Origin of the sequence: Pseudomonas sp. NFR16, assembly GCF_900108875.1 — a bacterium.
Taxonomy (GTDB): domain Bacteria; phylum Pseudomonadota; class Gammaproteobacteria; order Pseudomonadales; family Pseudomonadaceae; genus Aquipseudomonas.
Genome location: NZ_FNYJ01000004.1, coordinates 34,681 through 146,952 on the forward strand (window position 1 = coordinate 34,681; position 112,272 = coordinate 146,952).

A 112,272-nucleotide genomic window follows, 5' to 3' on the forward strand; every position below is an offset into this window, starting at 1 on the left:
TCGTAGGACCGGCTTTAGCCGGGATGGCGTCGGTCCTACGGACGCCGCAAGCTTTTCGTAGGACCGGCTTCAGCCGGGAAGGTGTCGGGTGTTACGCCGTAGATCGAAAAGGGCGTCAATCGCCGTTGGCTCGCGCTTACAGATGTTCCATCCGGTCATACGGCGCTTCACCCCGCCTGGTGCAACGAAACCTGATTGCGCCCGTTTTTCTTCGACGCGTACAGCGCCTGATCCGCCCATTCGATCAGGGTCTTGTGCTCGCTGAGTGGGGTGTTCATGTCGGCCACGCCCAGGCTGATGGTGCAGCGAATGGCTTCGCCCTCGTGGGTGATTTCCTGCTCCTGGACCGCAACACGCAAGCGTTCGGCAAACATTCCGGCGCCGTATTTATCGGTGTCGGGAAGCAGCACTGCATATTCTTCGCCGCCGTAGCGACCGGCGATATCGGAGTCACGAATATGCCCCCGAATCACATCGGCGACGCGCTGGATAACCTTATCGCCGCACTGGTGCCCGTAGGTGTCGTTCACGCGCTTGAAGTGATCGATGTCAAACATCACCAGCGCCGCGGAGGTGCCGTAACGCACATGGCGCGCGTACTCAAGACGCAACGCCTCTTCCCAGTGTCCGCGATTATAAAGGCCAGTGAGCCGATCGGTGCTGGACAGCTTCTGCAGCTCTCGGTTGGCGGTCTGCAATTGCAGGCGGTTGGTCGCCACGTCCGTCACGTCATAGATGACCAGGCAGACGTGCGTCACCTCGCCGGTGGTGGATCGCAGCGGAAACATCGTGGTGTTCTGGTACATGAAATCTTCTTGCCCGGTAATCGGCTGGTAGCTCTTGAACCGGACCAGAAACGGGCGCTGCTCCCAGATGGTGAACGCCGGCGTGCCCAGGGTAATGACGCTGTCGATTTTCTTTCTCAGCCAGCATTGATTCACCTCGGGAAAAAGCTCGAAAAAAGACCGGTTGGCCGCCTCGTACGGCAGCACACCGGAGCGGTTTTCCATGAAGGTGTTCCAGACCTGCACGCGGTAATCTTGATCGAGCACCACCACGCCGACGTCGATGCTCTGGGTGATCGTCAGCAGCCAGTGAAGCTCTTTGATGTCGATACGATCATTCATGAATCAGCTCATCAGGTAGGCGAGTTTTCGTGACAGCCGCTCTACCGAATCTTCGGTGAACAACATCAGCAGGTCGAAATGGACGTTGTGGCCTTCCAGGCTGTAACTGATCTCCACTGCGAGCGTCTTTTTCCAGCGTTGCTGATTGATCCGGATCAGCTCCTCAATGCCACTGTGAACGTCCAGCACCTGGGGATGACCCTGAGAAAAAGCGATGTCGATCTGCTCGGCGATGCCGCTCAAGCACGCGCCGATCAGGATCGATGACAGATCCAGGAGCATTTCCATTTCGGAGTAGTCGCGATCGTCGATCTTCATGAGCTGGGCCATGTCGCAGAGCTCCGAATCATGGAACAGCAACAACGCCTCACCGGCGATGCCGCCGCCGATATAGCCCTGGCAGACGGCAGTCAGGCGGTCGTTGGCCTGTGCATCGGCGAGCGCCATGTGCAGCTCGCCCACTTCGAGCATGTTGACGTTGGGTACCGGCAACTGCACGAAAACGCCCAGCACCCGCGCCAGCAGCGCTGCGGCCCGGCCCATTGCGACGTTGACGGTCTCGCGAAACGCATCCTGGAAGCTGATGGTGGAGTGTTCGACTCTGGGCGCCGGAGCGTGCGTTGGCTGGCCTGTCGCTCCGAGCAACCCAAGCCGCTCCAGCGTCTGCTGCAGCTCCACCGGATCGGCCGGCTTTTTCAGAAACGCCAGCGCACCCAGCTCCAGGGTACGGCGGACAGCTTCTTCTTGAACGTCGCCGGAGACGACGATGACCTTGGCCTGCAGGTTTTCTGCACGCATGGCCGCGAGCGCCTGATAACCGTCCATGTCCGGCATGGTCAGGTCCAGCAGCACCACTTGCCCCAGCCCCTGACGAATGGCTTGCAGACCTTCGTGTCCGTTGGTGGCCGTCGTGACCGAAACGTCCCAATCGGCAGGCAAGGCTCTGATGAGCTGTTTGCGCGCCATATTGGAATCGTCGCAAATCAGCAGCGGGATAGTGGGCATTGCTTTCAGTCTCACAACAAAAGAGTTTCAGGCCTGGCCCGGAAGATCATTGCACTTATTATGGGTAACCCTAGTTCAATACCCATGCTGCCAAGCAATTCTTTCATTCACGTATCAGCGGCAAGTGGGTAAATTCTTCACTTATCCAACGATAAGCTGGGTGGTATGCAATATCTATGCACACCGTTATCCAAAGTTCCACCTCGGTTGATGACCTCGATCAACCTTCGCGTTTATTGATATAAAACAACAGCATGACGCTTGTTTAATGGCGCCAATATTTTATCTTGCCGCTTATTTAAGTTTATCTAGCAGCGACATACAGGACATGCGCAACGGGCCCCTCACCGCCCGAGAGCCGTGCCAATACTCAAGTATTAAGCACCTAACCGCAGGTACTAAACGTTTGTATTCAGGTAGGAGTGAGGCTTGCCGTTCAGTCATTTATTGTTTATGGCATCAGGATTCAGATCACCGCTCACATCGGATTGCGAGGAAGATCGTCATGAACGCCCATAAGAATGTGCACATGCGCTACCCCCTGTCAGAGGGCTCGCCCCACTATGGTGCCCGTCATTCGACCAGGCTGTCCGACCGCTTGGCCCTCGTGCAATTGTTGCAGGATCATCTGAGCACGGCACAGGAACTCCACCGTCACATTCTGAGCCTTGAGGTGCGTGCGCGGCATGTCACGTTCGTGGAGGTGCGTAGGATGTTTCATCGCCTCGGCGAGGCGACCGAGCAATGCGTGGCATTTCTGGCCGACCGCATTCACGATCTGGGCGCTGCTGCCGCCTCGCGACCCGTGCACATGGAAGTGCAGGCAGTGCCGGGTTGGAACGAGCAGAGCTTTGCCGCCAGCCTGCAGCACGTTGCGAACCGCACTCACGTGCTCGCCCAATTCGCCGCGCAGATCAGAAGTCTCATGGACAAAGCGGTGATCGAAGGGGATTACAACAGCCTGCATGTGATGACCGACTGCACTTACCAGATCAGTCAATTAGTGGCTTTGATTCAAATTCATCTGCCGGGCGAGCCGGCGAGCGTGTCGACCTGCGCGCCCTCCAGCGAATACGCGAGTCAGAAATAAGCGGCACGCTTGTTTGCTTCATCCCCCACTTGGCAACGCCAAGGACGAACTTTCGTTCGACCCACGAATGAGTCGCCCGACGCCGAGGCCCAACGCTGCTTCAAGTTTGAATCAATGAATGAAGCCGAAAAGTTCGAGCAATGGCGCAAAGCCATGATCTGATTGAATTTTTTCTGAAGATGACCAGACGCACATTATTTTTGTGTCGCTGGGCTGCGACTGCGCCACTCATCGATGTATGAACTCTCTTCCTCGCCCCCACGCCTGGAGCCCGTTCAGAAAGTTTATTGCGAAGTCAGCCGACTGGCTGGCTGATTATCAACGTGCAGATTTGAGCAATAGCGTGCTCGACATTCCGGTCACTTCAGCGTGGATTCCAGACAGTCGATCAATGATTTCGCCTGAAACGGTTTGGCGAGAAAACATATCGCGCTGCCGGTCATCGCGCGCTTGCGTACCGAGTCTTCCGGGAATGCAGTGATGAAGATAGTGGGGATGCTGAATCCGTGAGACGTCAGGTGCTCGTGCAGCTCCACGCCGCTCATGTTGGGCATTTGTACATCAGTGATCAGGCATGCGGCGTTGGTGAAGTCGGCAGATCCAAGAAATTCCTCCGCCGAGGAGAAAACCCGGACGACAAAACCCAGAGAGCGGACAAGACTGTCAATACTGGCTCGGACCGCATTGTCGTCGTCGACCACAGCGATCATTGGGGGGCTGGACAAAGGCTTACCTTTAAACGGAAAAATAGAGCGCGAAGTTGCGCATTGAAACAGCTCACACGTTACCGACCTGCCGTGCACCAGAGAATTATACGGGCGTATGACTCGGAACAATTGTCGACGGACGGACATTTTCTGACCATTCGGACAACCTCGGGATCGGCTCAGACCCATCTCTCTGCAATGAACGTGGACTCGATACGCGTCTGCATGAACACATCGAACGCCGCTGGCGAAAGCGCCTTGGCAAAGCAATAACCCTGCGCCTCGTCACAGCCGCGCAACGCCAGCTCATCGAGAATGGCGAAATCCTCGACGCCCTCGGCGATCACCTTCATGTCGAAGCTGTGCCCCAGTGTGATCACCGCCTGGACGATCGCGGCATCCTGCGGATCGCTGAGCAGCCCGCGTACGAACGACTGATCGATCTTCAGCTTGTCCACCGCAAAGCGCTTCAGGTACGCCATGCTTGAATAGCCGGTGCCAAAATCATCGATGGACATGCGCACGCCCAACGCCTTCAGCCCATGGACGGTTTCCAGCACTCGCTCGGAATGCTCGATCAAAATGGATTCGGTCAGCTCAAGCTCCAGCCGGTGCGGCTTGAGGCCGCTTTCGTACAGCGCCCTTTTGACCTCACTCACCAGGTTGCCCTGGCGGAACTGCACCGCCGAGCAATTCATCGCCATGGTCAGTTCACCAAAGCCCGCGTCTTGCCACGCCACCGCTTGATGACAGACCTTGCTCAGCAACCAGCGGCTGATCGGAATAATCAGGCCGCTGGATTCGGCGACCGGTATGAATTCGCCGGGCGTGATCTGGCCAAGGCCGGGGTGATTCCAGCGCAGCAGTGCTTCCGCACCAATGACTTCGCCGGTCTTCAGATCGATTTGCGGCTGATAGTGGATCTCGAGCTCTTGCTGCTCGCAGGCCTGACGCAGTTCGGTCTGTATGTGCAGCAGGCGCAATTCGCGCGCGCCCATGGCGGCCTCATAGAACACCCAGGTATTGCGACCATTGCGCTTGGCCTGGGCGAGTGCGGTATCGGCCGCTTTGAGCAAAGAGCCGAAATCGTGGCCATGGGCGGGGTACAGCGCAAGGCCGGTTGACGCCGAGATCGACAGCGGAAATCCGGCGAGTTCAAGCGGCTGCTGCAGGACCTGAAGCATGCGCGCGACCAGATGCGCCAGCGCGACGGGGTCATCGTCGTCCACCAGTACCAGAAACTCGTCGCCACTGAGCCGGGCGACCGTGTCCACCGCAGGCTTCATGGCCACCAGCCGCTGCGCCAGACGCTGCAGGATCGTATCCCCGGCAACATGCCCGAGCGAATCGTTGATGGTCTTGAAGTTGTCCACATCGAAATACAGCAGCGCCAGACGCTGACCCCGCCCGCAATCGTTGATGGCCTGATTGACCCGCTCAAGCAAATACCGCCGGTTCGGCAGACCGGTCAGCTCGTCGTGAAACGCGCTCTGACGTAACTCATCCACCACTTGCTGGCGACGAATCCGGTTGGCCTGCAAGCGCAGCGTCAGGCCGATGATGAGCAGGTACAGCACGCCGCAGACGACCAGCGATGCGATCACCGTGTACTTCCAGCCCAGCAGATAATCCTCAGCGGCCAGGCCGGTGACCAGCACCAGCGGAAAGTCCCCGACGCGTTTGTAACCGTACAGACGCTTGACGCCGTCCACCCGTGACCGCGTGACCAGTACGCCCTCCTGGCTGCCCCGCGCCACCAGCCGGTCGATGCCATCGGCTTTGTAGTCTCGCTTCGAATCAGCCGCCGAGGGCACGCGCAGGACTGCGTCGGGCCGGTCCGAGCGGCGTAACGTGATCACTCCATGGTCGCCGACGTTCACTTGGCTGATGACGTCGAAGATGGATTTGAGCGGCAGCGCGGACGCAATCCAGCCGACATGTCGCTGCCGGTCGAACACCGGGACCGCGATGTACAGGAGCTCTCGCGCGACATCGTGATCGAGCACGGCCGAGTCACCGGCGGTATCGCCGGGCGACTGTCGGGCAAGCTCATCACGAAAGCGCTGCTGGCTGGCAGTCGGCGCGTCAGGACGGGCATCGGAATCGAAAAGAAAGCCACCCTGAGCCGACAGCACATCGAAACGGCCCACTGCAGGAAACCGCCGACTCAGCGCCCGCAATTGACGCCCGTCACCTGCCGGAACAGCCCCGCCGCGCAAGAGGTCATCGTCCAGGCGCAGCGCGATGCCCTGCAAATCGGTCTGGGTGTCATGCAGAATGCTGGTCAACCGCGCTTCAAGAATGCGATTCAGATTGCTTACATCGGCAACGGCCTGATTGCGTGCCTGTTGGAACAGCAGGCCAAGGAGCGCACCCAGCAGCACAAGTATCCCGAGCGCGAGCCCTCCCCACACCCACAGCTGAATCTTGACCACGGGCACCGGCGTGGCCGAACGATCCGGCTCGGCCGGCAGCAGGCAAGTGATCCGCGACACAGGGTCGATGGCGGGCTCGATCAGGACGGTGTTCATGGGTGGCGCCTCAATGAGCCGGACATGCGGTCTGAGCGAGGCAGCCAGCCACGAGGGAGCGAACGTATTTCCGGTCGCTGATCAAATTCAATGGCATGTGCTTTCCCCTTCCACCACTCTTGATCTGAGCAATGAACCGACGCGTTCGTGAAGGAACTCAGGACGTAGGGAAAATTAACATTACCGAGTCATGATTCCGATTAGCTATCAGGCTAAGCGACTCATACTCGGGTATAGGAGGAAGACCATCATTTTAAAAACCGTCTTCGAGCGAAACTGCTGACGCCCGGGCGACGGCGGGGATTACTCCCCTGCCAGCGCCTCGGACATCTTCACGAGATCGGCAAACGTGCGGGCCTGCATCTTTTTCATGGCGTGGCCGCGATGGATCTTGACGGTGATTTCGCTCAAGCCCATTTCCGAAGCGATCTGCTTGTTCATCAGTCCGGTCACGGCGTAGGACATGACTTCCTGCTCCCGTGCGGTCAGGGTCTGAAAACGTGCGCGAAGTTCGGCAGACACCTTGCCCGTCTCGCGCCGTTTGCTGTCTTTCTGCAAGGCCAGGGTGACGGCATCCAGCAGGTCTTGCTCGCGAAATGGCTTGACCAGGAAGTCCAGCGCGCCGGCCTTCATGGCTTTGACCGACATCGCGATGTCGCCATGACCGCTGACGAAAACGATCGGCATCGATACCTTCATTTCAGCCAGGCGTACCTGAAAATCCAGGCCGCTTTCGCCCTGCAGCCGTACGTCCAGAATCAGACACGCCGGGGCATCTTCGAAGGCGTGCTGGAGGAATTCCGCGCCCGAAGCGTAGGTGTAAACGCGCATGCCGACCGAGCGCAGGAGGCTGTCCAGCCCGGCGCGAATGGCGGGATCGTCGTCGACGACGAATACGATGGGGCTCTTGTCGACCGGCGTCATGACGGCATGTGCTCGTAGGCAGGAAGCGAAAAATTCATGACCGCGCCATGACCCAACTCGCTTTCGGCCCAGATGCGGCCGCCGTGAGCGTCAATGATTGAGCGGCAAATCGACAGGCCCATGCCCATCCCCTCAGGTTTAGTGGTGAAAAATGGATTGAACAGGCTAGGCAGATTCTGCTCCGACACGCCTGGACCGTTGTCCTTGATACGCAGCAACACATCGCCGTTCATCGCCGTACCCAGCGCGACCGACAAGGTGCGTTCCTTGGTGTGCATACCGGACATCGCCTGCAGCGCGTTCATCAACAGGTTAATGATCACCTGTTGCAACTGCACGCGATCGCCCTTGACTAAGTGAACGCCGTCGCCGGGATACACCTCGAGGCTGACGCGATGGCGGCGGATCTCGCGCCGAATGAGCGCCACGGATTCCTGCAGGACCTCGAAAAGATCAACCTGCACGTGGCTGGGGTCGTTCTTTCGAGAAAGACTGCGAATACGGCGGATGACCTCGCTGGCACGATGCGCTTCGCTTTTGATGCGCTCGATGGCGCTGCGCACCTCACCCAAGTCCGGCACATCGCGGTTGAGCCAGCGCAACCCGGCTTCGGCATTGGTGGTCACTGCGGCCAGGGGCTGATTGACTTCATGGGCAATGGACGCCGCCATCTCACCCAGCGTCGTGACCCGGGTCACGTGGGCCAGTTGGCTCTGCGAGCGATGCAGGGCTTCTTCGGCATTCTTGCTCGCTGTGACGTCCATCAACGCGCCGATGTACTCACAGCACCCTGACGCGTCATGCGCCTGCTGGGCGAGCATTCGCACGAATTTGCTCGAGCCGTCAGCCATGAGCACGCGAAATTCAGTCTCCATATTGGCGTGCTGCGCGTATGCCTGTTCGATCAGCGCCTTGAGCCCGTCGGTGTCTTCCGGATGAACGCGTCCCATCATGTATTCGAGCGTCGGCTGCAGCTGGTCATCGAAGTCGAAAATACGCCGGGCTTCGTCGGACCAGTACATTTCGGCGCTGGGCAGTTTCAGCCCGATGCTTCCGGTCTGGCTTAGACGCTGAGCGCCCGCCAGGAAAGCCTCGCTGCGATGCAGCAGGCGCACTTGCTCGCGTAACGCGTCCTTGGAGCCCCTGTATTTCAGAACGAGCAGGCCGGTGATCCCGATCGCCGCAAGGCTTACCAGGCAGCGGGCGAACGGCGGCAGCAGCCAGCCAGTCCCGTGAGATAGCAGGTACGCCAGCAGCGTGAGAAAACCACAAACCCACGCGACAGTGGCCACGCCCTTGCGCGAGAAGAGGTCTCCGGACATCAGAATCACGGCAACATAGAGCACAGCGATTGCGACATCCAGGGTACTGAGCCAGTCCATCAGAAAGATGACCAGCGTCAGCATGGCGGAACCCAACCTGAGCAACCAGACGCTGGGCGACACTTCAGCCCGAGGGTTGCGCAGGCTCGCTGCAGGGACGGTATTCATTGCGACAGTCTGGCCTTATTGTGGGTAGCTGGATTGGCAGCGCAAATGTGTCGACCGGGGCAAACGCCCTTCATCGCCCCCGGCCCATGAGCGGGCGGAGCGACGCAACGTAATAGTTATTCAAAAAAAGACGGTTGCCCATCACACCAAAGTGTCAGAGCGGGTACAAATATACCCAGATAATCCTGATCGAGACAGATTATCGAAGCGCTGACTCCCAATCCTGAACGGCTGTGCTCCATTCTTTTTCCGCCCCAAATAGAACAGGCCCCGACGCGAGCGTCGGGGCCTGTAATGGCCACATCCTTATGGCCTTCGCATGAACCTTCAATCGATCAACCGGCGGCCTCCCTGGCCGTCAATCGCTCGTTCTTTCGGTTCCGTCGAATCGGTATTACTCAGCTTTCAGGCCGTCAGCCGAAACAGCTTTCACGCCTTTGATTTTCTTGGTGATCGCAACTGCGGTTGTTTTCTGCGCTTCAGTGATCGCGACGGTCGACGACAGGGAAACCACGCCTTTGTTGGTTTCAACCTTGATGTCGGAGCCTGGGATGCCCTTCTCGGTCAGCAGGTCGGATTTGACCTTGGTGGTGATCCAGGTGTCAGAAGTAGCCTCTTTGGTTTTGGCAACTTCACCTGCGGCTACCATCATTGGAGCCTGAGTAGAGGTTTGAGCCATGGCTACGTTAGCCATAGTCAGCGTCAGAGCAGTGGCAGTAGCGGCAGCGATAGCGAACTTCTTCATACGAGTAACTCCTGTTTTTCTCAAAATCTGCGCCAACGTCGTTGGTTGCAGGGTTACTGGTATATCGCAAGCGGTGTGCCAAACTTATCCAACGCAGTTTTTTCATTAAAATCAATGAGTTATAAACAATAGCTGAATGATGCATCGTGCAGATTGCCCGTTTACGGAAAGTTCCGCTTGCAACTTGCATGTTCTGAACGTATTCACAGCCCCCTGAAGCGCGCAACTTATTAATTGCACACGAAAAAAAAGAGCCCCGAAGGGCTCTTTCTCTGTAGCGAGGCGGGGACGCTTAAACGCCCGACGCCTTGGCAGCTGCAACGTCTTTGATCGACAGCTTGATACGGCCGCGGTTGTCCACGTCCAGTACCAGCACTTCGACTTCCTGACCTTCTTTCAGCACATCGGTGACCTTCTCGACGCGAGCGTCGCTCAGCATGGAGATGTGTACCAGACCGTCCTTGCCAGGCAGGATGTTGACGAACGCGCCGAAGTCGACGATGCGCTCAACCTTACCGACATAGATCTTGCCGATTTCAGCTTCTGCGGTGATGCCCAGAACGCGCTGACGCGCTGCCTCAGCGGCTTCCTTGGTTTCGCCGAAGATCTTGATCGAGCCGTCGTCTTCGATATCGATCGACGCCTTGGTCTCTTCACAGATGGCACGAATGGTCGCGCCGCCTTTGCCGATGACGTCACGGATCTTGTCGGTGTCGATCTTCATCGCGATCATGGTCGGCGCGTTTTCCGACAGCTCGGTGCGCGACTGACCGATGATCTGGTTCATCTGACCAAGAATGTTCAGGCGAGCTTCCAGGGCCTGGCCCAGGGCGATCTCCATGATTTCTTCGGTGATGCCCTTGATCTTGATGTCCATCTGCAGCGCGGTGACGCCCTTGGCGGTACCGGCCACTTTGAAGTCCATGTCGCCGAGGTGGTCTTCATCACCCAGGATGTCGGTCAGAACGGCGAACTTCTCGCCTTCCTTGACCAAGCCCATGGCGATACCGGCAACCGGCGCCTTCATCGGCACACCAGCGTCCATCAGCGCCAGGGAAGCGCCGCAGACCGAGGCCATGGAGCTGGAACCGTTGGACTCAGTGATTTCCGACACCACGCGGATGGTGTAAGGGAACGCATCGGCCGGCGGCAGCATGGCCTGAACCGAGCGACGAGCCAGACGGCCGTGGCCGATTTCGCGACGACCAGCGCCACCCATGCGACCACACTCGCCCACCGAGAACGGAGGGAAGTTGTAGTGCAGCATGAACGGGTCTTTCTTTTCGCCTTCGAGGGTGTCGAGCAGTTGTGCATCACGCGCAGTACCCAGCGTCGCCACGACCAGCGCCTGAGTTTCACCACGGGTGAACAGTGCCGAACCGTGAGTCTTGGGCAGAACACCGACTTCGATGTTCAGAGGACGTACGGTGCGGGTGTCGCGGCCGTCGATACGTGGCTTGCCGTTGACGATGTTTTCGCGAACGGTGCGGTATTCGATTTCACCGAATGCAGCTTTGACTTCCGAAGCAGACGGGCTGCCTTCTTCAACGGCCAGCTTGGCAACGACTTGATCCTTCAGCTCGCCCAGGCGCGCATAGCGGTCGGCCTTGACGGTGATGGTGTAAGCCTCGGAGATGGCTGCGCCGAACTCGGAGCGGATGGCGCCCAGCAGGTCGGTGGCTTCAGCCTTCGGAGCCCAGGTCCAGGTCGGCTTGGCAGCTTCGGCGGCGAGTTCCTTGACGGCTTTGATGACCGCCTGGAATTCGTCGTGAGCGAACAGAACAGCGCCCAGCATCTGGTCTTCGGTGAGCTCTTTGGCTTCGGATTCAACCATCAGTACCGCTTCTTCGGTACCGGCAACGACCATGTCCAGGCTCGATGCTTTCAGTTGCTCGTAAGTCGGGTTCAGCAGGTAACCGGTGCTTTCGTGGAAAGCAACGCGCGCGGCGCCGATCGGGCCGTCGAACGGAATGCCGGAGATCGCCAGGGCAGCCGAGGTACCGATCATCGAAGCGATGTCCGGATCTGTTTTCTTGCTGGTGGAAACGACGGTGCAGACAACCTGCACTTCGTTCATGAAGCCTTCGGGAAACAGTGGGCGGATCGGACGGTCGATCAGACGCGAGGTCAGGGTTTCTTTCTCGGAAGGACGGCCTTCACGCTTGAAGAAACCGCCGGGGATCTTGCCGGCAGCGTAGGTTTTTTCTTGGTAGTGAACGGACAGCGGGAAGAAGCCCTTGCCAGCGTCTGCCTGTTTGGCGCCGACCACAGTCACGAGTACGGTGACGTCGTCGTCAACGGTGACCAATACTGCACCAGAGGCTTGACGGGCGATGCGGCCTGTCTCCAGGGTTACGGTCGATTGACCGAATTGAAACTTCTTGATTACCGGGTTCACGGTTTCCTACCTTCTTTGTGGCTCTTGGGGGAACTGGTTTCTTGCGAATTCTTGGGCAGCGAGGGAATCGGACCCTTCGGCAGTCCAGATAAAACTAGAGGCTGGGAGCCCGCCAGCCCACCGGTACGAAACCTGCGGGACGTGACGAACAACCAACCTCTTGCAACGTCGTTATTAGCGACGCAGACCCAGACGACCGATCAGGGCGCTGTAACGGCTAACGTCCTTACCTTTCAGGTAATCCAGCAGCTTGCGACGCTGGTTTACCATACGGATCAGACCACGACGGGAATGGTGGTCCTTACCGTTGGCCTTGAAGTGGCCTTGCAGTTTGTTGATGTTGGCGGTCAGCAGTGCAACTTGCACTTCTGGCGAGCCAGTGTCACCAACAGCTTGCTGGTAGTCGGTTACGATCTGAGCTTTTTCTTCAACGCTGAGTGCCATGTGGGCATTCCTTATATCAGGAAACCGTCAAAGCAACGGTTTCAACAGGCCGAGAGCAGACTCTCGTATTAAAAAGTGAGGAGTGACCATGCCTGTTGACAGCCACCCTCGTACCGCCGTGCCAGGACAACCCTGACTCGACGGGTTCGGTCACTCTGACCGAATCAGCCGACGCGGCGCAATACGCCCGTCTTCGCTCACTTCACCGATCCCGATGAAGCGTCCTTCATGATCCTGCACCCGTACCATGCCGAACTTCGGCGCATCCGGGGCTCTGACTGGCTGACCGTGCAACCAGTAAAACGAACTGTGCTCGGAAAACTGCAACAGAGGCCAGTCCAACAGGCCGCTGTCCGATGGCATCAGGAAGCGATCGACTGCTTCGTTGCCGCCTTCGGCGTGTACCGCTTCAAGCTCTTCCAGCGTGACCGTCTGGGCCAGCGTGAAAGGCCCGGCCTGCGTGCGACGCAGCTCGGCGACATACGCACCACAGCCCAGCTTCTCACCGATATCTTCCACGAGGGTGCGGATATAGGTGCCTTTGCTGCAGTCGACAGCCAGACGCGCGCTCTCGCCTTCACACGCCAATAATTCCAGGCGCGCAATAGTAACAGAACGCGCTTCGCGCTCCACCACTTCCCCTGCTCGAGCCAACTTGTACAACGGTTGACCATCACGCTTGAGGGCGGAGTACATCGGCGGTATCTGACTGATATTTCCGCGAAAATCCGGGAGTACCGCTTCGATATCCGAGCGACCAACGGTCACCGGCCGCGTCTGCAAAACCTCACCTTCGGCGTCAGCCGTGGTGGTGGTCTTGCCCAGCTGCATCAGGGTCTCGTAGCCCTTGTCGGAGTCGAGCAGATACTGGGAGAACTTGGTCGCTTCGCCGAAGCACAGCGGCAGCACGCCGGTCGCCAATGGATCGAGGCTGCCGGTGTGGCCAGCCTTTTCTGCATTGAGCAGCCAGCGCACCTTTTGCAAAGCCGCATTGGAAGTGAAACCCAGCGGCTTGTCGAGCAGGATGATGCCGCTGACATTGCGGCGGATGCGCTTGACCTGAGCCACGCCGTTACTCCTCCGAGCCATCTTTGGCCGCCGGCTCGTGCTGACCGTCTTCAGCCACTGCGCGCTCGATCAGCGCCGACAGATGCGCGCCACGGGCAACACTTTCGTCGTAGTGGAAATGCAACTGCGGAACGCTGCGCAACTTCATCTCGCGGGCCAGCTGCATGCGCAGGAAACCTGCGGCAGAGTTCAGCGCCTTGATCGACTGAGCGATCTCTTCGGCAGTGTCCTGCCCCATCACGGTGATGAAGATCTTGGCATGACCGACGTCACGGCTGACGTCGACTGCGGTGATGGTGACCAGGCCGACGCGCGGATCCTTGATCTCACGACGGATCAGCTGTGCCAGCTCGCGCTGCATCTGATCGCCGATACGTTGGGTACGGCTGTATTCTTTTGCCATGTCTTGTTACCTGTCACTGACCTGCAGCAAAAGCTGCAGAGTCTGAAAGCGGCAAACGCCCGGCCTGGCAGAAGCCGGACCGGGCGTTGCGTTTAGAGTCCATGACAGACGCCGGGCATTTGCATGCGGCGACTGCCATGACTCCTGAAGCTCGCGATTCAGAGGCTGCGAGCCACTTGGACCTTCTCGAACACTTCGATCTTGTCGCCGACCTTGACGTCGTTGTAGCTCTTGACGCCGATACCGCATTCCATGCCGGCACGCACTTCGGAAGCGTCATCCTTGAAGCGACGCAGGGATTCCAGCTCGCCTTCGAAGATAACGATGTCTTCGCGCAGTACGCGGATCGGACGATTACGGTACACAACGCCTTCGATGACCATGCAACCGGCGATCGCACCGAATTTCGGCGAACGGAATACGTCGCGAACTTCGGCGATACCCAGGATATTCTCCCGGACGTCGCTGCCAAGCATACCGGTGAGGGCTTTCTTGACGTCTTCGATGATGTCGTAGATGACGTTGTAGTAACGCATGTCCAGACCTTCCTGCTCGACGATCTTGCGAGCGCCGGCATCGGCACGCACGTTGAAGCCGAACAGTACAGCGTTGGAAGCCAGCGCCAGGTTGGCGTCGCTTTCGGTGATACCACCGACGCCGCCGCCCACTACACGCACTTGTACTTCGTCGTTGCCCAGGCCATTCAAAGCGCCCTGCAATGCTTCCAGAGAACCGCGGACGTCGGATTTGAGGACGATGTTGAGCGTCTTCTTCTCTTCCTGACCCATGTTCTCGAAGATGTTTTCCAGCTTGCCGGCGTGAGCACGGGCCAGCTTGACTTCGCGGAACTTGCCTTGACGGAACAGAGCCACTTCACGGGCTTTCTTCTCGTCGGCAACCACGCTCATCTCGTCGCCGGCATCCGGCGTACCGTCCAGGCCGAGGATCTCGACAGGGATGGATGGACCGGCTTCCTTAATCGGCTTGCCGTTCTCGTCGAGCATGGCGCGAACGCGACCGTAGTTCGATCCGACCAGTACCATGTCGCCCTGACGCAGCGTACCGTCCTGAACCAGAACAGTGGCGACCGGGCCGCGGCCCTTGTCCAGACGCGATTCGACGACGACACCACGACCCGGGGCCGATGGCGTGGCAACCAGTTCAAGCACTTCGGCCTGCAGCAGAACCGCTTCGAGCAGCTCGTCGACACCGGTACCGACCTTGGCCGATACAGGGACGAACGGAGTATCGCCACCCCAGTCTTCCGACGTCACGCCGTGAACCGAAAGCTCACTGCGGATGCGGTCCATGTCAGCGCCCGGCTTGTCGATCTTGTTGACCGCGACCACCAGCGGAACACCGGCAGCCTGTGCGTGCTGCACGGCTTCGATGGTCTGCGGCATGACGCCGTCATCAGCTGCGACAACCAGAATCACGATGTCGGTTGCCTTCGCACCACGAGCACGCATTGCGGTAAACGCAGCGTGACCCGGGGTGTCGAGGAAGGTCACCATGCCGCGATCGGTTTCCACGTGATACGCGCCGATGTGCTGGGTGATACCACCGGCTTCGCCAGCGGCAACCTTGGCACGACGGATGTAGTCGAGCAGCGAGGTCTTACCATGGTCAACGTGACCCATGACAGTAACGACCGGCGCACGAGGAACGGTTTCACCTTCGAACTTCAGGGATTCTGCCAGGGAATCTTCCAGGGCGGTGTCGCTGACCAGGGTCACTTTGTGGCCCAGTTCTTCAGCGACCAGCTGGGCAGTTTCCTGATCCAGTACCTGGTTGATGGTGGCCGGGGTGCCCAGCTTGAACATGAACTTGATGATTTCAGCGGCCTTGACCGACATCTGCTGGGCCAGATCGCCCACCGTGATGGTCTCGCCGATCTTCACTTCACGAACCACAGGACCGGTAGGGTTCTGGAAACCGTGAGCGTTGCGTTTCTTCAGCTTGGCCTTGCCGCGACCGCCGCGACGGAAGCCATCGCTTTCTTCGTCGGTAGTACGTGGGGCAACGCGTGGCGCCGGCGCCTTTTCCTTGACCGAAGCGCGATGAGGCGCATTCTTGCGCTCGCCATCACCACCACCGCCGCGACGATTGTTGTCGTCGTTGCGTGGCTTGTCAGGACGACGCTGTTCGTCCTTCTTGCGCTCGGCAACCGGAGCCGGTGCAGCGACCGGAGCTTCCTGCACAGGCTCGGCGGCGACCTGAGGCGCTGGCTCGGACTGAGCCGGCGCAGCAACCGCTTCCGATGCTTGCGGAGCAGGCGCAGGCTGACGGCGCGCTTCTTCTTCGGCACGCTGACGGGCTTCTTCTTCAGCCTTTTGACGAGCGGCGTTTTCTACCGCACGACGTTCTTCCTGCTCGCGCTTGCGCTCGGCTTCGATCTCTTCCGGGCTGCGCTGTACGAAGACTTTCTTTTTGCGCACTTCAACGCTGATGCTCTTGCTGCCAGCAACGCGCAGAGTACTGGTGGTTTTACGCTGCAAAGTGATCTTGCGCGGTTCTTCCACTTTAGCCTTGTGGCCGCTTTTCAGGTGCGTCAACAGGGCTTGTTTTTCGTTATCGGTCACAACTTGCTCGGCGGCGGTGTGCGGCAGACCTGCCTCACGCATCTGCTGTAACAGGCGCTCTACCGGTGTGTCGACCGTTTTGGCCAGTTCTTTCACCGTGACTTGCGTCATGCACTTCTCTCCTCAGGCCGCATTTACTTACTCGAACCAATGGGCTCGGGCGGCCATGATCAACTTGCCGGCACGATCATCGTCAATGCCGTCGATGTCGAGCAGATCGTCAATAGACTGCTCGGCCAGGTCTTCGCGGGTAATTACGCCGCGCACCGCCAGTTCCATCGCCAAATCCTTGTCCATACCCTCAAGCGAGAGCAGGTCTTCGGCCGGATGGGCGTCTGCCAGCTTTTCCTCAGTAGCGATGGCTTTAGTCAACAAGCGATCCTTGGCACGAGCACGAAGCTCGTTGACGATGTCTTCGTCAAAGCCGTCGATGTTGAGCATTTCTTCCAACGGTACGTAGGCAATCTCTTCCAGGCTGGTGAAGCCTTCGTCTACCAGCACCTGAGCGAGTTCTTCGTCGACTTCCAGCTCGTCGATGAAGTTGCGCAGGATGTCGCCAGTTTCCGCTTGCTGCTTGGCCTGGATGTCCGATTCGGTCATTACGTTCAGGGTCCAGCCAGTCAACTGACTCGCCAGGCGCACATTCTGACCACCGCGGCCAATCGCCTGGGCCAGATTGTCCGCGCCGACAGCGATGTCCATGGCATGGGCGTCTTCATCAACGATGATCGCTGCCACTTCGGCAGGCGACATGGCGTTGATGACGAACTGTGCAGGGTTGTCGTCCCACAGCACGATATCCACACGCTCGCCGCCCAGTTCGCCGGAAACTGCCTGGACACGCGAACCGCGCATGCCGATGCAGGCGCCTTGCGGGTCGATGCGTTTGTCCTTGGAGCGAACTGCGATTTTTGCACGCGAACCAGGATCACGAGAGGCAGCCATCACCTCGATGAGACCTTCGGCAATTTCCGGAACTTCAATCCGGAACAGCTCGATCAGCATCTCTGGCGCAGTACGCGACAGGATCAGCTGAGGACCGCGGTTTTCAGTGCGGATCTCTTTGAGCAATGCACGAACGCGAACACCCACACGGAAAGTCTCCCGCGAAATGATGTCTTCACGCGCCAGCAGAGCCTCGGCATTGTTGCCCAAGTCGACGATGACATTGTCTCGTGTAACTTTTTTAACAGTGCCGGAAATGATTTCGCCAAGGCGCTCACGATAAGCGTCAACCACCTGAGCGCGTTCGGCTTCGCGAACTTTCTGCACAATGACTTGCTTGGCAGTCTGGGCAGCGATACGACCGAACTCGATGGACTCGATCTTTTCTTCTACTACATCACCGACCTTGGCGCCGGGATGAGTCTCGGCGACCTTGCTCGGCCACGTTTCGATAGCCGGATCGTCGAGATCGTCTTCCTCAACGACAGTCCAGCGACGGAAAGTCTCATATGCACCCGTGTGGCGGTTGATTTCCACACGCAGGTCAACTTCGTCTTCGAAACGCTTTTTAGTGGCCGTAGCCAGAGCTATTTCCAGCGCTTCAAAAATCACACCGGCCGGTACGCCCTTTTCATTGGATACCGACTCAACAACCAGCAGTACTTCTTTGCTCATCGTACGCCTCGCCTTTCGCAAGCCATTGGATCCGCGGGATCCGCAGTATCTGGCACGTCTCAGTCAAACGTGGGAATAATGTTGGCCTTGTCGATCAGATCGATCGGCAACAGGTATTCGTGATCATCCACTTGCACCACGACATCCTGCTCCTCCACCCCGCGGAGAAGGCCTTGAAAGTTGCGTCGACCGTCGAAGGGCGAGCGCAGCTTTATCTTCACTTGTTCCCCGGCAAAGGCTGCAAACTGCTCGATCGTGAACAGCGGGCGTTCCATGCCAGGAGAAGAAACTTCGAGCGTATATTCGGAGCTGATCGGATCTTCTACGTCCAGAACACCGCTGATCTGGCGGCTGACGATGGCGCAATCGTCCACCAGCACACCGCCCTCTTTATCGATATAAACGCGCAACATTGAGTGACGACCCTGGGCCGAAAACTCGATACCCCAGCATTCATAGCCAAGGGCCACGACCACCGGGGCCAGCAAGGCCTGCAACTGTTCTAGCTTGCTCGACACCTGAACCCCCTCGTGCATGCTGTGCAAATAAAAAATGGGCAAAGCGCCCATCATGAAAAACGCCGTCAACAGCGGCGTAATAAAGTGTCCAGCTAACAAAAAGCCCCTGAAAAGGGGCTCCGCTAAAACTGGTTGCGGGGGCTGGATTTGAACCAACGACCTTCGGGTTATGAGCCCGACGAGCTACCAGACTGCTCCACCCCGCGACAAAGCTGGGGCGGAAGTATACGACTGATCCCGAATCGGGTCAATCCGACACATCCACCTACAAGAAAGCCCGCTACTGCGGGCTGTCTTGTTAATTGGTACCGAGAAGGGGACTCGAACCCCTACACCCTATGGGCACAACCACCTCAAGGTTGCGTGTCTACCAATTCCACCACCTCGGCATTACAACTCTTTTTGCAGTCCCAATAACGACTGCGAATCCCGTGTTACTTCTGTTCTGGAGCGGCAGGAACGTCAGCTGGTGCAGCGGCTGGTTTCTGTTGTCCTTCCAGGACCGGAACATCATCTGTCGCCGGTTTTTGTTTCACTTCCAACACTGCTGGATCTGGCAAACCTACTTGAGTCAGCTGGTGAGCTTTCTCTTTAGCAAAGTAACCTAACCCCAAGCTGGTCAAGAAGAAACAGGCGGCTAGTATAGCAGTAAACTTACTAAGAAAGGTAGAGGAACCTTGGCCTCCGAAGACAGTATTTGATGCACCTGCTCCGAATGACGCGCCAGCGTCCGCACCTTTACCCTGCTGCAGCAAAACCAGAGCAACAACGCCCAGGGCACCCAGCAGATGAAGAACGACTACGACTGTTTCCAGCATTTTTTCAGTTTCCCGCGGCGCGAATGATCGCACCGAACTCATCTGCATTCAGGGAGGCACCACCAATGAGGCCCCCATCGATATCCGGCATGCCGAACAGTTCAGCCGCATTGGCCGCCTTCACGCTGCCGCCATATAGAAGACGCACACCTTGCGCGACTTCAGAATTCTCTTTCGCCAACTGCGCACGAATGGCTGCGTGCACTTCCTGCGCCTGTTCCGGCGAGGCTGTCAGCCCGGTACCAATGGCCCAGACCGGCTCGTAAGCAATCACCGCATTTACAAAAGCGTCGATGCCAAGCTCCTCGATGACGCTGTCGATCTGATGACCAACAACTTCGAGCGTTTTGCCTGCTTCGCGCTGCTCAAGTGTTTCACCGATGCACAACACCGGGGTGAGTCCACTTGCCTGGACCGCCGCAAATTTGCGGACAAGGACTTCATTGCTCTCGCCCATGATCTGGCGACGCTCCGAATGCCCTACAAGCACCAGCTTGCAACCTGCATCCGCCAACTGGGTCGAAGAAATCTCGCCGGTCAGCGCACCTTGTCCCGCCTCGTGCGCGCAGTTCTGCGCGCCCACCTGGATCGGCTGTCCTTCCAGACAATCGACAACGAAGCTGATATGCAGACTTGGCGGAAATACCGCGACGTCAACACCGCTTGGGAGGGTCATGTTTGCCAGACCCTCGACCAGCTCAGCGACGCTGGCGCAGGTACCGTGCATTTTCCAGTTACCAGCTACCATAGGGCGACGCATGCTGTACCTCGTCGGTCAAAGTGGGCGCAGATGTTACCCAACAGTTTCAACACTGGCAAGCCGAATCAGGCGCAAACTTCAGCGACCAGTTTTGCCAGTTCATCGGCATAGCCGGCGACCAGGGTTTCGTCCTCGCCTTCGACCATGACGCGCACCAGCGGCTCTGTCCCGGACTTGCGCAGCAATACGCGGCCGCGACCACCCATGGCCGCTGTCACGCGGGCGCAAGCCTCCTTGACCGCCGGATGCTCGACCGGATCGACCGAGCCGCCCTCGAAGCGGACATTGACCAGCACCTGCGGACACTTGCGCAGCCCCTGACGCGCCTGAGCCAGGCTCTCGCCCGTACGGCGCAGCGCGAGCAACACCTGCAGCGCGGCAATGATCGCATCGCCTGTGGTGGTGTGCTGGAAGCAGACAACGTGCCCGGAGTTCTCGCCGCCGACCTGCCAGTTACGCTCAAGCAACTCGGCGATGACGTAGCGATCGCCCACATTGGCCCGCACGAAAGGGATGTTCAGATCGGCAAGCGCCAACTCAAGACCCAAGTTACTCATGAGGGTCCCGACGACGCCGCCCTGCAAGCGCCCGCGCTCGTGCAAGTCGCGCGCAATGATGTACAGCAACTCGTCACCGTCCACCACCGCGCCAGTATGATCGACCATCAGCACGCGGTCGCCGTCGCCATCGAAACCGATGCCCAGATCAGCCTTCTCAGCAACGACAGCCGCCTGCAGCGCACTCATGTGCGTCGATCCGCAGTTGTCATTGATGTTCAGGCCGTTAGGCGCCGCGGACAGCACACCGACCTGCGCGCCCAGCTCGCGAAACACATTGGGCGCCACCTTGTACGTCGCGCCATGGGCGCAATCGACAACCAGCTTGAGGCCCGCAAAATCGGTACTGGTGGGAACGCTGCTCTTGCAGAACTCGATGTAGCGACCCGCTGCGTCGTTGATACGCGAAACCTTGCCGAGCTTCTCCGATTCAGCGACCGTCATCGGCGTGTCCAGCAATTCTTCGATCATCATTTCGATCTCGTCCGGCAGCTTGGTGCCCTGCCCCGAGAAGAATTTGATGCCGTTGTCGTGATGCGGATTGTGCGAAGCACTGATGACGATGCCCGCTTCAGCGTGGAAAGTGCGTGTCAGGTAGGCAATGGCTGGCGTTGGCATCGGGCCAAGCAGCATCACGTCGGCACCGGCAGCCGAAAGACCTGCCTCCAGCGCAGATTCGAACATGTAGCCTGAAATACGCGTGTCCTTACCTACCAGAATCCGGCAAGCGCCCATCTTGCGGAAAGCCATCCCCGCAGCCCATCCCAGCTTGAGCATGAAATCGGGAGTGATCGGGAATTGGCCTACACGACCGCGAATGCCGTCGGTTCCGAAATATTTCTTAGTGCTCATGGGTGCTCCAGATTTCTTATTTTGCCGATTCAACAGCAGCAATCATGCGCACGACGTCGACGGTTTCCGCCACATCATGCACACGTAAAATTCTTGCGCCCTTGATCATCGCCATCCCGGCCAGCGCAAGCGCTCCGTACAGGCGCTGATCAACCGGCTTGCCCAGCACTTTGCCGATCATGCTCTTGCGTGACACACCCACCAACAGCGGGCGGCCCAGTGCATGCAGCGCCTCCATATGCTTGAACAGGCTCAGGTTGTGCTCAAGGGTTTTGGCGAAGCCGTAGCCAGGGTCGAGAATGATCTTGTCAGCCGGAATGCCGGCTGCGACACATTGATCCATACGCGCCTGCAAAAAAGCGCTGACCTCCCCGACCAGATCATCGTAGTGGGGATCATTCTGCATGTCGGTCGGTTCGCCGCGCATGTGCATCAGGCACACCGGAAGCCCGGTGGCCACAGCAGCGTCGAGCGCGCCATCACGACGCAGTGACCGCACGTCATTGATGAGCCCCGCCCCCAGCCGAGCCGTTTCGCGAATGACCGCAGGCGTAGATGTGTCCACCGAAATGACCACGTCCAGCTCACGACTGATCGCTTCCACGATAGGCGCCACGCGCTCGAGCTCTTCCACGGGAGAAACGGCACGCGCGCCTGGGCGAGTGGACTCGCCACCCACATCGATCAGCGTCGCTCCAGCATGCACCATGGCTTCGGCATGGCTCAGCGCCAGGTCGCGCCTAGCGAAACGACCGCCATCAGAGAACGAATCAGGGGTGATGTTGAGAATTCCCATGACATGAGTCCGGGATAAATCAAGAACCCGGTTGCCGCAAGGCAACCGGGTTGGGTGAAGCACAGAAGTCATGTCAGCCCTTAGTGGTCAGCAGCTGGACCGCCGATCGGCGTTTCCGGACGCGGCCCGACAGGCGCGGTTGGTGTCCCGGAAGCTCCGGAACCCCCTTCCCAGTCACGCGGCTCGCGAGGTGTGCGGCCAGCCATGATGTCATCGATCTGCTCGGCGTCGATGGTTTCGTACTTCATCAGTGCGTCGGCCATCGCGTCCAGCTTGTCGCGATTGTCAGTAAGGATCTGCTTCGCGGTGCCGTAGCACTGGTCGATGATGCTGCGCACTTCGGAGTCGATCAGGCGCGCTGTGTCAGCGGACAGGCTGGCGTTTTGACCGCCACCGCCGCGGCCCAGGTAACCGCCATCCTCTTCTTCCGAATACATCAGCGGGCCGAGCTTCTCGGACAGGCCCCACTTGGTGACCATGTTCCGCGCAATCTGACTGGCACGCATAATGTCGTTGGACGCACCGGTGGTGACACCGTCAAAGCCCAGCGTCATCTCTTCTGCGATACGACCGCCATAGAGCGAGCAGATTTGACTGATGAGCGCGCGCTTGGACAGGCTGTAGCGATCTTCTTCCGGCAGGAACATCGTCACACCCAGCGCACGACCGCGCGGGATGATCGACACCTTGTACACCGGATCATGCTCAGGCACGACGCGACCGACGATCGCGTGACCGGCTTCGTGATAAGCGGTGTTCTGCTTCTCTTTCTCGGACATGACCATCGATTTGCGCTCAGCGCCCATCATGATCTTGTCTTTTGCCAGCTCGAACTCTTTCATCTCGACGATGCGTTTGCCCACGCGAGCAGCGAACAGCGAAGCTTCGTTGACCAGGTTGGCCAGGTCCGCACCGGAGAAACCAGGCGTACCACGTGCGATAACCGCAGCATTGACGTCGTCGCCCATTGGCACTTTACGCATGTGCACTTTGAGGATCTGCTCACGGCCACGGATGTCTGGCAGACCTACCACGACCTGACGGTCGAAACGGCCTGGACGCAGCAGCGCAGGGTCAAGCACGTCGGGACGGTTGGTCGCGGCGATGACGATGATGCCGTCATTCATCTCGAAGCCGTCCATCTCGACCAGCAACTGGTTCAGGGTCTGCTCACGCTCATCGTGACCACCGCCCATACCCGCGCCACGATGGCGGCCCACGGCGTCGATTTCGTCGATGAAGATGATGCAAGGCGCGTGCTTCTTGGCTTGCTCGAACATGTCACGAACGCGGCTCGCACCGACACCCACGAACATTTCGACGAAGTCAGAACCGGAAATGGTGAAAAACGGCACTTTGGCCTCACCGGCAATGGCTTTTGCCAGCAAGGTTTTACCCGTGCCCGGAGGACCGACCATCAGCACACCGCGCGGAATACGACCGCCCAGACGCTGGAACTTGCCCGGGTCACGCAGAAATTCAACGAGCTCGCCGACTTCTTCTTTCGCTTCGTCGCAACCGGCCACGTCAGCCAGCGTGGTTTTCACCTGATCTTCGGAAAGCAGACGCGCCTTGCTCTTGCCAAAACTCATCGGCCCGCCCTTGCCTCCAGCGCCGCCTTGCATCTGGCGCATGAAGAACATGAAAACAGCGATGATCACGAGAATCGGAAAGCTGGCGACCAGCAACTGAGTCCAGATGCTCTGTTGTTCAGGCTGCTTGCCTTCAATGACGACGTTATTGTCGACCAGATCGCCAATCAGGCCGTTGTCCTGAATGGCAGGACGAATAGTCTTGAAGGTATCGCCGTCGCTGCGTTTGCCCGTGATGACGTAACCGTCAACGGCAACTTTCTCGACCTTGCCATCCTTCACCTGCTGGATGAACTCGGAGTAGTTGAGGGTCTGCGGCTCGTTCGGGCTGGAGAAGTTGTTCATCACGGTCACCAGGACCGCAGCGATGATCAACCACAGGATCAAATTCTTTGCCATATCGTTCAATTAGCTACCCTCTGAAGCAAGCTCCACGCTGGAGCGTGCCTCGCATGATATTCACCGGCCTAACTTACTACAGATCCTACAGGCGTGGCAGGCGGCGTCTGTAACCCTTTGTGAAACTTTGACTACAAGATGTTCGTTACGCTTCATGAATAAAGCCATTTGAAAAAAGCTATTGCCTTTACTCAAAGTCGCTCGGTGCTTCGTAACCGCCCTTGAAACCCCGGCCCAGCAGGTACTGCTCACGGGACCGATCGCGGGAGGACAGAGGCTTGCGCATCTGTACCTTGTCGAACATTTTGCGAACCTCCTTGTGGTACACATCAAAGCCTTCACCCTGGAAGACCTTGATCAGAAAATCACCACCCGGACGCAGGACCCGACCCGCCAGGTCGAGCGCCAACTCACAAAGGAACATGGCGCGTGGCATATCCACAGCGCTCAATCCACTCATATTGGGGGCCATATCAGAAATCACAAGGTCTACTTGTGTATTACCGATCGCCGCCAGGATCTGCTTGAACACCTCATCTTCTGTGAAATCCCCTTGAATAAAGGTCACATCGGGAATGCTGTCCATTTCCAGAATGTCGGATGCGATCAGGCGACCTTGACCACCAATCAGACGACTGGTCACCTGAGACCAGCCACCGGGCGCCGCGCCGAGGTCGACCACGGTCATGCCCGGACGGATCAGGCGGTCCTTTTCCTGAATCTCGAGAAGCTTGTAACTCGCTCGCGAGCGATAGCCATCCTTTTGCGCCTGTTTGACGAAAGGATCGTTGAAATGCTCTCTCAGCCAGTTATGGCTGCTCTTGGAACGCTGGGCCACGGGGCACCTCGATGATATGCGTCGTGATTAACTGGGCGGAGCCACGGGGCCTCGGGTAAAATGGCCACCAATTTTACAGAATCAGACGAAAAGGGTCAGATTATGCCGCTCAATAACGAGCAGAAGAAACAATACAAATCCATTGGACATGACCTGAAGCCGGTCCTGATGGTAGCTGGCAATGGCCTGAGCGAAGGCGTTCTGGCCGAGCTGGACCGCGCTTTGGTGGATCATGAACTGATCAAGGTTCAGATCAAGCTGGAAGACCGCGACGAGCGCCGCGCCGTGATCGAAGAACTGTGCAAGCAAGGGCGTGCGGAACTGGTGCAGACCATCGGCAAGATGGCGCTGATCTACCGCAAAAACCCACAGCCGAACAAACAGCTGTCCAACATACACCGCTACAAATAATGACGATACCCGTCAGCGGCGCGGTTTACGCGCCCTGACAGGAACCGACCGACGACAAGAAGCATCACTACTGCCCCTTCCCGCCGAACCGGGTCGCCGGAAGTCATCCCGAGGGACGACCTCCGGCACATCGATCAGATGTGCTTGACCTCGACAATCTCGTACTCGATCACACCGCTTGGCGTTTTCACGGCCACGACATCGCCTTCTTCTTTGGCGATCAGCGCGCGAGCGATCGGCGAGCCGACGGAGATCTTGCCCGACTTGATGTCGGCTTCATCCTCACCAACGATCTGATAGGTCACGCTTTCGTCGGTTTCGACGTTAGCAATCTCTACCGTGGACCCGAAAATCACCTTGCCGGTGTGAGGAATCGTGGTGACGTCAATGATGACGGCATTCTGCATGCGGCCTTCGATGTCGCGGATCCGCGCCTCGACCATGCCTTGCTCCTCGCGGGCAGCATGGTATTCGGCGTTTTCCTTCAGATCACCCAGCTCACGCGCTTCACCGATTGCCTGACTCAAGCGCGGACGCTCGACCTTGCTCAGGTGGTGCAGTTCTTCTTCCAGGGCGCGAGCGCCCTGAACGGTCATTGGATATTTGGTAATGCTCATGCCTTCAATCCTGCATGTAGATCCTGCAAGCGGCGCACGGTCTTTTCAGGGCCGAATTTCAGCGCTTCACAGATGGCCTCGCCCGCAGCAATGGTCGTGGTGCAATAGATCTTGTGCTGCAAGGCGTTGCGACGGATGGAATAGGAATCCGCGATCGACTGGCGACCTTCGGTGGTGTTGATGATCAGCGTGACTTCGTCATTCTTGATCATGTCGACCACGTGAGGGCGACCCTCAGTCACCTTGTTGACGCGACGCACTTTCAGGCCGGCTGCCTCGATGAGGCGCGCGGTACCTGCGGTTGCAACGATTTCGAAACCCAGCTCGATCAGGTTGCGGGCAACGCCAGCCACCAGCGGCTTGTCGTCGTCACGCACGCTGATGAAAGCGGTTCCGCCGGTCGGCAGCACTTCGCTGGCGCCCATCTGGGCTTTGGCAAAGGCTTCACCGAAGGTATCGCCGACACCCATGACTTCACCGGTGGACTTCATCTCCGGGCCGAGGATCGGGTCGACGCCAGGGAACTTGGCGAACGGGAAGACCGCCTCTTTCACGCTGTAGAAATTCGGGATGATTTCTTTGGTGAAGCCAAGCTCTTTCAGGGTTTTACCCGCCATGACGCGTGCTGCGATCATCGCCAGGGAGACACCGATGCACTTGGAAACGAACGGCACGGTGCGCGAGGCACGCGGGTTCACTTCGATGACGTAGATGTCTTCACCCTGCAGGGCCAGCTGCACGTTCATCAGGCCGACCACGCCGAGCTCGAGGGCCATTTTCTTGACCTGCTCGCGCATCTCGTCCTGAATGTGCGCCGGCAGCGAGTACGGCGGCAGCGAGCATGCCGAGTCACCGGAGTGAACGCCTGCCTGCTCGATGTGCTGCATGATCGCGCCAATGACGACGTCAGTGCCGTCACACACGGCATCCACGTCCATCTCGATCGCACAGTTGAGGAAGTGGTCCAGCAGCACCGGGCTGTCGTTGGACACTTGAACCGCTTCGCGCAGGTAGCGCTTGAGCTCTTCTTCTTCGTAGACGATTTCCATCGCACGGCCGCCCAGTACGTAGGACGGACGCACCACCAGCGGGTAACCGATTTTCGCTGCAGCGCGAATGGCTTCGTCTTCGCTGCGCACGGTGGCGTTTGGCGGCTGACGCAGGTTCAAGCGCTCGACCATTTGCTGGAAACGCTCACGGTCTTCGGCACGGTCGATGGCGTCAGGGCTGGTGCCGATGATCGGCACGCCGGCCGCTTCAAGCGCACGCGCCAGTTTCAGAGGCGTCTGGCCGCCGTACTGGACGATCACGCCCTTCGGCTTCTCGACGCGGACGATCTCCAGTACGTCTTCAAGCGTCACTGGCTCGAAGTACAGACGGTCGGAGGTGTCGTAGTCGGTCGATACGGTTTCCGGGTTGCAGTTGACCATGATGGTCTCGTACCCGTCGTCACGCAGCGCCAGCGCGGCATGAACGCAGCAGTAGTCGAACTCGATGCCCTGGCCGATCCGGTTAGGACCGCCGCCCAGGATCATGATCTTGTCGCGCGTCGAAGGGTTGGCTTCGCACTCTTCTTCGTACGTCGAGTACATGTACGCGGTATCGGTCGCGAACTCGGCAGCACAGGTGTCGACACGCTTGTAGACCGGGTAGATCTCAAGCTTGTGGCGGTGCGTGCGCAGGTTTTTCTCGGTGACGCCCAGCAGCTTGGCCAGACGCGCATCGGAGAAGCCCTTGCGCTTGAGGCGGAACATCAGGTCGCGGTCGATTGCCGACAGGCCGAGGGTCTTGACCTTCTCTTCTTCCTTGATCAGATCTTCGATCTGCACCAGGAACCAAGGGTCGATCATGTTCATGTCGAAAATCTGCTCGACCGTCATGCCGGCGCGGAATGCGTCGGCGACGTACCAGATGCGCTCGGCGCCCGGAACGGTCAGCTCGCGCTTGAGGATGCTCATGCTTTCCGAGCTGCCCAGATCCAGCTTCGGATCAAGACCGCTGACGCCCACTTCCAGGCCACGCAGAGCTTTCTGCAGCGATTCCTGGAAGGTACGGCCGATCGCCATGACTTCGCCGACCGACTTCATTTGCGTGGTCAGGCGCGCGTCGGCCTTCGAGAATTTCTCGAACGCGAAGCGAGGCAGTTTGGTGACGACGTAGTCGATGGACGGCTCGAAGGACGCCGGGGTCTTGCCGCCGGTGATGTCGTTCTGCAGTTCGTCCAGGGTGTAACCCACTGCCAGCTTGGCCGCGACCTTGGCGATCGGGAAGCCCGTGGCCTTAGAGGCGAGCGCCGAGGAGCGGGAAACGCGCGGGTTCATCTCGATGACGACCATGCGGCCGGTGTCCGGGCAGATACCGAACTGCACGTTCGAGCCGCCGGTTTCAACGCCGATCTCGCGCAGGACCGCCAACGAGGCGTTCCGCAGGATCTGGTATTCCTTGTCGGTCAGGGTCTGCGCAGGCGCGACAGTGATCGAGTCACCGGTGTGCACGCCCATCGGGTCGAAGTTTTCGATGGAGCAGACGATGATGCAGTTGTCCTTTTTGTCGCGGACAACTTCCATTTCATATTCTTTCCAGCCGATCAGCGATTCGTCGATCAGCAGCTCTTTGGTCGGCGACAGATCCAGACCGCGGGCGCAGATTTCTTCGAACTCTTCACGGTTGTAAGCGATGCCGCCACCGGTGCCGCCCATGGTGAAGGACGGACGGATGATGCACGGGAAGCCCAGCTTTTCGAGGACCGCGTTGGCCTCTTCCATGCTGTGGGCGATACCCGAGCGCGGGCATTCCAGGCCGATGGCCTTCATCGCCTTGTCGAAACGCGAGCGGTCTTCAGCCTTGTCGATGGTGTCGGCATTGGCGCCGATCATTTCGACGCCGAACTTCTCCAGAACGCCTTCGCGCTCCAGGTCCAGCGCGCAGTTCAGAGCCGTCTGGCCACCCATGGTAGGCAGCAGCGCGTCCGGGCGTTCCTTTTCGATGATCTTGGCGACGGTCGCCCACTTGATCGGCTCGATGTAGGTCGCGTCCGCCATGGCCGGGTCGGTCATGATGGTGGCCGGGTTGGAGTTGACCAGGATGACGCGGTAGCCCTCTTCGCGCAGGGCTTTACACGCCTGGGCGCCGGAGTAGTCGAATTCACAGGCCTGGCCGATCACGATCGGGCCAGCGCCGAGAATCAGGATGCTTTTAATGTCTGTACGTTTTGGCATGGGTTGTCACTCGAATCCTATGTCAGTCGGCAAGCCGTCTTGAACATTCTCTGAGGTGCCGGGCGCGGGGTCGGACGTGTCCGGCGCGCCGCGTGCACCTGCTCGCTACAGTCGCAAGTCGCCGATTAGCGGCGCTTGGCCATGGCTGTGATGAAGCGATCAAACAGCGGCGCGACGTCGTTGGGGCCCGGGCTCGCCTCAGGGTGACCCTGGAAGCTGAAAGCGTCCTTGTCGGTACGCTCGATGCCTTGCAGGGTGCCGTCGAACAGCGATTTGTGGATCGCGCGCACATTGCCTGGCAGGGTTGCTTCGTCCACCGCAAAACCATGGTTCTGACTGGTGATCATGACAACACCGGAATCCAGATCCTGCACCGGGTGGTTGGCACCATGGTGGCCATGACCCATCTTGACGGTTTTGGCACCGGACGCGAGGGCCAGCAGTTGATGACCCAGGCAGATGCCGAAGACCGGAATCTCGGTCTGCAGCACGTCCTTGATCGCCTGAATCGCGTAGTCGCAAGGCTCCGGATCGCCAGGGCCGTTGGACAGGAACACGCCATCGGGGTTGAGGGCGAGCACTTCACTGGCCGGCGTCTGGGCAGGCACCACGGTCACGCGGCAGCCGCGCTCGACAAGCATGCGCAGGATGTTGGTCTTGACGCCGTAGTCGTAGGCCACGACGTTGTACGGCAGATCGCCTGCCGCCAGTTCCGGGTGACTGTCGGTCTTCAGGCTCCAGACGCTGGAGCGCCACTCGTAGGTTTCCTTGGTGCTGACTTCTTTGGCGAGGTCCATGCCTTTCAGGCCTGGGAAGCCGCGGGCTGCGGCGATGGCCGCTTCTTCCGAAATGTCGTCACCGGCCATGATGCAGCCGTTCTGCGCGCCTTTCTCACGCAGAATGCGGGTCAGGCGACGCGTGTCGATGCCAGCGATGGCGACGACATTGTTGGCTTTCAGATAATCATCCAGGGACATCTTGTTGCGCCAGTTGCTCGCCACCAGAGGCAGGTCGCGAATGACCAGGCCCGCCGACCATACGCGGTCGGATTCGGCGTCTTCCGGCGTGGTGCCGGTGTTGCCGATGTGAGGGTAAGTCAGGGTGACGATTTGCTGGGCATAGGAAGGATCGGTAAGGATTTCCTGATAGCCGGTCATTGCGGTGTTGAACACCACCTCACCAACGGTCTGGCCGTCGGCTCCAATGGCTTCGCCGCGAAAAATGCTGCCATCAGCAAGGGCGAGTATGGCTGGCTTAGTCAAGAAGACCTCCCGTAATAAAGCCTGAAAGGGCGATCGCAGGTTGTAAAAAAGCGGAATGACGTATAGACACGTCACCCCGCTTTTTTAATCGAATTATCTGCGCGCTTTTAGTGGACACACTAAAGCTGTAGCTTACAGAAAAAGGCTTTTTTAATCCACCGCTAAAACGCCTTGAAGGCAGAGGAATGCGACAGGACATCGCGCGGCGGGTCAAAACTGCGGGCAGGATACAGGGAAAACAGCTGTTCCGCCCGCATTGTCACGGGTTCAACTACGCCAATCAGTGAAGCTCGAGCACGTCCCGCATGTCGTAGAGACCCGGGGATTTGGCATCGAGCCACAGCGCAGCGCGTACAGCGCCCTTGGCAAAGGTCATTCGACTGGAGGCCTTGTGGGTGATTTCCAGGCGCTCGCCTTCTGCGGCGAACAGCACCGTATGATCGCCCACCACATCTCCACCGCGTACCGTGGCGAAACCGATGGTGTCACGCTCACGGACGCCGGTATGACCTTCACGGCCGTAGACCGCAACCTCGCCCAGATCACGACCCAAAGTCCGCGCGATGACTTCGCCCATGCTGACCGCCGTCCCCGAAGGCGCATCGACCTTGTTGCGGTGATGCGCTTCGATGATTTCGATGTCTGCGTCGTCACCCATCACCCTGGCCGCCATTTCCAGCAGCTTGAATGACAGGTTTACACCGACACTGAAATTGGACGCGAAGACGATGGGGATGTCTTTGCTGGCTTCCTGCAACAGTTGCTTCTGCTCAGCGCTGAGGCCCGTGGTGCCGATGACCATCGCCTTACCGGCCTTGCGGCAGAAGGCGAGGTTTTTCAGCATCACATCCGGCAGCGTGAAATCGATCAGCACATCGAACTCGTCCGCCACCTGCTCCAGGTTGCCGGTCAGCTGCACCCCGATACGACCAATCGACGCGAGCTCACCCGCATCGGCGCCGATCATCGTGCTGCCCGGACGAACGATCGCCGCGGTCAGCCCTGTCAGCGGCGCGCGCTCCTGAACGGCTTCGATCAGATGCTTGCCCATACGCCCGGCAGCGCCCATCACTGCAATACGTCGCATGCCCTGCTCCTCAGAGATCGCCGAAGAAACGCTTCACGCCTTCGAACCAGCCACTGGCCTTGGGCGAATGCGAGCTGTCGCCTTCCAGCGAGGCGCGGAACTCTTCGAGCAATTCACGCTGACGACGACCCAGGTTGACTGGCGTCTCCACCGCAACGCGGCACATCAGGTCGCCCGCACCACCGCCGCGCACAGGCGCAACGCCCTTGCCGCGCAGACGGAATTGCTTGCCGGTCTGGGTGCCTTCAGGGATTTTCAGTTTGACGCGGCCGTCCAGCGTCGGCACTTCAAGCTCGCCACCCAGCGCAGCGTCGGTGAAGCTGATCGGCACTTCGCAGTACAGGTGCTTGCCGTCGCGCTGGAAAATCGCGTGCTCGCGCACATTGATCACGACATACAGGTCGCCCGTCGGACCACCCTGCACGCCCGCCTCTCCTTCGCCCGAGAGACGAATGCGATCGCCGGTGTCGACGCCGGCCGGCACCTTGACCGACAACGTCTTGTATTCTTCGACGCGGCCTTCGCCGTGGCAGGAATCGCAAGGGTCGGAAATGATCTTGCCGTTGCCGTGGCAACGCGGGCAGGTCTGCTGAACGGAGAAGAAACCCTGCTGCATGCGAACCTGGCCAATGCCGCCGCACGTCGGGCAAGTGACAGGCGAAGAGCCTTTTTTGGCGCCGCTGCCGTCACACGGTTTGCAGTTGACCAGCGTCGGCACGCGAATGCTGACGGTGGTGCCACGCACGGCTTCTTCGAGATTCAGTTCAAGGGTGTAGCGCAGGTCGCTGCCACGCTGGGCGCCGCCACGTCCGCCGCCGCCGGCACGGCCACCGCCGAAGAAGTCACTGAAGACATCGCCGAATATGTCGGAGAAGTTCGCGCCGCCGAAACCGGCGCCGCCGCCCATGCCCTGATCGACACCGGCATGACCGTATTGGTCATACGCAGCACGCTTGCTGGCATCGGACAGCACTTCGTACGCTTCATTGGCTTCTTTGAACGCATCTTCCGAGGCTTTGTCGCCCGGATTGCGGTCAGGGTGATACTTCATCGCGAGACGACGATACGCCTTTTTAAGGTCCGCCTCGCTGGAGCCGCGCTCCACCCCCAATACTTCGTAATAGTCACGCTTTGACATAAGTTTTCTGCACTCTTGAGGACGCCCGGCATAACCCTCCTGAGTTTGCCGAACTCGTTGAGCCCCTTTCAGGCCCGGACCCAACTCACGTCAATTCAACGATCCTGGTCTTGGTTCAACGGCCTTCGATCGACCGAGGAAAGCGGCAGAACAAGCCGGATTGCAGGAGCATCCGCCTTTGCCACACAGCCCGCGAAGACACCCTCGCGCAGCTTGAAAATTCGGGTGTTCCAGACACGTCAACGCGGGAGCAAGCTCCCGCGCGGCGACATCCTACCAGCGACCGCTCGAAAGCGGTCAACCGGCGATCAAGTGAGCCTGCGCTTACTTGTTGTCTTTGACTTCTTCGAACTCAGCATCGACGACGTCGTCGGCCTTGTGCTCTTCCTGAGCAGGCTGAGCGCCGGCTTCAGGTTTTTCAGCCTGCTCGGCGTACATCTTCTGAGCGACCGGAGCGGAGACTTTCGACAGCTCTTCGACCTTGGCGTCGATCGCAGCCTTGTCATCGCCTTTCACAGCGGTTTCCAGCGCGACGACAGCAGCTTCGATCGCAGTCTTCTCTTCAGCGGTGACCTTGTCACCCGCGTCAGCGACCATCTTGCGAGTCGAGTGAACCAGCGCATCACCCTGGTTACGGGCAGACGCCAGTTCTTCGAACTTGCGGTCTTCGTCAGCGTTGGTTTCAGCGTCGCGAATCATCTGCTGAATTTCTTCCTCGGACAGACCGGAGTTGGCCTTGATCACGATCGACTGAGTCTTGCCGGTTGCCTTGTCTTTCGCGCCGACGTGCAGGATGCCGTTGGCGTCGATGTCGAAGGTCACTTCGATCTGAGGCACGCCGCGTGGAGCCGGTGGAATCTCGGCCAGGTCGAATTTACCCAGCGACTTGTTCTGTGCAGCTTGCTTGCGCTCGCCTTGCAGAACATGAATGGTCACAGCGCTCTGGTTGTCATCGGCAGTCGAAAACACCTGGGATTTCTTGGTAGGAATCGTGGTGTTTTTCTCGATCAGCGCAGTCATCACGCCGCCCATGGTTTCGATACCCAGGGTCAGCGGGCTGACGTCCAGCAGCAGAACGTCTTTCACGTCGCCGGCCAGAACCGCGCCCTGGATGGCAGCACCCATTGCAACCGCTTCGTCCGGGTTGACGTCCTTACGGGCTTCTTTGCCGAAGAACTCGGTGACTTTCTGCTGAACCAGCGGCATACGAGTCTGACCACCGACCAGGATCACGTCGTTGATCTTGCTGATGTCGATACCGGCATCTTTCAGCGCAATGCGGCAAGGCTCGATGGTGCGCTGAACCAGGTCTTCAACCAGCGATTCCAGTTTGGCGCGGGAGATCTTCACGTTCAGGTGCTTAGGACCGGTAGCGTCTGCAGTGATGTACGGCAGGTTAACGTCGGTCTGCAGGCTGGAAGACAGCTCGATCTTGGCTTTTTCGGCAGCTTCTTTCAGGCGCTGCATCGCCAGCGGGTCACCTTTGAGGTTCATGCCGCTTTCTTTCTTGAATTCGTCAACGAGGTAGTCGATCAGACGAATGTCGAAGTCTTCACCACCCAGGAAGGTGTCGCCGTTGGTGGCCAACACTTCGAACTGGTGCTCGCCATCGACTTCGGCGATTTCGATGACCGAAACGTCGAAAGTACCGCCACCCAGGTCATAAACGATGACAGTGTGGTCGCCTTTGGCTTTATCCATACCGTAGGCCAGTGCGGCTGCGGTCGGTTCGTTGATGATACGTTTTACGTCCAGACCGGCGATGCGGCCGGCGTCTTTGGTAGCCTGACGCTGGCTGTCGTTGAAGTAGGCCGGAACGGTGATGACCGCTTCGGTCACGGTCTCGCCCAAGTAGTCTTCTGCGGTTTTCTTCATCTTCTTCAGGATTTCAGCGGAAATCTGAGGAGGCGACATTTTCTGGCCGTTCACTTCAACCCAGGCGTCACCGTTGTCAGCCTTGGCGATTTTGTAAGGCACCATCTTGATGTCTTTCTGTACGACTTCTTCTTCGAAGCGACGACCGATCAGACGCTTCACCGCGTACAGGGTGTTGTGCGGGTTGGTGACTGCCTGACGCTTGGCCGACTGACCGACGAGGATTTCGCCGTCGTTGGCGTAAGCGATGATCGAAGGGGTGGTACGCGCGCCTTCGGCGTTCTCGATAACCTTGACGTTACCGTTTTCCAGAATGGAGACGCAGGAGTTGGTGGTCCCCAGGTCGATACCGATAATCTTGCCCATGTTTTGACTCTCCCGAAACTTTGAATTTGGTTGCCGCAACTGCGTTTACAAATTGCGGTAATTCTTTAAACCATGGCCCTTAGATGGGGCCCGCTCAGCTGATTTCAAGCCTGCTCGTCAATTGACGGTGTAACAGGCGACGGTGCCTTGCTGACCACGACCATGGCCGGGCGCAGCAGACGACCGTTAAGCTGATAACCCTTCTGAAACACCTTCAGAACGCTGTTCGGCTCCACGTCCGCGCTTTCCTGCATCGCCATCGCCTGATGATGCTCGGCGTTGAACGGCTGGCCGTGCGGGTCGATGGCTTCCAGATTGAAACGCTTGAGGGTGTCGTTGAACATTTTCAGCGTCAGCTCGATGCCTTCACGCATCGGGCGGATGCTCTCGTCATCCGGGTTGGACAGGTCCAGACCACGCTCCAGGCTGTCGATGATCGGCAGCAGGTCGCCGGCAAATTTCTCCAGCGCGAATTTGTGGGCTTTCTCTACGTCCTGTTCTGCACGGCGGCGGACGTTCTGCAGATCCGCAGCGACACGCAGGGACTGGTCCTGCGCTGCAGCCAGTTGCTCTTCCAGCACTTGCACACGAGTTGCCAAATCCTCACCGGAGGTCGCCGCGTCGCCAGCCTGATCCTGAGCCTGCGTGTCCGGGTTCTGTTCGTCAGCCATAGTTCTCTCCTTCTAATTACGTCCGTGAGCTCAACTCACGCTTCTGCCCGGCTATATGGGGCCGTAATTTTCGGCTTCAAGGGGTTTTGATGCAGGATGAGGCGAATGACCCCACAAATTTTCCGCCATGACCGGATTTCCAAGCCTGGCGGTGTACAGACAGTGCACTTGCGCAGAAAACAGCCAACCGCCCGTCAAATCGAGCCGGACCGGGGCATTGTCAGGCGTGAGCGAAACACTGTATAAATAACCAGACAAATCGTTTGGGAGCCGCCCTAATGCTGGTGCACCTGTCCATACATAACTACGCCATCGTTGAACACCTCGATCTGGAACTCGATCGAGGCATGAGCGTGATCACCGGCGAAACCGGTGCCGGTAAATCGATCATGCTCGACGCACTGGGCCTGACCCTGGGCGACAGAGCCGACAGCGGCGTAGTGAGACCGGGCGCCGACAAGGCAGACATTCTGGCGACCTTCGATGTGTCGGATATTCCCGAAGCGAGCGCATGGTTGAAAGAGCGCGACCTGGAAACAGACGGCCCGTGCATCTTGCGTCGCGTGATCACAGCCGAGGGTCGCTCGCGCGCTTATATAAACGGTACACCCTGCCCGCAGGGTGATCTGAAGGCGCTGGGCGAGCTGATCATCGACATTCACAGCCAGCATGAGCATCAGTCGTTGCTCAAAACCGATACGCATCGGCGATTGCTGGATGAGTACGCGGGCGCCACCGATCTGGCCCGCCAGGTTCAACTGGCCGCGCAGCGCTGGCGTCAGACGCGTCAGGAGCTGGAACGCCTGGCCAATTCAGGCGACGAGCAGCGCGCCAAGCATCAACTGTTGAGCTACCAGCTCGAAGAGCTCGAAAGCCTGAGCCTGGGCGAGAACGAGCTCGAGCATCTGGAACAAGAGCAAACCACCCTGACCAATGCCGAAAGCCTGCTCGGTATCTGCCGGCAGGTCGTCGAGCTGTGCAGCGAGAGCGACTCAGGCAACGCCCTGAATGCGCTGACGGCCAGCCTCAACCGGCTCACCAGCGTGAACAACTCGCCGGATGCGCTGAACGAGGCGACCAATCTGCTCTCCAGCGCACAGATTCAGGTCGAGGAAGCCGTGGGCGAGATCAATCGCTTCCTCGATCGTTTCGAAGCAGATCCGGCCCGCCTGCAACAGATCGAAGAACGGCTCGACACCATCTACACGCTGGCGCGCAAACACCGCGTGCAGCCGAGCGAAGTGCCTGCGCTGCATCAAAAGTTGCTCGACGAAATCGAGACGCTCAACGCCAACGATGAAGCGGTCGAACGCCTGCAGCATGAGCTGGGTTCCTATGCACGGCATTATCAGGAAAAAGCTCGCGAGCTGAGCGACCTGCGTCATCGCGCGGCGCCCGAACTCGCACATGCGGTTGAGCACGAAATCCAGCGACTGGGCATGCCCGGCGGGCGCTTCAATATCGAGCTCAAGGAGAACGCAGACAAAGAACTGTCTCCCCACGGTCTCGAGCAAGTGGAACTGTTGGTCAGCGCCAACCCCGGCCAGCCGCTCAAGGCATTGGCGAAAGTGGCGTCGGGCGGCGAGCTGTCGAGGATCAGTCTGGCCATTCAGGTCATCACGGCCCAGACCTCGCGAATCCCGACACTGGTGTTCGACGAAGTGGACGTCGGCATCGGCGGGCCAACGGCGGAAATTGTCGGGCAGTTGCTGCGGCGCCTCGGCGAGCGCGGCCAGGTCATGACGGTGACGCACCTGCCCCAGGTTGCTGCGCAGGGACATCAGCATCTGTTCGTGCACAAGGTCCGTGAAAACGACGCGACCCGGACCGCGGTTTCGAAACTGAGCAAAAACGAGCGCGTCGAGGAAGTGGCGCGGATGCTGGGCGGGATCGACCTGACCAAAGAGTCGCTGGCTCACGCGAAGAAGATGGTGGTGGCAGCGAAATCCTGACCATCTTCCAGAAACGACAAAGGCGACCCGAGGGTCGCCTTTGTTTTGCTACAGAAAAAGACTTACGCCTGTTTCTTGCGCACGTAGAGCACCAGATTGTGGTCCACCAGCTCGAAGCCGTGTTCGGCCACAATTTGTTTCTGAAGCTCTTCGATTCCTTTATGAAAGAATTCGATCACCTCGCCGGAATCCACGTTGACCATGTGGTCGTGGTGGCCTCCATCGGCGAGTTCGAATACGGCATGACCGCCGTCGAAGTTGTGGCGAACCACCAACCCGGCTGCTTCGAACTGAGTCAAAACACGGTAAACCGTTGCCAGACCGACGTCTTCGTTGGCCTCCATAAGCGCCTTGTAGACGTCCTCCGCGCTCATGTGGCGCTGCTCTGCAGAATCGAGCATTTGAAGGATCTTGACCCGCGGCAGGGTCACTTTAAGTCCAGCTTTGCGTAGTTCGCTATTTTCAACCATGGTCAGCTTTCTCGCAGACGCTGCTTCGCAGCTTCTCTTAATGCAGGTATGATCGGGGTTTACGTTGTCCCAGCCAAGATAGTGGAAGTCGCCCACCGATGCAAAACACCAAGCTCTTGCTAACCAGTTTCACCTTCGTGGGACTGCTCGCACTCGCCGGTTGTTCATTCCCCGGGGTTTATAAAATCGACATCCAACAGGGCAATGTCGTCACGCAGGACATGATAGACCAGTTACGCCCCGGAATGACCCGTCGGCAAGTAAGGTTTATCATGGGCAATCCCTTGTTGACCGACACTTTTCACCCTGAACGCTGGGACTACCTGTACAGCTTGCAGCCCGGTGGCGGTGAGCGTCAGCAGGAGCGCATCAGCCTGATCTTCAATGGTAGCGATCAACTGGCCAGCCTGTCCGGTGACTTCAAACCCGGCGTGAGCCGTGACGAAGCCATTCTCGGCAAAGGCAGCGATACCAACGCAACGCCCGAAAACAAAGGCGATCAGCCTCAGAAGGAAGAGCCGCCCAAGCCTGGCTCCCTGCTTGAGCAGATCCAGAATGACGTCGACAAAGTCGAAACAGTGCCGGTCCCAACTCAGGAACCGCTGGACACAAGCCCACGCTGATCGCCCAGTTTGTGCGTCAATTCAGCTGCACAAAAAAGCCCGGCATTGCCGGGCTTTTTGTTGTTCTTCAATCGAGCCGATGAAAAACTTAAATCGGCTTCTGTGCCTTTCGCACCTTTGCCGCCTTTTCGGCGCGCAGACGACGCACCTCTTTGGGGTCCGCCAGCAACGGACGATAAATCTCGATCCTGTCGCCCGGCTCGAGCCTGCGCTGCTCCGGATCGCTCACCACTTTTCCGAAAATCCCCAGCGGGCACTCAGCACGTTCAAGCTCCGGGAAGTGCTGGGCAATTCCTGAAGCCTCAACCGCTGCGCGCACAGTCGTCCCGGTGGGCACATCGAGCTTGAGCAGCACCTGTCGATCCACAGCTGCATACACCACTTCGACGCTGATCATGTCAGCTGCCATGCAGCTCTTTGGCTCGCTGGCAGAATGCATCGACCAGCGTGTTGGCGGCCTGGTTGAACAGCGGGCCCAGCGTCGCCCGCACGATAGGTCCGGAGTAATCAAACGAAAGATCGAGGCTGATTTTGCAGGCCTTCTCGTTCAACGCCTTGAACGTCCAGACGCCATGCAACTGACTGAACGGGCCCTCCTCTAGATTCATCTCGATGGTCTGGCCCGGAGTCAGCGTATTGCGTGTGACGAAGTGCTGACTCAAACCACCCTTGGCCACCTCGACCCGCGCGCGCATCGCGTTGTCGCTCTGTTCCAGCACCGTGGCGCCGGAGCACCAGGGCAGAAATTCCGAGTAGCGACTCACGTCGTTGACCAGGTCGTAGAGCGCCTGTGCGGGGTATGGCAACAGGGCCGAACGTTGAATATGCGTAGTCATGTCAGCGTCATTTCCAAAGCTGAGCGGCAAAGACAATCACGATGCCGATCGGCGCCACATAGCGCATCAAAAAAAACGTCAAAGCGAACAGGACCGGACTGCGTACGGACAATTCGTCACGTACCGCGGCGCGTCCCATCACCCAACCTGCGAAGATCACAAAACACAATCCACCCAGCGGCAACATGATCCGCGAGGTGAAGAAATCAATCACGCCAAAGAAATCCAGCCCCGACGTCGCTCCCCACTGGTAGAGATGAAACGCGCCGCCTTCGTTCACGAAAAATTTGGCCTGCTTCCAGATGTTGAACGAGAAAACCGTCCCCAGCCCCACGAACCAGCAGATGAACGACAGCCAGAACGTGACCCAGCCGCGACGTACTTTCGTGCGCTCCACCAGGTACGCAACCATCGGCTCGAGCAGGGAAATCGCGGAGCTCCACGCTGCCACCGCGACGAGGATGAAGAACACCACACCCATGACTGTACCGAACGCTACGTTACCAAATGCATAGGGCAAGGTGACGAACATCAGGCCAGGGCCTTCGCTCGGGTTCAGGCCTGCCGCAAAGACGATCGGAAACAGCGCAAGCCCGGCCAGCAGTGAGACAAAGGTGTCGAGCAACGCCACGCCGACCACGGTCGCACTGATCGACGCCCCTTTGGTCATGTACGCGCCGTAGATCATGATGGAACCCACACCGACACTCAGCGAAAAGAACGCGTGACCCATCGCCGGCAGCAGGCCGTCAAGCAGCTTCTCCGGCGTGAAGTCGAACATGAAATGCAGGCCTTCCATGAAATGCCCGGTGGTGAGGCTGTAGCCCAGCAATATCACCATCAGCACGAACAGCAGCGGCATGAGGATGCGCAGACTGCGCTCGAGCCCCGCGTTGACGCCTTTGGCGATGGTGATTGCCGAGAGCAGCATGAACAGCGTATGCCAGCCCACCAGACGCCACGGGTCGGCGATCATTTCGCCAAAGAACCCGCCAACGCCCTCCGGCGTCACGCCCTGAAAATCACCCTTGCCGACATCGATGATGTACTCGAGCGACCAGCCGCCCACGACACTATAAAAAGAAAGAATCAGCAGCGCCGTGATCATCCCGGCGAATGCGCCCCAGGACCACTTCGGCGAATGACCGGCCTCGACTGCCAGGGCCTTCAGTGCGTTGGCGGGGCTTTGCCGGGCGCGACGACCGATCAATGTTTCGGCAATCATGACCGGAATGCCGATCAGCGCGATGCAGGCCAGGAATACCAGCACGAACGCGCCGCCGCCATAGACGCCGACCATGTAGGGAAATTTCCATATGCTTCCCAGGCCCACGGCCGAGCCTGTGGCCGCCAGAATGAACACCCAGCGACTCGCCCAACTCCCATGAACCGAAACCTTGTCCGTTGACATCGTCGACACGTCCAGCACGCAAAAAAGATCGCGCATTGTCCGGGATTCACTCTGCGTGCTCAAGCACAGTGCTCAAGCATCGCCGAGCCCGTAGCCGAGAGCACCGTTGATCCCTATAATGCGTCGCCTATGGCTAAGCTCAAGAAACATCCCACAGGGACCATCGCGCAAAATAAAAAGGCGCGTCACGATTACTTCATCGAACACAAGTTCGAGGCCGGTCTGGTCCTGGCTGGCTGGGAAGTAAAAAGCCTGCGTGCCAACAAGGTGCAGCTGGTGGACAGTTACGTGCTGCTCAAGGACGGTGAGGCCTGGCTGATGGGTAGCCATATCACGCCGTTGACGACAGCCAGCACCCACGTCATCGCTGACCCGACACGCACCCGTAAACTGCTGCTCAACAAGCGCGAGCTGGAAAGGCTCAACGCTGCCGTTGCCCAGAAAGGTTATACCGCTGTCGCCCTCGCGCTTTACTGGAAGGCGCACTTGATCAAGTGCGAAATCGCTCTGGGTAAAGGCAAGAAGGAATACGACAAGCGCGATACCGAGCGCGAGCGCGACTCCAATCGCGAGCTGCAACGCGCGGTGCGCAACAAGGGCAAGGAAGACTGATTCTTTCGGTCTTCTACGGTCTGAGCCAGACCGGCAGGAGCGCGCTTGCCCGTGATGGCAGGGTGTCAGACGATCAATTCGTCACTGACTCACCGACATCGCGGACAAGCGTGCTGCTACAGGTAGCCGTTATCGATCAGATCCCGTTGCGCCGCTCGGCGCGCGCAGTGCGCTGCACCTGCTGACGCACTTCCTCAAGCACCTCTTGCACGTACAGCAAATGACGGCTGGATACCTCACGCGCGTCATCGGCACGCCCCTCGATGATCGCCAGATACAACTCACGATGCTGGTTAATCAGCATGTCGCGGGTCTCCGCGCGCTGTTTGTACATCCCGCCAATGTTGGTGACGACGTTGCGCCGCAGCAAGTCGAACAGTCCGCGAATCGTGTGCAAGAGCACTGCGTTGTGACTGGCTTCGGCGATGGCGAGGTGGAAGTTCGCGTCAGCCGCGCCCTCCTCCGCCCGGCTCACTTCATCCACCCGACTGTAGCAATCCTGCAGGGCATCGAACGCCTCGCGTAGCCGCAAGCGGTCAACATCGGTCGCGCGAATGGCGGCGTAATACGCGCAGGACGCTTCGAGGGTGTGACGGAATTCCAGAAGGTCGCGCTGCGCCTCGGGGCTGCTTTCCAAGAGGTGCATCAATGGATCGCTGAAGGTCGAGCCCAGATTCTCCGCGACATAATTGCCGCCGCCCTGGCGACTGACCAACAGCCCTTTGGCGGTGAGTTTCTGGATGGCTTCGCGCAACGAAGGACGCGACACACCGAACTGCTCGGCAAGCGCACGCTCTGCCGGCAGACGTCCACCTGCCCTCAGCGTGCCCTCAAGGATCATCCTCTCCAGCTGTTCGACAATGTCGTCAGACAAGCGGCGCTGACGCACCTGATCAAAGCCCATACCCCTCGCTCCACATCCACAACCTGCTTCCCCCGACTCGGCTGCGGGGGGCGCTTATTCTCGCTGATTGTGGTCAGACATTCACCCGGCAGATGTAGGACAAACTACCGTTTCAGGCAAAAACGGCGCTTAGTACTACAAAAGTTTTAGCGCCTTAAATTGACACACCAATGCCAAGGCTTTTAACCTAGCGACAAGACATTGTAAATTGGTATTACCAATTTATAAATGCCGGCGACTGGCGGTCAAACACCGCGTTCGCCGCAGGCATTTCGCGACGGCGTAATACCTGAGCTGGTGAGCTGTGCGACTCGTTCGTCAGCGCCGGCAGGACGACAGGAAAGCAGTTGTCCCCTGCAGGAGCAGCGCACGTAAGACATGCACACCGGGCCTAACCAAAAACAATTAGGGGCCTCCTACATGCAAACCTGGCAACAGCTCTACACACCTCTGGGCAGCCTGAGCCTTTCGGCACTCGCTGCAGTCATCCCGATCGTTTTCTTCTTCCTCGCACTGGCGGTATTCCGGCTCAAAGGGCACGTTGCAGGCGCTGTCACCCTGCTGCTGGCTGTGCTGATCGCCATCTTCGCTTTCCAGATGCCAGCCGACATGGCCATCGCCTCAGCGGTCTACGGTTTTCTGTACGGGCTGTGGCCCATTGCGTGGATCATCATTGCGGCGGTCTTCCTGTACAAACTGACGGTAAAGAGCGGCCAGTTCGAAATCATCCGCAGCTCTGTCATGTCGATCACCGATGACCAACGCCTTCAGGTGTTGCTGATCGGCTTCTGCTTCGGTGCATTTCTTGAAGGTGCGGCAGGCTTCGGCGCGCCGGTTGCCATTACCGCAGCGCTGCTCGTCGGTCTGGGGCTGAACCCGCTTTATGCGGCAGGGCTGTGTCTGATTGCCAACACCGCACCCGTGGCGTTCGGCGCATTGGGCATTCCGATCATCGTCGCCGGCCAGGTGTCCGGCATCGACGCGTTCAAGATCGGCGCGATGGCGGGTCGGCAGTTGCCGCTGCTTTCGGTGTTCGTGCCGTTCTGGCTGATGTTCATGATGGATGGCGTGAAGGGCGTCAAAGAGACCTGGCCTGCTGCGCTCGTCGCGGGCGGCAGCTTCGCCATCGTCCAATTCCTGACGTCCAACTACATTGGCCCGGAACTGCCAGACATTACCTCGGCGCTGGTCAGCCTCGTGTCCCTGACCTTCTTCCTGAAGGTGTGGCAACCGGCTCGTGCGGCCGATATGCAAGTGGCCAGCGCCGGTGGCGGCGCGGTGGTGATGGGCGGCGGCCCGGGTGGTTTCGGCCAGCCTCGCACGACCAAGAAATCGCCTTACTCCGTTGGCACGATCATCAAAGCCTGGTCGCCCTTCCTGATCCTGACGGTCATCGTGACGATCTGGACATTGAAGCCCTTCAAGGCGCTGTTCGCAGCGGGCGGGCCCTTGCAGTCGCTGACCATGAACTTCCCGGTGCCGCACCTGGATCAACTGGTGATGAAGGGTGCGCCGATTGTCGCCAACGCGACCGCCATGCCCGCCGTTTACAAGTTCGATCTGCTCGCAGCGTCGGGCAGCGCGATTCTCGTGTCGGCGATTCTGGCGATGATCGTCCTGCGCATCGGCGTCAAAACGGGTCTTACCACGTTCAAGGAAACCCTGATCGAGCTGCGCTGGGCGATCGTCTCCATCGGCATGGTGCTGGCCTTCGCGTTCGTCATGAACTACTCGGGCATGTCGTCGACGCTGGCGCTGGTATTGGCCGGTACGGGTTCAGCGTTCCCGTTCTTCTCGCCGTTCCTCGGCTGGCTGGGCGTATTCCTGACCGGTTCTGACACATCGTCCAACGCCCTGTTCGGCTCGCTGCAGGCGACCACCGCGCATCAACTGGGTGTCAGCGACGTGCTGATGGTGGCTGCGAACTCCAGCGGTGGCGTGACGGGCAAGATGATTTCGCCGCAATCGATCGCCGTCGCCTGCGCTGCGACGGGTCTGGTGGGCAAGGAATCCGACCTGTTCCGCTTCACCCTCAAGCACAGCATTTTCTTCGCCGCGATCGTCGGCTGCGTCACCTACGCACAAGCGTATTGGTTCACCGGCATGCTGGTGCACTAACGAGACGAGGGCCGGGTGCGCCGCTGCGCGCCCGGCCGCTGTCCCCGCTCACTCTACGTTGCGAGACCTCATGATCATTTCCTCCTCGACCGACTATCGCGCCGCCGCGCAACGCAAGTTGCCGCCGTTCCTGTTTCACTACGCCGACGGTGGCGCGTACGCCGAGCACACGCTGCGCCACAACGTCTCGGACCTGGCCAGCATTGCCCTGCGCCAGCGGGTCCTGAAGAACATGTCCGAACTCAGTCTGGAGACCCGGCTGTTCGACGAAACCCTGAGCATGCCCGTCGCGCTGGCGCCTGTCGGCCTGTGCGGGATGTATGCGCGCAGAGGCGAAGTGCAGGCGGCGCGCGCGGCATCTGCCAAAGGCATTCCGTTCACCCTGTCCACCGTTTCGCTGTGCCCCATCGAAGAAGTCGCCCCGGCCATTGATCGGCCGATGTGGTTTCAGCTGTACGTGCTCAAAGATCGCGGCTTCATGCGCAATGCGCTGGAGCGCGCCAAGGCTGCGGGCGTGAAGACGCTGATTTTCACGGTCGACATGCCCGTGCCCGGCGCCCGCTACCGCGACGCCCACTCAGGCATGAGCGGCAAGAACGGCCCGATTCGTCGCGTGCTGCAAGCCATGACCCATCCGCAATGGGCCTGGGACGTCGGCGTCAACGGCCGCCCCCATGACCTCGGCAACATCTCCACGTATCGCGGCAACCCCACGGGCCTGGCGGACTACATCGGCTGGCTGGGCGCGAATTTCGACCCGTCCATTTCCTGGAAGGACCTTGAGTGGATTCGTGAATTCTGGGACGGACCGATGCTGATCAAAGGCATCCTCGATCCCGATGACGCCCGCGACGCGGTTAAATTCGGCGCTGATGGCATCGTCGTGTCCAACCATGGCGGCCGCCAGCTCGACGGCGTGCTGTCCAGTGCTCGCGCCCTGCCAGCCATCGCCGACGCGGTGAAGGGCGACCTGAAAATCCTCGCGGACTCCGGCATTCGTAGCGGCCTGGATGTGGTACGCATGATCGCGCTGGGCGCCGATACCGTGTTGATCGGTCGTGCGTTCATTTATGCCCTCGCGACCCACGGCGAGGCTGGCGTGAAGAATCTGCTCGATCTGTTCGAGAAAGAAATGCGCGTGGCCATGGTGCTGACCGGCGCCAAGACAATCAGCGAGATCAGCCGCGAGTCGCTGGTTCGTGAGTCGTTGGCCGGCAACACAGGCGCCTGAAAGCACCCCTTCATTACGCACGCGGCACGTCAGATGCCGCGGCGCCCCCGAGAAAACTGATGAGGAAGAACGCATGAGCCTGCCCGCCTCCTTCCTGGCCGATGTGAAGCGTTTGATTCCCGTACAACGTCGTTTCGACGACCCGCTCTCGACCCTCGCGTTTGGGACCGACGCCAGCTTTTACCGGTTGATTCCCAAGCTGGTCGTGCGTGTCGAATCCGAAGACGAAGTCGTCGCGCTGCTCAAGTGCGCCCAAGCTGACAAGGTGCCGGTGACCTTCCGCGCCGCCGGCACCAGCCTCTCGGGGCAAGCCATCAGCGATTCAGTGCTGATCGTGCTGGGGGATAACTGGAACGGCCGCGAAATCCGCGAGCACGGCACGCAGATTCGCCTGCAACCGGGCGTGATCGGCGCTCAGGCGAACGTCTGGCTGGCGCCTTTCGGTCGCAAACTGGGGCCGGATCCGGCGTCGATCAACGCCGCGAAAATCGGCGGCATCGTGGCCAACAACTCGAGCGGCATGTGTTGCGGGACCGCGCAAAACACGTATCACACCCTCGCGGGGATGCGCATCGTGCTGGCCGATGGCACGCGCATCGACACAGAAGATGCAGGCAGCGTCGCCGCCTTCCGAAAAAGCCATGGGCACCTGCTTGATCAACTCGCGCAACTGGGACGCGAGACCCGCGCCAATGCCGAACTGGCCGCAAAGATTCGCCACAAATACCGTCTGAAAAACACCACCGGGCTGTCTCTCAACGCTCTGGTCGATTTCGATGATCCGCTGGACATCCTCAGCCACCTGCTCGTCGGCTCCGAGGGCACGCTGGGTTTCATCAGCGCCGTCACCTACGACACCGTGCTGGACCACGCCAACAAAGCCTCAGCGCTGATCGTGTTTCCTGATGTCGAGACCTGCTGCAATGCCGTGACCGTCCTGAAAAGCCAGCCCGTCGCGGCTGTCGAACTGCTCGACCGCCGCAGCATGCGCTCGGTGGAGAATAAGCCCGGCATGCCGTCGTTCGTACGCGAGCTGTCGGACAACGCCTGCGCGCTACTGATCGAAGCCCGCGCCGCCAGTCAGCCGTTGCTGCACGAGCAACTGGCGCAGATCATGGCATCGATTGCGCACTTCCCCGTGGATCAGCGGATCGATTTCACTGAAGATCCGACCGAAAACGCGCGCCTCTGGGCCATCCGCAAAGACATGTTCCCGGCCGTGGGCGCGGTCCGGGAAACCGGCACGACGGTGATCATCGAAGACGTGCTGTTCCCCATCGAGCAGTTGGCGATCGGCGTGCGGCGCCTGATTCAACTGTTCGAAAAGCATCGCTATGACGAAGCCATCCTGTTCGGCCACGCGCTGGAGGGCAATCTGCACTTCGTCTTCACGCAGGGCTTCAATGACCCGTCCGAGATCGCCCGCTATTCAGCGTTCATGGACGACGTCACGCAACTGGTGGCGGTCGAGTTCAACGGCTCGCTCAAGGCCGAACATGGCACGGGCCGCAACATGGCGCCTTTCGTTGAGCTGGAATGGGGCCGCGATGCGTATCAATTGATGTGGGCCCTCAAACGGCTGCTCGATCCCAACGGCATTCTCAATCCGGATGTAGTACTGAGCGAAGATCCGCACATCCACCTCAAGCACCTCAAACCGCTGCCCGCCGCCGACGCGATTGTCGACAAGTGCATCGAGTGCGGTTTCTGCGAGCCGGTGTGCCCTTCCAAAGGCCTGACACTGAGCCCGCGCCAGCGCATCGTGATATGGCGGGACATTCAGGCGAAGAAACGCGCAGGTGAGGATACCCGCGAGCTGGAGCGCGACTATCACTACCAGGGCATCGAAACCTGCGCGGCCACCGGGCTGTGCGCGCAGCGTTGTCCGGTGGGCATCAACACCGGCGAGCTGGTGAAAAAACTGCGTGCCCAGGAAGCGACTCATGGCCAAGCCGCAGGCTGGCTCGCGCATCACTTCACGACCGCGTTACAAGGCGCGCGCTTCACGCTGCACGCCGCCAACGGCGCACGCATGCTGCTGGGCGCTCCGAGGCTGACGCGGATTTCCGCAGCGCTCAGCAAAGCTTCATCGGGTCGAGTGCCGCAGTGGACGCCAGCCATGCCTCAGCCGGAAAACGCGATTCGCTTCACCCCGCCTATCGAAGATCAGCGTCCGCGGGTGGTGTACCTGGCGGCCTGCGTGTCGCGCGTGATGGGTCCTGCCGCGGGCGATCATGAACAGATGTCGCTGATGGACAAAACCCGAGGCTTGCTGGAAAAAGCGGGCTATCAGGTGGTGTTTCCCGAGAACCAGGACAGCCTCTGCTGCGGCCAGCCGTTCGCGTCCAAAGGCTACGCCGAGCCAGCCGAAGAAAAGCGCCAGCAATTGCTGGCAGCACTGACCAAAGCCAGTCGCGGCGGGCTCGATCCGATCTACTGCGACACCAGTCCGTGCACGTTGCGGCTGGTTCAAGACCTCAAACCGTCGCCACTGGATCTTTACGATCCGGTGCGATTCATACGCACGCACCTGCTCGACAAACTCGTGTTCACGCCGCAACAGGAGGCCATCGCCGTGCACGTCACCTGCAGCACTCAGCACCTGGGCGAAAGCCAGGCGCTGATCGAGCTGGCGAGGCTGTGCAGCGTCAACGTGGTCATTCCCGAAGGCATCCATTGCTGTGGGTTTGCCGGTGATAAAGGCTTCACCACGCCGGAGCTGAACGCTCACTCGCTGCGCACGCTCAAAGACGCCGTGCAGTACTGCAGCGAAGGCATTTCAACCAGCAGGACATGCGAGATCGGCCTCACCCAGCATGGAGGCATCGACTACCATGGACTGGTCTATCTGGTCGACCGGGTCACTCGACCAAGAACCGCTTGATGCACACAAATGGGGCAATTATTGCCCCATTTCGCCGAAACATACTGCAACATGGCTTTTTCCCACCATTCGCAAAATAAATAGAACCCCTGCGATAGCGGACAGTCCATCTCTTTAAGCGCCACAACCCGCTGGCGCTTATTCCTCTATCTCGGACATCGGCCTGACACACCGGCCCTACCGAGTCCACAGGCTCAAGGAGATACACATGAAGCGCACAGCACTGACTGGACTGTTTCTTACCGCTGCACTGTTGGGTTCCCCGGTATTCGCCGCTGATGACCTGTGCGGCGCAAACCTGCAGACGCTGAAGGATGCTCACACTTCGACCAGCACCAACATGAGTGCAGACTCCAAAGAGGAGCTGGAGAAGACCATCGCCAGCGCCACCGCTGCGCAGAAGGCTGGCAATGACAAGGAATGCATCGAGCTGACCACCAAGGAAATCACCTCGCTGAAAACCGGCGGTGACGGTTCCGACGGCGGCAACGCCAAGTAAGTGCCGCAGACACGATAGCCAGCCTCCGGGCTGGCTGGGTGACGCGACACGAGGCGCGGAGTCGACGTATCTCATTGATTCGGGTACACTCCGCGGCCTGACTGCTAGAGCAGCAGAATTGGGGCCGATTAGGATTCGACGCCGGTGATGAAACTCTAGGGGCATGCCGACTTGGTAACAGAAGTCGTAAATCCACTGTTGCAACTTTCTATAGTTGCCAATGACGAAACCTACGGGGAACAAGCTCTCGCTGCGTAAGCGGCGCTAGCCTTCCTTCTGGTAGCTTCGGCTCCAGCAATCATCAGGGGATGCCTGTAAACCCGAAATGATTGTCATACAGAACAGGATCGCCGTGCAGTACGCTGTGGACGAATCGGCTAAAACTTACACAGCTCGCCCAAAGCACCCTGCCCGTCGGGTCGCTGAGGGTTAACTTAATAGACACGGCTAAGCATGTAGGCCCGAAAGCGGAGTACTGGCGGACGGGGGTTCAAATCCCCCCGGCTCCACCACACAAGCTATACAATTCAAGCACTTAGCGTTACTCGCAAGTGCTTTTTTTGTGCCTTTTGGGGCTGTTTTGGCTCAGAAATGACAGGGTAATGACAGCATCAGCGACAGACCCGCTTGCCGGTTTCGATTGGGAAAATGATGATTCGATGACAAAGGGCCCACATCACTGCGGGCCCTTCGTTCACATCTTTCGCAAGATGTAGCAATTACATCTAAATCGGCGGCTTGTTACTTATTCCCACCATGACTGTGCTGACCGCCTTTTTTACCGGCGTCAGACGCTTTCTGATGGTCATTCGCGAAATTGCCACCACGTCCACCTTGGTTGGTTTGAGACGACGTACCGCCAGAAGCCTGGCCGCCCTTTTTACCAGCCTCGGAGGCCTTTTCACGATCGTTAGCAAAGTTTCCTGGATTGGAGTTTCCGGTGTTAGCCATCATTTTATCCTCTCTAGTTAATGAGTTTTGCTTGACGCATATTTTCAGATGCCCCATCCCCATGAACCGATCCCGAAAATTACCTGCTGGGCGACGAGCGGCTTGATGCCAAACTGATGTCTGGTGCCCTTCCCGGTGCGCCGGGTTCGAGTCGCGTTGCGACTTGGCAACTCAGTGCCGGGCGATTGAGCTGCGCGCCGGCGAATCTAGGTAGGCATAAATAAGCGCACTTAGGCAGATGCTGTTCCGCCTAAAACGGAGGGATTCCTCCCCGTGACGGCACATGGCTGTCATAGCCAGGATGCTGTCGATTGCGTAAGGTTCAAGGCTCAATGGACAGAGGAATCACCATCGTGGCGAAACCGAAGGCGGCTCTTAAGACCGCAGGCCTTCCTATAGGGCTGCCTGATCAGGTCTATGCGACCTGGGTGTCATCGATGAGTGACATTCTCACTACTGACAATGCGCGTCATGCCGCCGAGCGATATCAGTTTTTGTGCGGTTTTTCCCAAGCGCTCATCGATGCAAAAATTCTCGATGATGCCGATTACGCTAGCATGCGAGAGAAGCTGCTTGAAGCCTGGACAAAGACGGTCAACCGTGTGGATCAGGCCTCCGAATCCAGCATATAACCCATCCGTTAAATTTTTCGCTTGAGTGAACCCGTGATCTCGACCCTGCTCTATTTACATAACGGTCCCACCGAAGGGTATTCACCTATGCTGCTCGAAAATGTCGCTGTCGTTAAAGAAGCCCATACTGCAAAAGAAGCAAATGAATTGCTCGTGCAGGGCTGGCAGCTATTGGGTTTTGTGGAAAGCACAAAAGACGGCGGAGTGACTTACGTGCTCGGCCAGGCCAGATCCAGAGGCGCTGGAACATTGGGGCCAAGAACTGACCCGGAGCGTCGATAACCAGTTCACTCCACCACTGACTTAGTCAGCTCAACGCTCTGGAAACACCGTTCGCAATAGTGGCAGCGGAATACGGCACACCCCCATTTTCATGCTTGATGATCTCTGTCGTGATCGCGATCAGCGTTTGCAGGCTGCGCAGGTCGATCGGCTGATTGGGTTGCGCACCGACACCCGCCGCCACTGCTCTGATGTAGGACTCGGTGTCGTTCTCCACACCTGGCGCCCACCGGTTGATCACTTCCCTTACTGTATCGATTCCAACTCCGCCCACGCTGGGCATTCCGTCCTTGCCTCGGTAGGCCAAGATCAGCTTGGCCAGCGCGCGGATGCCGTTCTCGGCAGTGTCAAACCGAGCGAACCGCTTCTCGATAGCCGGATCCGGATCAAGCTGGCCCAGCCATTGATTGCGCGGGTTGTAGTCGATGTTGCCCGGGTTGTTGTTTCGTACGCCTCGGGTCATTTGGGGCATCTACTTTTCTCCAGACGTAAAAAACCCCGAACTTGTCGGGGTCTTGGTGTATGAGGTGGATCCGCCGAGCCTGACGCCCATCCAGAAGATTGCGGCCCGCCATCGCGCGGTACCGTCACCGGACGTGAGCGCGCGATAAAACACGGCGTCGCAGTCGGCCCGGGACAGAACACCCGTGGTGTACAGCCAGTCGTGCAGGATGGCTGCGCGCATCCCGTAACCGGCGAGCAGCCCGTAAAGTGCCAGGGTGGTGATCGCGAGTATCAACAGCGCCGGCGCCAGCCAGCCCCACGCGAACGCCCAGCCCACCAGCGCGCCGATCGAGGACCACCGGCAGACCTCACGCAGGATCCGGATCGAGGCCAGATCGCTGTAGAAATCGGCGGGCACCGCCAGCGCGCCGTGCACAGGATCGTTGAACGTCAGTTGCTCCTGGGTGGCCACATCCCACCGGCTGATGAAGCGCACGGCGGGATGGGTGTCGAACTTGCCGATCGCAATCATGCTGGCCAGCCCTGCTTGAGCATTTCCTCGGTGAACGTGCGCGCATCCAGTGCAGAGATGAGCTCGCTCTCCCGGTCGAAGCACGCCTGCACGTGCTGCCGCACCGCCTTGGACACGGAAATGAGCGTCGGCCCGTCGAGCTGGATAAAGCCGTCGGGCGTTTTCCAGTTGCAGACGTAGGTGTCATCCATGAACGCCGACAGCGCGGCACCGGTGATCAGCGCCTGACTGTCGCGGCCGGTATCCACAAACATTCCGCCGACGGTGATGCCTGCGGTTTCTGCATCGTAGCGCCGGGCCGCGATCTGCCCTCGGGTCAGTTCCAGCGTTGCAGCGGCTTTCATTTCCTTGGTCACTGCCTGGGAAAAGTCGATCATGCTTCAGGCTCCTCGAGGGGCTGGGGGAATGCGACAGGCCCGTCGGGCACGTCGATCAGGTCCTCGGGAAAGGCCTGTTCCTGGCTATAGTTGGCCGGCAGCGGCAGGATCAGCCTGATGACGAGCTCGCCATCAATACGCTCCACATCGCCTGCAATCCAATCGCCCGACACCGCGCTCATGGGCAACGTCGCGCCATCGGGCAGCGGGCCGAAATCCAGCGCTGTGCCGTTGAGCGTCAAGACGTCACCCTGCTTGGTCACTTCCAGCGTGTCATCCCGGCGCTGAGGGGAGAGTTTGATAATCATGTGAACCACCTTCCAATTGACATGACGTTGATCGTCAGTTGTGCGTTGCTGGTTGTTGCAGTCGGCGTAGCCAGGTACGCGGTAGCAGTGCTGGTGCTGTTAGGGGCAATGTTCGACACCCACGAACCTCGAGTAGACACTGCGCCTTCTACTGGCTGCGCAAACATCCTTGGTGGCGCAGCGAATACAGCCGGCATCGTGAAACTGACCAGTACATACCTGACGCCTGTGCCGTTGGTCCAAGTCTGCGCAGGGATTGTGACCACCTGGTTGGTAATCATTGTCCCATCGGCAAACTTGACGTAGTCGCCGGTAGCACTTGTGCCGTATTCGATCACAGCGCCTGTAGGTATGCCGCCAGACTGCGAGACCGTACCAAGGAGGTTGGCAGGGCCGAACAGACCTGCCGCGGATAGCAAAGAGGCCGATAGCGGCCAGGCTCCTAGAGCTGCGAGGTTTCTTGCACCGGCCATTAGTACCACCGCCCTATAGCAGTCATGTTCAAGTTGAGAGTGAGTGTCACTGACGTTGGGCTGCAGACGTAGACAGCAGGCCAAGAAGGGACAGAGTTCAAACCAGACGCCGCATAAGTAACCCCGCCGTTGCTCTCTACCAAGATGGCGTTAACCGGTGTGGTTCCAGCCAGAAATGATGCGGGGTATGCGCTGGAGCCCACGGATGGGGTGATATACGTCGACCCATACGCGGTGGTTATCGCCCTCGAGCCTAGCTCCATGCGTCGAGTGCAGATCATGGTGCCATCGGCATACTTGACGTAGCTGCCGTTGGCGTTAGAACCAGACTCAATGATCGCCCCGGTAGGAACTCCGCTAGCCTGAGAGACAGTACCTACGATATCGCTACGACTCAGCTTGGGAGTAAGCAGCGCGTTGACCTGAGCCTGGGTGAAGGTGTTGGCCACCGCGAACGTTCCGAACGCGTGGATCTGAACCACAGCGCCTGCTGGCAGCGCCGGACCTCCGTTGAGCGTTAACGTCGTTGCGGTAAGCGAACACTCAGTCGTCTGCGAAATATCAGCGCCGTTCACTGTGACAAGCGCGCTGCCTGGCACGACGCCGGCCATGGTCAGGCCGTTGCGATCGGGACCACTGAATGAGGTCTGGCCCGCGGTGGCCACATACTCGTAGGTGACGAGTGTTGCCGAGGCACTGCCGGCGCTATCGACCAGCCCTTTCAGGATCCGGCCCTGATTCGCCGACAGAGGTTTGTCGACCGCCGTGCTGGTCAGCCCATCCACGATGTCGGAGACGTTCACCTTGTGCGCGACGTTCTGCTCCGACTGTGCCGCTTGCGCGGCGCTGTCTGCGGCAGCGCTGGCGGAATCACCTGCAGCATCGACCGACAGATCAATTGCAGCCTGGGCGGCTGCGGCATTCTGGTTGAACGCATCCGTCTTGGCCTGGGCGTTTTGGTCAAAGGCGCCCACCACCTGCTCCGCGCGATCCGCCGAGTCTTCAGCGGCTCCCGCCGACGCGGCAGCGTTGCCTTCAGCCGTCTCCGCTGCGAGCTTGGCGGCGCCAGCCTGCTCTGCCGCATCAAGCGCCGACTGCGACGCTGCGCCGGCGTCCGCGCTCGACTGCCCGGCGGCGACTGCGGATTGGTCCGCAGCAGTCGCACTGGCCGCGGCGGCTTGAACAGACGTTTCAACCGATGCAATTTCGGTGCTGATCTTGCTGAGCCGATCCGCCGAGGCCTTCACATATCCCTGCACCGGCGTGATCGAATACCCAGCGCCAGCTGCAGTCGGGCCGGCGTAAGGTGGAGAAATCGCCAACGCGGTATCACTGGCGATGTTCACGACTTCGTACCATCGGCCGTCGGGACCTTTGAATGCGTCCCCTACTCTGCTGTTGGCAATGAACGCAGTGCCCACACCAATCACCGCATTCGAATTTTGGGTAACGGAAACCGTCCCGGCTTTATACCAAGGCATAGAGCTATGTTCCTTTTAAAGTTTGGCAAAGACGGCCGGCATGTAGAAAGCAAATGGGTTGTAGTTGCCAGAGGTAATGGCAAACAGATTTCCTCCGGAGAAATCCCACCAATTTGCTAACTGGCGACTGAATCCATTGTCATCGCACATATCCATACCGAAGGTATTTACAAGCATGTGCTCACCAGCAGGGAAATTGAACGCTACGCGATAATAATTGCGTGTGTAGCCTTGCGTATCCTTGTCGCTCTTGACATAGGTCCAGTTCTGGAAGGCTCGCGTAAACCGAACATACGGCGTGTCGGAATCAAACAGCAATTTCTTGTTAGCGTCCCAGAGCCGCATACCCCAATCGGCCACCGCCTGCGCACCAAACCCAGCGGCAAAGTAAGTGCCGTAGGGTTGTAAGGTTCCGGTGCTATAGGTCCGGATGTAAAATCCCGTCCATGCGCCGGGCGATCCGATGACGCGGGCGTAACAGACTGCGCCGACACCCGATGAACCTGTCGGCCTGCAGAAAATGAGCGGGGGCTCCTGGCTGGTGATGGTTCGCGGAAATGTCGTCACCGATCCCAAGTTAGATTCTTGAGTCGGCCTGTACGTTCCTTTTGCCAAAACTACCAGCCGCGTAAATTCAGAATCAACCGTGACGACACCATCGTCATTGCTGTATTGCAGACCAAACGTCATCAGTTGAACCTTATTACAATGAGCCGCATGGTTACTTGAGTGGTCGCGCTGTATTCGGGGCGGCTGCGGTTATAGTTGTAGACACGGACTGCACCGCTGATTACTTCGGTTTCAAGTTGCTTATCGAAATCACTATAAGCACCTATGGGAACAACGAAAGCGCTTGCATTCGCCGTAGTAATGCCGGGAATGGAGATTGTTTGAGAGGAAGCAGTCTTTCCTCCAGTTACTATCCCGCTATACACCACCCGCATGGTGAACGAACTTTCATCGAGCACGACGTTGCCAAGTTCGTCCCATATTTTCAGTCCGAAACTCATGCGGACAGATCCCCAAGCTGGACACGAAGCGTGCCGGCAGAATCGAACACCTTGATGGCGCGGTTGGTTACGGTCAGACGACCGCTGCCAGCGACCACACCGTTGATTTCGAGCGTTCCATCCTTGTTGAGGCGCCAGCCAGTCTGCCCGGCCACGTAGTTGGTGGAGGCGATAAAGCTGCCGATCTTCGCATTGGTGATCGTGCCGTCTTGGATGAACGCCTGATTGATGAAGACCTGACCACCCTGAACAGCAAATGGGACCGCCACGGCGCCGCCGGCGATGGTGTTCACGATCGCAAACCTGTCTGCCGACACCAGGAACTGGCTTTGCAACCCGGCAGGCGTGTTCTCGATCCCGAGCCCGATCCCCGCCGTCACATACTGGCCAGTCTTGGAGTTGTACTGCATCTTCACCGACCACGAGGCGTCTAGCTTGCCGTCGATGTCACTGATGATCTGCGACTGCGTCTGGATGTCGGTGCTGTTGCCATCGACGTCCGTATGCAACTGCTGGAGCGCCAGCGCGGTAGCTTCTTCATTGGTCGCGATGACCTGCTCGAGCTCGTTGATCTTCGCGCCGATGTTGTCGCCGACCTCGGCCTGCAGCTGGGTGATGCGCTGGGCCAGCGCCTCGTCGGCAGTAGAGCGCACAGTGATTTCCTGAGCGAAACTCGCTGCACTGTCCCAGCCGTTGAGTGCATCCTGCAGATCGCCGTCGCCATCATCCTCGCGATAATTGGCTCTCAGTGCCTCGAGGCTGGAGGCTTGCGCGGTCACGACACCGTCGAGATCGATGATGTCTGCCGTGTTGGTCTCCACCTGCTGCGCGAGGCCATTGGCCGTCTGCACCGTCTCGCCGATGTCGATCCAGTAGGCTTCGTTCGGTGGCGGCGTATTTTTAGGGACGTCGGCAATGGCCTGATAGATCCGGCCATTGCCGACCACCATATCACCCGACACGTACGTTTCGCCGGGCTTGTAAGTCGACAGGCCATCCAGTGCATCGATCTGATCCTGAAGCCCTTCGATCAGATCAATCTTGTCCTGCAGCTCCTGGCCAAGCTCGGTCTCGCCGATTTGTCCCTTGATCAGGTCAAGGACCGGCGCGCCATCTGAACTGCTCTGCCCCATCACGCCGGTGCCAGCCGGATACCATGGACCGATGTTGCCAGTGCGGTCGACCAGCCTTGCCCAGAAGAAGAACGTCATGCCAGCCAGCAGACCTTGCAGGTTGTACTCCGACTGCGGGTAGGCCAGATCGCTGAGCTTGGTCGCGGCCTCCAGATCCGTGGTAGGCCCGTACCAGATTTCAGTGCGCTGCGTGTCCTCCGCGCCAGGCGGGAAAGTCCACCTGAGCGCGATGCCGAAGATCAACGGCATGGCCGTGAGCGAGGTGACTGCGGGTGGCAGACCTTCCTTGCCGTTGAGTTGCGTCAGAATCGAGGTGGCCCAGATCGACGAGATGTCGTAAGCGCTCACCGCCCGCACTCGCGCAACGTAAGCGCCTGCGTAGATGCCTTCGATGTCGACGCTGGTTGCACCGGTGCGCTGCACCTTGATCCAGTTGCCGCTGTCCTTGCGCCACTCGATGTCGTATCCAACCGCCCCGTTCACCGCCGGCCAGCTGATCGTCATGGTGGTGACGGCCAAGCCCTGAGCGATCGCAGTATTCGACGTCAGCGTGACGCTCGCCGGTGCCGGAACGACTGTGATCGGGATGACACTGATCGGACGCTCCTCCAAGCGCGCACCGGTGTCGATGTAAGGAAACTTGCTCGGCTCAAACTGCACGGCCGAAATCTCATACTCGCCCTCGGTAGTGCGCTTGGTGCTGAGCACGCGGTAAAGCGGGATCGCGAGGTCGTCGGCATCGAGCGCCCATTGCGACTCTGCCGTTGGCGTCTCGCTGAAGGCCGTTGTTACTGTGATAGCGCGACCGGATACCGACTGCACGGTACGGCCCTCAGCTTGCCCGCTGGGCAGGTTGATGATCAGGCGGTCGCCGGCTTTTGCCAGAGTGTTTCGGTCCAGAGTAACGACACGACCTGCAGCTGCGGAAATGCGGCCACCAATCTCGCGGCCAGCGAGCAGCGAGTCGGCGATCGGGATGATATAGCCAGGCAGCGGGATTGAGCCTTCCATGCCGGTCTTGAACGTGACTGTCCGGTCCTGGTTGTTGCTCAGCACCACCCATTTACCACGGCGCTGGGCCTCGGATGCTCGGGTGCAGGCTATGGCGCTGATCTCGACCGGCTTATCGCCGAAGCGCCGCTGTAGCTCCGGATCGGAATATGCGGTGACGTCGGTGTCGTAGTTATTCGCCGGGTTGTCGAAACTGACTATGGCACGGGAGTAACGGGTTTTGCTTGAGGCGCTGCCATACGTGAACTTGCCGTCGACAACGTTCGCACGAGTGAAAACGTAGTCGATATCCTGCGTGCGCGGCATGTCAGCCTGAGCGACCAGCTGACCTTGAGCCCAGTAAGTCATGCCGCGGTAGATAGCCGAGATGTCGCGTAGCAGCGTCCAGGCCTCGGCCTTGCCCTGCAGGTTCATGTCACAGAGGAATCGAGGCTCTTGCCCACCCGCGCCATCACCCACCAACTGGTCGCAATATTGAGCGATCCGGTACAGCTCCCACTTGTCGACCATGAAGGGCTTGATGCGCTTGCCCAGGCCGAAGCGGTCAACGGTGCAAATCCCATAAGTGATCCACGCCGGGTTATTGGTCCAAGCCGATCTGAAGGTGCCGTCCCAGACGCCGGTGTAGCTGCGGGCGACAGGATCATAGTTGCTCGGAATCTGCCATTTGCGGCCGTTACAGTCTACGGTCACCGCTGGAATGTTGGTGAACTGCTCAGCGTCGAACTCGATGTAAAGCAGCGCCGTATTCGGATAGCGCAGCTTCGCGTCGATCACCTCGGTGTAACCAGCGATCAGCATGGTGTCAGCCACCTTGTTGCTGTTCTGGTTCGCGGTCAGTCTACGTACGCGCAACTGCCAGCCCGAAGCAGCCGGCGGTAGGTCTATACGACGAGAGCGCTCATAGCGAGTGGTGGTCTTGCCATCAACGGCTTCCGTCATCACTTGCTGGTAGGCACCGCCATCCGTGGCGACGTCGACCGCGTATTGAATGCGGTAGCCGCCAACGTTTCCATTGCTGTCTTGCCGCTGGAGCGCCGGCCAAGCGAACCGCAGGCGCACGGCCGATAGCTGAGTGTTGGTGATAGAGCGCACCCACGCCGTGTCGCTGCGCAATTCAACGTTTACCGTTGTTTCGTTCTCGACTGACGGGATACCTGGAATATGCGACTGGTCCACTGCGCCGCTGCGCCACTCCCATTTCACATTGGGGAAATTGACATTGCCGCTCTTGTCGTTGATCGGAGTGTTGTCGAGATAAAGGTCGCGAGCCGTCGGCACCCCGTCGAATTCACCCTCACCGACGGCAATTAGAAGCTTCGCGACGTTGGTCGAGCGCAGGCTATCAGCAGCCTCGGTCGGCGCCTTCGGGCTGCTGCTGCCGCCTTTGGCGCCGGTGATGTCGATCTTTTCAGCTGCGCCCATGCTTTTCTCCAGGCATAAAAAACCGCCAATTGGCGGCCGGGTGTTCCAGTCAGAATTCAGGTTTTGTCTTCGGCGTAGATCGATGCGCTGATGATCGCGCCGCCCCAGCGCCTACGACCAATGCAGATAGGTACCGGGTTGCCACTGGCTGTTGTGTTCTTGGCTGAGCCAAAAGCGTAGGACGGAAGATTTTCAGGCGCGGCGCTTTGGCGAAGTCCTGACGCCTGTGGACTTAATAACTGGATGACTCCGCCGGCTAAAAGCGCAACGCCGGGGCCGGCTAATGCTGGAAACCAGATGCTAGCCACCAGCAAAACAGCACCGAGAACACTTTGCAGAATGCCCCCGCGCTTGCTGCCCGCCAAAACCGGTGCAATTTTCAATTCACGGGTGCCGCCGATATCTAGGCTTTCTACTCCTACATTCTCTCCATTTCGGAACACGGCGAATCGCATACCTAGGCGCGCGAGCCTTTTGATTTCTTCCTCAAAGCCATCCAGGGTGTAGTTCAAGGATTTAAACGCCTCCCATCCCTTTCCTGTGTCCAGCTGCCGCCTGTGGGTACGCCCGAATTTCGTTCGAAGTGGTCCAGTAAGTATGATTGTGGTGACAGGATCATGGTGTGCAGCTGTTGCGGCCATTTTTTCTCCAGGCATAAAAAAACCGCCCGGAGGCGGCATTGAGAGAGGCAGGTTACAGACAAGATCTCACTGCTGACTCCACCGCGCTGCGTCCAGGCATCATCGACCAAGCCATGCGCTGCCGTAGTACAACCGAGCTACCCTTCGCGGTTTTAACGACGTCTAGCATCTCATCGGCCATATTGTTGCTGGCTACGAGGAGGCGATAGCCGTTTTCGGTCTCGGTCATTGATGCGTCAGTACGAGCGTTCTGCCATTTGGGGAACACGCAGAGCGCGTAACGTTTGGGGTCCTTGGTGGTAATCGCAGCGATGCTTGGGTCGTTTCGCTCAAGGTCACCAGTCCCAACACAACCGGAAAGAAGGGCAATTGCTAGTGCCCCTATCAAAATTCGCATGATGATCCCTCATTTAGAAAAGGCCGAGGGTAGCATCGGGCTGGCTGCCCATCCAGTGTGTACAAAAGGCCAGTAACGGGATGGCTTTCGGAAGGAGTAGTGTCAGGTCGCCATCCAATAATCGAGGGAATGATCATGGCTAAAATTACGCGGGACACTGCTCAGTACATATCGCAAGAAAATGTCCCGCCTTCCCTCCTGGGTGGGGTGCCGTGGAATCTGCTGTACGACATCGGAGATAAGGTCCCTGCATCGGGAATATACAGATGCCATGGCTGCGGTCATGAGATCACGTCGAATGCCGGTGATGGATTCCCACCACAAAACCGTCACCAACATGCGGACCCGAGAGTGGCTGTCCAATGGCGGTTGATCGTTCGAACAGAAACGAAATAAACAACGAACCACCTCGGTCCGTTGCCTGCGAGCCCATGGACTGGGGATTGCGCCAACTTCGGCGCGAGCACAAGAAGGAGCTATGCATGAGTAATTCGCCAAAATACGATCATCAAGATGCAATGATTGTTGGGCTAGTTCGGACAGTTCAGGCCTTGACTGCGGTCCTGTATCGCACGTCTAAAGAGCGAGATAAGCTCGAAAACCAACTCAACAAATATCTTGCTCCTGAAAGCTCATCTTTTACGCCTGAGCAATTCGCCGCTTATAAAATCCCACTTGAGGCTGCTCTGCAGATTATTGGGGAGATAAAGGCTGTACAAGAGAACCAATAAGCTCAGTCTTCGCAAGTAACAGCTTGATCTGATCAGTTGCACTCTCCGCATCGTCGCGTATTTCAGCGTCGACGGTGCGTACCTCTCCCTTAGAGGTCATTTCAAAAGCCTGAGCCATTATTTCTCCTGCGGCTTTGCCGCTCACTGTTTCGCGTCTTGATGCCTGAGGATCAGGCGTGTTCTGTCATGCCAAGGCCCACCGAAAACGATGATCTCTGACGGCTTGCCGTAAAGGTGGTGCAGCAAGAATGGCCCGGCTCCATGAACAGCCGTGGGTTCACCGGGCAGATTTGGATTAGAGCCAAGGTAAATTCCGGCGTGGTTGGGATGCTTAGTCCGCCCTACTTCCATCACGATCATATCTCCGCGCTGCGGTGAACCGACACGCTCGAACCCCGCCGCCTCATAGGCCTGCTCGTACAGGCTCGGGCCGTCGGCCTGCTCCCACCATCCGTCCTGCCGCTTGAAGGCTTCAAACTCCAGCCCCCATTCTCGTTTGTACCAGTCAGCGCAGACTTGCCAGCAGTCCCAAGCACCGTGTACGAACGGCCGTCCCAGCAGCGGCGTATGCCCGGTCGGGACAATCGTCCGCAAGTCGCCTTCGGGCCAGCTCAGGATATGCCATGGCAGTTCGGTCGCTTCACACATCGCCAAGTCGCGCGGCGAAGGTCTGCTGGTCGCATCGGGGTGCGAGTGAACTATTCCGATCACGTCACCCTGATCTTCGGCGTCGGCAAAATCCTCTGGATCAATCTGGAACTCTTCTTGAGGGTCTTTGGCGGTGTTTACGCACGGGAGGTACTGCTGTTTGCGACCGTTGCGGATCAGCAACCCGCAGCACTCGCGCGGGTACTCTGCGGCAGCGTGCGTCTGAACTGCCTTGAGGATGTGTTTCAGCATGGTCAGCTCCGCGCAATCAATGACACGGCCGGGAAGCCGCCGAAGGGCAATTCGTTGTTCGCACCCCACCGAGGTTCACAGCCAGTGGTGAGCAGTCCATTGCATTCATCTTGCTCGGGGTTGTCTGTCCGGTTGCCATCTATGTCGAAGTATGGACCGGTGTAACCACAGTTCGGGCCGCGATATCCGCCGGTCATGCACCAGTGGCATAGAGTGGTCATTTGCCGGCCGATGCTCTCACCGCCAACATCGCCAGGACTGGCCAACTCCCATGACACTGTCGCTCCGTCTTCAGAGGTCTTCTGGTCCAAATACCAGACCTCAATTGATTCCTGAGCCGGGTCGGCATTCGGATTTCCCGTGGGGAAGTTGGCCGCATCGATGTATTGCGCCAGCGTAGTTCGCATCGTGAGCTTGAAATCAAGCAGGTCCTGGAAGGCGAGACACAGCGCGGTGATCCTGCCGCTGACGTTGCCAACCGAAAGTGTCGGACGCACCGCTGTGCCGTCGCCGGTGGCCTGGATGCCGTCGATCTGCATCGGCCAGGCACTGTACTCATTACCCTGCCACCAGATCGCCTTGGCAGGCAGCTGATCGGCGTCGGCGCCAGCAGCAAGCAACTCGGCGGCCGTGTGCGGTATCGCGTGTCCATGGAAGCGCAGCACGTCGGCGCCGTAGTCGCTGCCATCCAATTCGAACAGCAATACTTCACTGCCAGGCTCAAGCGTCTGGATTTTTTGGATCAGTGACATCGGCAACCTATGGAAGAAAGGACTGAGTGAACGTGGTGGTCAGCGTGTAAAACCCGGCACCGGCCGGCGATACTGCGGGGGCTGAAGCGCGGTAAAAGCCCAGCTCGCCCAGTGGCGGTGTCCAAAAGAACGATTTGACCCCGGCGTGGCGATCGAGGAATTGCTTGATCTCAAGCGCCACCGGCTCCTTGACCACGAATGTTAGCGGCCATGACTCTTCCTTGTTGTTGGGACCGTCGCCCACGACCTGTTCGTAGCCGCTGCCAAATTTGCTAGACCGGGTGCGATACTCGGGGTTGCTTGTGGCTCCAAGCCTCTCGCACCAGGTGAATGTTTCAACGGGCATTTACAACCCTCCAAATGGCGCCACCCGGGCGTAGCTCTTCGGCGATCGCCTGCTGTGCACCACGCTTCGCTGTATCAGCGTAAGCCTGACCTACAGCCTTCGCATCGCGGTCAGAAGCGTTGCTGCCGCCGCCGTCCACTGTGAAGTTCTGCTGAATGACAACTGAGCCGTTCGACGCGGGAGCCGAAGTTCCGGCACCGGCAGAAGACAACCCAACGTAGCCGCCCTCCGCATAGCCGGGCTTGCCCGATTTGTTCAACTGCTCCAGGTATTGGCGCATGCCTGGCTGCTGAACCACTTCCTTGCGGATGACGACCTCACCGCCGTGCACAACGCCCATCGGTTCGTATTTGCCGCCGTCACCGGTGTAGCCGCCATCCCAGTGCTGGGAAGAAAGCCAGCTCTGATAAGCAGATCCCGTGTATCCCGCCTGGGTCGAACCTGCTGAGCCGCCACTGCCGAATAATGCTCCTGCCGCAGTCGAGGCAATGCCAAAAAGCGCTTTCAGACCGGATGACGCCGCCTGCCGTGCCTCGATCCGCACCAGATCCGCGATGATCGACTTGGCGAAGTCGCCGAACGACGCCTTGCCCGTCAACGCGAAGTTGACGATGGCGTCTTCCATTCCGCCGAACGCGTTCGAGAACAGGTTCTTCGTCTGGCCTGCGACATCTTTCGCGCTTTGCAGATAATCCTGATACGCCGCCGATGCGCCATTGGTCCAATCGGCCTGCGCCGCATCGACGTCTTGGTAATACTTCTGCTGCATCGCAAGACGCTGATTGAGCGCTCCTTGGAGCGCAGCCGTCTCCTTGTTGTAAAGGTCGGTGCTGAACTGGTCCTTGCTGCTCTTGTTGTAATCCGATGTCAGGCGATCAAGCTGCGACTGATACGACTGCTGGATGCCGCGCTGCTCTTGCAGGCGCTGCCGCTGGACGTCGCCCAAGCCAACACCAGCAAGGTTGTTGTCGAGGCCCTGCTGCGCGCTGGCCAGCTGGCTTTTCAGGTTCTCGTCGAACGCCGCGAATTTACGCTGGGTTTCCAGTCCCTTTTCACGCAGCGTGTTTTCGTTCTCGAGCGCAGCGTTGCGCTTGAGCTGAGCCGTGATCAGGTCTTGGCTGGCCAGCAGCGATTTCTGATCGGCCGTCAGCGTCTTCTTGGCCTTGATGTCGGCGAGCTGTTGTTCCCACTCGACCAGCTTTTTCGCACTGGCGCCCAAAGCCTGACTGGCGGCGTTCTGATCGCCGATCAACGCACCCTGCTGCTGAAGCACGGCATACTGCTGCCGAGCGTCATCCAGCGCCTTTGTTCCGGCGTCCTCTCGGTAAGCCTTGGGTGCCGTTTCTTTGTACTTGTCGCGGATGCCGTCAAAACGTTTCTGCGCATCAGCGTCACTTACCCCGGCGGTACCGTTTATCTTCGCCGCTCGGTTGATGTTCTCGATTTCGATACGAGCCTTTTTCAGCTCGGCCGCCATCTTGTCCGCCTTGCTCGCGGTGTCTTCCAGCCCCTTATTGAAGCTTTCCTGCGATTTGATCGCTTTGTCTTGGATGTCCTGATAAAGCGCCTTGGCAGCAGCGCGGTTCAACGTCTCCTGATGGGTGAGGCCAAGATCGGTGATATCCGACTGCACCTGCGAAGCACCACGCCCGCCACCGCCACGCGGCCCGTTACCCAGCCGAGCGGCGTTGTTCAGTTGCTCCTGCAGGAGCGACATCTTTTCTTCGAAGGTTTTCTCGCGCCCGATATCAAGGATGGCGTCCCATGCGCCCTTCGCAGCCGACTTGACGGTGTTCCAGGCGCTTTCGATGGTCCCGAGATTGCTCTTGATCTTGTCTGCGCGACTGCTCAGCGCCTGAGCGTAGGCTTCCTCTGCGACCGCCACCGCACCCTGCTGATCACCTTGTTTCTGCAGCGCCGCTATCTGCTCATAGGTTGCCGCGCTCAGGTAATGCAGCTGGTCGTTGAGATCTTTCGAAGCCTTCACGGGATCGCCGGCCAACTTCTCGAAGTCAGCGACGGTTTCCGATGCCGCCTTGCCTGTGGCCTCCTGCATCTTCAACGCGGCCACGGCAATAGAATCGAAGCTGCTGGCCGGTATCTTCCCGGAGCTTGCAAGTTGAACCAGTACTTCAGACGCCGCTCCGACTGTACCCGTCGTGCGGCTGACGGCCTTGGCCAAGGTCGCAAGACCGTCAGCTGTTTCGCCGGATGCACCACCGGTGAGGATCAACGCTTGCCGATAAGCACTGGCCTCGTCGCTGCCCTGCTTGTACGCCAGCGCCAGCACGGCAGCCGCGGCGGCAGCGACAGTGAAAGGGTTGACCAGGCCGAGCACGTAGCCGCCCAAGGCTTTTGCGGCAGGGCCAAGCCCGCCGAACATATCCTTCAACTGGCCGCCTTGTTGCAAAAACACGGTCAGCGGGTTCTGTCCGCCCTGCAGCGAAACTGCGATATCGGTGAACTGCGCAGGCACACCGCGCAGCGCCGCATTGTAGGCCTTAGCCGACATCGCGCCCTTAGTCATGACCGCGTCGGTCTTGCCAATGGCGTCGCGCTGTTCGTTGAGCTTTTTCAGGTACTCATCGAAATCAGTCTTGTCCAGGCGACCAGCTGCGCGGTGCTTGCGCAGTTGCTCTTCCATTTTGTCGAGGCGGCTATAGGCGCCAACGACCGGGTCAATCTGACCGACAAGGCTGTCGAGCTGCTTGGCCTGCTTTTCGGCTTCGCGTGTCGCTGCCCTCAGAGAGCGCTGGGCGCGGTCCATGCCTTTTTCAAAGCCGCCGGTGTTGGCCACCAGGTCGACCGTCAGTTGGCCGAGCGAATCAACAGCCATAAATCACCCCTTCACGCTCTGCAACAGCGCCAACAGATCCTGCGGCGTGGCTTTCTTCTGCTCGGTGCCAAAACCGCGGTCAGGCATAAAGTCCGAGAACTTGGCCTTGCCGCCCATGGCGTTGTTGAAGACAGTGGCCAGCATGGCGAACCCCTCATCGAGACGGGTCCCCAGATTGAGCGGCCCGGTTTGTCGCCGGTACCGCATCCAGTTCACCGACTCGACGTAGGTCATTCTTTGCTTGGCTTCCGCGACCGTGGCCCCGAGGACGATTGCGAGCTCGTGCCAGAGCTCTTCCTCGGGTTCGATTTTTTTTCGAATGCGCCCTCCGGCACCCTGTTGACCTCGCTGATGGCGGCGAGCAGCACGATCGCCAACTCGGCACACAGCGCGCCATGACCGGCTTCAGGCCCGCCGACGACGTCATCAATGGTGAATACAGGCACGCCATCTTTGTCGGTGATGCACGACGCAATGCGTTGTGCGGCCAGATCGACGCCACGCTCCTGTGCGTCCCAACGCTGGGTCAGCGAAACGAACGATTCCTGAAGCACGTAAACCGTCGCCGTTTGAGCGCTCCCGTTCGCGTGCCAGGTGATTTCCTTTTTGACCGGAGGCGCGATGAACGCGCCCGCAGCCTTGAGTGATGCAATGCTGAGATCCATGGACCGTCCTTATTCGGCAGTTTCTTTCGCGATCAGCTCGATCTCGCCGGAGACCTGAATGCCGACATTGGACTTCACGACGTCACCGAGACCGAAGGTGAACGGGAACGCGTTCATGTAGCCTTCGAAGGTGAGCCAGGTGCGGGTGTTCGGTAGCTCGAAATCAGCACCTTCGTTCACCAGTGCGCGAGCGGAAGCGCCGGTGCCGTCGCCGCCGGTGAGCTGGATCGTCGGCGCGCTGGTGTAGCCGGAGCCCGGATTGGTGATGGTGAAACCGGTGACTTTGCCGTCGGCAATCTGCGCAGTGGCAGTAGCACCATTGCCACCGCCGCCGGTGATGGACACGGCCGGCGCCGTTGTGTAGTCCGCGCCTGCGGCATTCAGCACGATCGCCGCCAGCGCGCCCGCGGCGCCAACCAGCGGTGCAATGCCTTCTTCGGTGTCGAAGTTGTAACCGTCGGACCAGCCCACGACCCACTTGAGCTTGGTGCCTGCCTTCTTCAACTGGTGCAGGCGCAGATGCGCAGGGTTCTTCGGGTCGATGTTCAGGCCGAACGATGCGGAACCAGGTTCAGCAAGGCCCGCTTCGTACTCGCGCGCCCGGGATTTGGTGCACGTCACATCGACCTGGGCGATCGCGGTGTCGATACCGTCCAGCGAGGTGAAGCAGCCCACATCGATGATGGAGTTGTTGGCCGGGTCCAGCGCGAACAGCTCGGTGCCTTGGGTGTTGATGGTCAATTTGGTACTCCCCGATTTCCTGTGAAATCACTTATGAGCGGGCATAAAAAAACCCGCCGGAGCGGGTCGTTCTTTCAGGTTTTCCGGCTATGCGCTGACCAGCCAGGACACATCGAAACCTTTTCGGTAGTTCTTCGTCTCGGCATCGCGCGTGTCGACGCCGAAACCTGTGACATAGGCGTGGCGACCGATTGCTTTGCGCATCGCCGTCACTACGGCGTCTGCCGAGGTCGCGGTATCCGCGTAAACATCTATCTGCAGGCCGTATCGGTCGGTGTCGGGCTGACCGTTCACGTAATTGATCGGCGATCCGCTGACCACTTGCCAGACTGCGTAAGGCTTGCCCACGTTTTGCGGGGCATCACCGTGCGGATACAGGCGAATCGGACTATCTCCGAGCAGTGCGGTCACCGGCGGTGATGATTTGCAGACCGCCACGATAGGAGCCAGCATCAGTTCACCCCGAGCTTGATCAGTTGGTACTTGGCGGAGCTCAAGAATTCCCTGAACACGGCTTCGCGATTGTTGGCCAGCGCCGGCCGCAGGAAAGGTTTGGCGCGATTCTTCTCGGTGCCGAGCTCAACCCACCACCAATAAAATGTGTTGCCGCCGCCCTGCCCCCGGCTGCGCTTGCGCACACCGACAGACATCACCACCGCGCCGACTTCCACACCAATGGCCTTGCGCTCAACGATTGCGAGGTTTTTCGGGATGAAGTTGGAGGTTTCCGGATCGTCGATCCGCGCGGCGCGGTCCTTGGCGTCGGCGAGAACAAGATCCATGGCATCCTTGGCCGCCGGCGTCACGACCTTACGGCGCATTTCTTCAGCCAGGCCGCGGAACTTGGCGGAAAGGTCATCGGCGCCGGTCAGCTTGTATTCAACCCAGTCAGCCATCGTTCACGCCCTCGCTTGCCGGAAAGGTCAGGTACTCCTTGCCGGAGACGGGATCACGCAGCACGCCATGCAGGTTGTAGACCTTGCCGTCATGGCGAGCCCGCATCGTGGCGTCGAAGCCGTCCCGGTAGCGCGTCACGATCCTGCAGGTCACTTCCGACTGAGTCGACTGCGCGGCGATGAACTCCCGCACGCTCAGGTCCTTGATTGCCGCCCAGACCGTCGCGAACTCGACCCACTCAACCAGCGGCTCGTTGGAGTCGGGATCGTAAGTCGTGACCTTCTGCTCGAAGGTGACACGGTGCCGCAGATCTCCGGCTTTCATTAAACCCCCAGGTTGATGCGGAACGGCGCGAGCAACGAGCGCGACCCCATCGGCAGCTCGGTGCCTGTAGTCCCCAAGACCACATCCTCACGATTCGCATAGAGGTGACCAAGGATCAGCAGGCATGCCGCAGTGATCGACTTGTTAATGACCATGGGATCTTCGCCGGCCGAGCCGTCAAGCACGGCAGCGGCGAGGCTTTCAACATCGGGATAAAACGACCGATCAAGATAGATGGCAGCAGATTCTTCTGCCGCCTCCAGCTTCATCAGGACGTCATCACGGTCCGCTTCCTCTGCGCGGCAGTGCCTCATGGCCACCTCGATATCGATCACCGACATGTCATTCAGCCTTTGATTTCGAAGCGGACTTCTTGCCCTTGCCGCCCTCGACCTGGACGCTTACAGAATCACTGGTCAGGACGCCTACACCTGCTGCGTCCTCTTCACTCAGCGTCACCGCAGGGTCACCCTCCGACGAATCCGGCTCGGCATAACCTTTCTGAATCAGTTCGCGGCCATGCTGCTCAATGGTCTCGAACGGAGTGCCCTCGACCAGAGTTTGGCCGCCCAGATAAAGCGGCTTGAGAGTCTTCAGTTTCATGATTGGCTCCAGTAGGCCGCCGCACGGGCGGCCCGATCAGATTACGGAGTGGTCGGAGCGGTGAATGCACCGTAGATGAACGCTTCCGGACGCTTGACCGCGAGGGCGGCACGCTCTTCGCAACGAACCGAGATCAGGTTCTTCTCGAAGTCGTCGGCGTTCTCGGTGGAGATCACCACGTTGGCGTCTTCACGATCGAACAGCTGTGCGCCGGTCTGGAAAGCGCCGGTCAGGAACTTGCCCTCGAAGCCGACTGCTTCGGTGGCGACCACTGGCAGGCCCCAGAGCACTGGACCGGCCAGGCCGAGCGGGTTGGCTAGGATGTAGCGGCCGAGGGTGTCTTTGGTCAGCTCGATCTTCGCCCAGTCGATGAAGTGCAGGACATGACCGCTCGCTGGCAGACGCGCCAGTTGCGCTTGCAGCATTGCCAGACGCAGATCGTCGATGCCGGACTGATTCTCGACTTCGAACGCCGGATCGAATGCGGAAGCTTGGGGCACGATGCCGTGCAGATGCACACCGGTGCCGTCGCCGAACAGGATCTCCTGCTCTTCGGCATATTTCAGGCCGTAGCGCATCTCGGTGTCGATGGTCGATTGCAGCTGCGCGAAGTCGTCCAGGATCTGTTTCGACGCTTTGAACATGTGAGCGATGGTGGACACCGCTGTCAGCTTCGACGCGAAGCTGATGTTCGAGTAGGGCTTGGCAGTGCCCTCGGCCACGACTTTCGCAGCGTTGACGAAACCGGTTTGCTGGACCCAGAAGATCGCCGGTGAGGTCGTGCGGCCCGGCGCAATCAAGTCACGAATGAAGAGGCGCTGCTTGGGCGCAACGTCGATGCCGGGCAGACGCTGCGGCTCGACCACGCCCTGAGCCACGTCAGTGGACAGCAATGCAGCGCTGACCGGAATGTTGACGCGCTTGCCGCCCTCGATGCTGGCTGCAAACTGTTTCAGCGCTTCGCTTTTGATGACAACGCCACCCAGGCTGTCACGGATCTGCGGAGCACTTGCCGATGGCAAGCGGGCGAATTCCTGCTCGACTTCGCCCAGCTTGGCTTTCAGCTGTTTTTCGGCTTCGGTCAGCGAGTTGAATTTCAGCGCCAGTTCATCGACGGCGGCTTTGGTTTCGGTGGACAGGGCGCCAGCCTTTTTGGCTTCGTCCAGTGCGTTCTCGGCTTTCTTGCTGAAATCGCTGGAGGCTTTCGCGAGTTCTGCAGAAACATCCTTCAGCAACTCGGCGGTGGTCTTGTCAGTCATTTCAATTTCCTTTAACGGTTCGCAGCTGCCGAGAAGCGCGCCAGAGCGGCCTGCAGATCGGCAATGGGTTGGGCCAATTCGGCCGGGGTGTCGGCAGCGTTTTGCGTACCGTCGAGGGCAGCGCCGGGCGTGCCCTTGAGTTCTTGAATGAGGTTGCGGCGCTCAGACCGCGGCATGCCCTGCTTGGCCAGGATCGTGTCCAGCCTGCGGGCAGCCACTTGTTGAGGAGCTAGGGCGTTCGCGTCTTCCTGTATCGCATCGGACGGAAGCAAGCCGTCAGCGAACCCTGCATCGACGGCGGCGCTGCCGCCCATCCACGTCTCAACGTCCATCAGGCCGCGCATCGACTGTGCCTCGTCGCCGGTTCGGATGGAGTAGATATCGGCCAGGGTGCCGTCGATTTGGTCGAGGAATTGCGCAACTTCCATGAAATCGTTGCGATCTCCGCCAGCGATGGTCCAGGCGTTGTGGATCATCATGAAACCGGCCCGGGCAATCTGAATCTCGTCTGCAGCCATAGCGATGAACGACGCGGCAGACGCCGCAAGCCCCAGCACCTGCACAGTTACCTTGCCTTTGTGCTCGCGGAGCAGGTTGTAAATGGCCAGGCCTTCGAAGACGTCGCCGCCGGGGCTGTTGATCTTCACCGTCACATCTTTGTCGCCGATGTTGCGCAGCGCAGCGCTGACCCGCTTGGCCGTCACGCCCTCACCTGTCCACCAGTCCATGCCGATCGGGTCGTACATGGTGATGGTCGCCGCATCGTCGCCCGCTGCCGCTTTGATTGCCGGGTTCCAGCGTTCCATGGCCTTGGGCAGCAGGTCAGACTCGACGCGCGCATGCGGGCGTACCGCCGGCGCCGCCGGAAGGTTCTTTATCGTCATGATTACTCCGCTGGCTCTGTGACTTTGAGCCGAGTTACCGAAAGAAGGGCGTGAGCCATGGCCGGCGCGTCAGGATCGCCGCCGTCCAGCGCCATGCAGATGTCCTGCAGCAGCTGCCGTGTTGCCTGGGTGTCGCCGTCCTTGTGCGCCGTGAGCGCCTTGGACATGAACCGGTTGAACCTGGCGGAGACGTCGTCGGTTTGTCCCAAGCTCTCCAGAGAAACCATGGCCGACTGGACCGTATAGGTGTCGCCTCCCGGAATCGGCGGCAGATTTTCCAGCCGGCGCACCTCATTGCGGCTCATCCAGCCATTCATCAGCGCCGTGTTGTACCAGGCACCGCGGCCTGCGCTGTCAGCGCGAAGCAAGCCTTCAACCGAGAACTCCGCGAAGAATTCATCAGCATCCGCCTCGCCGATCAGACAGCGGGTGATTTCCTGCTCGATGTTCACCAGCAACGGCCGAAGGCTGTTGGTGAGGAAGTGCAAGTTCTGTGCTTCCACGCTGGCGGCCCAGCTCGACTGCTTGTCCATGTGCCCGACCATGAATGGCGGCACACGAAACCAGCGGCAGATTTCCTCAACGTTGAACGCCCGGGTTTCCAGCATCTGCGCTGCTTCCGGGTTCATGGTGATGCCCTGATATTTCAGGCCCGCCTCGAGCACCATGGTTTTGCCGGCGTTTTTGGAGCTGCTGAACGCTGCCAGCGCCTTTTTCAACTGCTCGCGCTGCTTCGGTGTGAGTGTGCCAGCGCCTTGTGCCGCACCACCTTCCACTGTGAGGAAGCCAGACGCTTGAAGACCGTTGGCAAAAACCTTGGCGGCGGCCTCCTCCGCCGAAAGGGCGGCACCAATCACGTCACGGCCCGTCGTCACCGGCAGCATTCCGCAGACGCCATCCAGGCCGAAGCCACGGATGTGCATCAGATTCTTCTCAGGAATATCGCGCTCAACGCCGTTCTCGGTGTAGGTGTACTTCAGCCGCCCATTGGTTTGACGCTTGACCGTCATGCACTGAGGCAAGAGCGGGTCGAGCGCAACGATTCGACTGCCGACGAACTTCTTCTCCACGAAGGCGTTGCCACGCATGCAAATGCTGGCAACCACCATCAGCATGAATCGCTGCGGGGTCATCTCCGCGTTGGGTGACCTGCACAACACCCGGAACAATGGGTGGTCCTTTGCCGACTCTCGTGACCCGTCGGGCAGGCGGCGGTAAAGCTTGAGCGGCAGCGTCGAAACCGACTCGGAAAGCAAGCGCACGCATGCCCAGACCGTCGAGAGCCGGATCGATCCGTCGACGGTGACGTTCTTTCCACTAGTAGAACTGCCAAACCACTCCTGCCAGAACGCTTCGCTCGTCAAGCCGACAGGAACGCCCAGCCAGCTCTGCAGCGCGGAGCGAATCCGCCCCGATTTTTTATCGCTCGCCATCAGAGCCCTGCCATTATCGGATCATCGAAGAAATCGTCGACGTTGCCGCGCGCCACTGGGTTGCGCGACATCAGCTCGACTGCGTTGAACAGCGCCATCAGGGGGTCAATCTTTGCGGTGCCAGAAGCCTGCTTGGTAATCAGAATCGCGTTCCCCGCTGGTACTACCTTCGCGTTGCCACAACACCAGGCCATCAGCGGCTGACCACCGTGGACTAGGCCTCCTTCGGCCAGCTTGCGCTCTGTAGTTTTTATCGCGCCACACAGCCGCCAGCCTTGCGAGATGCCAATGACCAGCTCTTTCGGGATGCCCAGGGAGATCAACGCATCGAGTATCGCGCCCACGCCTGCCGGGTCCACGCCTATCATGTCCAACAGACCGGATTCGTAAATTTCAAGCACCAGCTCGGCCACTTCGTCTACGTCCTGACCGATGCGGTCGACGAGGATAAGGTCGCCGTCTTTCGCGAAATCATGGAACCGCGGCGCCTCGCTTTTTCGCCGATCGAGCACCGATGGGTGGGCCCATGCTCGCGTCCAGGCAATCCACTCGCGTGTTATGGCATCACGACCAACAGCCGCGAGACCCAACAAGTCGTCAAGTCCGCCGCCGTCAATGCCGACATCGATTACCTCGGCGCGCTTGATCAGTTGCCTTAGGGTGACCTTCTTGGCTTTGCCCTGCCGCTCCCAAAAATCGGTACCAGGCCAGCGATTGGCGCGTAGGTTCATGCCGATCTGAATGTTCAGGTGCTTGGCGAGGAATTTTTGCCGACTGCCAGGCTCCTTCTGGCTCTCCTTGATCATCTGATCTTCAAGCCATTCGGCGCTGACAGACCGCCCCATGTTGGGGTTTGTCACGTAGTAGTTGTGAGGCTGCAGGTACTCCTCAGAATCAATCATCGACTGGGGAAACTCGTACAGAACGCCCAGCGACTTTTTGTCCTTGACCTTGCCGTCGCGCACGTCGCGGTAGTAATCCAGTTTTTCCTTGAATACTCCCGCCGGCGGCTCGTCGCTCTGGGTAGAGAGGAAAATCACGAATCCTTCGTCGCGGGAGATAAGCCCGCCAGTGGCTTCCATCAGCATTGCGTCGGCATTGGGCCGCTTGCCGAACACCCAGAGCTCGTCGATCAAGATCTTGCCGGACTTCTTACCTGACACCGTATCGGAGTCAGCGGCGACCACCTTCAATGAAGCTTTCGTGTTCAGATGCGTAATGGTGCGCAGGTGATCCTGCACATTCATCATTTCATCGAGGACCGGATCAGCGCGCACCATTGCGGCGGCGGGCTTGAAACTATTCTGTGCGACCTCGATCGTCGGGGCCAGGATCAGGAGCTCTTCGTTCTCGCGCCAGTTGCGCACCAGGGCGGTTACCATGATTCCGGCAGCGATGGTGGATTTCGAATTCTTCTTGCTGATGAGCAGGAAGAACTCGCGGATCTTCTGCTGACCAGTCTCGGCGTCGTAGGCGCCGAACACTGCGGACACAAAATCGAATACCCACTGCTCGCAGCACTCGCCGAATGTGGGCTGACCAGGGACGTCCACCACTTTCAACGACTTGAATAGGTCGAGGGCCTCCTCAGCTTCGCTCCGGAACAGCGGTGGAAATGGAATCAACGACTGCCGCGAGAGAATGCGGCGCTCCCAGTCAGGGCACGCTGTTGACCACTCCATTATCTGACCACCTTGAGAGGCGGTTTGCCGGTGCCATATCGCCCGGTCGCCGCAGTTTTCGCCGCATCGACCTTGGCCTCTTTCTTCCCGGTTTCGCCTTTGCGCTGGTGAACGAACGGCATGAGTGCCTTGGCGGCATCGATCCGCAGTTTGGGATCGGTCTCCGGGTCGTTCATGGCCGCCAGCAAGTAAGCCTTCGGATCGGAATAATGCAGCGCCTTGCTCAGATCGAACGACCCGCTGACATAGTCCTCATCCGGCTCAGCCGCGGTCTCATGGTCTTGCTCAGGCGTTGGTTCAGCCTTTGGCGCTTTAACAGAACCTTTAACAACTGGCTTAACAGGATGCAGGGCGTTGAGCTTGTGCAATTCGGCCACTACATCCGGGTCCTTCGCCATGCGAGAGCCCGCTGCAGACGCCGACTTTTCTGAATATCCGGCTGCAATGGCTGCGTCTTTATTGGACGCACCTCTCCTCAGCGCGTCAATAAATAGGCGCTTTTTGGATGTTAAAGCCATTAACAAAACCGTATGGGAGGAAAAAAACTCTGAATGGGATCGGGCGCGGTCTGGAGTACAAAAGGCCCAGACTTTCAGGACACCCCTACCCATAGACTTTGTCTAATGCACCAAAGAAGTGCATTCAAATGAGAATCCATCTCGTTTCCGACGAATGGTCAAGACCCGCGCCTTTCCGCATTCTCCTCTCGCTGCTTGACGGAGGAGTGGCACGAAGCGCAAAGAGACATCCAGTTCGCCTTGTCCCAGAAGACCTTCATATCGCCTCGGTGGGCCACGACATGGTCAACCACAGTGGCTGCAGACACTCGCCCTTCACGGTCGCAGTAAGCGCACAGGGGATGCGCGCGCAACCATCCTTCCCGCGCCTTCTGCCACTTGTAACCGTAACCACGCTGGTGGGCGGTGGTCTTCGTTGCTCGCCAAGAGTCGGAAGCGATCACCGTCAGGCGATCACAGTGGGTCTGCAGTCTGCTTCCCAGCGTCTTGAGCCTTGGCATCCGGTTCGACCTTGCGTGAGGGGTTGATTAATAAACCTGCTCGGTCAGCTGCAATGGCGAACCACTTCGCTGCCCTGGCTCGGCGTGCTGCACATCCTGAACAGGACATGATCATTCCTCAGCTTATATGCGCCCGCAGGGCTGGAAGGCACATCATTCCGGGGCTCACAACGGCTGGCCCTTACAGCCGCCATTGACGTACGCTGTTCGCCTTCGCTGACAGACAGAAAGGAGTCAACTTGATTACTGATCTCGAATTAACTCCGCTACCACTCCGGTCCGGTTCAGTGATGCTGGTCGAAGATGACCCTGCACAGTTGGACGTTATGGTTGAGTTGGTAACGGATCTCGGATTCAGGCCGCTGGTTTTTGCTAATGCAGATGACGCGTGGAGGTTCATGCAGGAAGGCCGCGATGTGATTAGGCTGCTATGGACGGACTTCCGTACGCCGGGTGAGATAACCGGCGGGGACTTGGCCGCCAAAGCGATGTCAATGATTCCCGGCCTTCCTATCATTGTTACCTCGGGAGTATTCGGCACGGCATATAAACTGAGATCAGGAATCACATACGTTTCCAAACCCTGGTCGGTCGAAGTCCTGGCAAAATTGATCCTGCGCCTTACAGCTTCTTGAGGCGCGCCACGAAACGGACGCGTCAAAAAACGTGGCGGCTACTCTGCGTCATCACCTTCAACGCGCAGAGAATCCCCATCGACGGTGAACACGACGGTAAGTCGGACCACATCGCCAGCGTTGCTTGCCATGTTGGTGCTTACCTGACATGGCAGAATCTCCCCTGAGTCGGTGTGTAGCGCGAACGGAGAATGCTGGTGCATCTTCCCTGGCACATACTTCCGTGACCCATCGCTCAGGCCGGTCACTTCAACCTGTTCTGCTACTCGCTTGAGTATCAGTTTCATTGTTTTCTCACTTCGATTTGCTCCGCTGGATCTGGGCGTCGACCTGATCGGCGCAGGTATCGAGTAGGTTCACTGCCCGATCCTTCAATGCCCAGAGATCACCATTCAAAACGACGTCTTCGTCGCTCTCGCTGATTCGCTCGCACGGAACCAGCTCAGGGGGTTCGAGCCTTACCGTTGTTGTCTTTACCGGTGCTGGGTGGCTTGCCGCGCAGGCCGTCAGGCAAAGGCTGATCAGCCCACTTGCGAACAGCCGGGCTCTCGCGCTTGAGTTTTTCAAAGTCCTTCCTCGCCTGCAGGGCTTTCTGTTCACTGGCCCTCAGCCGCTTGGCAAGGTCCGCTTGATAGTCTGCGTTCCGTTTGGCTTCGGCGCGTAGGGTGGTGATCGTGGCTTGGCTCTCGGCGTTGGCCGCGACGGCGTCGGCTTTAGCTTTGGTCTCGATCGCCACCTCGCCGCGCAGTGCGATGACGCGGTATTGCTGGATGCCCACCAGGAGTACGCCCACCAGCGCGATGATGAATGCAGCTGCAATCGCTTTCATGCTGAGTCCGCCTTGCGTCCGAGGAACCTGATGATCAGTTCCCGGATCGCCGTCACCCCGATAAATCCAATTGCCCCACCGGCACCAACGGAGAGGCTGGACGGCCACGCCATCCATTCAATGACGCTGCTGGCCGACAGGCTCAGACCACCACACATAAGAGCCTCAAGCAGAACGCGCCACTTGTTAGCCTCCTTGCCCTCATAGAGCACTCGAAGCATCGAGATGGTTGCGGCCATGATTGCCCCCTGCCAGAGCGGCGTGGAGAGGATCAGCCAGACGTGCGCCCAGAAGTCAGGTGTTTTTTCTGGCATGTTCGTCGACATCCGACAGACCACCCTTTCGGGATCGGAAAATGAAAAATCCGCACTCGGCGGGGATGGGTTCGGCGTTTCAAATTAACGTCTGCGGAGCAGGCCCTGGGTCCACAAAAGGCGACTCACGAGGAGATCGTTGCTGCTTTGGGCATCGCTCCGGATCTGTTGGCCATCTAATCCATCAGGGCAACGCTCGATAGCCAAGCCTCCTCGGTCGTACGGTGCGTCAATGCATTGCCGTGCGAGGCATAGCGATGCCCAATTCTATGAAACGCAGGTGAATTTTTGCCACGTCAGACAATCAGTCATCGGTAGTGATTAAAAATCAAGGAGCTTCTGACATGGCGCAGGAACATCATTACCGCATTGACTACCTGCTCGACGGCGCTTACAAATCGTTCTACATCCGGGCAGCGAGGATGGACAACGCCGAAGCGTGGCACTGGGCTACGGTTGATGCCGGATTCGGCGAACTACCTAAATATCGAAGTGACCCAGTTATCAAGCTTAGCAAGCCGAAGGCAGAACGCCTCGGCGTCACCAGCGTGGAGTGGTCTCCAGCTTGAGCGTTGAGAGTGACGTGCAGAATGATGGAAATTGGCTCTTAGATTTGCGGCCTATCCTTCCGCCGAACACATATGAAATCCACTACATGCATTGTGGGCTCAAATGCGTGATGCTCCATGACGCTTATTCAATGAGCGAACTGGAGGCTTGGATCATTGCGGTCAGGAACGCAGGCGTTCCGGAAAGCTCACTCCCCAGCCGGCCATTCCTAAGCTTATTGTGGACCGTTGCTGAAAGCCAAGGCGTCTCTAAAGTGCGTTGGAATCTATGCCCGCGTACGATCCAACAACAACGATAAATAAGTGAAGGTCTCTCCCTTCCGTCCGTGCAAGCCGCCCAGAGCATCAGAGGTATCAGGCGCTTCAACTGCCGGTGTTCTTCCCGTCCGCGTGACGACCGGCTATACCGCGTTCAGGCCCTGCCCGTAGGCCCACCCTGACTATGGCGACGCAAAATAATCACATAAAAAGGCTTGACCATTAGGCCCAATGGGCCTAACATACAACACATGGGAAGCGCATACCGCCCGGCCCGACAACCCCAAGGGGAAGCACATGAGCAACGCAATGACCACCGCCGAACTCGAAAAGATTCACTCCGAGATCGCGAAGCTGATGGCAGAGACCAGCAAGCTGAACGCGGAAACCACCAAGCTGCGCGCCGAGTCGGGCAAGCTCAGCCGAGAGATGTTCTGGTACCCAGTGGCCATCGCATCTGGCCTAGTAGGTGCGGTAGCAGCAGCCACCTTGGCACTGACCAGATACTTCTCCTGATCCACAAGCCCCGCGAAAGCGGGGTTTCTCGTAAGGCCGATATGAAAATCATCAAACACTACACGCCGCCCTCCACTTCCGATCTGGAAGCGTTGAAGGGCAAACTGAGCAAGACGGGCAATGAAATGGCCGCTATAGCCGGGCTTTCCGATGGTCGCCAATGGCGCAAATACACCGGTGGGGCCAGTCCTCGCGAACTGAGCGCGCAAATGCTGTTTTTCATTGCGGCCAGGTTGTCATTGCCAGAGGACCAACTCGACGCGATCTACCAGCAAATGCGCGAATTAGGTGCAGAAATTGAATTTGAGCCGGGCAATGACTGACACCAACAAAAAAGCCCGTCGCAATGGCCGGGCTTCTGGTGTTCGTCACACCGTCGGATTTCTACTGTTACGGACCAACAGGTAAATCAATCCAACTGGGGCCACGAAAATCGCGAACGCCCAGCACATCGCAATCGTGAAGTACTTCGCTATGAGGAAAGCTACTGCGTTGAAGTAGAACTGGTTATTGCCGACGATGTAACCCACCACGCTCTCGTAAACGAACCTTGCGTATGGATACAGCACGGTGTTTATCAGGGCAAAGACGATGAGTCCGTAATTCGCCTTATGGTTGCCACTGAGCGACAGACTGATGAGCAATGCCGCGATAACGGCGCCGAATATAAAGTGCCGCAGGTATACCGGCCCGCTCAATCCGCCGAACGATTTTGCAAACAACGAACGCATAAGAATCCCTTCTGGATGATGGTGAGATCGCCATCATATCGACATCAGGGCAAAGTCAAAAGACCGCCGTCAATAAAAAACCCCGACGCTTGGCCGGGGTCTCATTGTTAGGGGTGTCGCGCTGAATGCGTTGAACACCGTGCCATGAAAACAGGTGTTTATCCGTCCGGAAAGAACTTTCTACGCCGCTGCGCAAATATCTCCCAAAGCGCCGTCGATCCATGACACCCCGTTCCGGATCACCTCACGCGCTGATCGCTCCGACATCCGGTGGGCCTCGGCAATCCGCACCATCGTCCACTTCGCTCCGAAGTACCACCAGATGAATTCCCCCATCTGCTGATTACGCTTGATCAGGCGAGCAACCGTAGCATCCACCAGCATCGCAACATCGTCGGTGATCACGTAGCTCAACCCATCAGCGCATGGGTTTGCCTGGGCGATGACCGACGCCAGTTGAGAGACGTACCGAGGCACGCCCATCCCCGACATCCGCCAGCTACCCCACTGCTCCAGCAGATACTCGGTATCGCCCAGCGGCTTGTCTGTGTACGTACGCTTCTTCATGCGGCTTTCCTCGGGTCTGGGTCGCCCAGGCCGAACAGGTCGCGGAGCAACCGGTCAGCGGCGATGTTCTTGGCGTTTCCTTCCAGCAGCCAGCGCTGCCCGTAGTCGTGGAAGCCAATCTGTAAGCGGCTGGAGTGCCAGCTCGCGATCATGGTCAGCAGGGTGGCAAGTGCCGACGGCCCGCCCATCTTGACCTTGGCCAGCTCGTCACCGGCGATCTTGAGAAACTGGCATTCGATGTCGCTCATGGCTTTGCGCGGCGCTGCCGCTGAACCGTTATTCATGGCCGTCTCCTGGCTGGCGGGCGGCGCCTTCTTTGTTTTGGCTCCTCCCTTGGGATGGATATTGATTCGCGCTGAGAGCCGCGCCGTTAGCGGTCTGCGCGGCAGATGCCCCGAGGTTCTGTCCCGCATATGTCCCACCGTGAAAGACGGTAAAACCTTGCTGATCGAGGTGGGCATGCCAAGCCTCCAGCGCTTTGCGTTTCATGCCCTCGGCGGTGGTGTGGATGTAGGTGGCGTCCAGATCCTTCATGGCATGGTTCAGCAACATCTCGCCCACCATGTAATCCACCCCCAGGTCGGCCCATGCCGTTCGCGCCACCTTGCGCAAGTCGTGGCTCGACCATTCGCCCTTGCTCACGCTGACGAACACCGTGCACGCCTTGCTCGAACTCAGCGGCGCGCCGTTGTTGCCGGGGAACAACAAGGGGCCGGTGTAACCCCCACGGTGTTGCAGGTCGCGGTACCGCCGTAGGAGCGCGCAGGCCTGCTCGGTCAGCGGCAGCGTGTGTTCGGCCTTGGTCTTCGTGTCGTCGGCCGGGATAAACCACTGCCGGGTAACCAGGTTGATATTCTTCCAGCGCGCCAGCCGCGTCTCGCTCAGCCGGGTGCCGTGGCAAAGCATCATCAGCGGCAACATCACTTCAACCGGTGCTGCCTCGATCCGCTCGCCCAGTTCCTGTAGGAGCGCAGGCAGGTCATCACCACGCAGGCGCGCCGGTTTGGGCCTGATCCGCGTTCGCACGAAGTCAGTGAACTTGAGGTCGGCCATCGGGTTGACGGCGACATGCTTCAGCCGCGCGGCCTGCCGGAACGCAGCGGCCAGGACCCCATAGACCGAGCGCACGAAGGACAGCGCAAACCGCTCCTGCATCGGCCACATCAGAAGCCGATCCAGCGCCGAACGGTCGAGGCTCGCCAACTCCAGATCATGCAGGCGCGGCACCAGGTGACAGCGCAGCGCCGACAGCGCACTGGCCTTACGCTTGGCGGAAAGGCCACGGTCGCGGCCCATGCGGTCGGTGTACCAGGCCAGCACGTCGCCCACGGTGCGCCAGCTGGTGGTGGTGGACGTCGCGTCCGGATCGGCAGCGCGGCGTGCCAGAATCTCAGGCAAAGTGGCCTGCATCAGCTTGGCGTTGATTCCCGGATAACTGCCCGCCTTGCCCCACTTGCCGCCGATCACGACGTGCCATGAGCCGCGATTGCGATCAACCGTTGAGTACCGGAAGTGCAATTGCGGGTGGCGGGCATCACGCAGCGCCCGGACATGACCGAGTTGGGCGTGCCGACGAATCTCTGCGTCAGTCATCACTACGGTCAGCGTCTTGAGCAGATTATTCATAATCGGGTCTCCCCTTCGAACGACCGGTGAATCTCACCACTCGCCCCATTTCCACCTCTTCGTCGCTGGGCACCTTTCCACCGAACGGAACGAAGCGAACGAACTTGCCCTCCTGCTGAACCAGACACGTCCCTTGCTTCCCATGTCGGCACTTGCCGACGATCAGCTCAGTGACGCCGTTCTGGCCTTCTTCGCTTTCCATATCGCGGTGCACGAGGATCACCACATCGGCGTCTTGCTCGATCTGGCCGCTATCCCGGATGTCACTCGGCCGCGGGCGCTTGTCCGGACGGTTGGTTGGGCCGCGGTTGAGCTGCGCCAGCACGATTACAGGCACTTTGAGCTCCTTGGCCAGGTTCTTGAGAGCAGTGGATATCTTGCCCACCTCAAGCGTGCGGTTCTGTCCGCCGGCGCCGGCAATCAACGTGATGTAGTCCACCACGATGACGTCCAATCCCTCGCGGCGCTGGCATTGGCGGGCGATCGAACGGATACGTGCCACGGTCATCCCCGCCTGATCGCTGACGTAAAGTCGGGCTTTGGAGAGTTGAGCGACCGCGCCAGTGATCTTTGGCCAGTCGTCATCCTCCAACGTGTCACCCTCGTCCAACCGGGTAAGGTCAACGCTACCCAGCGAGGCGATGTTGCGCGTTACCAGCTCTTCCTTGGTCATCTCCAGACTGAACACCAGACCAGCGCCAGCGAGCTGTGTGGTGACGTGCTGGGCCATTTGAACGCCGAGGATGGTCTTACCTGACGCGGGCAGACCTGCCACGACGACCATGTTGCCGGGGCGCAGGCCGCGTATCAGCTTGTCCAGATCCGGGATACCGCTGGACAGTCCTTTCGACGCCGTCTTGTTAAATTTGGCGTCGATGGTGTCCGTCACGGTTATGAGGATGTCGCTGACTTTGTGATAGTCCGGCTCACCGTCCTCCAGATCGCGCAGGTCAGCCATAGCCTGCTGTCCGCGCGCGATGATCTCGGCGACCGGCAGATCATCATTGGCTGACTCGCTGATCGCATAGGCCGTCTCGACGACCTTGCGCAGCACTGCGCGTTCACGGATCACCCGTGCGTACGTCTTCCAGCTCGAGGTGCCTTGTGCATTCGCCTGGATGGTCGCCGCATAGCCCAACATGCTGTCGCCGCTGGGCAAATACGGGTGGTGCTCAGCGACCATCACCACGTCCACCGGATCGCCCGCTTCGTGGCAGTCAAGGATCGCCCGGAAGAGCGCTGCGTTTTCGATTTCGTGAAAATCGGACACGCTGACTTTCGTGCTGATTTCATCCAGCAGGTTTGGATCAATGAAGAGAGCGCCAAGCAGGCCATGCTCAGCGTCGACGTTGAACAGTTCGCGACTCATGCGGCACCTCGCGCGGATTCCCAGCGGAACAGCACTGCGAGGCCGCCCTTGTCGCGAAGCCGATCCACAGCCCGATCGCCCACGCACTGACGCAAATCAGCCATACCGAGGTTGGAGACGATGATGGTCGGCTTACGCTGCTCATATCGTCCATTGATGACCTCGAAAAGCACAGTGCGCTCGAAGTCAGTCCCGTGCTGAACGCCGATCTCATCGATCACCAGCAGATGCGGAGAGACGAGTTCGGCATAGACCTCAGACTCTGACCGGTTGCGATTTCCAAACGTGTCCTTTACCGAGCGGATGATGCCGCCAGCAGTGGTGTAGCGACCGATTAGCCCCTGCGAGCCAAAGTTTCTGATCAGCTGCTGCAGGATGCCGGTGGCCAAGTGAGTCTTGCCGGTGCCGACTTGACCCAGCAGCATCACCGAGCGGCCGACGCCGAAGTTCTCGCTGAACGCATCGACGTAACCGGTCGCCATATGCCAGGCGCGGAGCTTGTCCGGATTGTCGCCAGCCGCCCAGGTGTCGAGGGAGCAACTTTGGAAGCGCAACGGAATACCGGCATCGAGCAGGCGCTCGTTTGTCAGGCGGTCACGATGGGCCGTCACGCCGATGGCACGAATGACTGCATCGCGGGAGTGACGCTTGTCAAAGTTGCAGCGTGGGCATCCATACCAGTGAGGCTCAGTGCCGAATTGCTCAACAAGCGAGTCGTTGAACTGGCCATGGTCCACGCACTCACGCAGCGTGGTCTCGATGGTGTGTCGAATGATCATCAGAGATTCCCCGCGATTCGGTATTGGCCATCGGCGCCGAGCACGAGACCTTCCTCGTAGTCGATCTGGTCGAAGCCTGTGTGGCGGGAAGCCGAAGCTGCGGCAGGTTGAAGCTCATCCTCCCAGCGCCGACCGTGGAGCCAGGTGGTCGGATGAGGGATGTACTGCCCATTGCTTTTCAACCAGTCGATACTAGTGACTTGGCGTGCAAGCGCGGCAGTGATGACTGCGAGCATCTCCGGCGTCACACCGAGCTTCTTCCATGCAGCTTCTGCTTTGGCCTTTTGGACCTTTCGCGGGTACAGCTTCCAGAATACTGAGAACCCTTCTTTTGAATCCGATTTGCCCGTAGGTTTAGGTTCCTTGACTGGTTCAGAAGAGTGACTGGTTCTGGGGGCAGATTCCGCCCCATCCCCTCGGGCAGATTCCGCCCGAGGTAGGGCAGCTCCCGCCCCACCCCGGTCGTCTACCGCCCCACCATCAAGCGACAGATGGAACACATTTGACTGATTCAATTCGCCTTTGCGTCGGAACTCCCGCCGAAGCAGTCCGACCTGCTCAAGCTCCCGGATGTGCACCTTGACCGTCGACCGGCTGATCTCGCACTGATCCGCGATGTGCTGGTAGGACGGCCAGCACTCGCCCTGATCGCTGGCGTTGTCGGCAAGCTTGATGAGGACCAGTTTACGCAGCGGGTGGCCAACCTTTGTTTTCATGGCTTTGACCATCAGATCCATGCTCATTGCTTGGTCTCCCAGGCCGGAAACTGCTCGGTTTCTGGCTGCAGAACCAGCATTTCAAGATGCCGCTGGTTCACCGCCTTACGAAGTGCGTCAGGGTCCATTCCTGTAAGGCGACGCACCAATACGCGCAACGCGATTGCCGCGTGTGCAGCCTCGTGCCGTGCGTCCTGCATGAGCACCTCGACGCCCTCAGCTTCGTCGAACAGGATCTCTGCCACCAAGTCGGTGCCTACCCAGGCCTTGTAGGCCAACTGATCGTTCGTGAACTGCTCCATGTAGGCTTCGTTGATGACCATTGCTTGCTGGTCGACTTCAGGTTTATCGGGGATGCTCACAGGGACGTCTCCGGAGTGGATTTGAGATAGGAAAAGCGACCGTCCCAGGTCTTTTTCATGGGCAACTTCTGGTTCATGTAGAGGTCATGTAGCTTTTTTGCGCCTTCGATCAGCAGCACCAGGTCATAGCGGATAAAGGTCGACTGCCCTTCGCCACGGATCTTCCGCGGCTTCTCGGTCAGCCATTTTTTTTCGCGCGTCCGGCTGTACACCCTGTAATGAGGACGGGCGCCCGATTCGGCTTCGTTGAACACCCACCGCATTTCCATGAGGGTGTGTGAGATGAGCGAGCAGTTCACACCGTTCAAGCGCTTCACGAACTGGAAAGGCGTCTCGCCTGCCATGAAGAAGTCCTCAAGGCTGGCAATCTTCGCGGCCTGCCGCTTGTTTTCCAGCGCCAGCGCGGTTTTCTGCTCGGCCAGATCGGCAGCGAGCCGGAGCGCGCTCGGGAGATCTTCGGGCAACGTCGTATGAGTCTGGCCTTCTAGTTCTTGCCAGCGGTCGACTAGCGCGCCGGTGAACTCCGGACTGAGCTGAGCGACTACGACGAAGCTATCGCGCTTACCCCTTTCTCCTGAAAAAACGTACTGTTCTACCTTCTGGCCAAGGCGGTTTTTAACTTCCACCAATGGTGGGAGTTGAATCGCACCTTTCTCGGACAGTCGCTCAATGGTCCGCTTAACGCTGTCGTGACGAGCGTGGACCAGGTCGGCGATCTCCTGGGACGACATGGCTAACGCGTGGGTGGTGATGAGATTCATTGGCCACCCCCGATATTGATCGCATTGTGCGAAGCGCCCGTGTGGCGGGCCTTCCAGAGGAAGTTGCCGGTTGCGAAGGTGATCGACTCAAGTCGGCTCCCGATCTCGGTTGCGAGTGGGTTTTTCCAGCCGCCGTCGAGCGATGGGACGATCTGCGCCAGCAGGATCGAACGCAGTTCACTGAAGGTTGCTCGCGCTGCGTTGAGACGGGCCATTTGTTCAGCGGTAACCGTGACTTCGGAGAGAACTTCGCCCTCGATGACGAGAACAGCAGGATGTGCGTTCATTGAGCGCCCTCCGATGCTGCGCCACGATTTGACGCGCTGGCCTTTCGTGGCGCGGATTCGTTGCGCGCGATCTGCCCGAACAGATCGATCGCTGAGTCCGTACCTGGTGCTCCAGTGTCTCCAAGGTAGTTCGCGAGTTGCGCCAGCACGACAACGTCACGGCCGGCGTTGTGCTCCACGTCGCGCGAGATCGCCCGTGCAATAGCGGCAAACCACTCAAGTTGATCTCTGGCGGCGAGCATTTGGAACTCTGCCTCGTCGGCCAGCTCCTTAAGCGTTGGGATAGAGCTGTTCATTGCACACCGCCTTGGGCAGTCTGCATCTCAATCCCGTAAGTACCGCCATCCAGCAACGCCTTTGCGCTTTCCATGAGGAAGCCCACCGCGAACAGAACACTGCCGCTTGCGCCTTCAGGCTCATCGATGAATTGTTTGACGATGCCGATAACACCAGCCATTAAAGAGGAAGCCTCCTTCAATGCGTCGCCGCTGCCAGTGGATGGCATCAGCTGAAACATTTCACGGCCCAATGGCCCCCAAAATTTAGATTGATGAACTGTGTATCGCTCCAACGGGTCTTGCGCCGTTGCGATACCGATGGTATTTTCTGGACGTGACATATCGTTCCCCTTGAACGAAGAAGTACACAAAGTCCCCTGCAAGGGACTGGCTTTGATAACCCGCCTGCAAGCGGGTTTTCTGCTTTCTGGGAATCAGAAATGCAGATTCTGAAAGGACGCTTTAAGGCGGTCCGGTGATTCGAAGTGTCGTGCGCTTGTCGATAATCAAAATTCTGCCTTCCGAAAATTACTGTTCGTTGAGCCAGTGTTTTCAAGATACGTGCAGTATCTCAGCAAACGCCAACCAGTCTGGAGCCAGGGGAAAAGATGCTCGATTCCCGGCTTGGGAAGTCGCGAATCTCGAACGCCTTCGCCGTACCGTCCCCCACCTGATCCACAAAAATGGTCCTACCCGCCCTTAAGGCATTTGCGAGAGCGGGCGCCGTACAGCCGAGCATCTTTGCGGCTCCAAGCCTTCCCCGCTTCGCGATGAAGCCCGCTAAAGGGTTACTTCATGCGCGCCGCCGGCCATTACTGAGCACCACTGGATAGAATCACAGCGCCATCTGGCCGAGGTGTGCTATCCAGTGATTTAGGTGATGATTCGTTCAAGGTTTGGAGAGCTGCGAGTTCTGCAATCAGCGGGCATAGGTCTGACGCTAAGACGGCCCCGTTACTCTTCATTTGCGCGAGGATGGCTTTCTCCGGGCTGATTCTTTGCTGACCTGAAAGCCAGTAAGAAACTGTCGGTTGAGACACGCCGAGCACCTTCGCTGTGGCGGTCTGGCTCCCAAAATGAGAGATAAGCGCACTGATTGAATCGCTCAAAATTCAACTCCTGATAAGTCTTTTTATAGACTGCACAGAAGCAGACTTCTTTGCAACCCCATAAGTCCTCTTATAGGATAAGCGGATGAATCTTTCCGAACGAATCAAAGCAGCACGCAAACACGCGGGCCTCACGCAGAAGCAACTCGCGTTCAAGGTTGGCATCGCGCAAACCGCGATCAGCCAACTCGAATCTGGAAAAACGCTGCGGTCAACTTATCTATTCAACATTGCCGAAGCCTGCGATGTGTCTGGTGGTTGGCTCGCTACCGGTTCAGGGAATATGACGGACTTGAGCCCCATTGAGGCGAGACTCCGTCAGGAAGCGGCTTTTGCCGAAAAGGTCCTATCGGAGCAGGGTGAAAATGATGACGCTCCAGATCCTGGCGTCTCCGTCGCACTAGAGCCTATTGAAGTCTGGGATGATCAAACGCCATTGGACGATGACGAGGTCGAGATTCCATTTTTGAGGGAAGTTGAGTTGTCAGCAGGTAGCGGCAGGACTGTTATCGAACAAAGCTCGACGGCCAAACTCCGGTTTGGCAAACGGTCCCTGAGATCCCAAGGTGTGCAATTTGACCAGGCTGTCTGCGTTGTGGTGAGTGGCAACTCCATGGAACCGGTTTTACCGCATGGCAGCACCGTCGGCGTTAACACCGGGCAAACAGCGGTGACTGACGGGAAAATCTATGCCCTGAAGCACGATGGTCAGCTCAGAGTAAAAACCCTGTATAGAGTTCCAGGTGGCGGAATCCGGATGCGCAGCTTCAACCAGTTGGAGCACCCTGACGAGGTCTACACCGCAGCTGAAATGGCCGCTCGTGAGATAGAAATCATTGGGAGAGTCTTCTGGGGAGCATCATTTTTCTGAATTTAGCTTGGAAGTAGAAGCCCGCTCTGGCGGGCTTTTTTGTGCCTGAGTGGTCTTCATAAGCAAAAATATGAGCTAACTTCTTGACTCGAATTATCAACCTGCTTATATTCTGAATCATTCCAACGGATTGAGGACTCATTGAAATGAGCACACTTATCACATTCGGCGAACTCCAGGGCACCACCGGAATTCTTGCCGAACAAGAGCTACGGGCTGCAATGGCGATTAGTACCGGTCTTTCAGGCAAGCAAGCTGCTCGCGAAATGGGCTGCGCTCCAAGCACCGTGAAAAAGACAGTTGAGCGCATTTTCTTCAAGCTCGGCGTTTCGAACCGTGCAGCTCTTGTTGCTGAAGCTTTCAGGCTTGGCCTGATCGTTTTCTCCACAGGTATGACCCCTTCCCCGCAGCAGCACCACGACCAGGACTCTCACGATGGCGTATTCCTCGCGTGATCAGCGGCGTGCGCTTGTGCGCGAGCGCAGTCCGGTGATCAGCGTCGACTGACCCACAACCCAACTGACTTTTTGCGAAAGCCAACAAACGCGGCCGGGATTCGTTCGGCCTGAAAAATGGAGAAATACCATGCTGATCCTTACCCGGCGACCAAGCGAATCAATCCACCTGGGCGACGAGATTGTCGTCACCCTTCTCAGCGTCCAAGGCTTACAGGCTCGGCTCGGCATCCAGGCGCCAACCAGCGTGGCTGTCCATCGCGACGAGGTGTATGCCCGCATTCAGCGCGAGCTCGGCGCCAGCGGCCCTACCCAGATCGACGATCGTGTGAAGGAAGTGGCCGCCGACATGGACCCGCGCAAAGTTTTCACCACCCTGAACCCTGGCGGCTTCCGCAGGGAGGATCTCGAGTTCAGCGGCACCGGCTTCGCCGATGAGTATGCCCAGCGCTCTTACGTGGTGTTCCTCAGCGGCTATCGCGCTGCGTTGGAGGCTGAGAAATGCGCCTCCTAATCCTCGCCCTGCTGCTCTCGCTGGCCAGCCTCGCCCGCGCTGATCAGCCCCAAGTGCCGATAGACATTCAGCACGACAGCAAACGATCGGTGACTTGCTACATCACCGTGCAAGGCGGCATCTCATGTCTGCCTGATTCGCTTCTACAGCAGGCCGCCCCTAAACCCCAGCAGAACCGTGCATCACCGGCCGGCGCGACACTTGAAAATGGCGGCTTGCTGGCCGCCCCGCTCCCACAGGATGAGAGGCTGCAGCTATGACAATCGCTACCGCCGAAGGCAGCCCTCTGAAGCTGCAAACCGAACTTGGCAGCCTGGGCGAGCGCCTTATCCGCTTCGGCCAGGCGCTGCAAAACCCAGAAACCACCGTTGGCCAGCTCACCAGCTTGGCCAACGCCTGCGGCATTGAATTAAAGATGCGGGCCGTCGCCGAGTCAGGGAGGTCGGGATGAAATCGCACACCAGCCGCACCAACATCACCACCTACCGGGCGACAGTGCCGGCAGCCGAGGTAACCGCGGCGCTGTGCGAGATCCTCGCGAAGCAGCACGGGCTCAGCCTGGAGGGCACCAATGCCCGATGCCGCGGTTTTCACTTCAGCAAATCCACCGGTGGCGCCGGCAACGAAACGGGTTGGGAGATCGAGGTGATCGTCGACCATTCGCAGGAGACGGATCGTGCGCAAGAAGTGGACACCTGAGTGCGACGCCAAGCTGCGGGCCATGTACGCCGATTGCGAAATGGCTGAGATATGCAGCGCGCTAGGGCGTTCCGTATCAGCCATACGCGGGCACGCATCGAAGCTGGGGCTGCGCCGGACTAACAGCCCTGACATCCGCGAGAGAGGCCTTCGTCACAGCGAGCGGATGATCGAAAAGCGCAGAAACGGCTACAGGAACACAACAAGGGTGGAAGTAGGGGAAGTGCGCATTCAGGGCGGCCGTCCTATGTGTAAGGTCTCAGACACAGGTGACGCCAACGTCGACTGGATTCCCGCTGCGCGCGCCGCGTGGATATCGCTCAAAGGCCCGATAGCGCCCGGATACAACGTGATCTGCAAAGACGGCAACCGTAGCAACACCGAAGCAGACAATCTCGAGCTCATCACCGTGCAAGAGAAGATCTCCCGTAACAGCATCGCTCGCTATCCGCTGACCTATCAAAGGGCAGCACAAGCCCTCGGCCGATTTGTGGCCAAGTTAAAACGACTGGAGAAAGAGCATGAAAAATCTGAATGACTTGCGAGACATCTTGGGCCGAACGATGGAGGGAGTCCTCACTGGAAAAGTGAACACAGACCAAGCAAAGGCCATTGCGGCCGTCGCTGCCGAGGTTAACCAAACCGCGAAGTTGGAAATTGATATGGCGCGGGCTACTGATGGTGACTTCAAGGGTAGCGGTTTCATCGATGTCGATCCTCAGCCGCGGCGCCCAGGCATCGGCCGGGACTGACGTATCAGCTTCAAGGCGAACAGAAAACCTGACGAATCAGGGGTAGGACCGAATGCGCTACATGACCATCAGGAAATTCGCCAGCGAGTCTGGCTACAGCGAGGACGCTATTCGCTCGAAGATCCGTGATGGAATTTGGCGGCTTGGCGAAATCTGGTTCAGGGCTCCGGACGGCCGGACGCTGATAGACACACAGGGATATGAATCATGGGTAGAGACGGGCGGGGAGTTCGGGCGATCTCCGATTCGAGCATCGAAATCACGTTCATGTATCGGGGCGTCCGGTGCCGCGAGCGCATCACGCTCAAGCCCACCGCCACTAACCTGAAGAAGGCCGAGCAGCACAAGGCGGCGATCGAGCATGCAATTTCGATCGGCACCTTCGATTACTCGGTCACCTTCCCAGGCTCGGCAAGGGCAGCGAAGTTTGCGCCTGAAGCCTCGCAAGAGACTGTCGCCGGGTTCCTCACCAGGTGGCTCGCATCGAAAAAGAAGCACCTTTCCAGCAGCACTTTCGAGGGTTATCGCAAGCTCGTGGAGCACCGGCTTGTGCCAGCCCTCGGCGCGCACATGATGGTCGATCTGAAGCGGAAGATCATCAAGGACTGGCTTGACACTTTGGAGATCGGCAACAAGACGCTGAGCAACATTCAGAGCTGCCTGCGCTCAGCGATGACCGAAGCGGTCGACGAGGAGTTGATCGAGAACAACCCTATGGCTGGCTGGACGTATAAACGCAAGGCCGCACCGACAGATGAAGATGATGTCGATCCGTTCAGCCCAGAAGAGCAGCGCGCGATCATTGCTGCCGTCACCGGACAGGCCGCCAACCTTGTGCAGTTTGCGTTGTGGACCGGACTACGCACGAGCGAGCTGGTAGCTCTGGATTGGGGCGATGTGGATTGGATTCGCGGCGAGGTGATGATCACCCGGGCAATGACACAAGCGTCGAAGGGAGCAGCGGAGATACCGAAGACTGCTGCTGGCCGGCGAGCAGTAAAGCTACTGGGGCCAGCGATGGCGGCGTTGAAAGCGCAGAAGGAGCACACCTTTCTGGCTGGGGATGAGGTGTTTCAGAATCCTCGGACGCTCGAACGCTGGGCCGGCGACGGTCCGATCCGGAAAACGATGTGGGCTCACGCAGTAAAGAAGGCAGGCGTCCGGTACCGGCGGCCTTACCAAACGAGACACACCTACGCCTCAATGATGCTATCCGCCGGCGAGCACCCTATGTGGGTCGCCAAGCAGATGGGTCATAGCGACTGGACGATGATTGCGCGGGTATACGGCCGTTGGATGCCGGCAAGTGGTGAGGATGCTGGTGCCAAAGCAGAAAGGATCTTTTTCCAGCGATCCGAAACGAAGGTCAAACTGTTGGTTGAAGCTGGCGACCCACCATAGCCGGTGATAGATTGGGGACCATAACCTCAACCACACCCAGGAGCGATTCCAAGCGTAGCCTGGGACGAAAGGGACTTCACAATGCTTCAAAGTGGCTATCTCAATTTCTTTGCTGTGAACAAATGTGGACTGTACCGCCATTTCAGTGACATCCCTAAAGGGCTGGATCTAGCTGATGCTTTCGCTAGGCTTAAGGAATGGAAAGATGATCGTAATTTCGAAGCCACAAACCCGTGGGATTCATCTAAATATAAAAATAAAACGCACTGTTATTGTCACGCAATTCATAGTGATAGTGAGACTGGAGACTTCTTTCTAGTATTATGGAAGGGTGATTCCGACCGCCACGGCCCGTTATACGGCATCACAGTTAACCCAGACGGCTCTATAGAACAAGTGGTTGAACAGACCAAGGCAAAAGGAAGCAAGCAAATGATCTGGGGGAGGCCTTGCTACTACTGGGTTGTCCCCGAGCTAAACATAGTTGCCTCCTTAAAATTTGACAACTCTAGAACCGACTCAGCGATGTTTCAAGACTGGGTGAGCGGGTGCTTGAACTTCCGAGTCCCATTACCCGAATATGTTGTCTCAACGACCGAAAAAGGTTTTACTAGATTCGAATTAAACGACGATGATGATCCATATAAATACTACTTCCAATTTGATGTATCGATGAAGTCCCTATCGACATCATCCGCAGAAATGCAAGAACTAGCGAGAAAAGTCACGCAAATAGTCAGACGCGAGACTGTCTCGATCAAAGACGTGAATAAAAGAAAGGGGTTTGCGAAGCTCTTTCAAAACTTCGAGGTGCCTTACATATCTGCTGAAGACAACTCGATCCGTCAAGTTGAGCTAAGGATAGAAGCAAAGCCCACAGTTGAAGAGCTCGAGCAGATCATCGAGACTTACGCTGCAAATCATGACACAAAATCATGGGAAGATGTCGGCTTCGTATTAGACAAGTCAAACTCTATAGTATGGGCAAGTAAATACAGGCTGACCGATCACATTTCACTGGACGATGATAATCAACCGGTTTTCAAAGCAGATGAAATTTATGCTAAAGTAAAAGAAAACCGAGAGCGTTATCTGGCACCAATCAGGAGAGATATGCTACCGAAGCAGGACATCGCTAATGGTTAAGTTGATTATCATGGCCCTAGTAGCATCTGCCGTTGGAGGCGCGGCTTTTGCTCAACGCCTAGGGTTCAGCTATTCCGATTTCAAAGACTACTGCAATATTTTGTTATCCATTTCTGGCATGGTATTCACGATAATGGGCATATGGATAGCATTTGTTTATCCCAATGCTATAAAGAGGCTGCAAGACCCTGACAAGATCAAAATCGCTGATTTCACCGCTACAATGCAAGATACGCGCAGGCTGGAGAGCATCGTGGGAAGCATTATGGAATCAGGATCGGTGGCACTCTGCATAACACTCATATATCTGTGCAAACTTTTAGTCAGCGGCATCCCTGCTTATATTGAATACAGAGAGGTAGCAAAGGCCGCCAGCTTAGGTGTGATTATCTTTCTCACGCTAGTGCAATGCTCCGCCATCTTCAGCGTAATTTACGCGAATTACCTTTTTATCGGCGACCTCCACACTCGACGAGAGGTGCAGGAAAGGAAATCAGACGTTCGTTAATGACAGCTTTATGCCAGCCTTTTGGCTGAAAGCCGCACAGAATGCGTGTTAGACGCGGGTTCAAATCCCCCCGGCTCCACCACTTTTACATCTAAAGACGTCCACGGACGTCTTTTTTTGTGCCTGCAACCACGCAAATACGCGGCCTCCAGCGCTTTTGCGGTCTTTTGAGAGTTTTTGAGTTCCAGCCATTCGGGTATTCCAGACGGTATTCCAGCTCACCTGGTGCTAATCTTTGGAATACCGAATCAGTGCTTGAGGACAGTCTCATGCCTGCTCAGAACCTCCGCCTGTCCGATCGACAGCTCAAGGGAGTCAAACCGGCGTCCAAGGATTACGTCCTTACTGAAGGTGACGGTTTGCAGCTCCGCGTACGCAGCAACGGCTCGTTGCTGTGGAATTTCAACTACCGCGAACCGGTGACCAAAAAGCGTATCAACATTGGCTTCGGGACCTATCCCGAACTGTCACTGGCGAATGCACGAAAGATGGCAGTCGATGCGCGCGAGCTGCTCGCCCAGGGCATCGATCCGAAGGTGCAGCGCAATATGTTCAATGAAGCCAAGCGCGCAGAAACGGAACACACCTTCGAGAACGTGGCCACCGCCTGGTTCGAGCTTAAGAAACACTCGGTCACCCCGGCATACGCCGAGGACATCTGGAAGTCGCTCACGCTGCACGTACTCCCCGACTTGAGGACGGCACCACTCGCAAAATCACCGCGCCGATGGTGATCGCATTGCTTCGTCCAATCGGAGCGAAAGACAGCTTTGAAACAGTCAAACGTCTTAGCCAGCGGCTGAACGAGATCATGACCTACGGCGTAAACTCCGGCCTGATCTTCGCCAACCCGCTCACCGGCATCAGGACTGTATTCAAGTAGCCAAAGAAAGAGAACATGGCTGCGGTTCCGCCCGAAGAACTCGCCGAGCTTATGCTGGAAATAGCGAACATCAGCATCAAACGTACCACCCGCTGCCTTATCGAATGGCAGTTGCACACGATGACTCGCCCCGCCGAGGCAGCGACTACTCGCTGGGCAGACATCGACTTTGAAAGGCGTGTCTGGAGCATCCCACCGGAGCGGATGAAAAAGCGCCGCCCACACAGCATCCCGCTTAGTGATCACGCTGTCGCACTGTTGGAGTCATTGAAGACACACAGTGGCCATCGCGAATACGTTTTCCCAGCAGACAGAAACCCACGCACCCACGCCAATAGTCAAACGGCCAACATGGCGTTGAAGCGCATGGGGTTCCAGGATCGGTTGGTGAGCCACGGCATGCGCTCGATGGCCAGCACCATCTTGAATGAACATGGGTGGGATCCGGAGCTCATCGAAGTGGCACTGGCGCACGTCGATAAGGATGAGGTGCGGAGCGCCTACAACCGAGCCGACTACATCGAGCGCCGGCGCCCGATGATGGCCTGGTGGAGTGAGTACATCCAGAAAGCCGCGACCGGCAGCCTGCTCGCCTCTGCATACGGCCAAGCCAGAGACAAGAACGTGGTGCCGATCCGCTAGCGCTGTACAGGCTCAATAACGGTAGCAACAACAACTGAGCGCTCGAGATTCAGGGCAAGCAGTCTCGTTTATCCGCTTGTAAGCGCGGGTCCTTCCAAACAGGGCTGCAAAGCCGCCCTGTTTGGAAGGACCTCACTTCGAAAAACTAAAAGCCACGACCTTGTCCGGGGTTTACCACGGAACTCCATATGTGGATAACCTCACTCCAAGTCCAGAGTAACGCTGAATTTCGGCCCTTGACCGGATTTATTCACAAGCGTAGAACTGGCCGTGCAAGCGCTGTCGTTGACAGCACCCCAGGTGGCCCGAACCTTCAAGGTCACGCCGCTCCCGCGGTGGTTCTCCCCTAATGGCGATTCGCGTCAGGCAGCTCGCCCGGTCACCTCCCCGGTGATGGATGCCTACTTCAGATCATGGCCCTCATGCGCCAGACGATTACTCCGCTGCCCTGCAGCAACCTATCCGCTTGGCCGAATCTTGCGCCAACCTGCGCCCGTCTCTTTCTTCTGGAAAGAGACGGGCACTCCTACCACTGCTGCAGCCCTGATCGCACAGGGCGTTGCGGCATTCCCCCTCGTGACAATCGGCGTGACAAACGCCGGTGTCACCAGCAACAGCCATGCAGATGATGGTGCCGCAGACCAGGGAATGGACTGCACCTAACTGACAGTTAGGCATGCCCCGGTCATCGCATTGCTGCTTGCACCTGGCTCAGGATCTCGCGGCGCTGGTCTCGTCACCCAGTGCAGCCTCCACCCGCCCACCGGTAACGGTGCTCAGGAGGCCAGATCATGAGATGCCCTTGCTCCCGGTCGTAAGGAGCCGCCAGTCCAGCGTAGCGGACATTCCCCACAGGTCGCAGGGGCCTTGATCCCTGATAACACTCAGCATTCTTGGCGGGATGACGTGGGGCGAGGGTCGGAGATCGGAAGATGAGGTGACAGACATGGCATTAGTGGGTAGACGCAATGGCCGCAATTTCGGCTACGGCAGGCAACTGAACTATGCAGGGCCGCAGGCGTTGAAAGACATGTTCGGCGGTGGCCACTACGGCACGGTCAAGGCGCACTGTGATCGGTGGCTAGCATTCGTGAAGTGGTGCCGCTCCGAACAGGGGCCCGGGATCAACGATGCGCGGCAGATTGATCGGAAGGTGTTGGCCGACTATGCGGCGTACCTGCGCGACGTGATCGGGCGCGGTGACCTCGCCGTAAGCACCGCACAAAATCGGCTATCCACCGTTAACAGGACAATGGCAGCACTTCGCGGTGATCAGTGTGTGAAGTTGCCAAGCCCGAGCAAGGCGCTGGGTATGCAACGCGCCGGGGTTCGACAGTCGGTGCCCCAGGGCCAAGACCGTGAACAGGTGAAGCAGATCGTCGACGCGCTTTGTCATCGAGATCAGCTACGGGCCGCAGCGATCGTTCTGTTAGCGCGAGCCACCGGTATGCGCTTGCGTGAGGCCATCTTGGCTGACCTGCCACGGCTGAGTCGTGAGGCCAAAGAATTCGGCAAGATCAACATTCAAGACGGCACCAAGGGCGGCCGCGTCGGCGCCTTAGCACCCCGATGGATTACGGTGGATGATCACATTCTTGATGCGCTTGGTTTTGCGCGGCAGGCGTCGCGTTCCGGTAGCCGCAATCTAGTTGCGCCTAATGAAAGCTACGTGAAGGTTCTGCAGGAAGTCGTCCGACCTGCGCGGGATATCCTCCATGCCCACAACATCAAAGGCTTTCATGAGCTACGGGCAGCGTACGCATGTGAGCGCTACGAGCAAATCACCCAACACCCCGCCCCTATCAACGGCGGCCAATGTTGCCAGGTACAACGGTACCTTGATCGTGAGGCCCGGAGGCAAATCAGCTATGAGCTGGGACACGGTCGGATCGACGTGGTCGCTGCGTACATTGGAGGGCGGTCATGACTAAGCCATTCGATATGGAGCTGTTCTTGACTGGCGTCTTGACCGGATCGCATGCAACGCGGCAACGCCATTTGCGACAGGCCGCGATTATCCAAGCTGCAATCGCAGCACGCTGGCAGCGAGACACGCCCTGGGCTTGGCAGAGAAAGCATGTTGCGTGGTTTCTCGATCATTAACTCGATAGGCGAAGTGAGGCGACTCGGTCCTACTACATGCTAACAATACGGTTGCTCGCCCGTCGTTTAGAACAATCATGGGTATTCAAACAATTTCAGGACTAGACAGATTATCTGCTTTTTCATCCTAAACGCCGTCATCTAATCCACCAAGGCCGTGGGCGTATAGGGATACTTCTGCGTCCTTCTCGTAGGCTGCGAGCCTCCACTACCAAGCGCTCGCTCATCCCACTGATTGCAAAATGCCTCTATTGAGCTAGAGTTCACGGTTGCGCAAAGAAACTCGCTAAACCCTAGAGGTCAAGGATGCAGATAATATTCTCGGATTGAAGCCATCTATTTCGAATCTGGCATTTCGTGAACCACAAGGATAATCAGCCTCCGGCACCTCCGCACTTTAATTTTAATATTTATCTAGCTTAGACCACTGCAAAAGGCAAGACATGAAGCTTTCGGAACGATTCAAACTCTCCAAAACTCAATTCGAACTTGACTTTGTCGATATTGATACTGATTTTGATACGCGATTATTTGTGGACCCTTATCTTCTTGGATTAAGACCGGATCGCTGGTCGATAAAGGCTGCCAGCTCAGTAAGATCCTTTTTTTCTCATTTCTTAGATCTAGTTCGCCAAGGGAAAGAGGACGATGCCTTTGAACTCTTCTCTCATCTTCATGAGCCTAATGAGACCTGCCTCGGGCTTTCTGCAGGGAAACCTAGGGGTAACGGAATTGGTAGTGAGGATGCAAAGAAACTTTTCGAAAGTATCATGGGAAGCAAGGCAATACAGTCCGGAAAAATTACCGACCTAGAAGACTTTAGACTATTTATTCCAGGAATCGGCAAAGATAAAGTTTCAGACATGACTACCAACCTCATACGAGGCAGCCTCATTACCTATACACAGGCCCAATGCAAACTACATAAAATAAAATTAACAGCTGGTGTTTCCGCCGGACCTATATGGGATACATCCCGAAAAAAGTGGATATTTACTCATGAAGACACCCTGCTTATTGAAGGAAAAAAGATTCTTCTCACCCCGAAAGGAATCGTTTCTTATAGCAAGGCTTACGCCCCTGAGAACTACTATAATAAACATGTACTTGAATATCTCCAACATGAGCACATAAGAACAGGTAGCATATGGGTCGAGCATCGCAAGGATGGAACTCCTTATATCTCAAAAAAGAGCCTAAAAGAAAATGTAGTAAAAGACTTTACCAAGGAGTGGTTATTCGACTTCACAGAAAAACACCCACTAGTTTTTAAATCCTTTAGAGATCAGCAAGCGCAGCAGGTTAGATCTCTCCCTTCTGATTCAATTGCTCCCGAGCTCAACTTGAATTCAGTAGTAGAGCACCTGATTGCGAAGCTACGCTCGATTAAGCAGGGGCCATCAACGGCATCAGACTATCACAAAACAATAGTTGGTATTCTTGAAATGCTACTTTACCCAAACGCCTCATCACCTGTACTCGAAGCCGAGATAAACCAGGGCAGAAAAAGGATTGATATATACTTCGAAAACTCAGCTAAGGAAGGCTTTTTTCATACACTCCATATGATTCACAAGATACCCTGCCCGTATATAATTATCGAATGCAAGAACTACTCAAAGGACATACAAAACCCCGAGCTTGATCAAATGATTGGACGATTAACCGTTAATCGAGGAATGCTTGGAATCATAACATGCAGAGAGATATCCAAAAAAGAATTATTCATTGAGAGATGTAGAGACTCATTTAAAAATGGCCACGGCCTAATTATACCATTAACTGACACAGATCTAATATCAGCACTTGAAAAGCTAAAGCTCGAACATAAAACCCCACTAGAAGAGGTGCTTAACGAAATAAAAAATACCATTATCATGTCCTGACAGAAAAAATTAGTAGTGGCGACAATTGGAGGGGGTGTTCCGATTGTTGCCACCTTAAGTCCATTACTCTCGTCTCTAAAAAATCAGCTGAAAAAAATCCTCACCTCCTCCGCCGACGCGCTTCCCGTCGAAGAAGAGCAAAGGTGTATTGCCGGAGGCCCGCTCAGGGCTGTTGCCGCTGACCAGTTCGGGAAGGAAGTGTCCAGCCCCAGCAATAATTTACGTCACGGCCAACATCCGTTCGTCTGATGCCGATTGCCATCACCTGCCAGCCAGAAACGGCCCATTCTGCAAACTAACGAACAGAGGGAGAAAAGGCCGCTAGTCGGTGGGCATGGGGGTCGTCGCGGCCTTCTTAGCCACGCTCAAAGTACCTAGCGAATACTGGCAAGCTATACGGCTAGCAGAGAGCGTGTGAGAAAAAACACAAAAAAGCTGCGCAAGTGGCGAAAACTCTTACAATCTTACGCCAGATTTCCTACACATTTTTTTGCCCCCCGATACTCAAGAGATAGCCTTGTGAGTGACTCAGACAGCCCATCCGCGCCACTGGTCGACGTAGTGAAGCTTGCCGCATCCCTTCAGCGTTTCGCAGATGATCGCGACTGGCAGCAGTTCCACTCCCCAAAAAATCTCATCTTGGCGCTCACTGGCGAGGTAGGAGAGCTGTGCGAGATTTTCCAATGGATGAGCGATGCCGATTCGCTCTCCGTAGCTAAAGATCCCGAAATCGGCCTAGCCGTTAAAGACGAATTGGCGGACGTACTGATGTACCTGGTTCGCCTGAGCAGCGTGCTCGGCATTGACCTCAACGAGGCGGTGACACGGAAACTCGCCTCGAATGGCCAAAAGTACCCCGTGGATAAAGCCAGAAGCAGCAGCAAAAAGTACGACCGACTCTGACCAATACGCACCTAAGGACAACCCGTGATCGTTTACGCTGCGACCAAACAGCAATTTCTTAAAGACAACGATAACGATGACATTGAGGATGTCATCCTCAGGCATTACAAGGAAGCTACCGGCAAGAACGTTGGCTCCTCGGAAATCAGGTCGTGGCAAGGGTCCCTGACTTACATGGCCAAGGTCCTTAGAGATGAGGACCTCCCGAGCGATGCAGGCCTGGCCATTGAATTGCACATTCCGCAGTCGTCGAAGCGAATCGACTTTCTACTCACCGGTCGCGACGAAAACCAGGCAAAAAAGGCCGTACTGATCGAGCTGAAGCAATGGAGCAAGGCCAACGCCACAACCAAGGATGCCATCGTCAAAACGGCATTGGGTGGCGGCCTCATCGAGACCATTCACCCGTCCTATCAGGTTTGGTCATATGCAGCGCTGTTGGAAGGCTTCAACGAGGCGGTGTATGACAAAAGCATCGAAATCCGTCCGTGTGCCTACCTCCATAACTACGTCAGCGACGGCGTCATAGATTCAGCTCACTATGAGCCCCACATCAGCAAGGCTCCGCTGTTTCTGAAAGGCCCGGAAGAGCTCAGTAAACTCAGAAACTTTCTGAAAAAGCATATAAGTCATGGCGACAACAAAGAGGTTCTTTACGAGCTGTCCGAAGGAAAAATTCGCCCATCCAAGGCGCTAGCCGAAGCCCTCGCGGGGTTGATGAAAGGCAAACCCGAGTTCGTATTGATTGACGATCAGAAAGCAATTTTTGAGTCGGCGCTTGCTGCGGCAAGCGAGGCTTCGGACCAAGCACCCAAAGTGATGATCATAGAAGGTGGACCGGGCACCGGAAAAACCGTTCTGGCTATCAATCTGCTGGTGAAGCTCACCGAATTGAAGCTGATGAGCAAATACGTCTCCAAGAATGCCGCCCCTCGCAAGGTCTACGAAAGCAAACTGGTTGGCACCATCAAGCGCAGCCATTTCTCGAATTTCTTTTCAGGCTCTGGGGCATTCATCGACACTGAGCCCAACACATTCGATGCGCTCATCGTGGACGAAGCTCATCGGCTGAATGAGAAAAGCGGGCTTTATGGAAACCTTGGGGAAAACCAGATCAAGGAACTGATTGACTCAGCGAAATGCTCCATTTTCTTTATTGATGAGGACCAACGTGTAACGTTGAGCGATATCGGCAGCAAGCAGGCGATACGCGCCTTTGCAAAAGCCAAGGGTGCTGTGGTTGAAGAACACGTGCTGTCTTCGCAGTTTCGCTGCAGTGGATCTGACGGTTACCTGGCATGGCTGGATGACACGCTAGGCATTCGCTCAACGGCAAATCCGACGCTCGAGACTAAAGAGTACGAGTTTAAAGTGTTCGACTCACCTCAGGCGATGCATGAAGCAATCAACGAGAAAAACCACGGAAACAAAGCTCGTGTGGTCGCGGGCTATTGTTGGCCTTGGATGAGCAAGAAAGACCCCACCGCCGCTGACATCGTCATTGGTGACTACAAACGTCAATGGAACCTTAATCAGGATGGCAGCCTATGGATCATCGCTGAGAACTCCATCGAGCAGGTTGGCTGCATTCATACCTGCCAAGGTTTGGAAGTCGACTACATCGGGGTGATCATCGGGCCAGACCTAGTCGTGCGTGACGGTAAGGTAGTGACATCCCCGGATGAGCGCGACAAGCACGATAAATCGATTCGCGGCTGGAAAAAAATGATGAAAGAGCAACCGGCCCTCGCGAAAAATGAAACAGACCTGATCATCAAAAATACATACCGAACCCTGATGACACGCGGGATGAAGGGTTGCTACCTGTACTGCACCGACAAAGAGACTGCGCAATACTTCGAGAGTCGGCTTAGCCAAAACAGCAATCATTGACGGTATCGTTTGCTAGGAGCCCCTGTACCTGCGAGCGCAGGGGCAACAATCAACAGCGCGAGCATTTAGTTGATAGATTCGGCCCCTATTCGTTTTTGGGGCGGTTCTCAAAAAGCACCGTCCATCGGAGTCCAGGCCACGCAGCTTCCCAACTGGTATTTCAAGCACGTTGAACAAACAATTATTTACTAGCCAGAACAGTTAGATACCGCCTTGTTTCAAATTACCCCGGCCTCATGTCCGCAAAAAAAGACGTCCTAGAACGTCTTCTTTTTTTGCGGCAGGAATTGGGTACTACACTCTCAGCAGCCCAAAATACCCCCGCCTTGTCCCCAACCCAACTAAACCACCCCATTCCCCCGCTTAGTCACATCATTCTCCCCACCCCTGATCTGCGGCGTGGGCTCGGGGTCGTTGCTGGTGCGGGCGGGATGGGTCGGGTCGACTTGTGGGTCGTCAAGATCGGGAGAATCCGGATCAAAGCCCAGCTCACCTTCGCTCTCGGGCGTTGGTTTTTCAGTGGTTGATGGATCAGTTGCCATGGGATGAACCTCCATTCTCAAACAAAAAAATGCCTGCTAATGGAGGTTCGAAGCCATGTCGGGAGGTGAGTGCCCGGGAACAGACGGACGGCGAGTTAGCAGTTCTCCCATACCCCGACCCTGCCACGCCGGCCCTCGGGCGGTTCGCTGTCGAGGTGGGGGCTAAAGTCGACCGCGAGGAACATGCTGATGCCCTCAAACACTCCTGCCATCCCACGCCGGCACCAACGTCAGCCGAGGAAGACCAACGCTCGGAGACAGCCGTCGAATAACCGCCTTCCAAGGACAAGTTAACTGCGCGCCCATTGGTACCGAGCACGATGCCCAGACCAGAAAGCCGATGAGGTGTTTTTGAGAGCATGCCCCCCCATGACCTCGGTTGTCACAACGATATCAGCGGCGTAGAATCCGCGGCATCTGGCTGTACCTCCCCATACCCATAATAGTTTGCTGATCGCATGCACCGCCCTGGCGCCGAGCCTTGTGCGGCGTTTCTGCTTGTCGGCGTTTTATGGGGAAGGCGTCGCCCTTACCGCTTTATCTCCTTTTGAGGCTGATGCGTCATTCAATGAACACAACCGATGCTCGCACTGGTAGTTGGCTCAGCGTCATTGCGCTGGCCCTGGCGGCCTTCATTTTCAACACCACTGAGTTCGTGCCTGTGGGGCTGCTGAGCGCCATCGGGCACAGCTTCGACATGACCACGGCGCAGGTCGGTCTGATGCTGACGGTGTATGCGTGGATCGTGTCGCTGACGTCGCTGCCGATGATGCTGATGACGCGCAATATCGAGCGGCGCAAGTTGCTGACGTTCGTGTTCCTGCTGTTCATTGCCAGCCATGTGATGTCCAGCATGGCGTCGAGTTTCGGGATGCTGCTGGTCAGCCGGGTCGGTATCGCGCTGGCGCATGCCGTGTTCTGGTCGATCACGGCGTCACTGGCAGTGCGTGTCGCGCCGGCGGGCAAACAGGTTCAGGCGCTTGGATTGCTGGCGACCGGCACGTCGCTGGCGATGGTGTTGGGCATTCCGCTGGGGCGCGTATTGGGCGAGGCATTGGGCTGGCGCACGACGTTTCTGGCGATTGCGGTGGCCTCCGGCTTGACCGTGCTGGTGCTAATCAAGTCGCTGCCGCTGCTGCCCAGCCAGAACTCGGGTTCGCTGCGCAGTCTGCCGATTCTGTTCAAGCGTCCGGCTTTGGTGTCGCTGTATGTCCTGACGGCGCTGGTGATCACCGCGCAGTTTACCGCTTACAGCTACATCGAACCGTTTGCGCAGGTCGTCGCGAAGATGAGCGGCGAGATGACCACCATCGTGCTGCTGCTGTTCGGCGGCGCCGGGATTCTGGGCTCGATCGTGTTCAGCCGTTACAACAACCGTTATCCGCGCGGGCTGCTGATTACCGCCGTCGGCGCGCTGGCGCTGTGTCTGATTCTGTTGCTGCCGCTGTCCGGAAAGGCATCCTGGATCGCCACGCTGAGCATTGTCTGGGGCATGGCGATCATGTGCTTTGGCCTGGTGATGCAGGCCAAGGTGTTGGCGATGGCGCCGGATGCGACGGACGTTGCGATGTCGCTGCACTCGGGCATCTACAACATCGGCATCGGCGGCGGTGCGTTGCTGGGCAGCATGGTCATCAGCCAGTTGGGCATCGCCAACGTCGGACTGGTGGGCGGACTGGTCGCCATCAGCGGCCTTTTGCTGGCGTGCCTGGCGACTTATCGCTACGGCGAAACCATCCGCGCCTAACCTCCAACGCGCTATCGGCATGGCGCCGCGTCAGGCGCCATGCCCGCATTTATCACGGTCTGGCGTGCTGCCAGACGGCCCGAATGAAACGTTCCGCGGCTAATCATCATTCCTGTCGATATCCAACATTCCTGCTTTTGCCTTCCGCTCAAAATTCAGGAGCGTAATATGGCCTTACACCCAAACACGAACCGAGGGCAGGAAAATGATCGTACATATCCTTACTTGCTTGACGCTGACAGCTTTCACCAGCTACGTCGTCGCCCTCAAACTTTTCGATCTGGAGTCGGTACCTGCTACCGCAGACGAAAACGATAGTCGTGTTATGGCACGGGCCAACTAAGGCCAAGTAGCTGACACTTATCAGCACCTTTCAATGTTCAACTTTCTGTTTGATGCGGAGTAATCGACATGACCCGAGACGTCACTTTGCACGTTAGTTTTCCCAAATTTGGTAATAACTATTACTCACAACATGTCATCACCCGCAAAGCTCGCCACAGCCTGATTGAAGACACGCGTTTCGACGCCTTCATGATGCCGTCGGCGGGTAACCACTTCAGTAACGAGGTGGTGGGCTTCAACGATCAGTTCCGCTTTTTGACTGATGTGTTGGCCATGCATCTGCTGGAAGTTGAAGAAGCGCGACCTGCTCAGCGAGCTCGTCAAATGAGTCAGTCGCGCAGCCTGTAATCACAGGCCATTAACGCAGCGCGAGCCAGTGCTCGATCCCCCGCTGCGTTGATGGCCTGTTGCTCTTCCCTGCTCAATCGAGCGCTCTCAGTTCACGGCGGTTGATCTTCTGGACAAGCCTCAGCGACTCCCCGGCATTTAACTCAAAAATTTTGCACTGAATCTGCAAAATTTCGAATTTGCCTGCCTGCGTATTTCTCACCACAATTGGCGAGCTTTGCCACGATGGGAAGCTGCCGCATCAGCCTTCCCGTTCGTAATGCCTTTGAAATATCTGGCACTCGCCCCTTGTGCAGGAGCTTGTCGACATGGACGGGCTCCGTTTTTCACCCTTGGAAAGTCTCGTTTGAAAACGCTTCTGCGCAGCTTCATCCCCCACTCGCTCAACACTCACCCGGCGGAATGGTCGCGCGCGGCGATTGGCGCGTGTCTGGGCATTTTCATCAGTGCGCTGGTCTGCCAACAGGTGTTTGGCGTTGATGTGGCGCTGCATTTACTCGGCCCCGTCGGTGCATCGGCGGTGCTGCTGTTTGCAGTGTCGACCGGCGCGCTCGCCCAGCCGTGGTCGGTTCTTGGCAGTTATCTGATTTCGGCGCTGGCTGCACTGGCGTGCATTCATCTGTTCGGCAATACGATTACCGCGGCGAGTATCGCGGTGTGTTTGGCTATTTTGCTGACGTGCGTGTGCCGCTGCCTGCATCCGCCAGGCGCGGCCATCGCCATTTGCATCGTCACCTCGAAACATGAGCTGTCCGCGATGGGCATGCACGTATTGGCGCCGGTCATGCTCAACGCGGGCTGCCTGTTGTTGACCGCGCTGGTCTACAACAACCTGACGCGGGTGCGGTATCCCAAAGCGCAGGCCAAAGCGGCGACGATTGCTGGCCCACAGGCGGTCGAAGGTTTCATCGCGGCGGATCTGGACAAAGCGCTGGATGAAATCGGAGCGTTCGTCGACGTTTCCCGTGACGATCTTCAGGCCATTCTGCATAAGACCGAGGCCAACGCGCTGCGGCGCAACCGGGATGATATCGACACGGCACAGGTGATTTCACGTAGCGAGCACAGCCTGTCCCTCGATCATTCAATGGCAGACGCCATGAAGCTGCTTGCCGCGCAAGGAAGCAAACACCTGCCGGTGCTGGACGCTGATCGCAAGGTCATCGGCATCATCAGTCTGGTGAACTGACGCAGGTGCTTCGTCTCAGATCAGCGGATCCCAGCGCTGCGACCAGTCTTCGCTTTCCCGGGCGATCGTGCGCAACAGCTCGAACGCCCGAGGCAGTGTCGGCGAGGGATTGTCCCGCGCGTAAACCAGATACGTCGGATAGCTGAATTCCGGCGCCATTGGCACTCGTTCGATGATTCCGCGATCAAGGTAGGACTGCACCACCCGCGTGCGAAAGTAACCGGAGCCGCCGTTGTCGAGAATGTATTGCAGCGCCAGCGGGCCGAGGTTGAAGGCGACAGCCGCCTTGGATTTTTCTGGCATCGCGGCGTCGTGTTGCTGACGAAAGGCCGGGCCCCAATCGATGTAAACGTACGGCTCGGGCTTGTCGACCACGCGGATCAGGATCAGCTTTTCCTCCAGCAACTCCTCCACCTGCAGGCCCGGCCAGTAGGCGGGCTGGTAGACCAGCGCGGCGTCCAGCACGCCCCGCTCGACATCCTTCATCAGCGCCTCGCCCTCTCGGACTTCGGAATGCAGCGCGTAGTCCGGAATCGACGCTCTGATCTCCCTCACCCAGCTCAACATCAACGGGTTGCACAGGCTCATTTCCGCGCCAATGCGCAGCACGTGCCGATAGCCGTCGGGCAACGGCAAGTCTCGTCGCGCAGCGTCCCAGGTCTGCACCAGCTGATTGGCAAAAACCACGAACGCTTCGCCGTCCGAGGTCAGGCGGGCGCCCGTGCGATTGCGAATGAACAACTTGCAGTTCAGATGGCCTTCGAGCTTTTGCACCCGCGCGGTGATGGCGGTCTGGGTGACGTGGAGCTTTTCGGCGGCCGCCATGAGGCTGCCCAGGCGAACGATTTCGAGGAAAGTACGGGCGAGATCGATGTCCATCGGTGCGTTTCGGCTTCTGGCGGTGTGGGGGGCTGCGCCATGGTAACGCAGGCCCTGAACGGCGCGTGCGCAGAATGCCTGCGAGAGGAGCGGCAGGTGATCGGGATGAGATGGCAGAAATCCTAAATCTGCTGTCTGATGCAGCAAGTTCGTGCAGACCACGAACCCCTTACCTACTTTCTGCGGAAAACAACATGAAACACGCCCTGCTCACCGGCCTGCTCCTGACTGCATTCGCCCTGCCCTTCGCGGCGTCTGCCAACGATGACAACAGCCTGTGCCAGATTAACCTGAGCAAAATCCGGGACGCCAAAGTCGCCAATCCGAACCTGAGCGATGCCGTGAAAAGCGACGTCGACACCACCGTACACCGCGCCGAATCCGCACTGGCCCGGCATAACGATGACGGCGCCAGGGAGTGCGTTTCGTTGACCCAACAGGCCCTGCAGAAGGTCCAGAGCCACTGATTCAAACCAGCCACAAAGGCAGTAATCACACGCGGCTCCGGTAAGACGCCTGACCTGGAGAAGTGGGCCAACTGCCCATAAACCCACCTAAGATCAACGGCATAACACCCGACGCCTTCCCGGCTAAAGCCGGTCCTACAGATGTTGCAAGGTTGTCGTAGGACCGGCTTTAGCCGGGAAAAGGCCGGTCAGGCTGTGGAGTTGCAGCATCTGGAAATCAGCCATCGCGAGCAAGCTCACTCCTACAAGCAAACCTGCGGACGTCACCGGGCTCCGGCCAGACGCCTGGCCCGTGGGAGCGAGCTTGCTCGCCAAGGGTGAGTCTCAGTCACTGCCGAGGCTGAACTCAACCGACCTATTTCAGTACCAGCAACCGATAAACCCCCGCCTCGTTTTCGATCCCGTGGGTATCGTGGGTGAACCCCGGAAACGACTTGTCGAAGCTTTCCAACGCGCGCAGATAGGCCAGCAGCGGGCCGTCGGCGGGACCTGCGTTCTCACCCGGCATGAGCAGCGGGATGCCCGGTGGATAAGGCACGATGCCCGTCGCCGCGATGCGCCCGGCAGCTTCCTCGAGCGTCACCTGCTCCACCTCGTTCTTGACCAGCTTCTCGTACGCTTCCACCGGGCTGCATTCCGCTTTGGGCAGCGTGCCGAACGCTTTGGACATGGCAGCGGTCGTCCTGGTCTGCTTCATCGCTGCGAAGATTTCTTCAGACAAATCTTTCAGGCCCATGCCGGCGTATCGCAACTGGTTGGCGGTCAGCAGGTCGGGCAGGCAGAGCTCCAGCTCGAGGTTGCTGTCGTAGTCGCGTTTGAAGTCCAGCAGCGCGTTGACCAGCGTGCCCCACTTACCTTTGGTGATGCCGATGGAGAACAGAAAGAGAATGGTGAAATCAGTGGTCTTCTCAACCACGATGCCCTGATGGCCGAGGTAGGCGCTGAGCACGCATGCGGGAATCCCGAAGTCGAGCAGGTTGCCGTCGTCGCCCATGCCGGGGCTGAGGATCGACACCTTGATCGGGTCGAGCATGCAGTAGCCGTCTTCGATGTCGCCAAAGCCATGCCAGACTTCATTCGGATGCAGCACCCAGCAACTCGGATCGGTTTTCAGCCGCACCGGATCGACCTCGTGAAACGCCAATGCATCGCCGTCGACCTGCACGGACGGCGGCTGCCAGCACGAGAAAAACCAGTCGTCATGCCCGAGCATCTCGGCGCGCATGCGCGAAATGACCTGGCGGAAGGCGACAGCCTCTTCGATCGACTCGTTGGTGAGAATCTGCCCGCTTGGGGCTTCCATCATCGCTGAGCTGACGTCGCACGAGGCCATGATCGCGTAGTTGGGCGACGTCGAGGCGTGCATCATGTACGACTCGTTGAAGCGACCGTGCGGAATCGGATTACGCCCGTTGCGCACATGAATCATCGACGCCTGGGACAACGCCGCAAGCAGTTTGTGGGTCGACTGCGTGGCGAACACGGTGGGCCGGGATTCATCGTGATCGTCCGGGCTGCCGTGCATCGCAAAGCGGTCCTTGTACAGCGGATTGAAGCGCGCGTAGCCGTACCAGGCCTCGTCGAAATGCAGCCGATCGACGCTCTGCCCGAGCAGCTCCTCGACACGGGTGACGTTGTAGGTCAGGCCGTCATAGGTCGAGTTGGTGACGATCGCGTGCACCGGCGTCGGGTCGATGTGGTTCTTGACCAGCGGGTTGTTGGCAATCGCGGCCCTGACGCCCTCGGCGCTCAGCGTCTGCGGCAGGATTGGCCCGATGATGCCGAAGCGGTTGCGGGTCGGCACCAGATACGTGGGAATGGCGCCTGACAGCGTCATCGCATGCTCGGCGGACTTGTGGCAATTGCGGTCACACAGGGCGATCTGGTCCCGCGTGACGCTGGCCATGAGGATCACCCGGTTGGACATCGACGAGCCGTTGGTCACGTAGTACGTGCGATGCGCGCCGAATACCTTGGCCGCGTAGCGCTCGCCCTGGCCGATGGGGCCGCTGTGGTCGAGCAACGAACCCAGTTCGCCGACCGAAATCGACAGATCGGATCGCAGCAGGTTTTCACCGAAGAACTCATAAAACGCGCGCCCCGCCGTGCTCTTCAGAAACGCCGTACCGCCGGCATGGCCAGGCGTGTGCCAGGAATATTCGTAGCTGCGCGCGAACTTGAGCAGTGCGCCGAACATCGGTGGCAGGACCGCCTGACGATAGCGCTCGATGGCCGCCATGATTCGCCCGCTCAAGAATCGGCTGGTGTCTTCCGGCAACCAGATGAAGTCATCGGCGTGCTGCATCACGATCAACGGCACGCTGGACGCGGTACTGCGGTCGCTGATCAGGAACACCGGTACGCGCGTGTTGCGCTCACGCAGCGCGGTGAGCAGGTCGATGCATTCCTGATGGTCCTCGCTGTCGTCCATTTCCCAGCTGAGCAGCACACACTGAATGGCAGGATCGGAGCTGAGAATCGACTTGGCATCGCTCAGGCTTTCAGAGGTCAGCACGCTGATGGAGCGCTCCTCGACATCGCTGATCAGCTGGATCAGGGCCCGGCCGAACACGCTGCGTTTGTCCGGCTGTTTGCTGACCAGCAGCGCCAGCATGCCAAGCAGGTGTCTGTATTCCGTCATGGTTGGGTCTCCAGGGTGGCGTGATTCATGGCGTTGGCCGGCAGGTCATTGACCGGGATGGGCTCGCCGACAATGTGCTGCGCTGCGACGGTCTGAGTCGGAACGCTGTTGTTCAAGGCTTCGAGGCGGATCAACCGCGTATTGACGAAGCCGAACAGCGTGTAGCCGACAATCGTCGCGACACCGCCGAGCATCAGCGCCTCAGCGCCCGAGCTGTAAAGCGCCAGATAGCTGTAGGCCGCAGCGATGCCCGCAACGATGTTGGTAACGAGTGCCTTGTTGGCCGGAACGTTCGAGACTTTTTGCAGCGTCATCAGCGTGGCCATCGACAGGATGTACGGCACCAGGTTGGTGACCACGGCCAGATTGACCAGCGTGTCGAATTGCTTGGCCAGATCGGGGCTGATCGTCAGCAGCGCCATGGCAGTCTGCATCGCCAGCAGGATCAACATGCTGATGATCGGCACGCCATGTTTGTTGGCTTTGGCGAAGATCGGCAGGAAGTAACCGGTGTCCGCAGAGCTTTTGAACACCTGCGCCACGGTGAACTGCCAGCCCAGCAACGAGCCGATGCAGGCCAGCACCATCAGGCCCATGACGATGTTGCCGACCATCGGCGTGAACATCTTGGCGAACACCAGGCCGAACGGCGCTGTGGACGAGACCAGTTCGGCGTTGTCGACAATGCCGGCGATCACGTTGGTGGAAACGATGTAGATCACCGCCGCGCCCAGCGTCCCGCCGAGCACCGCAATCGGTACGTTCTTCTCAGGGTTTTCAACTGCGTCGCCGTTGGCGCAAGCCGATTCCAGTCCCAGAAATGCCCACAGCGTGATCGCCACCGAGGCGCCGGCCGCTTCATACCAGGGTTTATCGTGAGGATTCCAGCCTGCGGCATAGACGCTGCCGTCGAACCAGAACCAGCCGATGGTGGAAACCAGCACCACTGGGGCAATGACGCCCCAGACCGTCACCGCACCGATCTTGCCGGTAATGCTCGCGCCGCCGAAGTTGGCGAACGTGGTTATCCACAATAACGCGATGGTCGCGAGGCCGACCTGCAGCGAGTCAAGTTTGATGTCAAACAGCGTCTGGATATAACCCACGGCAGTAATACTGATCGCCACATTGGCAATCAATAACGACAGACCGTAGGTGTAGTTAGTGATGTAGTTGCCGGACTTGCCGAACGTATATTCAGCGTATCCGCCCATGCCGCCCGTCTTGCGACTGAGCATGCCGCATCGTGCAAACGCGTACGCCAGAGCGAGGGAGCCGGTTGCGGTAATGAGCCAGGAGAGGATTGAAATACCGCCCACTTCTGCAAGTTTGGTTGGCAGTAGAACAATGCCCGAGCCCAACATGTTGACGGCGGTCAACATCGTCAGCTGTCCCACACTCATTTTCTTTGCGACTGACATTCCATTGCCTCATTAGATGACGTGAGAGGCTTTTAGCTATAGCAAAGGATTCTTATTAAGCAAGAAATGAAAGTGGGCCGAACAACTAGCGAAATGCCATCTCTGGCAACAAAAAGGAAGAGGACTCACTCGTTTGAGGGCATCCGTATGACAACTAAAAACGTTGAGTGGGCAGTGGCGGGTCAGAATTGCCACTGCCAATGGACGTTTTCAGCCTCAGGCGCCATCAGTTGGATAGGCCACTTTTCAGCCGCTCCATGACCTCGAGGTCCGTTCGCTCAAATCGCAACGGTGTGACAGAAATCCCACCTTGGGTCACGACGAAGGTCTCGCTGTCGTCGAAATCCGGGCGTTCATGACGATCAATGTTCAGCCAGTAATAACCCTGTTCGCGCATGTCGGTGCGTTGAGTGATGTTCAAGCCGTCCATGCGCCCGATGCCCTGCCGGGTGATCTGCAGCGGCCTGGCGTGTTCGGGGGCGACATCCGGAAAGTTGATGTTCAGACAAACGTCAGCGGCCCACTCCATGCCGATCACACGACGAATGACGTCAGGCGCGAGCGCTCTGGCTGTTTCCCATTTCACCGCATCGCGGCGGGTGAAGAATTGGCTCAGGGCAATTGACGGTACGCCCATCAACAGCCCCGCCATCGCGGCGCCGACGGTGCCGGAAAACATGGTTTCCACGCCCAGATTCGCGCCTTTGTTGATGC

Annotated in this window: 116 protein-coding genes, 2 tRNA genes, 1 other RNA gene and 4 pseudogenes (1 of these 123 only partly in view); 38 read left to right on the forward strand and 85 right to left on the reverse strand. The window is 58.2% G+C overall.

What is annotated here, in order from left to right:
* Window positions 1-167 precede the first annotated feature (167 nt).
* Window positions 168-1,127, reverse strand: coding sequence for a sensor domain-containing diguanylate cyclase (locus BMZ10_RS16105; protein ID WP_093464283.1), 960 nt, complete (start codon window positions 1,125-1,127; stop codon window positions 168-170).
* 3 nt (window positions 1,128-1,130) lie between these two features.
* Window positions 1,131-2,132, reverse strand: coding sequence for a response regulator (locus tag BMZ10_RS16110; RefSeq protein ID WP_093464285.1), 1,002 nt, complete (start codon window positions 2,130-2,132; stop codon window positions 1,131-1,133).
* A 505-nt stretch (window positions 2,133-2,637) separates the two neighbouring features.
* Here BMZ10_RS16110 and BMZ10_RS16115 point away from each other — a divergent pair.
* Window positions 2,638-3,222, forward strand: a complete 585-nt coding sequence (locus tag BMZ10_RS16115; RefSeq protein WP_093464287.1) for a hypothetical protein — start codon at window positions 2,638-2,640, stop codon at window positions 3,220-3,222.
* Window positions 3,223-3,581: 359 nt separating this feature from the next.
* Here the strand turns inward: BMZ10_RS16115 and BMZ10_RS16120 are convergent, their stop codons facing one another.
* The 20 genes from BMZ10_RS16120 to rlmE all read right to left on the reverse strand — a co-directional run bounded on the left by BMZ10_RS16120 (window position 3,582) and on the right by rlmE (window position 25,264).
* The gene (locus tag BMZ10_RS16120) at window positions 3,582-3,932 is read right to left on the reverse strand and encodes a response regulator transcription factor (RefSeq protein ID WP_218147240.1); all 351 of its coding nucleotides are present in this window, start codon (window positions 3,930-3,932) and stop codon (window positions 3,582-3,584) included.
* Window positions 3,933-4,108: 176 nt separating this feature from the next.
* Window positions 4,109-6,460 (reverse strand): putative bifunctional diguanylate cyclase/phosphodiesterase, encoded by a 2,352-nt coding sequence (locus BMZ10_RS16125; RefSeq protein WP_093464291.1) that lies wholly within the window; start codon window positions 6,458-6,460, stop codon window positions 4,109-4,111.
* A gap of 303 nt (window positions 6,461-6,763) precedes the next feature.
* The gene (locus BMZ10_RS16130) at window positions 6,764-7,384 is read right to left on the reverse strand and encodes a response regulator transcription factor (protein ID WP_093464294.1); all 621 of its coding nucleotides are present in this window, start codon (window positions 7,382-7,384) and stop codon (window positions 6,764-6,766) included.
* Window positions 7,381-8,874: a sensor histidine kinase gene (locus BMZ10_RS16135; RefSeq protein WP_093464296.1), complete on the reverse strand. Its 1,494-nt coding sequence runs from the start codon at window positions 8,872-8,874 to the stop codon at window positions 7,381-7,383. Before BMZ10_RS16135 ends, BMZ10_RS16130 begins: the two co-directional genes overlap by 4 nt.
* A gap of 394 nt (window positions 8,875-9,268) precedes the next feature.
* On the reverse strand, window positions 9,269-9,619 hold the full coding sequence (locus BMZ10_RS16140) for a BON domain-containing protein (RefSeq protein ID WP_093464299.1): 351 nt from the start codon (window positions 9,617-9,619) through the stop codon (window positions 9,269-9,271).
* Between the two features lie 292 nt (window positions 9,620-9,911).
* On the reverse strand, window positions 9,912-12,017 hold the full coding sequence (pnp, locus tag BMZ10_RS16145; protein ID WP_093464301.1) for a polyribonucleotide nucleotidyltransferase: 2,106 nt from the start codon (window positions 12,015-12,017) through the stop codon (window positions 9,912-9,914).
* Window positions 12,018-12,191: 174 nt separating this feature from the next.
* Window positions 12,192-12,461, reverse strand: coding sequence for a 30S ribosomal protein S15 (rpsO, locus tag BMZ10_RS16150; protein WP_002555121.1), 270 nt, complete (start codon window positions 12,459-12,461; stop codon window positions 12,192-12,194).
* A gap of 150 nt (window positions 12,462-12,611) precedes the next feature.
* Window positions 12,612-13,529 carry a tRNA pseudouridine(55) synthase TruB gene (gene truB / locus BMZ10_RS16155; RefSeq protein ID WP_093464303.1) on the reverse strand — a complete coding sequence of 306 codons (918 nt, stop codon included), beginning with the start codon at window positions 13,527-13,529 and terminating at the stop codon, window positions 12,612-12,614.
* Between the two features lie 4 nt (window positions 13,530-13,533).
* On the reverse strand, window positions 13,534-13,932 hold the full coding sequence (rbfA, locus tag BMZ10_RS16160; RefSeq protein ID WP_093464305.1) for a 30S ribosome-binding factor RbfA: 399 nt from the start codon (window positions 13,930-13,932) through the stop codon (window positions 13,534-13,536).
* A 158-nt stretch (window positions 13,933-14,090) separates the two neighbouring features.
* Window positions 14,091-16,625, reverse strand: a complete 2,535-nt coding sequence (gene infB / locus BMZ10_RS16165; RefSeq protein WP_093464308.1) for a translation initiation factor IF-2 — start codon at window positions 16,623-16,625, stop codon at window positions 14,091-14,093.
* A gap of 27 nt (window positions 16,626-16,652) precedes the next feature.
* Window positions 16,653-18,134 (reverse strand): transcription termination factor NusA, encoded by a 1,482-nt coding sequence (gene nusA / locus BMZ10_RS16170; protein ID WP_093464311.1) that lies wholly within the window; start codon window positions 18,132-18,134, stop codon window positions 16,653-16,655.
* A gap of 59 nt (window positions 18,135-18,193) precedes the next feature.
* Window positions 18,194-18,652 (reverse strand): ribosome maturation factor RimP, encoded by a 459-nt coding sequence (rimP, locus tag BMZ10_RS16175; protein WP_081566696.1) that lies wholly within the window; start codon window positions 18,650-18,652, stop codon window positions 18,194-18,196.
* Window positions 18,653-18,781: 129 nt separating this feature from the next.
* Window positions 18,782-18,858, reverse strand: a tRNA-Met gene (locus BMZ10_RS16180).
* Between the two features lie 97 nt (window positions 18,859-18,955).
* Window positions 18,956-19,041 (reverse strand) — tRNA-Leu (locus BMZ10_RS16185).
* A gap of 45 nt (window positions 19,042-19,086) precedes the next feature.
* Entirely contained in the window at window positions 19,087-19,470 is a 384-nt protein-coding gene (gene secG / locus BMZ10_RS16190; protein ID WP_093464314.1) for a preprotein translocase subunit SecG, read from the reverse strand.
* A 4-nt stretch (window positions 19,471-19,474) separates the two neighbouring features.
* The gene (tpiA, locus tag BMZ10_RS16195; RefSeq protein ID WP_093464317.1) at window positions 19,475-20,230 is read right to left on the reverse strand and encodes a triose-phosphate isomerase; all 756 of its coding nucleotides are present in this window, start codon (window positions 20,228-20,230) and stop codon (window positions 19,475-19,477) included.
* 65 nt (window positions 20,231-20,295) lie between these two features.
* Window positions 20,296-21,639, reverse strand: coding sequence for a phosphoglucosamine mutase (gene glmM, locus BMZ10_RS16200; protein ID WP_093464320.1), 1,344 nt, complete (start codon window positions 21,637-21,639; stop codon window positions 20,296-20,298).
* Between the two features lie 16 nt (window positions 21,640-21,655).
* Entirely contained in the window at window positions 21,656-22,507 is an 852-nt protein-coding gene (folP, locus tag BMZ10_RS16205; protein WP_093464324.1) for a dihydropteroate synthase, read from the reverse strand.
* Window positions 22,508-22,515: 8 nt separating this feature from the next.
* Window positions 22,516-24,426: an ATP-dependent zinc metalloprotease FtsH gene (gene ftsH, locus BMZ10_RS16210; protein ID WP_093464327.1), complete on the reverse strand. Its 1,911-nt coding sequence runs from the start codon at window positions 24,424-24,426 to the stop codon at window positions 22,516-22,518.
* Window positions 24,427-24,613: 187 nt separating this feature from the next.
* The gene (rlmE, locus tag BMZ10_RS16215) at window positions 24,614-25,264 is read right to left on the reverse strand and encodes a 23S rRNA (uridine(2552)-2'-O)-methyltransferase RlmE (protein ID WP_093464329.1); all 651 of its coding nucleotides are present in this window, start codon (window positions 25,262-25,264) and stop codon (window positions 24,614-24,616) included.
* Window positions 25,265-25,366: 102 nt separating this feature from the next.
* On the opposite strand from rlmE, the gene yhbY reads away from it, so the two are divergent.
* Window positions 25,367-25,675, forward strand: coding sequence for a ribosome assembly RNA-binding protein YhbY (gene yhbY, locus BMZ10_RS16220; protein ID WP_093465544.1), 309 nt, complete (start codon window positions 25,367-25,369; stop codon window positions 25,673-25,675).
* A gap of 134 nt (window positions 25,676-25,809) precedes the next feature.
* Here the strand turns inward: yhbY and greA are convergent, their stop codons facing one another.
* From greA to grpE, 7 genes are all read right to left on the reverse strand, one after another.
* Complete coding sequence (gene greA, locus BMZ10_RS16225; protein ID WP_093465547.1) at window positions 25,810-26,286, reverse strand: transcription elongation factor GreA; 477 nt, start codon at window positions 26,284-26,286, stop codon at window positions 25,810-25,812.
* Between the two features lie 2 nt (window positions 26,287-26,288).
* Window positions 26,289-29,510, reverse strand: a complete 3,222-nt coding sequence (gene carB / locus BMZ10_RS16230) for a carbamoyl-phosphate synthase large subunit (protein WP_093464332.1) — start codon at window positions 29,508-29,510, stop codon at window positions 26,289-26,291.
* Between the two features lie 125 nt (window positions 29,511-29,635).
* Complete coding sequence (gene carA / locus BMZ10_RS16235; protein ID WP_093464335.1) at window positions 29,636-30,772, reverse strand: glutamine-hydrolyzing carbamoyl-phosphate synthase small subunit; 1,137 nt, start codon at window positions 30,770-30,772, stop codon at window positions 29,636-29,638.
* Window positions 30,773-31,052: 280 nt separating this feature from the next.
* Window positions 31,053-31,859, reverse strand: coding sequence for a 4-hydroxy-tetrahydrodipicolinate reductase (gene dapB / locus BMZ10_RS16240; protein WP_093464338.1), 807 nt, complete (start codon window positions 31,857-31,859; stop codon window positions 31,053-31,055).
* 10 nt (window positions 31,860-31,869) lie between these two features.
* A complete protein-coding gene (dnaJ, locus tag BMZ10_RS16245) occupies window positions 31,870-32,997 on the reverse strand; it encodes a molecular chaperone DnaJ (RefSeq protein WP_093464341.1) in 1,128 nt (375 codons plus the stop codon).
* Window positions 32,998-33,321: 324 nt separating this feature from the next.
* Entirely contained in the window at window positions 33,322-35,277 is a 1,956-nt protein-coding gene (gene dnaK, locus BMZ10_RS16250) for a molecular chaperone DnaK (RefSeq protein ID WP_256214520.1), read from the reverse strand.
* A gap of 65 nt (window positions 35,278-35,342) precedes the next feature.
* Window positions 35,343-35,909: a nucleotide exchange factor GrpE gene (gene grpE, locus BMZ10_RS16255; RefSeq protein ID WP_093464346.1), complete on the reverse strand. Its 567-nt coding sequence runs from the start codon at window positions 35,907-35,909 to the stop codon at window positions 35,343-35,345.
* 278 nt (window positions 35,910-36,187) lie between these two features.
* On the opposite strand from grpE, the gene recN reads away from it, so the two are divergent.
* Window positions 36,188-37,861 (forward strand): DNA repair protein RecN, encoded by a 1,674-nt coding sequence (recN, locus tag BMZ10_RS16260; protein WP_093464349.1) that lies wholly within the window; start codon window positions 36,188-36,190, stop codon window positions 37,859-37,861.
* A gap of 62 nt (window positions 37,862-37,923) precedes the next feature.
* Here the strand turns inward: recN and fur are convergent, their stop codons facing one another.
* Window positions 37,924-38,331, reverse strand: a complete 408-nt coding sequence (fur, locus tag BMZ10_RS16265; protein WP_093464352.1) for a ferric iron uptake transcriptional regulator — start codon at window positions 38,329-38,331, stop codon at window positions 37,924-37,926.
* Window positions 38,332-38,429: 98 nt separating this feature from the next.
* Between fur and BMZ10_RS16270 the strand changes: the two genes are divergently transcribed.
* Window positions 38,430-38,954 carry an outer membrane protein assembly factor BamE gene (locus tag BMZ10_RS16270; RefSeq protein WP_093464358.1) on the forward strand — a complete coding sequence of 175 codons (525 nt, stop codon included), beginning with the start codon at window positions 38,430-38,432 and terminating at the stop codon, window positions 38,952-38,954.
* A gap of 88 nt (window positions 38,955-39,042) precedes the next feature.
* Here BMZ10_RS16270 and BMZ10_RS16275 read toward each other — a convergent pair whose 3' ends face one another.
* Genes BMZ10_RS16275 through BMZ10_RS16285 form a run of 3 tightly spaced genes read right to left on the reverse strand, consistent with a single transcriptional unit; the run spans window position 39,043 to window position 41,201 of the window.
* On the reverse strand, window positions 39,043-39,363 hold the full coding sequence (locus BMZ10_RS16275; RefSeq protein WP_177182146.1) for an RnfH family protein: 321 nt from the start codon (window positions 39,361-39,363) through the stop codon (window positions 39,043-39,045).
* The gene (locus tag BMZ10_RS16280; protein WP_093464361.1) at window positions 39,353-39,790 is read right to left on the reverse strand and encodes a type II toxin-antitoxin system RatA family toxin; all 438 of its coding nucleotides are present in this window, start codon (window positions 39,788-39,790) and stop codon (window positions 39,353-39,355) included. Before BMZ10_RS16280 ends, BMZ10_RS16275 begins: the two co-directional genes overlap by 11 nt.
* A gap of 7 nt (window positions 39,791-39,797) precedes the next feature.
* On the reverse strand, window positions 39,798-41,201 hold the full coding sequence (locus BMZ10_RS16285) for a sodium-dependent transporter (RefSeq protein ID WP_093465556.1): 1,404 nt from the start codon (window positions 41,199-41,201) through the stop codon (window positions 39,798-39,800).
* A gap of 129 nt (window positions 41,202-41,330) precedes the next feature.
* On the opposite strand from BMZ10_RS16285, the gene smpB reads away from it, so the two are divergent.
* Window positions 41,331-41,813 (forward strand): SsrA-binding protein SmpB, encoded by a 483-nt coding sequence (smpB, locus tag BMZ10_RS16290; RefSeq protein ID WP_062389795.1) that lies wholly within the window; start codon window positions 41,331-41,333, stop codon window positions 41,811-41,813.
* 136 nt (window positions 41,814-41,949) lie between these two features.
* Here smpB and BMZ10_RS16295 read toward each other — a convergent pair whose 3' ends face one another.
* Window positions 41,950-42,717 carry a GntR family transcriptional regulator gene (locus BMZ10_RS16295; RefSeq protein ID WP_093464364.1) on the reverse strand — a complete coding sequence of 256 codons (768 nt, stop codon included), beginning with the start codon at window positions 42,715-42,717 and terminating at the stop codon, window positions 41,950-41,952.
* Between the two features lie 420 nt (window positions 42,718-43,137).
* Here BMZ10_RS16295 and BMZ10_RS16300 point away from each other — a divergent pair, with 420 nt between their 5' ends.
* The 5 genes from BMZ10_RS16300 (at window position 43,138) to ssrA (ending at window position 49,961) form a co-directional block, all read left to right on the forward strand.
* The gene (locus BMZ10_RS16300) at window positions 43,138-44,835 is read left to right on the forward strand and encodes a lactate permease LctP family transporter (protein ID WP_093465559.1); all 1,698 of its coding nucleotides are present in this window, start codon (window positions 43,138-43,140) and stop codon (window positions 44,833-44,835) included.
* Between the two features lie 70 nt (window positions 44,836-44,905).
* Window positions 44,906-46,066, forward strand: coding sequence for an FMN-dependent L-lactate dehydrogenase LldD (gene lldD / locus BMZ10_RS16305; RefSeq protein ID WP_093464366.1), 1,161 nt, complete (start codon window positions 44,906-44,908; stop codon window positions 46,064-46,066).
* Window positions 46,067-46,139: 73 nt separating this feature from the next.
* Entirely contained in the window at window positions 46,140-48,950 is a 2,811-nt protein-coding gene (locus BMZ10_RS16310; RefSeq protein ID WP_093464368.1) for an FAD-binding and (Fe-S)-binding domain-containing protein, read from the forward strand.
* A 208-nt stretch (window positions 48,951-49,158) separates the two neighbouring features.
* Window positions 49,159-49,449 carry a hypothetical protein gene (locus BMZ10_RS16315; protein ID WP_093464370.1) on the forward strand — a complete coding sequence of 97 codons (291 nt, stop codon included), beginning with the start codon at window positions 49,159-49,161 and terminating at the stop codon, window positions 49,447-49,449.
* A 120-nt stretch (window positions 49,450-49,569) separates the two neighbouring features.
* Window positions 49,570-49,961, forward strand: a transfer-messenger RNA (tmRNA) gene (ssrA, locus tag BMZ10_RS16320).
* 229 nt (window positions 49,962-50,190) lie between these two features.
* On the opposite strand, the gene BMZ10_RS16325 is transcribed toward ssrA, so the two are convergent.
* Window positions 50,191-50,400 carry a con-10 family general stress protein gene (locus tag BMZ10_RS16325; protein WP_093465563.1) on the reverse strand — a complete coding sequence of 70 codons (210 nt, stop codon included), beginning with the start codon at window positions 50,398-50,400 and terminating at the stop codon, window positions 50,191-50,193.
* Window positions 50,401-50,711: 311 nt separating this feature from the next.
* Here BMZ10_RS16325 and BMZ10_RS16330 point away from each other — a divergent pair, with 311 nt between their 5' ends.
* Both BMZ10_RS16330 and BMZ10_RS27470 read left to right on the forward strand, forming a co-directional pair.
* Window positions 50,712-51,032: a hypothetical protein gene (locus BMZ10_RS16330; protein WP_143070297.1), complete on the forward strand. Its 321-nt coding sequence runs from the start codon at window positions 50,712-50,714 to the stop codon at window positions 51,030-51,032.
* Between the two features lie 33 nt (window positions 51,033-51,065).
* Window positions 51,066-51,314, forward strand: coding sequence for a hypothetical protein (locus tag BMZ10_RS27470; protein WP_143070298.1), 249 nt, complete (start codon window positions 51,066-51,068; stop codon window positions 51,312-51,314).
* Window positions 51,315-51,339: 25 nt separating this feature from the next.
* Here the strand turns inward: BMZ10_RS27470 and BMZ10_RS16335 are convergent, their stop codons facing one another.
* The 10 genes from BMZ10_RS16335 to BMZ10_RS16390 form a co-directional block, all read right to left on the reverse strand.
* Window positions 51,340-51,786, reverse strand: a complete 447-nt coding sequence (locus BMZ10_RS16335; protein WP_371265980.1) for a structural protein P5 — start codon at window positions 51,784-51,786, stop codon at window positions 51,340-51,342.
* Window positions 51,787-52,290: a DUF1353 domain-containing protein gene (locus BMZ10_RS16340; RefSeq protein WP_093464374.1), complete on the reverse strand. Its 504-nt coding sequence runs from the start codon at window positions 52,288-52,290 to the stop codon at window positions 51,787-51,789.
* Window positions 52,287-52,667 carry a DUF4376 domain-containing protein gene (locus BMZ10_RS16345; RefSeq protein WP_093464376.1) on the reverse strand — a complete coding sequence of 127 codons (381 nt, stop codon included), beginning with the start codon at window positions 52,665-52,667 and terminating at the stop codon, window positions 52,287-52,289. The genes BMZ10_RS16340 and BMZ10_RS16345 overlap by 4 nt, the downstream gene beginning before the upstream one ends.
* On the reverse strand, window positions 52,664-52,975 hold the full coding sequence (locus tag BMZ10_RS16350) for a hypothetical protein (RefSeq protein WP_093464378.1): 312 nt from the start codon (window positions 52,973-52,975) through the stop codon (window positions 52,664-52,666). The genes BMZ10_RS16345 and BMZ10_RS16350 overlap by 4 nt, the downstream gene beginning before the upstream one ends.
* Before the next feature lie 472 nt (window positions 52,976-53,447).
* The gene (locus tag BMZ10_RS28020; RefSeq protein ID WP_256214521.1) at window positions 53,448-54,929 is read right to left on the reverse strand and encodes a hypothetical protein; all 1,482 of its coding nucleotides are present in this window, start codon (window positions 54,927-54,929) and stop codon (window positions 53,448-53,450) included.
* Between the two features lie 15 nt (window positions 54,930-54,944).
* Window positions 54,945-55,619: a hypothetical protein gene (locus BMZ10_RS16370; protein ID WP_093464382.1), complete on the reverse strand. Its 675-nt coding sequence runs from the start codon at window positions 55,617-55,619 to the stop codon at window positions 54,945-54,947.
* On the reverse strand, window positions 55,619-55,939 hold the full coding sequence (locus tag BMZ10_RS16375) for a hypothetical protein (protein WP_093464385.1): 321 nt from the start codon (window positions 55,937-55,939) through the stop codon (window positions 55,619-55,621). The genes BMZ10_RS16370 and BMZ10_RS16375 overlap by 1 nt, the downstream gene beginning before the upstream one ends.
* A complete protein-coding gene (locus BMZ10_RS16380; protein ID WP_093464390.1) occupies window positions 55,936-59,508 on the reverse strand; it encodes a TipJ family phage tail tip protein in 3,573 nt (1,190 codons plus the stop codon). The genes BMZ10_RS16375 and BMZ10_RS16380 overlap by 4 nt, the downstream gene beginning before the upstream one ends.
* 56 nt (window positions 59,509-59,564) lie before the next feature.
* The gene (locus BMZ10_RS16385; protein WP_093464393.1) at window positions 59,565-60,149 is read right to left on the reverse strand and encodes a tail assembly protein; all 585 of its coding nucleotides are present in this window, start codon (window positions 60,147-60,149) and stop codon (window positions 59,565-59,567) included.
* Window positions 60,150-60,201: 52 nt separating this feature from the next.
* Window positions 60,202-60,546 carry a hypothetical protein gene (locus BMZ10_RS16390; RefSeq protein WP_093464396.1) on the reverse strand — a complete coding sequence of 115 codons (345 nt, stop codon included), beginning with the start codon at window positions 60,544-60,546 and terminating at the stop codon, window positions 60,202-60,204.
* 482 nt (window positions 60,547-61,028) lie between these two features.
* Between BMZ10_RS16390 and BMZ10_RS16400 the strand changes: the two genes are divergently transcribed.
* A complete protein-coding gene (locus tag BMZ10_RS16400; RefSeq protein WP_093464399.1) occupies window positions 61,029-61,277 on the forward strand; it encodes a hypothetical protein in 249 nt (82 codons plus the stop codon).
* A gap of 141 nt (window positions 61,278-61,418) precedes the next feature.
* Here BMZ10_RS16400 and BMZ10_RS16405 read toward each other — a convergent pair whose 3' ends face one another.
* The 18 genes from BMZ10_RS16405 to BMZ10_RS16490 all read right to left on the reverse strand — a co-directional run bounded on the left by BMZ10_RS16405 (window position 61,419) and on the right by BMZ10_RS16490 (window position 75,617).
* Window positions 61,419-62,177, reverse strand: a complete 759-nt coding sequence (locus tag BMZ10_RS16405) for a C40 family peptidase (RefSeq protein ID WP_093464402.1) — start codon at window positions 62,175-62,177, stop codon at window positions 61,419-61,421.
* A gap of 2 nt (window positions 62,178-62,179) precedes the next feature.
* On the reverse strand, window positions 62,180-62,929 hold the full coding sequence (locus BMZ10_RS16410; protein WP_093464405.1) for a phage minor tail protein L: 750 nt from the start codon (window positions 62,927-62,929) through the stop codon (window positions 62,180-62,182).
* A gap of 7 nt (window positions 62,930-62,936) precedes the next feature.
* Window positions 62,937-63,275 carry a phage tail protein gene (locus BMZ10_RS16415; protein WP_093464408.1) on the reverse strand — a complete coding sequence of 113 codons (339 nt, stop codon included), beginning with the start codon at window positions 63,273-63,275 and terminating at the stop codon, window positions 62,937-62,939.
* Window positions 63,265-66,111, reverse strand: coding sequence for a phage tail tape measure protein (locus BMZ10_RS16420; protein WP_093464411.1), 2,847 nt, complete (start codon window positions 66,109-66,111; stop codon window positions 63,265-63,267). Before BMZ10_RS16420 ends, BMZ10_RS16415 begins: the two co-directional genes overlap by 11 nt.
* 3 nt (window positions 66,112-66,114) lie before the next feature.
* On the reverse strand, window positions 66,115-66,345 hold the full coding sequence (locus BMZ10_RS16425; protein WP_093464414.1) for a phage tail assembly protein T: 231 nt from the start codon (window positions 66,343-66,345) through the stop codon (window positions 66,115-66,117).
* A complete protein-coding gene (locus tag BMZ10_RS16430) occupies window positions 66,342-66,776 on the reverse strand; it encodes a phage tail assembly chaperone family protein, TAC (protein ID WP_093464417.1) in 435 nt (144 codons plus the stop codon). The genes BMZ10_RS16425 and BMZ10_RS16430 overlap by 4 nt, the downstream gene beginning before the upstream one ends.
* Before the next feature lie 9 nt (window positions 66,777-66,785).
* Entirely contained in the window at window positions 66,786-67,517 is a 732-nt protein-coding gene (locus BMZ10_RS27740; RefSeq protein WP_093464420.1) for a phage tail tube protein, read from the reverse strand.
* 87 nt (window positions 67,518-67,604) lie between these two features.
* Complete coding sequence (locus tag BMZ10_RS16440) at window positions 67,605-67,970, reverse strand: DUF3168 domain-containing protein (protein WP_093464423.1); 366 nt, start codon at window positions 67,968-67,970, stop codon at window positions 67,605-67,607.
* Window positions 67,970-68,413: an HK97-gp10 family putative phage morphogenesis protein gene (locus BMZ10_RS16445; protein ID WP_093464427.1), complete on the reverse strand. Its 444-nt coding sequence runs from the start codon at window positions 68,411-68,413 to the stop codon at window positions 67,970-67,972. Before BMZ10_RS16445 ends, BMZ10_RS16440 begins: the two co-directional genes overlap by 1 nt.
* Window positions 68,406-68,738, reverse strand: coding sequence for a phage head closure protein (locus BMZ10_RS16450; protein ID WP_093464430.1), 333 nt, complete (start codon window positions 68,736-68,738; stop codon window positions 68,406-68,408). Before BMZ10_RS16450 ends, BMZ10_RS16445 begins: the two co-directional genes overlap by 8 nt.
* A complete protein-coding gene (locus tag BMZ10_RS16455) occupies window positions 68,738-69,079 on the reverse strand; it encodes a head-tail connector protein (protein WP_093464433.1) in 342 nt (113 codons plus the stop codon). The genes BMZ10_RS16450 and BMZ10_RS16455 overlap by 1 nt, the downstream gene beginning before the upstream one ends.
* Before the next feature lies 1 nt (window position 69,080).
* Window positions 69,081-69,341 carry a DUF7210 family protein gene (locus tag BMZ10_RS16460; RefSeq protein WP_093464436.1) on the reverse strand — a complete coding sequence of 87 codons (261 nt, stop codon included), beginning with the start codon at window positions 69,339-69,341 and terminating at the stop codon, window positions 69,081-69,083.
* 41 nt (window positions 69,342-69,382) lie between these two features.
* Window positions 69,383-70,600: a phage major capsid protein gene (locus tag BMZ10_RS16465; protein WP_093464442.1), complete on the reverse strand. Its 1,218-nt coding sequence runs from the start codon at window positions 70,598-70,600 to the stop codon at window positions 69,383-69,385.
* 11 nt (window positions 70,601-70,611) lie between these two features.
* The gene (locus BMZ10_RS16470; RefSeq protein ID WP_093464445.1) at window positions 70,612-71,484 is read right to left on the reverse strand and encodes a head maturation protease, ClpP-related; all 873 of its coding nucleotides are present in this window, start codon (window positions 71,482-71,484) and stop codon (window positions 70,612-70,614) included.
* Between the two features lie 2 nt (window positions 71,485-71,486).
* Window positions 71,487-72,917: a phage portal protein gene (locus BMZ10_RS16475; protein ID WP_093464448.1), complete on the reverse strand. Its 1,431-nt coding sequence runs from the start codon at window positions 72,915-72,917 to the stop codon at window positions 71,487-71,489.
* On the reverse strand, window positions 72,917-74,599 hold the full coding sequence (locus BMZ10_RS16480) for a terminase large subunit (RefSeq protein WP_093464451.1): 1,683 nt from the start codon (window positions 74,597-74,599) through the stop codon (window positions 72,917-72,919). Before BMZ10_RS16480 ends, BMZ10_RS16475 begins: the two co-directional genes overlap by 1 nt.
* A complete protein-coding gene (locus tag BMZ10_RS16485) occupies window positions 74,599-75,117 on the reverse strand; it encodes a terminase small subunit (RefSeq protein ID WP_093464454.1) in 519 nt (172 codons plus the stop codon). The genes BMZ10_RS16480 and BMZ10_RS16485 overlap by 1 nt, the downstream gene beginning before the upstream one ends.
* A 158-nt stretch (window positions 75,118-75,275) precedes the next feature.
* Window positions 75,276-75,617, reverse strand: a complete 342-nt coding sequence (locus BMZ10_RS16490) for an HNH endonuclease (protein ID WP_093464457.1) — start codon at window positions 75,615-75,617, stop codon at window positions 75,276-75,278.
* Window positions 75,618-75,856: 239 nt separating this feature from the next.
* On the opposite strand from BMZ10_RS16490, the gene BMZ10_RS16495 reads away from it, so the two are divergent.
* Window positions 75,857-76,252 carry a response regulator gene (locus BMZ10_RS16495; protein ID WP_093464460.1) on the forward strand — a complete coding sequence of 132 codons (396 nt, stop codon included), beginning with the start codon at window positions 75,857-75,859 and terminating at the stop codon, window positions 76,250-76,252.
* 294 nt (window positions 76,253-76,546) lie between these two features.
* Here the strand turns inward: BMZ10_RS16495 and lysC are convergent, their stop codons facing one another.
* From lysC to BMZ10_RS16515, 3 genes are read right to left on the reverse strand one after another with little or no spacing between them, the layout of a single operon-like run.
* A complete protein-coding gene (gene lysC / locus BMZ10_RS27840) occupies window positions 76,547-76,792 on the reverse strand; it encodes an Rz1-like lysis system protein LysC (RefSeq protein ID WP_256214526.1) in 246 nt (81 codons plus the stop codon).
* Window positions 76,695-77,081 carry a hypothetical protein gene (locus tag BMZ10_RS16510; RefSeq protein WP_093464467.1) on the reverse strand — a complete coding sequence of 129 codons (387 nt, stop codon included), beginning with the start codon at window positions 77,079-77,081 and terminating at the stop codon, window positions 76,695-76,697. Before BMZ10_RS16510 ends, lysC begins: the two co-directional genes overlap by 98 nt.
* The gene (locus BMZ10_RS16515; protein ID WP_093465574.1) at window positions 77,078-77,395 is read right to left on the reverse strand and encodes a phage holin, lambda family; all 318 of its coding nucleotides are present in this window, start codon (window positions 77,393-77,395) and stop codon (window positions 77,078-77,080) included. The genes BMZ10_RS16510 and BMZ10_RS16515 overlap by 4 nt, the downstream gene beginning before the upstream one ends.
* A 344-nt stretch (window positions 77,396-77,739) precedes the next feature.
* On the opposite strand from BMZ10_RS16515, the gene BMZ10_RS16520 reads away from it, so the two are divergent.
* The 3 genes from BMZ10_RS16520 to BMZ10_RS16530 all read left to right on the forward strand — a co-directional run bounded on the left by BMZ10_RS16520 (window position 77,740) and on the right by BMZ10_RS16530 (window position 79,061).
* Window positions 77,740-77,964, forward strand: coding sequence for a DUF6555 family protein (locus tag BMZ10_RS16520; RefSeq protein ID WP_093464470.1), 225 nt, complete (start codon window positions 77,740-77,742; stop codon window positions 77,962-77,964).
* A 555-nt stretch (window positions 77,965-78,519) separates the two neighbouring features.
* Window positions 78,520-78,738 (forward strand): hypothetical protein, encoded by a 219-nt coding sequence (locus BMZ10_RS16525; RefSeq protein WP_371265981.1) that lies wholly within the window; start codon window positions 78,520-78,522, stop codon window positions 78,736-78,738.
* A gap of 41 nt (window positions 78,739-78,779) precedes the next feature.
* The gene (locus tag BMZ10_RS16530; protein ID WP_093464476.1) at window positions 78,780-79,061 is read left to right on the forward strand and encodes a VOC family protein; all 282 of its coding nucleotides are present in this window, start codon (window positions 78,780-78,782) and stop codon (window positions 79,059-79,061) included.
* 45 nt (window positions 79,062-79,106) lie between these two features.
* On the opposite strand, the gene BMZ10_RS16535 is transcribed toward BMZ10_RS16530, so the two are convergent.
* The 14 genes and pseudogenes from BMZ10_RS16535 to BMZ10_RS16595 all read right to left on the reverse strand — a co-directional run bounded on the left by BMZ10_RS16535 (window position 79,107) and on the right by BMZ10_RS16595 (window position 87,323).
* Window positions 79,107-79,469, reverse strand: a complete 363-nt coding sequence (locus BMZ10_RS16535; RefSeq protein ID WP_093464479.1) for a hypothetical protein — start codon at window positions 79,467-79,469, stop codon at window positions 79,107-79,109.
* Between the two features lie 180 nt (window positions 79,470-79,649).
* The gene (locus BMZ10_RS16540) at window positions 79,650-80,036 is read right to left on the reverse strand and encodes an antiterminator Q family protein (protein ID WP_093464482.1); all 387 of its coding nucleotides are present in this window, start codon (window positions 80,034-80,036) and stop codon (window positions 79,650-79,652) included.
* Entirely contained in the window at window positions 80,033-80,320 is a 288-nt protein-coding gene (locus BMZ10_RS16545; RefSeq protein ID WP_093464484.1) for a hypothetical protein, read from the reverse strand. Before BMZ10_RS16545 ends, BMZ10_RS16540 begins: the two co-directional genes overlap by 4 nt.
* Entirely contained in the window at window positions 80,313-81,662 is a 1,350-nt protein-coding gene (locus BMZ10_RS16550; RefSeq protein WP_093464486.1) for a tyrosine-type recombinase/integrase, read from the reverse strand. The genes BMZ10_RS16545 and BMZ10_RS16550 overlap by 8 nt, the downstream gene beginning before the upstream one ends.
* Window positions 81,655-83,031 (reverse strand): replicative DNA helicase, encoded by a 1,377-nt coding sequence (locus BMZ10_RS16555; RefSeq protein ID WP_093464488.1) that lies wholly within the window; start codon window positions 83,029-83,031, stop codon window positions 81,655-81,657. The genes BMZ10_RS16550 and BMZ10_RS16555 overlap by 8 nt, the downstream gene beginning before the upstream one ends.
* Entirely contained in the window at window positions 83,028-83,810 is a 783-nt protein-coding gene (locus tag BMZ10_RS16560; protein ID WP_093464490.1) for an ATP-binding protein, read from the reverse strand. The genes BMZ10_RS16555 and BMZ10_RS16560 overlap by 4 nt, the downstream gene beginning before the upstream one ends.
* Window positions 83,810-84,553: a helix-turn-helix domain-containing protein gene (locus BMZ10_RS16565; RefSeq protein WP_093464492.1), complete on the reverse strand. Its 744-nt coding sequence runs from the start codon at window positions 84,551-84,553 to the stop codon at window positions 83,810-83,812. Before BMZ10_RS16565 ends, BMZ10_RS16560 begins: the two co-directional genes overlap by 1 nt.
* Window positions 84,550-84,888 carry a hypothetical protein gene (locus tag BMZ10_RS16570; protein WP_256214522.1) on the reverse strand — a complete coding sequence of 113 codons (339 nt, stop codon included), beginning with the start codon at window positions 84,886-84,888 and terminating at the stop codon, window positions 84,550-84,552. Before BMZ10_RS16570 ends, BMZ10_RS16565 begins: the two co-directional genes overlap by 4 nt.
* Window positions 84,885-85,649, reverse strand: coding sequence for a Rha family transcriptional regulator (locus BMZ10_RS16575; RefSeq protein ID WP_093464494.1), 765 nt, complete (start codon window positions 85,647-85,649; stop codon window positions 84,885-84,887). Before BMZ10_RS16575 ends, BMZ10_RS16570 begins: the two co-directional genes overlap by 4 nt.
* On the reverse strand, window positions 85,646-85,936 hold the full coding sequence (locus BMZ10_RS16580; protein WP_093464496.1) for a hypothetical protein: 291 nt from the start codon (window positions 85,934-85,936) through the stop codon (window positions 85,646-85,648). Before BMZ10_RS16580 ends, BMZ10_RS16575 begins: the two co-directional genes overlap by 4 nt.
* Window positions 85,933-86,232 (reverse strand): hypothetical protein, encoded by a 300-nt coding sequence (locus tag BMZ10_RS16585; protein WP_093464498.1) that lies wholly within the window; start codon window positions 86,230-86,232, stop codon window positions 85,933-85,935. The genes BMZ10_RS16580 and BMZ10_RS16585 overlap by 4 nt, the downstream gene beginning before the upstream one ends.
* Window positions 86,229-86,555 carry a hypothetical protein gene (locus BMZ10_RS27480; RefSeq protein WP_143070299.1) on the reverse strand — a complete coding sequence of 109 codons (327 nt, stop codon included), beginning with the start codon at window positions 86,553-86,555 and terminating at the stop codon, window positions 86,229-86,231. The genes BMZ10_RS16585 and BMZ10_RS27480 overlap by 4 nt, the downstream gene beginning before the upstream one ends.
* A 230-nt stretch (window positions 86,556-86,785) precedes the next feature.
* Window positions 86,786-86,989 (reverse strand): annotated as a pseudogene (locus BMZ10_RS16590) (Cro/CI family transcriptional regulator); the annotation flags it as partial.
* Window positions 86,990-87,026: 37 nt separating this feature from the next.
* On the reverse strand, window positions 87,027-87,323 hold the full coding sequence (locus BMZ10_RS16595) for a transcriptional regulator (protein WP_093464503.1): 297 nt from the start codon (window positions 87,321-87,323) through the stop codon (window positions 87,027-87,029).
* 85 nt (window positions 87,324-87,408) lie between these two features.
* Here BMZ10_RS16595 and BMZ10_RS16600 point away from each other — a divergent pair, with 85 nt between their 5' ends.
* The 17 genes and pseudogenes from BMZ10_RS16600 (at window position 87,409) to BMZ10_RS16685 (ending at window position 101,979) form a co-directional block, all read left to right on the forward strand.
* On the forward strand, window positions 87,409-88,194 hold the full coding sequence (locus tag BMZ10_RS16600) for an XRE family transcriptional regulator (protein ID WP_093464506.1): 786 nt from the start codon (window positions 87,409-87,411) through the stop codon (window positions 88,192-88,194).
* Window positions 88,195-88,340: 146 nt separating this feature from the next.
* Window positions 88,341-88,649, forward strand: a complete 309-nt coding sequence (locus BMZ10_RS16605) for a response regulator transcription factor (RefSeq protein WP_093464509.1) — start codon at window positions 88,341-88,343, stop codon at window positions 88,647-88,649.
* 130 nt (window positions 88,650-88,779) lie between these two features.
* Window positions 88,780-88,965 (forward strand): annotated as a pseudogene (gene csrA, locus BMZ10_RS28025) (carbon storage regulator CsrA); the annotation flags it as partial.
* Between the two features lie 185 nt (window positions 88,966-89,150).
* On the forward strand, window positions 89,151-89,423 hold the full coding sequence (locus BMZ10_RS16615) for a hypothetical protein (RefSeq protein ID WP_093464515.1): 273 nt from the start codon (window positions 89,151-89,153) through the stop codon (window positions 89,421-89,423).
* Entirely contained in the window at window positions 89,420-89,614 is a 195-nt protein-coding gene (locus tag BMZ10_RS16620) for a hypothetical protein (protein WP_093464518.1), read from the forward strand. The genes BMZ10_RS16615 and BMZ10_RS16620 overlap by 4 nt, the downstream gene beginning before the upstream one ends.
* Window positions 89,611-89,862, forward strand: a complete 252-nt coding sequence (locus BMZ10_RS16625; protein ID WP_093464521.1) for a hypothetical protein — start codon at window positions 89,611-89,613, stop codon at window positions 89,860-89,862. The genes BMZ10_RS16620 and BMZ10_RS16625 overlap by 4 nt, the downstream gene beginning before the upstream one ends.
* A complete protein-coding gene (locus tag BMZ10_RS16630) occupies window positions 89,840-90,400 on the forward strand; it encodes an HNH endonuclease (RefSeq protein ID WP_093464524.1) in 561 nt (186 codons plus the stop codon). The genes BMZ10_RS16625 and BMZ10_RS16630 overlap by 23 nt, the downstream gene beginning before the upstream one ends.
* Window positions 90,384-90,614, forward strand: coding sequence for a hypothetical protein (locus tag BMZ10_RS16635; RefSeq protein ID WP_093464530.1), 231 nt, complete (start codon window positions 90,384-90,386; stop codon window positions 90,612-90,614). Before BMZ10_RS16630 ends, BMZ10_RS16635 begins: the two co-directional genes overlap by 17 nt.
* Before the next feature lie 207 nt (window positions 90,615-90,821).
* On the forward strand, window positions 90,822-92,015 hold the full coding sequence (locus tag BMZ10_RS16640; RefSeq protein ID WP_093464534.1) for an Arm DNA-binding domain-containing protein: 1,194 nt from the start codon (window positions 90,822-90,824) through the stop codon (window positions 92,013-92,015).
* 81 nt (window positions 92,016-92,096) lie between these two features.
* Window positions 92,097-93,161, forward strand: coding sequence for a hypothetical protein (locus tag BMZ10_RS16645; RefSeq protein ID WP_143070301.1), 1,065 nt, complete (start codon window positions 92,097-92,099; stop codon window positions 93,159-93,161).
* Entirely contained in the window at window positions 93,154-93,669 is a 516-nt protein-coding gene (locus BMZ10_RS16650; protein WP_093464540.1) for a hypothetical protein, read from the forward strand. Before BMZ10_RS16645 ends, BMZ10_RS16650 begins: the two co-directional genes overlap by 8 nt.
* A gap of 269 nt (window positions 93,670-93,938) precedes the next feature.
* A pseudogene (locus BMZ10_RS16655) lies at window positions 93,939-95,194 on the forward strand (integrase domain-containing protein).
* 946 nt (window positions 95,195-96,140) lie between these two features.
* Window positions 96,141-97,121 (forward strand): integrase domain-containing protein, encoded by a 981-nt coding sequence (locus tag BMZ10_RS16665; RefSeq protein ID WP_093464543.1) that lies wholly within the window; start codon window positions 96,141-96,143, stop codon window positions 97,119-97,121.
* Window positions 97,118-97,402, forward strand: a pseudogene (locus BMZ10_RS28030) (hypothetical protein). The gene BMZ10_RS16665 and the pseudogene BMZ10_RS28030 overlap by 4 nt, the downstream one beginning before the upstream one ends.
* A 338-nt stretch (window positions 97,403-97,740) precedes the next feature.
* A complete protein-coding gene (locus tag BMZ10_RS16675; RefSeq protein WP_093464546.1) occupies window positions 97,741-99,183 on the forward strand; it encodes a hypothetical protein in 1,443 nt (480 codons plus the stop codon).
* A 519-nt stretch (window positions 99,184-99,702) separates the two neighbouring features.
* On the forward strand, window positions 99,703-100,086 hold the full coding sequence (locus tag BMZ10_RS16680; RefSeq protein WP_093464549.1) for a nucleotide pyrophosphohydrolase: 384 nt from the start codon (window positions 99,703-99,705) through the stop codon (window positions 100,084-100,086).
* A 24-nt stretch (window positions 100,087-100,110) separates the two neighbouring features.
* Complete coding sequence (locus tag BMZ10_RS16685) at window positions 100,111-101,979, forward strand: DUF2075 domain-containing protein (RefSeq protein ID WP_093464554.1); 1,869 nt, start codon at window positions 100,111-100,113, stop codon at window positions 101,977-101,979.
* A 341-nt stretch (window positions 101,980-102,320) separates the two neighbouring features.
* Here the strand turns inward: BMZ10_RS16685 and BMZ10_RS16690 are convergent, their stop codons facing one another.
* The gene (locus tag BMZ10_RS16690) at window positions 102,321-102,521 is read right to left on the reverse strand and encodes a DUF6021 family protein (RefSeq protein ID WP_093464558.1); all 201 of its coding nucleotides are present in this window, start codon (window positions 102,519-102,521) and stop codon (window positions 102,321-102,323) included.
* A 568-nt stretch (window positions 102,522-103,089) separates the two neighbouring features.
* On the opposite strand from BMZ10_RS16690, the gene BMZ10_RS16695 reads away from it, so the two are divergent.
* From BMZ10_RS16695 to BMZ10_RS16705, 3 genes are all read left to right on the forward strand, one after another.
* Window positions 103,090-104,268 (forward strand): sugar transporter, encoded by a 1,179-nt coding sequence (locus BMZ10_RS16695; RefSeq protein ID WP_093464561.1) that lies wholly within the window; start codon window positions 103,090-103,092, stop codon window positions 104,266-104,268.
* A gap of 411 nt (window positions 104,269-104,679) precedes the next feature.
* Window positions 104,680-104,961: a hypothetical protein gene (locus BMZ10_RS16700; RefSeq protein WP_093464564.1), complete on the forward strand. Its 282-nt coding sequence runs from the start codon at window positions 104,680-104,682 to the stop codon at window positions 104,959-104,961.
* Window positions 104,962-105,307: 346 nt separating this feature from the next.
* On the forward strand, window positions 105,308-106,150 hold the full coding sequence (locus BMZ10_RS16705; RefSeq protein ID WP_256214523.1) for an HPP family protein: 843 nt from the start codon (window positions 105,308-105,310) through the stop codon (window positions 106,148-106,150).
* Between the two features lie 15 nt (window positions 106,151-106,165).
* Here BMZ10_RS16705 and BMZ10_RS16710 read toward each other — a convergent pair whose 3' ends face one another.
* Complete coding sequence (locus BMZ10_RS16710) at window positions 106,166-107,029, reverse strand: LysR family transcriptional regulator (protein WP_093464570.1); 864 nt, start codon at window positions 107,027-107,029, stop codon at window positions 106,166-106,168.
* Window positions 107,030-107,223: 194 nt separating this feature from the next.
* Here BMZ10_RS16710 and BMZ10_RS16715 point away from each other — a divergent pair, with 194 nt between their 5' ends.
* A complete protein-coding gene (locus BMZ10_RS16715) occupies window positions 107,224-107,496 on the forward strand; it encodes a hypothetical protein (RefSeq protein WP_093464573.1) in 273 nt (90 codons plus the stop codon).
* Between the two features lie 355 nt (window positions 107,497-107,851).
* Here BMZ10_RS16715 and BMZ10_RS16720 read toward each other — a convergent pair whose 3' ends face one another.
* The 3 genes from BMZ10_RS16720 to surE all read right to left on the reverse strand — a co-directional run.
* Window positions 107,852-110,137 (reverse strand): Orn/Lys/Arg family decarboxylase, encoded by a 2,286-nt coding sequence (locus BMZ10_RS16720; RefSeq protein WP_093464576.1) that lies wholly within the window; start codon window positions 110,135-110,137, stop codon window positions 107,852-107,854.
* Complete coding sequence (gene potE / locus BMZ10_RS16725; protein ID WP_093464579.1) at window positions 110,134-111,558, reverse strand: putrescine-ornithine antiporter; 1,425 nt, start codon at window positions 111,556-111,558, stop codon at window positions 110,134-110,136. The genes BMZ10_RS16720 and potE overlap by 4 nt, the downstream gene beginning before the upstream one ends.
* Window positions 111,559-111,784: 226 nt before the next feature.
* Window positions 111,785-112,272, reverse strand: partial view of a 5'/3'-nucleotidase SurE gene (gene surE, locus BMZ10_RS16730; protein WP_093464582.1) — the 3' portion only. It continues 286 nt past the right edge of the window; 488 of the gene's 774 nt are visible here — the last part of the coding sequence; its start codon lies off the right edge, out of view; its stop codon occupies window positions 111,785-111,787.

Excerpts from the sequence above, each read along its gene's own strand:
- BMZ10_RS16445 (WP_093464427.1), bottom strand. The coding sequence starts at position 68,413 with ATGGCTGACTGGGTTGAATACAAGCTGACCGGCGCCGATGACCTTTCC.
- ftsH (WP_093464327.1), bottom strand. The coding sequence starts at position 24,426 with ATGGCAAAGAATTTGATCCTGTGGTTGATCATCGCTGCGGTCCTGGTG.
- recN (WP_093464349.1), top strand. The coding sequence starts at position 36,188 with ATGCTGGTGCACCTGTCCATACATAACTACGCCATCGTTGAACACCTC.
- BMZ10_RS16440 (WP_093464423.1), bottom strand. The coding sequence starts at position 67,970 with ATGCTGGCTCCTATCGTGGCGGTCTGCAAATCATCACCGCCGGTGACC.
- BMZ10_RS28020 (WP_256214521.1), bottom strand. The coding sequence starts at position 54,929 with ATGCCTTGGTATAAAGCCGGGACGGTTTCCGTTACCCAAAATTCGAAT.
- BMZ10_RS16425 (WP_093464414.1), bottom strand. The coding sequence starts at position 66,345 with ATGACCTACGTCGAGTCGGTGAACTGGATGCGGTACCGGCGACAAACC.
- BMZ10_RS16370 (WP_093464382.1), bottom strand. The coding sequence starts at position 55,619 with ATGACGTTTGGTCTGCAATACAGCAATGACGATGGTGTCGTCACGGTT.
- BMZ10_RS16545 (WP_093464484.1), bottom strand. The coding sequence starts at position 80,320 with ATGAATAACGGTTCAGCGGCAGCGCCGCGCAAAGCCATGAGCGACATC.
- BMZ10_RS16700 (WP_093464564.1), top strand. The coding sequence starts at position 104,680 with ATGACCCGAGACGTCACTTTGCACGTTAGTTTTCCCAAATTTGGTAAT.
- BMZ10_RS16105 (WP_093464283.1), bottom strand. The coding sequence starts at position 1,127 with ATGAATGATCGTATCGACATCAAAGAGCTTCACTGGCTGCTGACGATC.
- BMZ10_RS16275 (WP_177182146.1), bottom strand. The coding sequence starts at position 39,363 with ATGGCAGCTGACATGATCAGCGTCGAAGTGGTGTATGCAGCTGTGGAT.
- BMZ10_RS16285 (WP_093465556.1), bottom strand. The coding sequence starts at position 41,201 with ATGTCAACGGACAAGGTTTCGGTTCATGGGAGTTGGGCGAGTCGCTGG.
- BMZ10_RS16525 (WP_371265981.1), top strand. The coding sequence starts at position 78,520 with ATGAGCAACGCAATGACCACCGCCGAACTCGAAAAGATTCACTCCGAG.
- BMZ10_RS16620 (WP_093464518.1), top strand. The coding sequence starts at position 89,420 with ATGACAATCGCTACCGCCGAAGGCAGCCCTCTGAAGCTGCAAACCGAA.
- BMZ10_RS16580 (WP_093464496.1), bottom strand. The coding sequence starts at position 85,936 with ATGAACGCACATCCTGCTGTTCTCGTCATCGAGGGCGAAGTTCTCTCC.
- BMZ10_RS16315 (WP_093464370.1), top strand. The coding sequence starts at position 49,159 with ATGAAGCGCACAGCACTGACTGGACTGTTTCTTACCGCTGCACTGTTG.
- BMZ10_RS16270 (WP_093464358.1), top strand. The coding sequence starts at position 38,430 with ATGCAAAACACCAAGCTCTTGCTAACCAGTTTCACCTTCGTGGGACTG.
- tpiA (WP_093464317.1), bottom strand. The coding sequence starts at position 20,230 with ATGCGTCGCCCTATGGTAGCTGGTAACTGGAAAATGCACGGTACCTGC.
- BMZ10_RS16535 (WP_093464479.1), bottom strand. The coding sequence starts at position 79,469 with ATGCGTTCGTTGTTTGCAAAATCGTTCGGCGGATTGAGCGGGCCGGTA.
- BMZ10_RS16135 (WP_093464296.1), bottom strand. The coding sequence starts at position 8,874 with ATGAATACCGTCCCTGCAGCGAGCCTGCGCAACCCTCGGGCTGAAGTG.
- BMZ10_RS16405 (WP_093464402.1), bottom strand. The coding sequence starts at position 62,177 with ATGCTGAAACACATCCTCAAGGCAGTTCAGACGCACGCTGCCGCAGAG.
- BMZ10_RS16550 (WP_093464486.1), bottom strand. The coding sequence starts at position 81,662 with ATGAATAATCTGCTCAAGACGCTGACCGTAGTGATGACTGACGCAGAG.
- BMZ10_RS16345 (WP_093464376.1), bottom strand. The coding sequence starts at position 52,667 with ATGATCGACTTTTCCCAGGCAGTGACCAAGGAAATGAAAGCCGCTGCA.
- BMZ10_RS16635 (WP_093464530.1), top strand. The coding sequence starts at position 90,384 with ATGAAAAATCTGAATGACTTGCGAGACATCTTGGGCCGAACGATGGAG.
- smpB (WP_062389795.1), top strand. The coding sequence starts at position 41,331 with ATGGCTAAGCTCAAGAAACATCCCACAGGGACCATCGCGCAAAATAAA.
- BMZ10_RS16520 (WP_093464470.1), top strand. The coding sequence starts at position 77,740 with ATGGCGCAGGAACATCATTACCGCATTGACTACCTGCTCGACGGCGCT.
- BMZ10_RS16110 (WP_093464285.1), bottom strand. The coding sequence starts at position 2,132 with ATGCCCACTATCCCGCTGCTGATTTGCGACGATTCCAATATGGCGCGC.
- BMZ10_RS16515 (WP_093465574.1), bottom strand. The coding sequence starts at position 77,395 with ATGCCAGAAAAAACACCTGACTTCTGGGCGCACGTCTGGCTGATCCTC.
- infB (WP_093464308.1), bottom strand. The coding sequence starts at position 16,625 with ATGACGCAAGTCACGGTGAAAGAACTGGCCAAAACGGTCGACACACCG.
- secG (WP_093464314.1), bottom strand. The coding sequence starts at position 19,470 with ATGCTGGAAACAGTCGTAGTCGTTCTTCATCTGCTGGGTGCCCTGGGC.
- BMZ10_RS16490 (WP_093464457.1), bottom strand. The coding sequence starts at position 75,617 with ATGCCAAGGCTCAAGACGCTGGGAAGCAGACTGCAGACCCACTGTGAT.
- BMZ10_RS16695 (WP_093464561.1), top strand. The coding sequence starts at position 103,090 with ATGAACACAACCGATGCTCGCACTGGTAGTTGGCTCAGCGTCATTGCG.
- BMZ10_RS16600 (WP_093464506.1), top strand. The coding sequence starts at position 87,409 with ATGAATCTTTCCGAACGAATCAAAGCAGCACGCAAACACGCGGGCCTC.
- BMZ10_RS16720 (WP_093464576.1), bottom strand. The coding sequence starts at position 110,137 with ATGACGGAATACAGACACCTGCTTGGCATGCTGGCGCTGCTGGTCAGC.
- BMZ10_RS16460 (WP_093464436.1), bottom strand. The coding sequence starts at position 69,341 with ATGAAACTGAAGACTCTCAAGCCGCTTTATCTGGGCGGCCAAACTCTG.
- BMZ10_RS16665 (WP_093464543.1), top strand. The coding sequence starts at position 96,141 with ATGGCATTAGTGGGTAGACGCAATGGCCGCAATTTCGGCTACGGCAGG.
- BMZ10_RS16675 (WP_093464546.1), top strand. The coding sequence starts at position 97,741 with ATGAAGCTTTCGGAACGATTCAAACTCTCCAAAACTCAATTCGAACTT.
- BMZ10_RS16560 (WP_093464490.1), bottom strand. The coding sequence starts at position 83,810 with ATGATCATTCGACACACCATCGAGACCACGCTGCGTGAGTGCGTGGAC.
- BMZ10_RS16140 (WP_093464299.1), bottom strand. The coding sequence starts at position 9,619 with ATGAAGAAGTTCGCTATCGCTGCCGCTACTGCCACTGCTCTGACGCTG.
- BMZ10_RS16650 (WP_093464540.1), top strand. The coding sequence starts at position 93,154 with ATGGTTAAGTTGATTATCATGGCCCTAGTAGCATCTGCCGTTGGAGGC.
- BMZ10_RS16375 (WP_093464385.1), bottom strand. The coding sequence starts at position 55,939 with ATGAGTTTCGGACTGAAAATATGGGACGAACTTGGCAACGTCGTGCTC.
- BMZ10_RS16415 (WP_093464408.1), bottom strand. The coding sequence starts at position 63,275 with ATGCCCGTTGAAACATTCACCTGGTGCGAGAGGCTTGGAGCCACAAGC.
- BMZ10_RS16465 (WP_093464442.1), bottom strand. The coding sequence starts at position 70,600 with ATGACTGACAAGACCACCGCCGAGTTGCTGAAGGATGTTTCTGCAGAA.
- BMZ10_RS16115 (WP_093464287.1), top strand. The coding sequence starts at position 2,638 with ATGAACGCCCATAAGAATGTGCACATGCGCTACCCCCTGTCAGAGGGC.
- grpE (WP_093464346.1), bottom strand. The coding sequence starts at position 35,909 with ATGGCTGACGAACAGAACCCGGACACGCAGGCTCAGGATCAGGCTGGC.
- BMZ10_RS16385 (WP_093464393.1), bottom strand. The coding sequence starts at position 60,149 with ATGGCCGCAACAGCTGCACACCATGATCCTGTCACCACAATCATACTT.
- fur (WP_093464352.1), bottom strand. The coding sequence starts at position 38,331 with ATGGTTGAAAATAGCGAACTACGCAAAGCTGGACTTAAAGTGACCCTG.
- glmM (WP_093464320.1), bottom strand. The coding sequence starts at position 21,639 with ATGAGCACTAAGAAATATTTCGGAACCGACGGCATTCGCGGTCGTGTA.
- BMZ10_RS16350 (WP_093464378.1), bottom strand. The coding sequence starts at position 52,975 with ATGATTATCAAACTCTCCCCTCAGCGCCGGGATGACACGCTGGAAGTG.
- BMZ10_RS16710 (WP_093464570.1), bottom strand. The coding sequence starts at position 107,029 with ATGGACATCGATCTCGCCCGTACTTTCCTCGAAATCGTTCGCCTGGGC.
- BMZ10_RS16400 (WP_093464399.1), top strand. The coding sequence starts at position 61,029 with ATGAGTAATTCGCCAAAATACGATCATCAAGATGCAATGATTGTTGGG.
- BMZ10_RS16530 (WP_093464476.1), top strand. The coding sequence starts at position 78,780 with ATGAAAATCATCAAACACTACACGCCGCCCTCCACTTCCGATCTGGAA.
- BMZ10_RS16565 (WP_093464492.1), bottom strand. The coding sequence starts at position 84,553 with ATGAGCATGGATCTGATGGTCAAAGCCATGAAAACAAAGGTTGGCCAC.
- BMZ10_RS16410 (WP_093464405.1), bottom strand. The coding sequence starts at position 62,929 with ATGTCACTGATCCAAAAAATCCAGACGCTTGAGCCTGGCAGTGAAGTA.
- yhbY (WP_093465544.1), top strand. The coding sequence starts at position 25,367 with ATGCCGCTCAATAACGAGCAGAAGAAACAATACAAATCCATTGGACAT.
- BMZ10_RS16455 (WP_093464433.1), bottom strand. The coding sequence starts at position 69,079 with ATGTCGGTGATCGATATCGAGGTGGCCATGAGGCACTGCCGCGCAGAG.
- BMZ10_RS16715 (WP_093464573.1), top strand. The coding sequence starts at position 107,224 with ATGAAACACGCCCTGCTCACCGGCCTGCTCCTGACTGCATTCGCCCTG.
- BMZ10_RS16625 (WP_093464521.1), top strand. The coding sequence starts at position 89,611 with ATGAAATCGCACACCAGCCGCACCAACATCACCACCTACCGGGCGACA.
- BMZ10_RS16325 (WP_093465563.1), bottom strand. The coding sequence starts at position 50,400 with ATGGCTAACACCGGAAACTCCAATCCAGGAAACTTTGCTAACGATCGT.
- lldD (WP_093464366.1), top strand. The coding sequence starts at position 44,906 with ATGATCATTTCCTCCTCGACCGACTATCGCGCCGCCGCGCAACGCAAG.
- BMZ10_RS16510 (WP_093464467.1), bottom strand. The coding sequence starts at position 77,081 with ATGAAAGCGATTGCAGCTGCATTCATCATCGCGCTGGTGGGCGTACTC.
- BMZ10_RS16125 (WP_093464291.1), bottom strand. The coding sequence starts at position 6,460 with ATGAACACCGTCCTGATCGAGCCCGCCATCGACCCTGTGTCGCGGATC.
- BMZ10_RS16475 (WP_093464448.1), bottom strand. The coding sequence starts at position 72,917 with ATGGCGAGCGATAAAAAATCGGGGCGGATTCGCTCCGCGCTGCAGAGC.
- BMZ10_RS16690 (WP_093464558.1), bottom strand. The coding sequence starts at position 102,521 with ATGGCAACTGATCCATCAACCACTGAAAAACCAACGCCCGAGAGCGAA.
- BMZ10_RS16640 (WP_093464534.1), top strand. The coding sequence starts at position 90,822 with ATGGGTAGAGACGGGCGGGGAGTTCGGGCGATCTCCGATTCGAGCATC.
- BMZ10_RS27480 (WP_143070299.1), bottom strand. The coding sequence starts at position 86,555 with ATGTCACGTCCAGAAAATACCATCGGTATCGCAACGGCGCAAGACCCG.
- BMZ10_RS16450 (WP_093464430.1), bottom strand. The coding sequence starts at position 68,738 with ATGAAAGCCGGAGATCTGCGGCACCGTGTCACCTTCGAGCAGAAGGTC.
- rbfA (WP_093464305.1), bottom strand. The coding sequence starts at position 13,932 with ATGGCAAAAGAATACAGCCGTACCCAACGTATCGGCGATCAGATGCAG.
- BMZ10_RS16645 (WP_143070301.1), top strand. The coding sequence starts at position 92,097 with ATGCTTCAAAGTGGCTATCTCAATTTCTTTGCTGTGAACAAATGTGGA.
- dnaJ (WP_093464341.1), bottom strand. The coding sequence starts at position 32,997 with ATGTCAAAGCGTGACTATTACGAAGTATTGGGGGTGGAGCGCGGCTCC.
- rpsO (WP_002555121.1), bottom strand. The coding sequence starts at position 12,461 with ATGGCACTCAGCGTTGAAGAAAAAGCTCAGATCGTAACCGACTACCAG.
- dapB (WP_093464338.1), bottom strand. The coding sequence starts at position 31,859 with ATGCGACGTATTGCAGTGATGGGCGCTGCCGGGCGTATGGGCAAGCAT.
- BMZ10_RS16470 (WP_093464445.1), bottom strand. The coding sequence starts at position 71,484 with ATGACGATAAAGAACCTTCCGGCGGCGCCGGCGGTACGCCCGCATGCG.
- BMZ10_RS16605 (WP_093464509.1), top strand. The coding sequence starts at position 88,341 with ATGAGCACACTTATCACATTCGGCGAACTCCAGGGCACCACCGGAATT.
- BMZ10_RS16130 (WP_093464294.1), bottom strand. The coding sequence starts at position 7,384 with ATGACGCCGGTCGACAAGAGCCCCATCGTATTCGTCGTCGACGACGAT.
- BMZ10_RS16430 (WP_093464417.1), bottom strand. The coding sequence starts at position 66,776 with ATGGATCTCAGCATTGCATCACTCAAGGCTGCGGGCGCGTTCATCGCG.
- BMZ10_RS16480 (WP_093464451.1), bottom strand. The coding sequence starts at position 74,599 with ATGGAGTGGTCAACAGCGTGCCCTGACTGGGAGCGCCGCATTCTCTCG.
- BMZ10_RS16615 (WP_093464515.1), top strand. The coding sequence starts at position 89,151 with ATGCGCCTCCTAATCCTCGCCCTGCTGCTCTCGCTGGCCAGCCTCGCC.
- BMZ10_RS16300 (WP_093465559.1), top strand. The coding sequence starts at position 43,138 with ATGCAAACCTGGCAACAGCTCTACACACCTCTGGGCAGCCTGAGCCTT.
- BMZ10_RS16295 (WP_093464364.1), bottom strand. The coding sequence starts at position 42,717 with ATGGGCTTTGATCAGGTGCGTCAGCGCCGCTTGTCTGACGACATTGTC.
- potE (WP_093464579.1), bottom strand. The coding sequence starts at position 111,558 with ATGTCAGTCGCAAAGAAAATGAGTGTGGGACAGCTGACGATGTTGACC.
- BMZ10_RS16335 (WP_371265980.1), bottom strand. The coding sequence starts at position 51,786 with ATGCCCCAAATGACCCGAGGCGTACGAAACAACAACCCGGGCAACATC.
- BMZ10_RS16555 (WP_093464488.1), bottom strand. The coding sequence starts at position 83,031 with ATGAGTCGCGAACTGTTCAACGTCGACGCTGAGCATGGCCTGCTTGGC.
- BMZ10_RS16575 (WP_093464494.1), bottom strand. The coding sequence starts at position 85,649 with ATGAATCTCATCACCACCCACGCGTTAGCCATGTCGTCCCAGGAGATC.
- BMZ10_RS16310 (WP_093464368.1), top strand. The coding sequence starts at position 46,140 with ATGAGCCTGCCCGCCTCCTTCCTGGCCGATGTGAAGCGTTTGATTCCC.
- BMZ10_RS16485 (WP_093464454.1), bottom strand. The coding sequence starts at position 75,117 with ATGGCTTTAACATCCAAAAAGCGCCTATTTATTGACGCGCTGAGGAGA.
- folP (WP_093464324.1), bottom strand. The coding sequence starts at position 22,507 with ATGACTTCTGTGCTTCACCCAACCCGGTTGCCTTGCGGCAACCGGGTT.
- BMZ10_RS16585 (WP_093464498.1), bottom strand. The coding sequence starts at position 86,232 with ATGAACAGCTCTATCCCAACGCTTAAGGAGCTGGCCGACGAGGCAGAG.
- nusA (WP_093464311.1), bottom strand. The coding sequence starts at position 18,134 with ATGAGCAAAGAAGTACTGCTGGTTGTTGAGTCGGTATCCAATGAAAAG.
- BMZ10_RS16380 (WP_093464390.1), bottom strand. The coding sequence starts at position 59,508 with ATGGGCGCAGCTGAAAAGATCGACATCACCGGCGCCAAAGGCGGCAGC.
- BMZ10_RS16280 (WP_093464361.1), bottom strand. The coding sequence starts at position 39,790 with ATGACTACGCATATTCAACGTTCGGCCCTGTTGCCATACCCCGCACAG.
- BMZ10_RS16340 (WP_093464374.1), bottom strand. The coding sequence starts at position 52,290 with ATGATTGCGATCGGCAAGTTCGACACCCATCCCGCCGTGCGCTTCATC.
- carB (WP_093464332.1), bottom strand. The coding sequence starts at position 29,510 with ATGCCAAAACGTACAGACATTAAAAGCATCCTGATTCTCGGCGCTGGC.
- BMZ10_RS16420 (WP_093464411.1), bottom strand. The coding sequence starts at position 66,111 with ATGGCTGTTGATTCGCTCGGCCAACTGACGGTCGACCTGGTGGCCAAC.
- BMZ10_RS16540 (WP_093464482.1), bottom strand. The coding sequence starts at position 80,036 with ATGAAGAAGCGTACGTACACAGACAAGCCGCTGGGCGATACCGAGTAT.
- BMZ10_RS16120 (WP_218147240.1), bottom strand. The coding sequence starts at position 3,932 with ATGATCGCTGTGGTCGACGACGACAATGCGGTCCGAGCCAGTATTGAC.
- BMZ10_RS16390 (WP_093464396.1), bottom strand. The coding sequence starts at position 60,546 with ATGCGAATTTTGATAGGGGCACTAGCAATTGCCCTTCTTTCCGGTTGT.